The sequence below is a fragment of the Micromonospora nigra genome (assembly GCF_900091585.1).
Classification (GTDB): domain Bacteria; phylum Actinomycetota; class Actinomycetes; order Mycobacteriales; family Micromonosporaceae; genus Micromonospora; species Micromonospora nigra.
In genome coordinates, this window is the sequence record NZ_FMHT01000003.1 from 5215380 (window position 1) to 5330722 (window position 115343).

107 protein-coding genes and 1 pseudogene (2 of these 108 cut by a window edge) are annotated in these 115343 nt (G+C 73.9%); 77 read left to right on the forward strand and 31 right to left on the reverse strand.

Annotated elements, in window-relative coordinates; translation table 11 throughout:
* Positions 1-710: the beginning of an aldehyde dehydrogenase family protein gene (locus tag GA0070616_RS22935; RefSeq protein ID WP_091087057.1), read on the reverse strand. It extends 724 nt beyond the left edge of the window; 710 of the gene's 1434 nt are visible here — the first part of the coding sequence; it begins with the start codon at positions 708-710; the stop codon falls past the left edge of the window.
* A gap of 69 nt (positions 711-779) precedes the next feature.
* Here GA0070616_RS22935 and GA0070616_RS22940 point away from each other — a divergent pair, with 69 nt between their 5' ends.
* Positions 780-2393 carry a phytoene desaturase family protein gene (locus tag GA0070616_RS22940; protein ID WP_091087060.1) on the forward strand — a complete coding sequence of 538 codons (1614 nt, stop codon included), beginning with the start codon at positions 780-782 and terminating at the stop codon, positions 2391-2393.
* Positions 2394-2418: 25 nt separating this feature from the next.
* Here GA0070616_RS22940 and GA0070616_RS22945 read toward each other — a convergent pair whose 3' ends face one another.
* From GA0070616_RS22945 to GA0070616_RS22955, 3 genes are all read right to left on the reverse strand, one after another.
* On the reverse strand, positions 2419-3186 hold the full coding sequence (locus GA0070616_RS22945) for a polyprenol monophosphomannose synthase (protein ID WP_091087063.1): 768 nt from the start codon (positions 3184-3186) through the stop codon (positions 2419-2421).
* Between the two features lie 130 nt (positions 3187-3316).
* Entirely contained in the window at positions 3317-4318 is a 1002-nt protein-coding gene (locus tag GA0070616_RS22950) for an SDR family oxidoreductase (RefSeq protein WP_091087066.1), read from the reverse strand.
* The gene (locus GA0070616_RS22955; RefSeq protein ID WP_342672288.1) at positions 4315-4749 is read right to left on the reverse strand and encodes an SRPBCC family protein; all 435 of its coding nucleotides are present in this window, start codon (positions 4747-4749) and stop codon (positions 4315-4317) included. Before GA0070616_RS22955 ends, GA0070616_RS22950 begins: the two co-directional genes overlap by 4 nt.
* Positions 4750-4982: 233 nt before the next feature.
* Between GA0070616_RS22955 and GA0070616_RS22960 the strand changes: the two genes are divergently transcribed.
* From GA0070616_RS22960 to GA0070616_RS22995, 8 genes are read left to right on the forward strand one after another with little or no spacing between them, the layout of a single operon-like run.
* Positions 4983-6704, forward strand: coding sequence for an HAD-IIIA family hydrolase (locus tag GA0070616_RS22960; protein WP_245713019.1), 1722 nt, complete (start codon positions 4983-4985; stop codon positions 6702-6704).
* Positions 6701-7678 (forward strand): glycosyltransferase, encoded by a 978-nt coding sequence (locus tag GA0070616_RS22965; protein WP_091087078.1) that lies wholly within the window; start codon positions 6701-6703, stop codon positions 7676-7678. Before GA0070616_RS22960 ends, GA0070616_RS22965 begins: the two co-directional genes overlap by 4 nt.
* Positions 7663-8880 carry a glycosyltransferase gene (locus GA0070616_RS22970; RefSeq protein ID WP_091087081.1) on the forward strand — a complete coding sequence of 406 codons (1218 nt, stop codon included), beginning with the start codon at positions 7663-7665 and terminating at the stop codon, positions 8878-8880. Before GA0070616_RS22965 ends, GA0070616_RS22970 begins: the two co-directional genes overlap by 16 nt.
* Complete coding sequence (locus GA0070616_RS22975; RefSeq protein WP_091091418.1) at positions 8877-9560, forward strand: D-sedoheptulose-7-phosphate isomerase; 684 nt, start codon at positions 8877-8879, stop codon at positions 9558-9560. Before GA0070616_RS22970 ends, GA0070616_RS22975 begins: the two co-directional genes overlap by 4 nt.
* Positions 9561-9570: 10 nt before the next feature.
* A complete protein-coding gene (locus GA0070616_RS22980; protein WP_091087084.1) occupies positions 9571-11100 on the forward strand; it encodes a PfkB family carbohydrate kinase in 1530 nt (509 codons plus the stop codon).
* Positions 11097-11792 carry an SDR family oxidoreductase gene (locus GA0070616_RS22985; protein ID WP_091087088.1) on the forward strand — a complete coding sequence of 232 codons (696 nt, stop codon included), beginning with the start codon at positions 11097-11099 and terminating at the stop codon, positions 11790-11792. The genes GA0070616_RS22980 and GA0070616_RS22985 overlap by 4 nt, the downstream gene beginning before the upstream one ends.
* The gene (locus GA0070616_RS22990; protein WP_091087092.1) at positions 11789-12724 is read left to right on the forward strand and encodes a glycosyltransferase family 9 protein; all 936 of its coding nucleotides are present in this window, start codon (positions 11789-11791) and stop codon (positions 12722-12724) included. Before GA0070616_RS22985 ends, GA0070616_RS22990 begins: the two co-directional genes overlap by 4 nt.
* A 2-nt stretch (positions 12725-12726) precedes the next feature.
* Positions 12727-13710, forward strand: a complete 984-nt coding sequence (locus GA0070616_RS22995; RefSeq protein WP_091087096.1) for a DNA topoisomerase IB — start codon at positions 12727-12729, stop codon at positions 13708-13710.
* Between the two features lie 117 nt (positions 13711-13827).
* Here GA0070616_RS22995 and GA0070616_RS23000 read toward each other — a convergent pair whose 3' ends face one another.
* The 4 genes from GA0070616_RS23000 to GA0070616_RS29240 form a co-directional block, all read right to left on the reverse strand.
* Positions 13828-14871, reverse strand: a complete 1044-nt coding sequence (locus GA0070616_RS23000; protein ID WP_091087099.1) for an AraC-like ligand-binding domain-containing protein — start codon at positions 14869-14871, stop codon at positions 13828-13830.
* Between the two features lie 111 nt (positions 14872-14982).
* Positions 14983-15486 carry a hypothetical protein gene (locus GA0070616_RS23005; RefSeq protein WP_091087101.1) on the reverse strand — a complete coding sequence of 168 codons (504 nt, stop codon included), beginning with the start codon at positions 15484-15486 and terminating at the stop codon, positions 14983-14985.
* A gap of 63 nt (positions 15487-15549) precedes the next feature.
* Positions 15550-17181, reverse strand: coding sequence for a RecQ family ATP-dependent DNA helicase (locus GA0070616_RS23010; RefSeq protein ID WP_091087104.1), 1632 nt, complete (start codon positions 17179-17181; stop codon positions 15550-15552).
* Positions 17182-17297: 116 nt separating this feature from the next.
* Positions 17298-17420 (reverse strand): hypothetical protein, encoded by a 123-nt coding sequence (locus tag GA0070616_RS29240; protein WP_281188355.1) that lies wholly within the window; start codon positions 17418-17420, stop codon positions 17298-17300.
* A 139-nt stretch (positions 17421-17559) separates the two neighbouring features.
* Here GA0070616_RS29240 and GA0070616_RS23015 point away from each other — a divergent pair, with 139 nt between their 5' ends.
* On the forward strand, positions 17560-19071 hold the full coding sequence (locus GA0070616_RS23015) for a glycoside hydrolase family 3 protein (RefSeq protein ID WP_091087107.1): 1512 nt from the start codon (positions 17560-17562) through the stop codon (positions 19069-19071).
* On the opposite strand, the gene GA0070616_RS23020 is transcribed toward GA0070616_RS23015, so the two are convergent.
* Together GA0070616_RS23020 and GA0070616_RS23025 are read right to left on the reverse strand one after the other, a co-directional pair.
* Positions 19055-19342: a GNAT family N-acetyltransferase gene (locus GA0070616_RS23020; protein ID WP_091087110.1), complete on the reverse strand. Its 288-nt coding sequence runs from the start codon at positions 19340-19342 to the stop codon at positions 19055-19057. The two genes, GA0070616_RS23015 and GA0070616_RS23020, sit on opposite strands and share 17 nt — an antisense overlap.
* On the reverse strand, positions 19339-20565 hold the full coding sequence (locus GA0070616_RS23025; RefSeq protein WP_091087114.1) for a cysteine desulfurase-like protein: 1227 nt from the start codon (positions 20563-20565) through the stop codon (positions 19339-19341). Before GA0070616_RS23025 ends, GA0070616_RS23020 begins: the two co-directional genes overlap by 4 nt.
* Positions 20566-20640: 75 nt before the next feature.
* Here GA0070616_RS23025 and GA0070616_RS23030 point away from each other — a divergent pair, with 75 nt between their 5' ends.
* The 7 genes from GA0070616_RS23030 to GA0070616_RS23060 all read left to right on the forward strand — a co-directional run bounded on the left by GA0070616_RS23030 (position 20641) and on the right by GA0070616_RS23060 (position 25021).
* Positions 20641-21006 carry a hypothetical protein gene (locus GA0070616_RS23030; protein ID WP_091087117.1) on the forward strand — a complete coding sequence of 122 codons (366 nt, stop codon included), beginning with the start codon at positions 20641-20643 and terminating at the stop codon, positions 21004-21006.
* A gap of 51 nt (positions 21007-21057) precedes the next feature.
* Positions 21058-21879, forward strand: coding sequence for a DUF1206 domain-containing protein (locus GA0070616_RS23035; protein ID WP_091087121.1), 822 nt, complete (start codon positions 21058-21060; stop codon positions 21877-21879).
* A gap of 78 nt (positions 21880-21957) precedes the next feature.
* Positions 21958-23154: a mechanosensitive ion channel family protein gene (locus tag GA0070616_RS23040; RefSeq protein WP_091087125.1), complete on the forward strand. Its 1197-nt coding sequence runs from the start codon at positions 21958-21960 to the stop codon at positions 23152-23154.
* Between the two features lie 335 nt (positions 23155-23489).
* On the forward strand, positions 23490-23927 hold the full coding sequence (locus GA0070616_RS23045) for a phage holin family protein (RefSeq protein ID WP_091087129.1): 438 nt from the start codon (positions 23490-23492) through the stop codon (positions 23925-23927).
* Complete coding sequence (locus tag GA0070616_RS23050) at positions 23924-24256, forward strand: DUF3618 domain-containing protein (RefSeq protein WP_091087132.1); 333 nt, start codon at positions 23924-23926, stop codon at positions 24254-24256. Before GA0070616_RS23045 ends, GA0070616_RS23050 begins: the two co-directional genes overlap by 4 nt.
* The gene (locus GA0070616_RS23055) at positions 24253-24525 is read left to right on the forward strand and encodes a DUF4235 domain-containing protein (protein ID WP_091087133.1); all 273 of its coding nucleotides are present in this window, start codon (positions 24253-24255) and stop codon (positions 24523-24525) included. The genes GA0070616_RS23050 and GA0070616_RS23055 overlap by 4 nt, the downstream gene beginning before the upstream one ends.
* 292 nt (positions 24526-24817) lie before the next feature.
* Positions 24818-25021, forward strand: coding sequence for a cold-shock protein (locus GA0070616_RS23060; RefSeq protein ID WP_007075740.1), 204 nt, complete (start codon positions 24818-24820; stop codon positions 25019-25021).
* A 95-nt stretch (positions 25022-25116) separates the two neighbouring features.
* Here the strand turns inward: GA0070616_RS23060 and GA0070616_RS23065 are convergent, their stop codons facing one another.
* Positions 25117-25311 (reverse strand): hypothetical protein, encoded by a 195-nt coding sequence (locus GA0070616_RS23065; RefSeq protein WP_091087136.1) that lies wholly within the window; start codon positions 25309-25311, stop codon positions 25117-25119.
* Between the two features lie 31 nt (positions 25312-25342).
* A complete protein-coding gene (locus GA0070616_RS23070) occupies positions 25343-26326 on the reverse strand; it encodes an aldo/keto reductase (protein ID WP_091087138.1) in 984 nt (327 codons plus the stop codon).
* A gap of 127 nt (positions 26327-26453) precedes the next feature.
* Here GA0070616_RS23070 and GA0070616_RS23075 point away from each other — a divergent pair, with 127 nt between their 5' ends.
* Positions 26454-27476, forward strand: coding sequence for an adenosine deaminase (locus tag GA0070616_RS23075; RefSeq protein ID WP_091087141.1), 1023 nt, complete (start codon positions 26454-26456; stop codon positions 27474-27476).
* 216 nt (positions 27477-27692) lie between these two features.
* Here the strand turns inward: GA0070616_RS23075 and GA0070616_RS23080 are convergent, their stop codons facing one another.
* Positions 27693-29096, reverse strand: coding sequence for a HAMP domain-containing sensor histidine kinase (locus GA0070616_RS23080; RefSeq protein ID WP_091091422.1), 1404 nt, complete (start codon positions 29094-29096; stop codon positions 27693-27695).
* A gap of 29 nt (positions 29097-29125) precedes the next feature.
* Positions 29126-29815, reverse strand: a complete 690-nt coding sequence (locus GA0070616_RS23085; protein ID WP_091087144.1) for a response regulator transcription factor — start codon at positions 29813-29815, stop codon at positions 29126-29128.
* 75 nt (positions 29816-29890) lie between these two features.
* Between GA0070616_RS23085 and GA0070616_RS23090 the strand changes: the two genes are divergently transcribed.
* Positions 29891-30811 (forward strand): ADP-ribosylglycohydrolase family protein, encoded by a 921-nt coding sequence (locus GA0070616_RS23090; RefSeq protein WP_091087148.1) that lies wholly within the window; start codon positions 29891-29893, stop codon positions 30809-30811.
* 309 nt (positions 30812-31120) lie between these two features.
* On the opposite strand, the gene GA0070616_RS23100 is transcribed toward GA0070616_RS23090, so the two are convergent.
* Positions 31121-31867, reverse strand: a complete 747-nt coding sequence (locus GA0070616_RS23100) for a DUF1775 domain-containing protein (RefSeq protein ID WP_091087155.1) — start codon at positions 31865-31867, stop codon at positions 31121-31123.
* Positions 31868-32090: 223 nt separating this feature from the next.
* Between GA0070616_RS23100 and thrS the strand changes: the two genes are divergently transcribed.
* Complete coding sequence (thrS, locus tag GA0070616_RS23105; RefSeq protein ID WP_091087158.1) at positions 32091-34094, forward strand: threonine--tRNA ligase; 2004 nt, start codon at positions 32091-32093, stop codon at positions 34092-34094.
* Positions 34095-34214: 120 nt separating this feature from the next.
* Here the strand turns inward: thrS and GA0070616_RS29245 are convergent, their stop codons facing one another.
* Positions 34215-34967, reverse strand: a complete 753-nt coding sequence (locus GA0070616_RS29245) for a D-Ala-D-Ala carboxypeptidase family metallohydrolase (protein WP_281188358.1) — start codon at positions 34965-34967, stop codon at positions 34215-34217.
* A gap of 206 nt (positions 34968-35173) precedes the next feature.
* Here GA0070616_RS29245 and GA0070616_RS23115 point away from each other — a divergent pair, with 206 nt between their 5' ends.
* Positions 35174-35686, forward strand: a complete 513-nt coding sequence (locus tag GA0070616_RS23115; protein ID WP_091091428.1) for an HIT family protein — start codon at positions 35174-35176, stop codon at positions 35684-35686.
* 81 nt (positions 35687-35767) lie between these two features.
* A complete protein-coding gene (locus GA0070616_RS23120) occupies positions 35768-36826 on the forward strand; it encodes an aldo/keto reductase (protein WP_091091431.1) in 1059 nt (352 codons plus the stop codon).
* Positions 36827-36931: 105 nt separating this feature from the next.
* On the opposite strand, the gene GA0070616_RS23125 is transcribed toward GA0070616_RS23120, so the two are convergent.
* Positions 36932-39085 carry an elongation factor G-like protein EF-G2 gene (locus GA0070616_RS23125; protein WP_091087162.1) on the reverse strand — a complete coding sequence of 718 codons (2154 nt, stop codon included), beginning with the start codon at positions 39083-39085 and terminating at the stop codon, positions 36932-36934.
* A gap of 247 nt (positions 39086-39332) precedes the next feature.
* Between GA0070616_RS23125 and pgsA the strand changes: the two genes are divergently transcribed.
* The 10 genes from pgsA (at position 39333) to GA0070616_RS23175 (ending at position 46715) form a co-directional block, all read left to right on the forward strand.
* Positions 39333-39968: a phosphatidylinositol phosphate synthase gene (gene pgsA, locus GA0070616_RS23130; RefSeq protein ID WP_091087165.1), complete on the forward strand. Its 636-nt coding sequence runs from the start codon at positions 39333-39335 to the stop codon at positions 39966-39968.
* A 22-nt stretch (positions 39969-39990) separates the two neighbouring features.
* Complete coding sequence (locus GA0070616_RS23135; RefSeq protein WP_091087167.1) at positions 39991-40923, forward strand: phosphatidylinositol mannoside acyltransferase; 933 nt, start codon at positions 39991-39993, stop codon at positions 40921-40923.
* Between the two features lie 14 nt (positions 40924-40937).
* Positions 40938-42098 (forward strand): glycosyltransferase family 4 protein, encoded by a 1161-nt coding sequence (locus tag GA0070616_RS23140; RefSeq protein ID WP_091087171.1) that lies wholly within the window; start codon positions 40938-40940, stop codon positions 42096-42098.
* A 26-nt stretch (positions 42099-42124) separates the two neighbouring features.
* Positions 42125-42631: a hypothetical protein gene (locus GA0070616_RS23145; RefSeq protein WP_091091434.1), complete on the forward strand. Its 507-nt coding sequence runs from the start codon at positions 42125-42127 to the stop codon at positions 42629-42631.
* Positions 42632-42853: 222 nt separating this feature from the next.
* Positions 42854-43771: a pyridoxal 5'-phosphate synthase lyase subunit PdxS gene (pdxS, locus tag GA0070616_RS23150; RefSeq protein WP_091087174.1), complete on the forward strand. Its 918-nt coding sequence runs from the start codon at positions 42854-42856 to the stop codon at positions 43769-43771.
* A 60-nt stretch (positions 43772-43831) separates the two neighbouring features.
* Positions 43832-44440, forward strand: a complete 609-nt coding sequence (pdxT, locus tag GA0070616_RS23155) for a pyridoxal 5'-phosphate synthase glutaminase subunit PdxT (RefSeq protein ID WP_091087178.1) — start codon at positions 43832-43834, stop codon at positions 44438-44440.
* Between the two features lie 190 nt (positions 44441-44630).
* Positions 44631-45380, forward strand: a complete 750-nt coding sequence (locus tag GA0070616_RS23160) for a YebC/PmpR family DNA-binding transcriptional regulator (RefSeq protein WP_091087183.1) — start codon at positions 44631-44633, stop codon at positions 45378-45380.
* A gap of 66 nt (positions 45381-45446) precedes the next feature.
* A complete protein-coding gene (locus tag GA0070616_RS23165) occupies positions 45447-45659 on the forward strand; it encodes a type II toxin-antitoxin system VapB family antitoxin (RefSeq protein WP_091091438.1) in 213 nt (70 codons plus the stop codon).
* Entirely contained in the window at positions 45656-46051 is a 396-nt protein-coding gene (locus GA0070616_RS23170; RefSeq protein WP_091087186.1) for a PIN domain-containing protein, read from the forward strand. Before GA0070616_RS23165 ends, GA0070616_RS23170 begins: the two co-directional genes overlap by 4 nt.
* 52 nt (positions 46052-46103) lie before the next feature.
* On the forward strand, positions 46104-46715 hold the full coding sequence (locus GA0070616_RS23175) for a ribonuclease FAU-1 family protein (RefSeq protein WP_091091441.1): 612 nt from the start codon (positions 46104-46106) through the stop codon (positions 46713-46715).
* Positions 46716-46819: 104 nt separating this feature from the next.
* Here GA0070616_RS23175 and GA0070616_RS23180 read toward each other — a convergent pair whose 3' ends face one another.
* The gene (locus GA0070616_RS23180) at positions 46820-47194 is read right to left on the reverse strand and encodes a hypothetical protein (RefSeq protein WP_425412967.1); all 375 of its coding nucleotides are present in this window, start codon (positions 47192-47194) and stop codon (positions 46820-46822) included.
* Positions 47191-47388 (reverse strand): hypothetical protein, encoded by a 198-nt coding sequence (locus tag GA0070616_RS27775; protein ID WP_139128981.1) that lies wholly within the window; start codon positions 47386-47388, stop codon positions 47191-47193. Before GA0070616_RS27775 ends, GA0070616_RS23180 begins: the two co-directional genes overlap by 4 nt.
* A 117-nt stretch (positions 47389-47505) precedes the next feature.
* On the opposite strand from GA0070616_RS27775, the gene GA0070616_RS23185 reads away from it, so the two are divergent.
* Positions 47506-48306 carry a DUF5753 domain-containing protein gene (locus GA0070616_RS23185; RefSeq protein ID WP_091087189.1) on the forward strand — a complete coding sequence of 267 codons (801 nt, stop codon included), beginning with the start codon at positions 47506-47508 and terminating at the stop codon, positions 48304-48306.
* Positions 48297-48503, forward strand: coding sequence for a DUF397 domain-containing protein (locus GA0070616_RS23190; RefSeq protein ID WP_091087192.1), 207 nt, complete (start codon positions 48297-48299; stop codon positions 48501-48503). Before GA0070616_RS23185 ends, GA0070616_RS23190 begins: the two co-directional genes overlap by 10 nt.
* Positions 48504-48506: 3 nt before the next feature.
* Here the strand turns inward: GA0070616_RS23190 and GA0070616_RS23195 are convergent, their stop codons facing one another.
* From GA0070616_RS23195 to GA0070616_RS23215, 5 genes are all read right to left on the reverse strand, one after another.
* Positions 48507-50528, reverse strand: coding sequence for a M48 family metallopeptidase (locus GA0070616_RS23195; RefSeq protein ID WP_091087195.1), 2022 nt, complete (start codon positions 50526-50528; stop codon positions 48507-48509).
* Between the two features lie 28 nt (positions 50529-50556).
* A complete protein-coding gene (locus GA0070616_RS23200; protein ID WP_175440185.1) occupies positions 50557-51153 on the reverse strand; it encodes a LemA family protein in 597 nt (198 codons plus the stop codon).
* Positions 51154-51366: 213 nt separating this feature from the next.
* Positions 51367-52314 (reverse strand): permease prefix domain 1-containing protein, encoded by a 948-nt coding sequence (locus GA0070616_RS23205; protein WP_091087197.1) that lies wholly within the window; start codon positions 52312-52314, stop codon positions 51367-51369.
* Positions 52311-52652: a PadR family transcriptional regulator gene (locus GA0070616_RS23210; protein ID WP_091087200.1), complete on the reverse strand. Its 342-nt coding sequence runs from the start codon at positions 52650-52652 to the stop codon at positions 52311-52313. The genes GA0070616_RS23205 and GA0070616_RS23210 overlap by 4 nt, the downstream gene beginning before the upstream one ends.
* A 94-nt stretch (positions 52653-52746) precedes the next feature.
* Positions 52747-53376, reverse strand: a complete 630-nt coding sequence (locus tag GA0070616_RS23215; RefSeq protein ID WP_091087204.1) for a hypothetical protein — start codon at positions 53374-53376, stop codon at positions 52747-52749.
* Between the two features lie 368 nt (positions 53377-53744).
* Between GA0070616_RS23215 and dnaE the strand changes: the two genes are divergently transcribed.
* The 3 genes from dnaE to GA0070616_RS23230 all read left to right on the forward strand — a co-directional run bounded on the left by dnaE (position 53745) and on the right by GA0070616_RS23230 (position 59346).
* Complete coding sequence (dnaE, locus tag GA0070616_RS23220; RefSeq protein ID WP_091087207.1) at positions 53745-57278, forward strand: DNA polymerase III subunit alpha; 3534 nt, start codon at positions 53745-53747, stop codon at positions 57276-57278.
* Between the two features lie 142 nt (positions 57279-57420).
* Positions 57421-58458: an aminotransferase class V-fold PLP-dependent enzyme gene (locus tag GA0070616_RS23225; protein WP_091087210.1), complete on the forward strand. Its 1038-nt coding sequence runs from the start codon at positions 57421-57423 to the stop codon at positions 58456-58458.
* A 264-nt stretch (positions 58459-58722) separates the two neighbouring features.
* Positions 58723-59346: a transcriptional regulator gene (locus GA0070616_RS23230; protein WP_245712863.1), complete on the forward strand. Its 624-nt coding sequence runs from the start codon at positions 58723-58725 to the stop codon at positions 59344-59346.
* A gap of 70 nt (positions 59347-59416) precedes the next feature.
* Here GA0070616_RS23230 and GA0070616_RS23235 read toward each other — a convergent pair whose 3' ends face one another.
* Both GA0070616_RS23235 and GA0070616_RS23240 read right to left on the reverse strand, forming a co-directional pair.
* Positions 59417-61336, reverse strand: a complete 1920-nt coding sequence (locus GA0070616_RS23235; protein ID WP_091087213.1) for a helix-turn-helix domain-containing protein — start codon at positions 61334-61336, stop codon at positions 59417-59419.
* A gap of 14 nt (positions 61337-61350) precedes the next feature.
* Positions 61351-62133 (reverse strand): 3-hydroxybutyrate dehydrogenase, encoded by a 783-nt coding sequence (locus GA0070616_RS23240; RefSeq protein WP_091087216.1) that lies wholly within the window; start codon positions 62131-62133, stop codon positions 61351-61353.
* 192 nt (positions 62134-62325) lie between these two features.
* Here GA0070616_RS23240 and ruvC point away from each other — a divergent pair, with 192 nt between their 5' ends.
* The 8 genes from ruvC (at position 62326) to GA0070616_RS23280 (ending at position 71648) form a co-directional block, all read left to right on the forward strand.
* Entirely contained in the window at positions 62326-62853 is a 528-nt protein-coding gene (ruvC, locus tag GA0070616_RS23245) for a crossover junction endodeoxyribonuclease RuvC (RefSeq protein ID WP_091087219.1), read from the forward strand.
* Complete coding sequence (gene ruvA, locus GA0070616_RS23250; RefSeq protein WP_091087222.1) at positions 62850-63452, forward strand: Holliday junction branch migration protein RuvA; 603 nt, start codon at positions 62850-62852, stop codon at positions 63450-63452. Before ruvC ends, ruvA begins: the two co-directional genes overlap by 4 nt.
* Positions 63449-64513 (forward strand): Holliday junction branch migration DNA helicase RuvB, encoded by a 1065-nt coding sequence (ruvB, locus tag GA0070616_RS23255; RefSeq protein WP_091087226.1) that lies wholly within the window; start codon positions 63449-63451, stop codon positions 64511-64513. Before ruvA ends, ruvB begins: the two co-directional genes overlap by 4 nt.
* A gap of 136 nt (positions 64514-64649) precedes the next feature.
* Positions 64650-64991: a preprotein translocase subunit YajC gene (yajC, locus tag GA0070616_RS23260; protein WP_175440186.1), complete on the forward strand. Its 342-nt coding sequence runs from the start codon at positions 64650-64652 to the stop codon at positions 64989-64991.
* Between the two features lie 236 nt (positions 64992-65227).
* A complete protein-coding gene (secD, locus tag GA0070616_RS23265; RefSeq protein ID WP_091087233.1) occupies positions 65228-67108 on the forward strand; it encodes a protein translocase subunit SecD in 1881 nt (626 codons plus the stop codon).
* A gap of 1 nt (position 67109) precedes the next feature.
* Positions 67110-68312 (forward strand): protein translocase subunit SecF, encoded by a 1203-nt coding sequence (gene secF, locus GA0070616_RS23270; RefSeq protein WP_091087237.1) that lies wholly within the window; start codon positions 67110-67112, stop codon positions 68310-68312.
* Positions 68313-68412: 100 nt separating this feature from the next.
* A complete protein-coding gene (locus GA0070616_RS23275; RefSeq protein WP_091087241.1) occupies positions 68413-68979 on the forward strand; it encodes an adenine phosphoribosyltransferase in 567 nt (188 codons plus the stop codon).
* Between the two features lie 194 nt (positions 68980-69173).
* The gene (locus GA0070616_RS23280; protein ID WP_175440295.1) at positions 69174-71648 is read left to right on the forward strand and encodes a RelA/SpoT family protein; all 2475 of its coding nucleotides are present in this window, start codon (positions 69174-69176) and stop codon (positions 71646-71648) included.
* A 238-nt stretch (positions 71649-71886) separates the two neighbouring features.
* Here GA0070616_RS23280 and GA0070616_RS23285 read toward each other — a convergent pair whose 3' ends face one another.
* Both GA0070616_RS23285 and GA0070616_RS23290 read right to left on the reverse strand, forming a co-directional pair.
* The gene (locus tag GA0070616_RS23285; protein WP_091087248.1) at positions 71887-72726 is read right to left on the reverse strand and encodes a peptidylprolyl isomerase; all 840 of its coding nucleotides are present in this window, start codon (positions 72724-72726) and stop codon (positions 71887-71889) included.
* A gap of 55 nt (positions 72727-72781) precedes the next feature.
* Positions 72782-73681, reverse strand: a complete 900-nt coding sequence (locus GA0070616_RS23290; RefSeq protein ID WP_091087251.1) for a peptidylprolyl isomerase — start codon at positions 73679-73681, stop codon at positions 72782-72784.
* 330 nt (positions 73682-74011) lie between these two features.
* Between GA0070616_RS23290 and GA0070616_RS23295 the strand changes: the two genes are divergently transcribed.
* The 15 genes and pseudogenes from GA0070616_RS23295 (at position 74012) to GA0070616_RS23360 (ending at position 89477) form a co-directional block, all read left to right on the forward strand.
* On the forward strand, positions 74012-74731 hold the full coding sequence (locus GA0070616_RS23295) for an MBL fold metallo-hydrolase (protein WP_091087254.1): 720 nt from the start codon (positions 74012-74014) through the stop codon (positions 74729-74731).
* A gap of 53 nt (positions 74732-74784) precedes the next feature.
* Positions 74785-76107 carry a histidine--tRNA ligase gene (gene hisS, locus GA0070616_RS23300; RefSeq protein ID WP_091087259.1) on the forward strand — a complete coding sequence of 441 codons (1323 nt, stop codon included), beginning with the start codon at positions 74785-74787 and terminating at the stop codon, positions 76105-76107.
* 148 nt (positions 76108-76255) lie between these two features.
* The gene (locus tag GA0070616_RS23305) at positions 76256-77431 is read left to right on the forward strand and encodes a sensor histidine kinase (RefSeq protein WP_139128982.1); all 1176 of its coding nucleotides are present in this window, start codon (positions 76256-76258) and stop codon (positions 77429-77431) included.
* A complete protein-coding gene (locus tag GA0070616_RS23310) occupies positions 77419-78057 on the forward strand; it encodes a response regulator (RefSeq protein WP_091087267.1) in 639 nt (212 codons plus the stop codon). Before GA0070616_RS23305 ends, GA0070616_RS23310 begins: the two co-directional genes overlap by 13 nt.
* Before the next feature lie 505 nt (positions 78058-78562).
* Complete coding sequence (locus tag GA0070616_RS23315) at positions 78563-79885, forward strand: aspartate aminotransferase family protein (RefSeq protein ID WP_217628274.1); 1323 nt, start codon at positions 78563-78565, stop codon at positions 79883-79885.
* Positions 79882-80955 carry an NAD-dependent epimerase/dehydratase family protein gene (locus tag GA0070616_RS23320; RefSeq protein ID WP_281188366.1) on the forward strand — a complete coding sequence of 358 codons (1074 nt, stop codon included), beginning with the start codon at positions 79882-79884 and terminating at the stop codon, positions 80953-80955. The genes GA0070616_RS23315 and GA0070616_RS23320 overlap by 4 nt, the downstream gene beginning before the upstream one ends.
* A gap of 20 nt (positions 80956-80975) precedes the next feature.
* Entirely contained in the window at positions 80976-81959 is a 984-nt protein-coding gene (locus GA0070616_RS23325; protein WP_091087274.1) for a UbiA prenyltransferase family protein, read from the forward strand.
* Between the two features lie 45 nt (positions 81960-82004).
* A pseudogene (locus GA0070616_RS29000) lies at positions 82005-82349 on the forward strand (glycosyltransferase family 2 protein); the annotation flags it as partial.
* 23 nt (positions 82350-82372) lie between these two features.
* On the forward strand, positions 82373-83011 hold the full coding sequence (locus GA0070616_RS29005) for a hypothetical protein (RefSeq protein WP_245712864.1): 639 nt from the start codon (positions 82373-82375) through the stop codon (positions 83009-83011).
* Positions 83008-84306, forward strand: a complete 1299-nt coding sequence (locus GA0070616_RS23335; RefSeq protein ID WP_091087277.1) for an endonuclease/exonuclease/phosphatase family protein — start codon at positions 83008-83010, stop codon at positions 84304-84306. The genes GA0070616_RS29005 and GA0070616_RS23335 overlap by 4 nt, the downstream gene beginning before the upstream one ends.
* Positions 84303-85331, forward strand: a complete 1029-nt coding sequence (locus GA0070616_RS23340; RefSeq protein WP_217628227.1) for a glycosyltransferase family 2 protein — start codon at positions 84303-84305, stop codon at positions 85329-85331. The genes GA0070616_RS23335 and GA0070616_RS23340 overlap by 4 nt, the downstream gene beginning before the upstream one ends.
* A gap of 4 nt (positions 85332-85335) precedes the next feature.
* On the forward strand, positions 85336-86349 hold the full coding sequence (locus tag GA0070616_RS23345; RefSeq protein WP_091087280.1) for a glycosyltransferase family 2 protein: 1014 nt from the start codon (positions 85336-85338) through the stop codon (positions 86347-86349).
* Positions 86346-87464 carry an endonuclease/exonuclease/phosphatase family protein gene (locus tag GA0070616_RS23350; RefSeq protein ID WP_091087283.1) on the forward strand — a complete coding sequence of 373 codons (1119 nt, stop codon included), beginning with the start codon at positions 86346-86348 and terminating at the stop codon, positions 87462-87464. The genes GA0070616_RS23345 and GA0070616_RS23350 overlap by 4 nt, the downstream gene beginning before the upstream one ends.
* Positions 87461-88456: a lysylphosphatidylglycerol synthase domain-containing protein gene (locus GA0070616_RS23355; protein ID WP_175440187.1), complete on the forward strand. Its 996-nt coding sequence runs from the start codon at positions 87461-87463 to the stop codon at positions 88454-88456. The genes GA0070616_RS23350 and GA0070616_RS23355 overlap by 4 nt, the downstream gene beginning before the upstream one ends.
* A gap of 88 nt (positions 88457-88544) precedes the next feature.
* Complete coding sequence (locus GA0070616_RS23360) at positions 88545-89477, forward strand: acyl-ACP desaturase (RefSeq protein WP_091087291.1); 933 nt, start codon at positions 88545-88547, stop codon at positions 89475-89477.
* A gap of 196 nt (positions 89478-89673) precedes the next feature.
* On the opposite strand, the gene GA0070616_RS23365 is transcribed toward GA0070616_RS23360, so the two are convergent.
* On the reverse strand, positions 89674-90504 hold the full coding sequence (locus tag GA0070616_RS23365) for an SGNH/GDSL hydrolase family protein (protein ID WP_091087294.1): 831 nt from the start codon (positions 90502-90504) through the stop codon (positions 89674-89676).
* Between the two features lie 246 nt (positions 90505-90750).
* Here GA0070616_RS23365 and GA0070616_RS23370 point away from each other — a divergent pair, with 246 nt between their 5' ends.
* Entirely contained in the window at positions 90751-91800 is a 1050-nt protein-coding gene (locus GA0070616_RS23370) for a S1 family peptidase (protein WP_091087297.1), read from the forward strand.
* Positions 91801-91956: 156 nt separating this feature from the next.
* Here the strand turns inward: GA0070616_RS23370 and GA0070616_RS23375 are convergent, their stop codons facing one another.
* Entirely contained in the window at positions 91957-92547 is a 591-nt protein-coding gene (locus GA0070616_RS23375) for a DUF998 domain-containing protein (protein WP_175440188.1), read from the reverse strand.
* Positions 92548-92708: 161 nt separating this feature from the next.
* Between GA0070616_RS23375 and aspS the strand changes: the two genes are divergently transcribed.
* The 3 genes from aspS to GA0070616_RS23395 all read left to right on the forward strand — a co-directional run bounded on the left by aspS (position 92709) and on the right by GA0070616_RS23395 (position 96920).
* Complete coding sequence (gene aspS, locus GA0070616_RS23380) at positions 92709-94529, forward strand: aspartate--tRNA ligase (RefSeq protein WP_091087304.1); 1821 nt, start codon at positions 92709-92711, stop codon at positions 94527-94529.
* 373 nt (positions 94530-94902) lie between these two features.
* On the forward strand, positions 94903-95505 hold the full coding sequence (locus GA0070616_RS23390; RefSeq protein ID WP_091087308.1) for a winged helix-turn-helix domain-containing protein: 603 nt from the start codon (positions 94903-94905) through the stop codon (positions 95503-95505).
* Positions 95502-96920 carry an MFS transporter gene (locus GA0070616_RS23395; RefSeq protein ID WP_091087312.1) on the forward strand — a complete coding sequence of 473 codons (1419 nt, stop codon included), beginning with the start codon at positions 95502-95504 and terminating at the stop codon, positions 96918-96920. The genes GA0070616_RS23390 and GA0070616_RS23395 overlap by 4 nt, the downstream gene beginning before the upstream one ends.
* On the opposite strand, the gene GA0070616_RS23400 is transcribed toward GA0070616_RS23395, so the two are convergent.
* Complete coding sequence (locus GA0070616_RS23400) at positions 96895-97638, reverse strand: GNAT family N-acetyltransferase (RefSeq protein WP_091087316.1); 744 nt, start codon at positions 97636-97638, stop codon at positions 96895-96897. The genes GA0070616_RS23395 and GA0070616_RS23400 overlap by 26 nt on opposite strands.
* Before the next feature lie 140 nt (positions 97639-97778).
* Between GA0070616_RS23400 and GA0070616_RS23405 the strand changes: the two genes are divergently transcribed.
* The 13 genes from GA0070616_RS23405 to GA0070616_RS23465 form a co-directional block, all read left to right on the forward strand.
* Positions 97779-97991 carry a hypothetical protein gene (locus GA0070616_RS23405; protein WP_091087319.1) on the forward strand — a complete coding sequence of 71 codons (213 nt, stop codon included), beginning with the start codon at positions 97779-97781 and terminating at the stop codon, positions 97989-97991.
* A gap of 75 nt (positions 97992-98066) precedes the next feature.
* Positions 98067-99593, forward strand: a complete 1527-nt coding sequence (locus GA0070616_RS23410; protein ID WP_091087322.1) for a replication-associated recombination protein A — start codon at positions 98067-98069, stop codon at positions 99591-99593.
* A gap of 2747 nt (positions 99594-102340) precedes the next feature.
* A complete protein-coding gene (locus GA0070616_RS23415; RefSeq protein ID WP_091091461.1) occupies positions 102341-103048 on the forward strand; it encodes a hypothetical protein in 708 nt (235 codons plus the stop codon).
* A 148-nt stretch (positions 103049-103196) separates the two neighbouring features.
* Positions 103197-103658, forward strand: a complete 462-nt coding sequence (locus GA0070616_RS23420) for a DUF948 domain-containing protein (protein WP_091087326.1) — start codon at positions 103197-103199, stop codon at positions 103656-103658.
* A gap of 27 nt (positions 103659-103685) precedes the next feature.
* Positions 103686-103991, forward strand: a complete 306-nt coding sequence (locus GA0070616_RS23425) for a hypothetical protein (RefSeq protein ID WP_091087330.1) — start codon at positions 103686-103688, stop codon at positions 103989-103991.
* Positions 103988-106666 (forward strand): alanine--tRNA ligase, encoded by a 2679-nt coding sequence (gene alaS / locus GA0070616_RS23430; protein WP_091087333.1) that lies wholly within the window; start codon positions 103988-103990, stop codon positions 106664-106666. Before GA0070616_RS23425 ends, alaS begins: the two co-directional genes overlap by 4 nt.
* 72 nt (positions 106667-106738) lie before the next feature.
* Positions 106739-107200 (forward strand): Holliday junction resolvase RuvX, encoded by a 462-nt coding sequence (gene ruvX, locus GA0070616_RS23435; RefSeq protein ID WP_091087337.1) that lies wholly within the window; start codon positions 106739-106741, stop codon positions 107198-107200.
* Complete coding sequence (mltG, locus tag GA0070616_RS23440) at positions 107197-108393, forward strand: endolytic transglycosylase MltG (protein WP_091087340.1); 1197 nt, start codon at positions 107197-107199, stop codon at positions 108391-108393. Before ruvX ends, mltG begins: the two co-directional genes overlap by 4 nt.
* Complete coding sequence (locus GA0070616_RS23445; RefSeq protein WP_091087344.1) at positions 108393-109226, forward strand: shikimate dehydrogenase; 834 nt, start codon at positions 108393-108395, stop codon at positions 109224-109226. The genes mltG and GA0070616_RS23445 overlap by 1 nt, the downstream gene beginning before the upstream one ends.
* A 338-nt stretch (positions 109227-109564) precedes the next feature.
* Positions 109565-111268, forward strand: coding sequence for a glycosyl hydrolase (locus tag GA0070616_RS23450; protein WP_091087347.1), 1704 nt, complete (start codon positions 109565-109567; stop codon positions 111266-111268).
* A gap of 116 nt (positions 111269-111384) precedes the next feature.
* Complete coding sequence (locus tag GA0070616_RS23455; protein WP_139128984.1) at positions 111385-113427, forward strand: hypothetical protein; 2043 nt, start codon at positions 111385-111387, stop codon at positions 113425-113427.
* Between the two features lie 93 nt (positions 113428-113520).
* A complete protein-coding gene (locus tag GA0070616_RS23460; RefSeq protein ID WP_091087353.1) occupies positions 113521-114063 on the forward strand; it encodes an acyltransferase in 543 nt (180 codons plus the stop codon).
* Positions 114056-115343 carry the 5' portion of a lipopolysaccharide biosynthesis protein gene (locus GA0070616_RS23465; RefSeq protein WP_091087357.1) on the forward strand. It continues 353 nt past the right edge of the window, so the window shows 1288 of its 1641 coding nt (coding positions 1-1288); it begins with the start codon at positions 114056-114058; the stop codon falls past the right edge of the window. Before GA0070616_RS23460 ends, GA0070616_RS23465 begins: the two co-directional genes overlap by 8 nt.

The following is a 115343-nucleotide window of genomic DNA, read 5'->3' on the forward strand; positions in this document are numbered from 1 at the left end:
GTGCGGGCAGCCGCCGCGGCGATGGCCCGGCCGGTGGCGGTCGAGCCCACGTGCGCGACCACGTCGACCTCCTGCGCGGCCAGCGCCGCTCCCACCTCCGGCCCACCCGTCAGCAGCGACAACACCCCCGGTGGCAGCGCCTGGTCCAGGGCCCTGGCCAGCAGCCAGCCGGTGGCGGGAGTGCGTTCGCTCGGCTTGTAGAGCACCACGTTGCCGGTGACCAGGGCTGCGCCGAGCAACCCGCAGGAGACCGCGACCGGGTCGTTCCACGGGGTGATCGCGGCGACCACGCCCCGCGGCTGCGGCATCAGGTAGTCGATGGCGGCCGGCTCGCCCAGCAGGGTCCGGCCGCCGCGCAGCGGGGCCAGCTCGGCGTACTGCCGCAGGGTGCCGACGCCCGCCTCGACGCCGCCCCGGGCGTCACCGAGCGGCTTGCCCATCTCGGCGGTGGTGACCCGGGCCAGTTCGTCGGCGGCTGCCTCGACCGCGTCGGCCGCCGCGTGCAGCGCCGCCGCCCGCTGCGCCGCAGGGGTCGCCGCCCACTGCGCGGCGACCCCGCGCGCCGCGTCCACCGCCTTGCCGACCTCGTCGGCTGTGGCCACCGGAGCCGAGGTGACCGGCGAGGAGTCGGAAGGGTCGTGCACGACGAACTCGCCGCCGTCGCCGCCGGCCCCCCACACCCCGCCGATGAGCTGCGCAACCGTGTGCATGGGCGGTGGATGCCCCGGCCCCGCCGGGACAAACGTTTCGCCCGGCCACCCGCCGGGTAGCGTCATCGGATGATCTCGCCCGGTTCCACCGGCCCGGAGCGGGCCGACGCCATCGTCATCGGGGCGGGCCACAACGGGCTCGTCGCCGCCAACCTGCTCGCCGACGCCGGCTGGGACGTGCTGGTGCTGGAGGCCACCGAGGTGCCCGGCGGGGCCGTCCGCTCCGGTGAGGTCACCGCCCCCGGCTACCTGAGCGACCTGTACAGCTCCTTCTACCCCCTCGGCTACGCCTCGCCGGTGCTGCGCGGCCTCGACCTGGACCGGCACGGGCTGCGCTGGCGGCACGCGCCGGACGTCCTGGCCCACCTGATGCCCGACGGCCGGGCGGCGGTGCTCAACCGGGACCCGGACGCCACCGCCGCCTCACTGGAGGCGTTCGCGCCCGGCGACGGCGGGCGCTGGCTGACCGCGTACGACGAGTGGCGGCAGGTCTCCCGGCCGATGCTGGACGTCGTCACCCGGCCGTTCCCGCCGGTGCGCGGCGGACTGGACCTGGTGCGTCGGCTGCGCGTCGGCGGGGCGCTGCGGCTGGCCCGCCGCCTCGTGGTGCCGGTGCGGAAGCTGGGCGACGAGATGTTCACCGGCGAGGGCGGGCCGGCACTGCTGGCCGGCTGTGCCCTGCACACCGACCTGTCGCCCGAGGAGGCCGGCTCCGGGGTGTACGGCTGGCTGCTGGCGATGCTTGGCCAGCAGGTCGGCTGGCCGGTGCCCGACGGCGGGGCACAGCGGATCACCGACGCCCTGGTGGCCCGGCTGACCGCGCGGGGTGGGCGGATCCTCTACGGCGCGAAGGTCGACCGGGTGCTCACCGCGCGCGGTCGGGCCGTCGGGGTGCGTACGGTCGGCGGGAGCGGGTGGCAGGCCCGGCGGGCCATCCTGGCCGACGTGCCCGCCCCCGCGCTGTACCTGGACCTGGTGGGTGCGGCGGCGCTGCCGCCCCGGCTGGTGGAGGACCTGGCGCACTTCCGCTGGGACGGCTCCACGCTGAAGGTCGACTGGGCGCTGTCGGCCCCCGTGCCGTGGACGAACCGGGCCGTGGCCACCGCCGGCACCGTCCATCTGGGCGCGGACCTCGACGGGTTGACCGGCTACGCCGCCGACCTGGCGCGCGGGCTGGTGCCCCGCGACCCGTTCCTGCTGGTCGGGCAGATGACCCTGGCCGATCCGAGCCACTCCCCGCCGGGCACCGAGTCGCTGTGGTCGTACACGCACCTGCCGTTCCGCCGTACCTGGCGAACCGAGGACGTGGCGGCACACGTCGACCGGATGGAGGACGTGCTGGAGGCCGCCGCGCCGGGGTTCCGCAGCCTGGTGGTGGGCCGGCACGTGGCCGGACCCGCCGACCTGGAGGACGCCAATCCGAGCCTGGTCGGCGGCGCGCTGGGCGGCGGGACCGCCGCCGCGTACCAGCAGCTGTTCCTGCGGCCCATTCCCGGCCTGGGCCGCGCGGACACGCCGGTGGACCGGTTGTTCCTGGCCAGCGCCTCGGCGCACCCCGGCGGCGGGGTGCACGGAGCACCGGGCGCGAACGCCGCCCGCGCCGCCCTCGCCCGGGACCGCGCCGTCACCGGCGCGGTCTACCACCGGTTGATCGACGCGGGCCACCGCGCGGTCTACCGCTGACCCGGCACCGGGGCCCGGCCGCGGTTCAGCTTTCGATGTTGCGGTGCCGGGTGCGCAGCTTGAACGGCATCAACGCACTCTCGATCTTGGTGGCGGTGGTCATCTTCGACGCGCCGTCGCGCCGCTCCTCGAACCGGATCGGCACCTCCAGGATGGTGTGCCCCAGCTTCGTGGCCAGGTAGTGCATCTCCACCTGGAAGCTGTAGCCGTTGGACTGCACCCGGCCCAGCCCGATGTCGCGCAGCGCGTCCGCCCGCCAGATCTTGAACCCGGCCGTCAGGTCCCGGATCCGCACCCGCAGCAGGGTGTGCACGTAGAGGTTCGCCCAGCCGCTGAGCGCCCGCCGGTACAGCGGCCAGTTCTCGTCCAGCTCGCCGCCCGGCACGTACCGGGAGCCGATCACGACACCGGCCTGCGTGGACAGCAGCGCGCCCAGCATCCCCGGCAACGCCTCCGGCGGGTGGGACAGGTCGGCGTCCATCTGCGCGACGTACTCCGCGCCGCCGTCGAGGGCCCGGCCGATCCCGTCCACGTACGCCCGGCCCAGGCCCTCCTTGCCGGCCCGGTGCACGACCTCGAACCGCTCGGGGTGCTCGACGGCCAGCTTGTCCGCCACCTCGCCGGTGCCGTCGGGCGAGTTGTCGTCGGCGACGAGCACCCGCAGACCGGGCAGCGGCAGGGCCAACAGCCGCTCGACCAGCACCGGCAGGTTGCCCGCCTCGTTGTAGGTCGGGACCACGACGGTCAGGCGTGCGTCCCGCCACGGCGAGGGCAACTGGACGGGTTCGATCATGGCGGACATCCTCGGTCTGCGGACAGGGCTCCCTCAGAGCGTAGCCAGTCGTCCCATCCGGGGCGAAACGGCTCCCCGGCGGACGGACCAGCATCCGCCTCCGCCCGGTCGGCGTCGCCCGACCGGCACCTCAGCGCAACCGGCGGGCCAGCGCCCCGACCGCCAGGGTGACGCCGGCCAGCGCGACGGCCGACACGGCCGGCTTGTGCGTGCCGACCCACAGCGCCGCCGAGCGGTCACGCGCCCGGTCGGTGAACACCCCCGCCGCGCCCCGGTCCCGCTCGTCGTCGCCCGGCCGGTCCAGGTTGTCCCGCCAGGCGACCGGGTCGATCCGCTCCCCGGTCTGCTGGCTGTCCCAGCCGTCGCGGGCCAGCTTCCGGTCCAGCAGGCCGGGGAACAGCACGTCGCCCAGCCGCGCCCGCCAGGTCGGGCCGCCCACGTTCAGCTCGCGGGTCCCGTGGTCCGCCGCCCAGACGATGGCCCGTGCGGCCACCTCGGGCGCGAAGATCGGCGGGACGGGCTGCGGGTGCCGGGGCAACCGGGTACGCACCCACGAGAACTGCGGCGTGTTGACGGCCGGCAGCTGCACCATGGACAACCGCACCCCCGGGCAGTCCCGCAGCAGCTCGGCCCGCAGCGAGTCGTTGAAGCCCTGCACGGCGTGCTTGCTCGCGCAGTACGCCGCCTGCAACGGGATGCCCCGGTACGCCAGCGCCGACCCGACCTGCACGATGGCACCCCGACCGTGGGCCCGCATGTGCCGCAGCGCCGCCAGCGTGCCGTGCACGGTGCCGAGGTAGTTGACCTCCGTCACCCGGCGGAACTCGGCGGCGGACACCTCCCAGGTGGGCGCGAAGACCGACACCATCGCGTTGTTCACCCACACGTCGATGCCGCCGAACCGGTTCGCCACCTCGTCGGCGGCCTGCTGCACCGCCCCGGCGTCGGCCACGTCCACCTGGTGGGTGCGCACGTCCGTCGCGCCCCGGTCCCGGCAGTCCCGGGCCGCCGCCGCGAGACCGGCCTGCCCGCGCGCCAGCAGCGCCACCCGGGCGCCCCGTTCGGCGTAGCGGCGGGCCACGGCCCGACCCACGCCGGCACTGCCACCGGTCACCACCACGGTCTGCGTCACTGCGGGTCCTTCTGTCGTCGGGCGATGTCGGCGAGGCGGTCGAGGGTCTCCCGGTTGCGCAGGTGCAGCACCAGATCGTTGACCTTGGTGCGGATCCAGCGCAGCGGCCCGGCGGCGAAGTCCTCGCCGAGCGACACCCGGGTGCCGCCCTCGACCGGCTCCAGGACGAACACCACGACGGCCTCGCCCGCCGGCCACAGGCGGGCGCGCAGCACCAACCGGCGCTGCGGCTCACACTCCAGCACGGTCGAGGCGTCCTCCAGTGAGAACGGCCACGGCCCGGCCCGGTGGAGCAGCCGGGCGCCCACCCCGGGCCACGCGTCGTCCACGTCGCGCACGTGCGCGGTGCCGACCACCCAGTCGCTGTACGTCCACCCGTCGGCCAGCACCGCCCAGACCCGATCGGGGGGAGCCGCGATCACTGTCTCCACAACCGCCACGTGTACCCCATACCCCCGTCCCACCGACGGCTAACAGCGGCGCCGGGTTAGCTTCTCCGCAGCGCCGGGTAACGCACCCGGGGCTACGGTGACGCCGCCGAACGCGGGCAGCGCCGGGGCGCGTCGCGGCGACGTTTACTCCCCGGGGCGCAGGGAACCCGCCGCCCGTGCGACAGGACCAGGGGAAACCGGATCAGCGCAGGTCAGCCGGGGGTTGCGCCGGCCTGGTCGGCCCTGTCCTGTTCGACGCGGTGCTGTTCGACCGGGACGGCACGCTGGTCGAGGACGTGCCGTACAACGGCGACCCGGGCCGGGTGCGTCCGGTCCCGGGGGCGCGGGCGGCACTGGACCGGCTGCGCGCGGCGGGCCTGCGGCTGGCGGTGGTGACCAACCAGTCCGGCCTGGCCAGGGGCCTGTTCACCGAGTCGGACATGCGGGCGGTGCACGACCGGATCGAGCAGTTGCTCGGCCGGTTCGACGCGTGGCTGGTGTGCCCGCACGACGACGGGGACGGCTGTGCCTGCCGCAAGCCGCTGCCGGGACTGGTGCACGCCGCCGCCCGCACGCTGGGCACGGTGCCCACCCGGTGCCTGGTGGTCGGGGACATCGGGCGGGACATGACCGCCGCCCTGGCCGCCGGGGCGTCGGGCGTCCTGGTGCCCACCCCGGTCACCCGCGCCACGGAGATCGCCGCCGCCCCGCACGTCGCCGCCGACCTGCCGGCGGCGGTGACCCAGATCCTGCGCCGGCAGGCGGCGGTGGATCCCGCCACCCACCTGCCCGCCGCCCGTCCCCCGGGGGACGGGCGTGGCGGCGCGTCCCGTGGCGTACCCGGCCGGACGGTGCTCGTCGTGCGGTCCGACTCCGCCGGGGACGTCCTGGTCACCGGGCCGGGTATCCGCGCCGTCGCCGCCGGTGCCGGCCGGGTGGTGCTGCTGTGCGGGCCGCGCGGCCGGGCCGCCGCCGAACTGCTGCCCGACGTCGACGAGATCATCACCCACCGGCTGCCCTGGATCGACCCGGCCCCCGACCCCGTCGACCCCGCCGAGATGGGGGCCCTCACCGAGCGGCTCGCCGCCGTCGGCGCCGACGAGGCGGTGGTCTTCACCTCCTACCACCAGTCGGCACTGCCCCTGGCCCTGCTCCTGCGCCTGGCCGGCGTCACCCGCGTCGCCGCGATCAGCGACGACTACCCGGGTGCCCTCCTCGACGTGCGCCACCGCGTCCCGGTCGGTGTGCCCGAGCCCGAACGGGCCCTCTCGCTGGCCGCCGCCGCCGGCTACCCACCGCCTGCCGACGACGGCACCGCCCTGCGGCTGCGGCCGGCGGCGCCGCCGCCACCCGAGACGGGCGGACCCGGCTACGTGGTGCTGCACCCCGGCTCCGCCGCCGAGGCCCGGGGCTGCCCGCCCGAGCTGGCCGAGCGGATCGCCCGGACGCTGGTCGCCGCCGGGCACCGGGTGGTCGTCACCGGCGGCCCGGACGAACGGGAGTTGACCGGCCGGGTCGCCGGCTCCCACGCCGTGGACCTGGGCGGCCGGACCGGGCTGGCGGAGCTGGCCGCCGTCGTGGCCGGCGCGGGAGCGGTGGTCGTCGGCAACACCGGACCGGCGCACCTGGCCGCCGCGTACGGGACGCCGGTGGTCAGCCTGTTCGCACCGACCGTTCCGTTCGGGCAGTGGGGCCCGTGGCGGGTGCCGACGGTCCGCCTGGGCGACGCCACCGCCGCCTGCCGGGGAACCCGGGCCGCCCGGTGCCCCGTGCCCGGCCACCCGTGCGTGAGCGGGATCGACCCGGAGGAGGTCCTCGACGCGCTGCGACTGTTGGGCGTACCGCCGGCCGGGACGCCGACCCCGGCCGTCGTGGTGCGGTCCGTGGCCCCGGCGGTGGCCCGCGTGGGCAGCGTCGGCGGGGCGACCGTGACCAGCGGCGGTGGCGGTCGATGAACATCCTGCTCTGGCACGTGCACGGCTCCTGGACCACCGCGTTCGTGCACGGCAAGCACCGGTACCTGGTGCCGGTCACCCCGGACCGTGGCCCCTGGGGCCTGGGCCGAGCCCGCACGTACCCCTGGCCGGACAGCGCCACCGAGGTCACCCCGCAGCACCTGCGCACCGCCGACGTCGACCTGGTCGTCCTGCAACGACCGGAGGAGATCGACCTGGCCGCCGAGTGGCTCGGCCGCCGGCCCGGCCGCGACCTGCCCGCGATCTACGTCGAGCACAACACCCCCAAGGACGGCGACGTCCCGAACAGCCGCCACCCGCTGGCCGACCGCGACGACCTGCTCGTCGTCCACGTCACCGCCTTCAACCAACTGTTCTGGGACACCGGGACGACCCGCACCACCGTCGTCGACCACGGCATCGTCGCGCCGGCGGCGTCGTACACCGGGGAACTGGACCGGCTCGCCGTGGTCGTCAACGAGCCGGTACGCCGGTGGCGGGTCACCGGCACCGACCTGCTGCCCCGGTTCGCCGAGATCGCTCCGCTGGACGTCTTCGGTCTCGGGGTCGCCGGGCTGGCCGAGCACCTGGGCCTGCCACCGGACCGGCTGACCAGCCACGACGACGTGCCCCAGCACCGGATGCACGCCGAGTTGGCCAGGCGGCGGGCGTACCTGCACCTGTGCCGGTGGACCTCGCTGGGCCTCAGCCTCGTCGAGGCCATGGCCATCGGCATGCCGGTCGTCGCGCTGGCCGCCACCGAGGCGGTGATGGCCGTGCCGTCGGACGCCGGCGCGCTGGACACCCGCACCGACGCCCTGCTGAGCGCCGCCGCCCGTTTCGTCGCCGACCCGCAGGCCGCCCGCGCCGCCGGCGAGCGGGCCCGGGTCGCCGCCCGCGACCGGTACGGCCTCGACCGTTTCCTCACCGACTGGGACCGGCTGCTGGAGGAGGAAGTATGCGCATCGCGATGATCTCGGAGCACGCCAGCCCTCTCGCGATCCTGGGCGGCGAGGACGCCGGCGGGCAGAACACGCACGTCGCCGAGCTCTCCGCCGCGCTCGCGGCCGCCGGACACGAGGTGCGGGTCTACACCCGCCGCGACGCCGTCGACCTGCCGGTGACCGTCCGGGCCCCCGGCGGGTACGAGGTGGTGCACGTCCCGGCCGGGCCGGCCGAACCGATGGTCAAGGACGCGCTGCTGCCGCACATGCGGGAGTTCAGCCGGTGGTTGGTGGACCGGTGGCGGGGCGGGGACTGGTCGCCCGAGGTGATCCACGCGCACTTCTGGATGAGCGGGCTGGCCGCCCTCGCCGCCAGCCGGCAGACCGGCGTGCCGGTCGTGCAGACCTACCACGCCCTGGGGGTGGTCAAGCGCCGGCACCAGGGCGTGCAGGACACCAGCCCGGCCCGCCGGATCGGCTACGAGCGGGAGTTGGGTCGCGCGGTGGACCGGGTGATCGCCCAGTGCTCCGACGAGGTGGGCGAACTGGTGCGTCTCGGGGTGCCCCGGTCGCGGATGACGGTCGTGCCGTCGGGGGTCAACCTGGGCACCTTCGCGCCGCTGGGCCCCGCCGCCGAGCGGGAACCCGGGTCGGCCCGGATCCTCACCGTGGGCCGCCTGGTGGAACGCAAGGGCTTCCAGACCGTGATCCGGGCGATGGCGTACGTGCCCGGCGCCGAGTGCGTGGTGGTGGGCGGCCCGCCCGCCGGGCTGCTGGAGACCGACCCGTACGCCCGCCGGCTGCGGGCCCTGGCCGGCACCTGCGGCGTCGCCGACCGGGTCCGTCTGGTCGGGGCGGTGCCCCGCGAGGAGATGGGCCGCTGGTACCGCTCGGCCGACGTGCTGGTGGCCGCGCCCTGGTACGAGCCGTTCGGGCTGACCCCGCTGGAGGCGATGGCGTGCGGTGTGCCGGTGGTCGGCACGGCGGTGGGCGGGCTGCGCGACACCGTCGTGCCCGGGGTGACCGGGGACCTGGTGCCGGCCCGGGATCCGCGGGCCCTGGGCACCGCCGTCCAGCGGCTGCTCGACGACCGGATCCGACGTTTCGCCTACGCGGACGCGGCCCGCCGCCGGGCCCGTGAGCGCTACTCGTGGGCGGTGACGGCGGAGCGGCTGGCCGAGGTGTACGACGAGGTGGCGTCGGTGCGTCGGCCGACGCGGGTGGTGGCCTGATGGCGGCGGACACCCTGCTGGAGACCCACCTGGCGAACCTGGCCGCCGCCCTGCTGCCGTACCGGCGGCACGCCGACCTGCTGGTGCGGTGGGGCACGACGCTCGCCGAGCGGCTGACCGCCGGTGGGCGGCTGCTGGTGGCGGGCAACGGCGGCAGTGCCGCCGAGGCACAGCACCTGACCGCCGAACTGGTGGGCAAGCTGCGCGAGGACCGCCGGCCACTGTCGGCCATCGCCCTGCACGCCGAGACCTCCGCGGTGACCGCCATCGGCAACGACTACGGCTACGACGAGGTCTACGCCAGACAGGTGCGGGCCCACGGCCGCCCCGGCGACGTGCTGCTGCTGCTGTCGACCAGCGGCGCCAGCGGCAACCTGCTCGCCGCCGCCCGCGCGGGTCGGGAGGCCGGGCTGCGTTGCTGGGCCCTCACCGGCCCCACCCCCAACCCCCTCGCCGACGCCTGCCACGAGGCCCTCGCGGTGGACTCCCCGGACAGTCAGGTCGTCCAGGAGCTGCACCTGGTCTCCAGCCACCTCCTCTGCGAGTACGTGGAGGCGGCCCTGCCGGCCGGACCCGACCCGCAGGCCGTGCCGGCGGTGCCCGCCGCGCCGGCCGGGCCGGTGCGCACCGGGGTCGAGGTGGTGCTGGACGGCGGGGCCGGTCGCCCGGTCGAGGCGTGAGGAGGACAGCGTGAGGGGACCCGTGGTGGTGGTCGGCGACACCCTGCTCGACCGTGACGTCGAGGGGGTGGTGAACCGGCTCTGTCCGGACTCCCCGGTGCCCGTGCTCGACGAGACGGCGCACGTCGACCGGCCCGGCGGGGCGGGCCTGGCGGCGGTGTTCGCGGCGGCGCAGGGCGCCGAGGTGGTGCTGGTGACCGGGCTGGCCGACGACGCCGGTGGGGCCCGGCTCAGCGCCCTGCTCACCGCCGCCGGGGTGCAGGTGTACGCGCTCGGGCTGGCGGGGGCGACGCCGGAGAAGGTCCGGCTGCGGGCCCGGGGGCGGGTGCTGCTGCGCCACGACCGGGGCGGCCCGGCGGGTACGCCCGGTGCGCCGGCCGAGGCGGTGCTGCGGGCGGTCGCCGGTGCGTCCGCCGTGCTGGTCAGCGACTACGGGCGGGGGGTGGCCCGGCAGCCCGTGCTGCGGGCCGCGCTGGCGGCGACCCGCGCCCCGGTGGTCTGGGATCCCCATCCGCGGGGCCCCGCCGCGACACCCGGGGTGCGCCTGGTCACGCCGAACGAGTCGGAGGTGCGGGAACTCGTGGAGGCACCGACGGGGGCGACCCGCGTGGCCACCGCCGCCCGGGGGGCGCAGCGGCTGCGGGAGCGCTGGCGGGCCGGCGCGGTGGCGGTGACCCTGGGCGGCGACGGTGCGCTGCTGTGCCACTCGGGATCGACACCGCTGGTGGTGCCGGCCCCGGTGACCGCCGAGGGGGACACCTGCGGGGCGGGTGACCGGTTCGCCGCCACCGCCAGCCTGGCCCTGGCACGGGGGGCGCTGGTGTCGGAGGCCGTCCAGGAGGCGGTCGCGGAGGCGTCCGCGTACGTGGCCGACGGGGGAGTGGCCACCGCGTTGCCGCCGCCGGTGCGACCGGCACCGGTGACCGTGCACGCGGGGGCGGCCGGGGACCGGGTCGGGGTGGCGGCGGCTGCGGCGGTGGTGGCCCGGATCCGGGCCGGAGGTGGCACGGTCGTCGCCACCGGAGGCTGCTTCGACCTGCTGCACGCCGGGCACGTGGCGACCCTGCAGGCCGCCCGGCAGCTCGGCGACTGCCTGGTCGTCTGCCTCAACTCCGATGCCAGCGTGGCCGGACTGAAGGGTCCCGAACGGCCGGTCATGAACCAGGGTGACCGCAGTCGCCTGCTCGCGGCCCTGAGCTGCGTCGACGCCGTCATGATCTTCGACGAGCCCACCCCGGTGGCGGCCCTGTCCTGGCTGCGCCCCGACATCTGGGTCAAGGGCGGAGACTACGCCACGGGCGGTGCCGGCTCGGCCCTGCCGGAGGTCGAGGTGCTGCGTCGCTGGGGCGGGCACACCGTCGTGGTGCCGTACCTCGACGGGCGGTCCACCACCGACATGATCGCGGCGGCCCGCTCGGCCGGTGGACGCTCCGGCGACGCCTGCGCGGTCGCATCGACCGTCGGCGCGGACCCGCCGCCGCCCGGGCCGTCGCCGCTGCTGGCCGGCACCGCCGTCGCGGACGACAGGCCGGTGCGGTGAACGCGCCGGGAGTCGGCCGCACCGTCCTGGTGACCGGCGGGTCGAGCGGGTTGGGCGCGGCGGTGGTCGCTGCGGTCGCCGCCGCCGGGGGCCGGCCGCTGGTGCTGGACCGGCAGGCCCCCGCCGACGGGGTGGCGTGGGTCGAGTGCGACCTGTCGGACACCCGTGCCGCCGAGGCGGCCACCCGCCAGCTCGCCGAGCGGGCCGGTGGTCTGCACGCGGTGGTCACGGCCGCCGGTACGGACGTGCCCGCGCCGCTGGCGGACCTGCCCGGCGAGACCTGGGACCGGATCGTCGCGGTGAACCTGCTCGGCACCGCGGCTGTCGTCCGCGCGGCGCTGCCGTTCCTGGCCGCCAGCCACGGTACGGTGGTGACGGTGGCGTCCACGCTGGGGATGAAGGCGGTCGGCGACGCCACCGCCTACTGTGCCGCCAAGTTCGGGGTGGTCGGGTTCACCCGCGCCCTCGCCGCCGAACTCGCCGGCACCGTCGGCGTCACCCTGCTCGTCCCCGGCGGCATGCGCACCCACTTCTTCGACGAGCGGGACCCGCAGTACCGGCCGGGCCCGGACGCCGCCCTCAACGACCCCGCCGACACCGCCGCCGCCGTCATGTTCGCCCTGTCCCAGCCACCCGGTTGCGCTGTCCGCGAGATGGTGGTCTGCGCCGAGCAGGAGACCTCCTACCCGTGATTCTCGTGCTGCGCGCCCTCGGCGTGGGTGACCTCGCCACCGCCGTACCCGCCCTGCGTGCCCTGCGCGCCGCCCACCCGCACCGGGAACTGGTGCTGGCGGCGCCGCGCTGGCTCGCCCCGCTGGTGGACCTGGTCGGTGGCGTGGACCGGCTGCTGCCCACCGACGGGCTGGGCCGGGTGCCCCGGCCCGGTCGGCCCCCCGAGGTCGCCGTCAACCTGCACGGGCGCGGTCCACGGTCCCACCGTCTGCTGGCCGCCACCCGGCCGGCACGGCTGCTCGCCTTCGCCCATCCCGGTGCCGGCCACGCGGACGGTCCGATGTGGCGCGACGACGAACACGAGGTGGACCGGTGGTGCCGGCTGCTCGGCGCGTACGGGATCGTCGCCGACCCGACCGACCTGGGTCTGCGCCGGCCCCCGCCGGTGGCACTGCCGACCGGGGTGAGCGTGCTGCATCCCGGCTCGAAGGAGCCGGCGAAGCGCTGGCCGGCCGACCGGTTCGCCGCGCTGGCCCGGGCACTGACCGACCGGGGGCACCGGGTGGTGCTCACCGGCACCGCCGACGAGCGGGCCGTCGCCGCGCGGGTGGCCCGGGACGCGGGGCTGCCGCCCGGGGCGGTGCTGGCGGGTCGCACGGACCTGGGCGGCCTGGCCGCCCTGGTCGCGGACGCCCGCCTGGTGGTCAGCGCCGACACCGGCGTGGCGCACCTGGCCACCGCCTACGGCACCCCCTCGGTGGTGCTGTTCGGGCCGGTCCCGCCGGAGCTGTGGGGCCCGCCGCCGGACCGGCCGTGGCACCGGGTGCTCTGGGCCGGGCCGGCGAGCGAACCCGGCTGGGACGGGGTGGGCAGCCATCCCACGGTGGCGGCGGTCGGGGTGGACCGGGTGGTGGCCGCCGTGGACGAGGTGGAACGAACGGTGCGGGTCTGACCGTGCGGCTACGGCGCAGCGATCCGGGCGGGCCGGGGTACGGCCGACGCCGGCGGGGCAGGGGCTGGACGTTCCTGGACCCGCACGGCGAGCCGGTCCGCGACCCGGACCAGCTCACCCGGCTGAGGGAGCTGGTGATCCCGCCGGCCTGGCGGGACGTGTGGATCTCGCCGTACCCGAACGGTCACATCCAGGCCACGGGCGTCGACGCGGCGGGACGCAAGCAGTACCTGTACCACCCGCAGTGGCGTCGCAAGCGGGACGAGGCGAAGTTCGACCACGTGCTGGAGGTGGCCCGCAGGTTGCCGGTGCTGCGCGACCGGGTCAGCCGCGACCTGACCGGCCGGGGGTTGCGCCGGGAACGGGTGCTGGCCACGGTGACCCGGCTGCTCGACATGGGCACGTTCCGCGTCGGCAGCGACCAGTACGCCGTCGGCGACGACCCCACCTACGGCGTCGCGACGCTGCGACCCGAGCACGCCCGCTCCCGCGCCGGCTGCGTGGTCTTCGAGTTCCCGGCCAAGGGGGGCGTGGAGCAGGTCCGGCGGATCGAGGATCCGGAGCTGTGCCAGGTGCTGACCAACCTGCGCCGGCGGCGCGGCACGGCGCAGCGACTGTTCGGCTACTGGGACGGGCGGGACTGGCGCGACGTGCGCAGCGACGAGATCAACGACTACCTGCGGGAGGCCAGCGGCGGGGAGATGACCGCCAAGGACTTCCGGACCTGGCACGCCACGGTGCTGGCGGCCACGGAGCTGGCCGGGGCGGGGACGGCCCGGTCGGCCACGGCCCGCCGGCGGGCCGTGGCGGGGGTGATGCGTCAGGTGGCGGAGCTGCTCGGCAACACCCCCACCGTGGCCCGGACGTCCTACGTGGACCCGAGGGTGGTCGACCTGTTCCACGACGGGGTGGTCGCGCCGGTCACCGCCGGCACGCCCCGCGAGACGGCGGAGCGGGTGGTGCTGGAACTGCTGGAGGAATCCTGACCGGCGCGTCACGCACCGGGCGGTCGCCCGCCGCACCCTTGCGGCGGACGCTCGCCACGGCCCCCGTTCGCGGGCGACCTGACGCACCATGGCGCAGGTGGTCGACCGCGTCGGCTGTCAGTCTGCCGCCGGAAGGTTGACCGGGGGCGCCGTCGGGTTGTCGATGCGTGCCACGCCCGACCCGGTGTGCAGGTCCCGGTATGCCTGGGGCCCCATCCCGTGGGCGGCGCGGAACACCCGGCTGAAGTGCGCGGGATCGGGGAAACCCCACCGCCGCGCGATCCGGTGCACGGGTTGGTGCCGCCATGCGGGGTCGGCCAGGTCGATGCGGCAGCGGCGCAGCCGGCGCTGCCGGATCAGTCCGGCCACCGACTCGCCTTCGGCGGCGAACAGGCGGTGCAGGGTACGCACGGAGATGTGGTGGGCGTCGGCCACGGCCCGCGGGGCGAGGTCGGGATCGGAGAGGTTCCGGTCGACGAAGTTGCGGATCCGGGTCCGCAGCGCCTGCTGCCGGATCTCGGCCGGGAGCAGGTCCTCCGCGTCGAGCTGCGTGGCGATCATCGTGGAGACCAGGCTGAGCAGGATGTCGGCGAGCTGTGGGCCGGTGGCCTCGGGGAACTGTTCCGGGTGTCGGGTGAGGTGGTGCAGGTGCTGGGCCAGCAGCGCACCGGGGCCCGTCGTGCCGGGCAGCCGGGCGGCGGTGAGCTGGTCGACCCGGTCGGGATCGAGGGGCAGCAGGGCGCGGGGAACGGTCACGGTCAGCGCGGCGGGCGGGCGTCCGTGCCGCTCGGTGGCGTGCTGGATCTCGTGGGGCCGCCCCCAGTCGATGAGGGTGAAGTCGCCGACGGGTACGGCCGTGTCCCGTCGGCGGGCGCTGATCGCGCTGTCGCCGGCCAGGGTCAGCGCCACCTGGTAGACCTCGGGGTCGGCCCGACGGATCAGGGTGGGGGTGCGCCGGCAGACCAACGACTGGTAGTGGAACCGGCTCAACTGGATGCCGCCGACCGTGACCAGCCGGGCGCGGCCCCGGAAGTCGTGGGCGTTCTCGCTGGTGATCGCTGTGGGAGCCGAGGCTTGGCTGGCCGTGGCGACCCACAGTGCGAAGCGGTCGGCCGGCGGCACCGTCCTGGTGTCCAGTGTCTCGTACCGCAGCGTGTTCATCGTCGCCCCCCGTCGCCGGTAACGCCACCGTCGACTGCACGGGGCGCTCTCGGACGGTAGGCGAGCAGAAGCGGTGCGTCACCAGAATTACGACGCCGTCCCGGGGCTGGGTCAGTCGTTGAGCACCTGGGAGAGCCGGTCGCGGAAACGCCGCTCGGAGTCGCTCACCACGTCGCCGCCGAGGCCGAGGATGCCGCCGCTGGACGCCGCGCCCACCACCTGCTCGGCGATGTCGACCAGCCAGTGCTTGTACGCCCCGGCCTCGCCCTCGTCCACCTTCGTGGCCAGCAGGGTCGCCGCCTGCGCGGCCCGGCCCAGCACGTCCTCGGCGTACCCGCGCGGGTCCGGCGGCTCGATGGCCGGCAGTTCCTCGCCGGCCTCCGGGTCGCCGACCCGGGACACGATCTCCCCGGCGACGGCGGCGACGATCGGACTGGCCGACTCGCGGCCGGCGGAGATGGTCTCCAGCCCGGCGGCGTTCTCGGCCATGGTGCGGCGGGTGCCGTCGGACTCGGCGGCGCTCGCCGCGGTCAGCACCGACTGCGGTAGCCCGACCAGCAGCCCCCACTCCTCGTCGGTGAAACCGAAATCGGTGTACGCCGGCTGTTCGATCACGGCAACGCCTCCTGCTCGTCGTCCACGTTCACTGCCCCGCGCCCCGTGCCGGGCCGCCCCAGGCTAGTCCAGCGTCAGCAGGCCCTGTTCGGACACCACGCTGACCGACAACGTCTTGTACCCGACCTCGTCGAACAGAACCGTCATCCGGTCGTCCTCGTAGCTGAGCACCAGGCCGTGCCCCCATTCCGGGTGGCGGACCTGGCTGTGCACCGGGAACGGGCCGACCGCGCCGTCGGCGGCGACGCTGGTGCCGGCGTGGCAGTTGTCGCAGTGCCCGCAGATCTGGGTCATCTGCTCGCCGAAGTAGGCCAGCAGAGTCTGCCCGCGACAGGCGGTGGTCTCGGCGAAGGCGCGCATCATGTCGGTACGTGAACGGGTGACGGTCTGCTGCCGCTCCGCCTCGGCCAGCGCCGCGGCGGCCGCGTCGACGGGGGTGGGGGAGTAGCGGGGTGCGCCGACACGCTGCCTCGCCCGGGGTTCCGCCGCGCCGACCTGCTCCAGCAGCGCCAGGTACTGTCCGAGCTTGCGCGGGCCGAGGCCGGTCACCTCGCGCAGCTCCTTCTTCGTGGTCGGCTTGCGTCGCAGCAGGGCGGCCAGGTCCCGCAGCTCGGTGTCGACCGGCAGGCCACCGCTGAAGTAGCGCTGCAACCCGACGTCCTCCGCCTGCCACAGCAGCAACACCCGGGCGGGTTGCCCGTCGCGGCCGGCCCGCCCGATCTCCTGGAAGTAGCTGTCCGGCGAGTCGGGCAGCGCCATGTGCACCACCCAGGCGATGTTCGGCTTGTCGATGCCCATGCCGAAGGCCGACGTGGCCACCATGATCGGTACCTCGTCGGCGAGGAACGCCTCGTGCAGCGCGTGACGTGCGCCGGTGGGCATCCCACCGTGGTAGTGCTGCGCCGGGTGGCCGGCGGCGGTCAGCCGCTCGGCCAGCTCCTCGGCCGCCCGTCGGGTGGGTACGTAGATGATGCCGGGCCGCTCGTCGTCGCGCAGCAGCGCCACCAGCCGTCGCCAGCGGTAGTCCTCCGTGGGGCAGTGGGCCACCTCGAGGAAGAGGTTCGGCCGGTCCAGGCCCGAGACCACGATCTCCGGTTCGCGCAGCCGCAGCCGGGCGACGATGTCGTCGCGTACCGGCGGGGAGGCGGTGGCGGTCAGCGCCACCACCGGTGGCCGGCCGATGCCCTCGATGAGGTGGCCGAGCGCCAGGTAGTCGGGCCGGAAGTCGTGCCCCCAGGCCGAGATGCAGTGCGCCTCGTCGATCGCCACCAGGGCCGGTTTCAGCGACTTGACCTCGGCCATCCGGTCCGGGTTGGCCAGTTGCTCCGGGGTGATGAAGAGGAACTCGGCCCGGCCCTCGGCCACCTCGGCGATCGCCTCCGCCTGCTGGGCGGGCGACTCGTCGGAACTGACCCGCACGGCCCGCAGCTCGGGGCGCTGTCGTTCGTTGAGCGCCGCGATCTGGTCCTGTTGCAGGGCGAGCAGCGGCGAGATCACCACGGTCGGGCCCGGGATGAGGCTCGCCGGGATCTGGTAGATCGCCGACTTGCCCGCACCGGTGGGCAACACCACCAGGGCGTCGCGGCGCTTCATGACGGCGCGCATGGCGGCGAGCTGGTGGGGCCGCAGCGCGGTCCAGCCGAAGAGGCTGCGCGCCGCGCGGCGCAGGTTGCGGGAGTCCGTCGTCAGCTTCATCGAGGGCCGCAGGTACCCCCTGTCCCGACCGGCGAAACCACGCGGCCGGCCCGGCCACCCCCGCCGCCGGGTCGACGTTGCGGGGCGGCGCCGGTGGTGGGCCACGCGGTGGGCGGTCAGCGCCGGAACATCGCGCGGATGGCGGCGAACAGGAGCAGGCCGCCGACCACCAGCCCGAGCAGCCGGACGCCGGGCACGTCGGCGGGGGAGGTGGCGTCGGCCAGCAGCGAGGTGTCCATGCCCGCACTCTGTCCGCCCACCCCCGCGAGGGCAACTGTAAGGTTTATTGACTAATTGGGTGGCGCGGTGTGACCATGTCAGCACCGCCGCCGGTGGCGGGCCGCCCGCGGCGGGACGAGACGGGGGTACGACAACCGCATGAGCGCACCGATCGGCAACCTCGCGGCGCTGGCCGCCGCCGTCCTGCAGCCCGGGTTCGTCGGCACGGTCCCGCCGCCCTGGATCTGCCGCTGGCTCGGCGAAGGGCTCGGCTCGGTGGTGCTGTTCGCCCGCAACGTCGTCGACCACGAACAGGTCGCCGCGCTCACCGCCGCCCTGCGCGCCGAACGGCCCGACGTCGTCGTCGCCATCGACGAGGAGGCCGGCGACGTCACCCGGATCGAGTCCGTCCGGGGCAGCTCCCGGCCCGGCAACTTCGCCCTCGGCGTCATCGACGATCCGACGCTGACCGAGGAGGTCGCCCGTGACCTCGGCGCCGAACTCGCCGCCTGCGGGATCACCCTCGACTACGCGCCCGACGCCGACGTCAACTCCAATCCGGACAACCCGGTGATCGGCGTACGCGCCTTCGGCGCCGACCCCGCGCTGGTCGCCCGGCACACCGCCGCCTGGGTACGCGGCCTCCAGGCCGGCGGCGTGGCGGCCTGCGCCAAGCACTTCCCCGGCCACGGCGACACCCGCGTCGACTCCCACCACGACCTGCCCCGCATCACCGCCGACCGGGCCCGCCTCGACGCCGTGGAACTGGCCCCCTTCCGGGCCGCCGTGGCCGCCGGGGTGCAGGCCGTCATGACCGGCCACCTGCTGGTCCCGGCGCTGGACCCGGCGCTGCCCGCCACCCTCAGCGAACCCGTCCTCGGCGGCCTGCTGCGTGAGGAACTGGGCTTCGGTGGCGTCGTCGTCACCGACGCCGTGGAGATGCGCGCCGTGGCCGGCCGCTACGGCCTCGCCGGGGCCACCGTCCGGGCGCTCGCGGCGGGGGCCGACGCGATCTGTGTCGGCGGCGAGCACGCCGACGAGGAGACCGCCCGGCACCTGCGCGACGCCGTCGTCGCCGCCGTGGTCTCCGGCGACCTGCCCGAGGAACGGCTCGCCGAGGCGGCCAAGCGCGTCGGCGAACTCGCCGCCTGGAGCGCCGCCGCCCGCGCCGACCTGCGACCCACGCGCGGCGGCCCGCCGGCCGGGGCGTCCGCCGTCGGGCTGGCCGCCGCCCGGCGGGCCATCCGGGTGACCACCGCCCCCGGCGCACCGCCCCTGCCGCTGCCCGGCCCCGCGCACGTCGTCGAGTTCGAGCCGCCCCGCAACATCGCCATCGGCGCGGAGACGCCCTGGGGGATCGGGGAGCCGCTGGCCGCGCTGCTGCCCGCGACCACCTGCGTGCGGTACGCCCGCTCCGGCGTGCCGGCCGACCCGACCGCCGGTGCCGCCGGCCGCCCCGTCGTGCTGGTCGTGCGGGACCTGCACCGGCACGACTGGATGCGTGCCGCCGTGGTCCGGGCGCTGGCCGCCCGTCCCGATGCCGTCGTCGTCGAACTGGGCGTGCCGGAACTGGTCGTCGGGGCACGCCACGTGGCCACCCACGGAGCCACCCGGGCCGGTGCCCGGGCCGCCGCCGAACTGCTCAGCGGCACCGTCAGGGCTGGGTGGTGACCAGCTCGGCGTACTCCGGATGCCGGTCGATGAACGAGGCCATGAACGGGCACCGCGGCACCACCCGGCCGCCGCGCTCGCGAACCTGGTCCAGCGTGGCGCGGATCAGCGCCGCGCCCACACCCAGGTTGCGGAACTCCGACCCGACCTCGGTGTGCGTGAAGACCAGCACCTCGCCGCGCGGCAGGTAGGCGGTGAACCCGCCCAGCGCCCCGTCGACCAGGATCTCGAACCGGTTCTTGGCGGGATTGTCCTCGACCAGGGTGCTCACCCGGCCATTGTCCCCCCGTCGGCGGCGAGCCGGTCCAGTTCGGTGAGCAACCGGTCGACCTCCTCGACCGTGTTGTAGTGGTAGATGCTGGCCCGCACCGCCCCGCCGGTGGCCCGCAGACCCGTCGCCTCGAAGAACTCGTAGGCGTAGTAGTCGCCGGAGGTGAGGCACACCCCCGCCGCGCCGAGCCCCGCCTGGGTCGCCGCCGGGGAGTGCCCGGCCAGCCGGAACGACACCGTCGGGCAGCGCCGGGCCGGGGCGCCCAGCACCGTGACGGCAGGCCGTGCGGCCAGCCCGGCCAGCAGGCGCGCCAGCAGCGTCTGCTCGTACGCCCCGGCGGCGGCCAGCCCGGCGCGCACCCGCGTCCGCCGGTCGCCGGTCGCGTCCGGGTCCAGCCCGGCCAGGTGGTCGACGGCGGCGGCCACGCCGGCCAGCAGCGGGAAGCTCGGGGTGCCGTACTCGAAGCGGTCCGGCACGGTGTCGGCCGCCGGCAGCAGCTTCGCCGGGCGCAGGTCCGCCCACAGCGCGGGGTCGGCCACCATCGCCGCCAGGTGCGGACCCGACCACTTGTAGGCGCTGGTGACCAGGACGTCGGCGCCCAGCGCGGCCAGGTCGGTCGGTCCGTGCGGCACCGAGTGCACCCCGTCGACACAGACCAGCGCGCCGGCCGCGTGCGCGACCTTGGCGATCGCGGCCACGTCCGGCACGGTGCCGACCGCGTTGCTGCCGGCGGTCACCGCGACCAGCCGGGTGCGCTCACCGACCAGGTCGGCGTACTGGTCGGCGGGCAGCTCGCCGGTGTCGAGGTCGACCTCAGCCCAGCGCACCGTCGCGCCGGACGCCTGCGCCGCCTGCACCCACGGCCGCACGTTCGCGTCGTGGTCCAGCCGGGAGACCACCACCTCGTCGCCCGGCCGCCAGGCCGTGGCGAGGGTCCGGGCCAGGGTGTACGTGAGCGCGGTCGCGCTGGGCCCCAGCACCACGCCCTCCGGTCGCCCGCCGACCAGGTCGGCGATCGCCGAACGGGCGGCGTCCACCAGCTCCAACGACCGCCGACCGGGCAGGTTCGCGGCACTGCGGTTGCCCAGCGCGGTACGCATCGCCCCGGCGACGGCGTCGATCACCGGCGCGGCGGTCTGGGTGCCCCCGGCACCGTCGAGGTGGACGAAGCCCTCGGTCAGGGCGGGATAGGCGGCCCGGGTACGGGCGACGTCGAACGGCATGACGGCGACCCTAACCCCGGCCCCCGCCGATGTCGCCCGGTGGCGGTGTCGCGCGCGTCTCGTACCCTTGGCCCCGTGACGATGCGACGCGTTGACCCCCGCCGGACCCCCACCCGCCGCGCCGCCGGCCTGCTCGCCGGGCTGGCCCTCGGTGCCGCCCTGCTCGCCGGTTGCAGCTCGGAGGGCGCCTCCACCGACTGCGGGCTGGACGCCTGCACGGTGACCTTCGACCGGGGCGTGGACGCCCGGGCCAACATCCTCGGCGTCGAGGCCCGGTTGATCGGTGCCGACGGTGACCAGGTGACGGTCGAGGTGGCCGGCGAGCAGCTGTCACTCACCGTCGGCCAGCAGGCCGCCGACGTCGGCGGCCTCGCGGTCACCCTCGACAGCGTCACCGAGACCGAGGTCAGGATCCGGGTGGCGCGCACCGCCAACGGCTGAGGCGGCTGCGGGGTGGGTTTGGAAATCTCCCCATCCGGAGATTGAGGCGCCATGTCTGTCACCCGGAACGCCGAAGCCACCGCCGCCCGCACGGCCAACAGCCGGTGGCTCGAACTCCTCGCCCGTGCCGGCTTCATCGGCTACGGCATCGTCCATCTGCTGTTCGGCTGGCTCGCGTTGCAGATCGCCTTCGGTAACCCGTCCAGCGACGGGGACCAGACCGGCGCGCTGCGTACCCTCGCGGCGCAGCCGATGGGCAGGTTCGTCGTCATCGCCATCGCCGTCGGAATGCTCGCCATGGCCGTCTGGCAGGCGCTGGAGGCGGCGGTGGGCCACCGCGTCGAGCGGGGCAAGGACCGTGTCAAGGAGCGGGTCTTCTCCGCCGCCCGGACGGTCATCTACCTGTGGCTGGCCTGGACGGCCTGGAAGGTCTTCTCCGACGCCAACTCCGACAGCGCCAGCCAGTCCAAGCAACTGACCGCCCGGCTGATGGAATCCACGGGTGGCCGGTGGCTGGTCGGGCTGGCCGGTCTCGCGCTCGCCGGGCTCGGCGTCGGCATGATCTTCTACGGCCTCAAGAAGAAGTTCATGAGGCGTCTCAAGACCGGCGAGATGAACGCGCACACCAGCAAGCTCGCGCGCCGGCTCGGCATGGCCGGCTACGCCGCCCGTGGCGTGGCGTTCGGCATCACCGGGCTGCTGGTCGTCCTGGCCGCCTACACCTACGACCCGGAGAAGGCGCGTGGTCTGGACGCCGCCCTGCACACCCTGAGGGACCAGGCCTACGGGACGATCCTGCTCACCATCGTGGCCCTGGGCATCATCGCCTTCGGTGTCTACTGCTTCCTCCAGTCCCGCTACCGCAAGGTGTGAGGTGGTCGGCGGAGGCTGATCCGCGCATGATTACACTTTTGCCCGGATTACGCTGCCGTCGGAGGGAGACACTGCACCGTGCCTGGCTACCTGGTGACGATCATCGCCGCGCTCGCCGCGGCGGCGGTCGCTCTCGTGGCGGTCGAGGCGACGCACCGCCTGATGCGTCGCCTCGGCCACCGTTCCCTGGTGATGACCGAGCTGACCGAACACGCGCACCGGCCCTTCCAGGTCGCCACCACCGTGCTCGCCGTGCAGTTCGCCGTGCGGTTCAGCACCGGGTACGCGGTGGGCACCACCGCCCGGCAGGTGCTGCTGCACCTGCTGGTGCTGGCCGTCATCGCCACCAGCGCCTGGTTCGTCGCGTCGCTGCTGGTGGTGGTGGAGGACACCACGTTGGCCCGGTTCCGGGTGGACGTGCCGGACAACCGGCACGCCCGACAGGTGCGTACCCAGGTGGTGATGCTGCGGCGGGTGACCATCGCGGTCATCGTCGTGCTCGCCGTCGGCGTGATGCTGATGACCTTCCCCGCCGTACGCGGGATCGGCGCCGGCGTGCTGACCAGCGCCGGTCTGGTCGGTGTGGTCGCCGCGTTGGCCGCGCAGAGCCTGCTCGGCAACGTCTTCGCCGGCCTCCAACTGGCGTTCAGCGATGCCGTGCGCCTCGACGACGTGGTGGTCGTCGAGGGGGAGTGGGGCCGCATCGAGGAGCTGACGCTCACCTACGTGGTGGTGCAGGTCTGGGACGACCGGCGGCTGATCCTGCCCACGTCGTACTTCACCAGCACGCCCTTCCAGAACTGGACCCGCACCGAGTCGGCGGTGCTCGGCACCGCCGAGTTCGACGTGGACTGGTCCATCCCCGTGCAGGCGATGCGGGAGGAGCTGCGCCGGCTGGCGGAGGGCAGCGACCTGTGGGACGGCCGGGTCTGCGTCCTCCAGGTCACCGACGCGACCGGCGGCGCGATCAAGGTGCGCGCGCTGGTCAGCGCCGCCAACGCCGGCAGCCTGTGGGATCTGCGGTGCCTGGTGCGCGAACAACTGGTGGCGTGGGTACGGGACAACCGGCCCACCGCGATGCCCCGGATGCGGGCCGAGGTCGGCGACGCCGGCAGCAACCTGGCCTGGCAGTGGGTACAGCCCCGCCGGGCCGCCCGCCCCCGCGCCGACGGTGGGATGCCCGACGACGCCCGGCTGTTCGGCGGTGGCGACGACGGCAACGCCCGCAGTGAGGCGTTCGTCGGCCCCGACGAGCCTGCCGACGCCCGGCGCTGACGGCCCGCAGCCGCCCCCACCCGCCCCGGCGAGCGTCCCGGCTCGCTGGGGCCTCGCCCCCACCCGCCCTGACGAGGCCCCGGCGACCGGGACGGTCGCCGGGGCCTCGTCGACGACCGGTCAGCGGTGCCCGTGACCGCCCGGATCCCGCAGCCGGTGGGACGGGTGGAGGTTTGGTGGGCCGATTCGCGGGACGTGCTGCGCGACGCCTCTGCTCCTCCGCCGCAGTGCCCGGTCCGGGCGCGGCGCACGCGACGGTCGGCCGACCGCCGCGCGCAGGATTGGCGGGCGGCGACTCCGGGCATACAGCGCGGTGATGAGGAAAGGAGGACAGCATGGCTGACGTGGCGAACGCCCGTACCACCACCCGTGCCGGTGACGAACCGTCCACCGCCGAGTTGGTCCAGCGGGCCACGGAACAGGTCTCCCGCCTGGTCCGCGACGAGCTGGCACTCGCGCGCGCGGAACTGACCGAGAAGGGTAAGCACGCCGGTATCGGCATCGGGCTGTTCGGCGGCGGAGGCGCGCTGGCCCTCTACGGCCTGGGCGCCCTGGTGGCCGCCGCGATCCTGCTACTGGCTCTGGTGATGCCGGCCTGGGCGGCGGCCCTGATCGTGGCGGTGGCGCTGTTCCTGGTGGCCGGGATCCTGGCCCTGGTGGGCAAGAAGCAGGTCAACCAGGCAGGTCCGCCCGTGCCGACTGCCGCCGTGCAGAGCGTGCGGGCCGACGTGGACGTGGTCAGCGCCGCGGTGAAGGACAGGGGACGGGCATGACGAGCAATGGCAGCGGCGGCGACAACGAGGCGCTGCGCGAGGAGATCCGGCGGACCCGGGTCGAGTTGGGCGAGACGGTGGAGGCGCTGGCCGCCAAGGCCGACGTGAAGGCGCGGTTGCGTTCGTCGGCCGACCAGGCGCGGGAGCGGATGCGCGAGCAGGCGTCCGCGACCGTGGCCCGGGTGCGGGGCCAGGCGGAGACGGCACGGCTGCGGGCGCAGGAGGGCGGCGAGGTGGTCCGGCGTGACCCGACGCCGTTCGCCGCCCTCGCCGCCGGTGCGGTGGTGGCGGTCGTGGTGTTGATGATCATTCGTGGGAGGCGTCGGTGAGCAGAAGTATCGGCAAGGCCGCCTACAAGCCGGTCGGCGTGCTGATGGGGTTCGCCGCCGGTGCGGTCGCGGGAATCATCTTCCGGCAGGTCTGGAAGCTCGCCGACCCGGAGGGCGAGGCGCCCAGCCCCACCGACGAGGACCGCGGCTGGGTCGAGGTCCTCGCGGCGGCGGCGATACAGGGCGCGATCTTCTCGGCGGTGCGCGCCGCCGTCGACCGCGGTGGCGCGGTCGGCGTGCGTCGGATGACCGGAAAGTGGCCGGACTGACCCCTCGGACAGCAGCTCCTCGGCCCCTCGCCGCCCCCGCGGCGAGGGGTCGAACGCGTCGTTCCCCCGGCCCGCCGAGCGGATCTCAGGCGTCCGTCAGGTCACATGTCGGAAAATTTCGTCGGCTAGGCTGTGCAGAGTTTTTGCGTACGTGGTTTGCTGTTCCACGCTGTTGCGACAGCGTGGGCTGAGAGAAGTCTCCTTCCCCGGGGGCCGCCTCAGGCGCCGCTGCTCGGAAACGGCCAATCGGCCGCACGGCGTGCTCGGCCGCCAGTTTTAGAAGGAGATACACATGGCGCAGGGAACCGTGAAGTGGTTCAACGCTGACAAGGGCTTCGGCTTCATCACCGTCGACGGCGGGGGTGCTGACGTGTTCGTCCACTTCTCGGCCATCCAGACCAGCGGCTACCGCACGCTGGAGGAGAACCAGCGGGTGGAGTTCGAGATCGCCCAGGGCCAGAAGGGTCCGCAGGCCGAGCAGGTCCGCCCCATCTGACCGGTGCCGGTCGGCAGCCGCCGGCCAGTGGGCGGTCCGGTCCCCGGATCGACGTGAAGCCCCGTATCCCGTCCGGGATGCGGGGCTTTTCCGCGTCAACGGCGGCTGCGGGCCCGCATCCCGAGCCAGAGCGACACCAGGCCGCCGACCATCAGCACCGGGCCGAGGATCACCCAGGCCTGCTGGTCGGTCATCACGCTGTCCTCGACGTGGCCGAGCCCCTGCACGGTCCACAACGCCCCCAGCACGACGGCCGCCAAGCCGAGCGTGAGCCGGAACCAGCCGCTCATCGCCGTCCTCTCCGCCGTGTCCCCGTCCGCCTCACCACCGGCCGTGCACCTGCGGACGGACCAACTCGTCGTACACCTTCGCGACGGTGTCGAGTTGCGCCGCCGTCAGGGACGGCTGACCGGCGACGTCGGCGTTGCGCCGGGCCTGGCCGGCGTCCCGCGCGCCGGGGATGACCACCGTGACACCCGGCTGGTCGACCACCCAGCGCAGCGCGAACTGCGCCATGGTGCGGTCGTCACCGACCAGGGGCGCCAGTCGCCGCACGGCGTCGAGGCCGAGGTCGAACCCGACGCCGGAGAAGGTCTCCCCGACGTCGAACGCCTCGCCGGCGCGGTTGTAGGTGCGGTGGTCGTCGGGGGCGAAGGTGGTGTGCTCGTCGTAGCGGCCGGAGAGCAGCCCGGAGGCGAGCGGGACGCGCGCGATGATGCCGACGCCGGCGGCCGACGCGGCCGGCAGCACCCGTTCCAGCGGCTTGTGCCGCAGCGCGTTGAGGATGATCTGGACGCTGGCCACGCCGGGCCGGGCGATCGCCGTCAGCGCCTGGTCGCAGGTCTCCACGCTGACCCCGTAGCCGGCGATCGCCCCGTCGGACACCAGGGTGTCGAGGGCGTCGAAGACGGCGTCGTCGGCGAACACGGCGGTGGGCGGGCAGTGCAGCTGCACCAGGTCGAGCGTGTCCATGCCGAGGTTCGCCCGCGACCGGTCGGTCCAGGCGCGGAAGTTCGTCAGGGTGTACGCCTGCGGCGTCTGCGGCACCCGGCGGCCCATCTTGGTCGCCACGGTGAGGTCGGCGTCGGGGTGGGCCGCGCGGAACCGGCCGATCAGGCGCTCGCTGCGGCCGTCGCCGTAGACGTCGGCGGTGTCGAGGAAGGTGACCCCGGCCTCGACGGCGGCCGACAGCACCCCCATGGCGTCGTCCTCGGTGACCGTGCCCCAGTCGGCGCCGAGCTGCCAGGCACCGAGGCCGATCACGCCGACGGTGCGGTTCAGCCGGGAGAAGGTGCGCTGTTCCATTCCGCAGAGCCTAGTGAGCCGGCTGTGGGCTCGCGCGCCGGGCCGGGCACGCCACCACCCGGGTACGGTTCGCGACGCGACGTGAGGGCGCGCGTGCCGGCCGATCGCCGCCTGGGACACTGCGGAGGTGGATCTGCCAACCTTCATCGCCGGACTGCCCAAGGTGGAACTGCACGTGCACCACGTCGGTTCCGCCTCGCCCCGGATCGTCGCCGAGTTGGCCGCCCGGCACGAGGGGCGCAGCCCCGTGCCGGCCGACCCGGCCGCCCTCGCCGACTACTTCGCCTTCCGTGACTTCGCCCATTTCATCGAGATCTATCTCAGCGTCGTGGACCTGATCCGTGACCCGGAGGACGTCTGGATCCTCACCCACGAGGTGGCCCGCGAACTGGCCCGCCAGCAGGTCCGCTACGCGGAGCTGACGGTGACCCCCTACTCCCACGTGCACCGGGGCATCCCCGCTCCGGCGTTCTGCGAGGCCATCGAGGACGCCCGTCGGCGGGCCGCCCTGGACTTCGGCGTCGAGCTGCGCTGGTGCTTCGACATCCCGGGCGAGGCCGGCCTGCCCGCCGCCGAGGAGACCCTGCGGATCAGCCTCGACGAGCGCCCCGACGGACTGGTCGGCTTCGGCCTGGGCGGCCCCGAGATCGGGGTGCCCCGTCCGCAGTTCAAGCCGTACTTCGACCAGGCGCGGGCGGCGGGGCTGCGGTCGGTTCCGCACGCCGGGGAGACCACCGGCCCGCAGACCGTCTGGGACGCCCTGCGCGACCTGGGCGCGGAGCGGATCGGGCACGGCATCGCGGCCGCGCAGGACCCGGAGCTGCTCGCGTACCTCGCCGAGCGGCAGATCGGGATGGAGGTCTGCCCGACGTCGAACGTGCGGACCCGGGCGGTGGCCCGCATCGAAGATCATCCGCTGCCGACGCTGGTCGGGGCCGGCCTGCTGGTCACGATCAACTCCGACGACCCGCCGATGTTCGGCACCACCCTCGACGACGAGTACGCCGTGGCCGCCCGACTGCTCGGGGTGGGCCCCGAGGGGGTTGCCGACCTCGCGCGCAACGCGGTGACCGCGTCGTTCCTCGACCCGGCCGGAAAGCGGCGCATCATCACCGAGATCGACGCGTACCTGACCGCCCACGTCAGCTGAGGGGCGTCCGGCGGAAGTGGCGCGCGGCGGGAGAGGAGGTGTGGGGGACCGTTGCTCCCGCCGCGCGCACGGCTCCACCGGCCGGGGTGGGCACAGGGCGGTTGGCCGGTGGAACTGCTGGTGTCGGCACCGATCATGACAGGCCGACGACCCGACCGAGCGACCGTTAAGCCGGATCTAAGGAAGACTTGCGCCTCCGCACAGACCGCCCGCCGGTCAGCCGTCGGTGGGCCGTTGCCGGGGCCAGCGACGGCCGCCGCCCTTCTGCTCCCGGGCCTCCCGGGCCATCCGGCCGACCAGGCCGAAGCGGCTCACCTGCCGGGGCGTGGCCTCCGGGTCGGCGAGCAGCATGACGACGCTGGCCCCGCCGAGCCGGGCCCGGTCGATGCTCACCGAGCCGTTGGCCTGCAACGCCACCCGTTTGGCGATGTCCAGGCCGAGCCCTGTGGAGCCCTGGTCGCTGGTGCCCCGGCGCAACGCCCGGTCCGGGTTGGCGATGCCCGGCCCCGCGTCGTCGATCCGGATGGCCACGTAGCCGTCCCGGCGGGACACCGCCACCTCGAACGCGGTGCCCTGGGGCGTGTAGCGGAAGACGTTGCCGATCACCGCGTCGAGCGCGGCGGCCAGCTCGGCGCGGGGCACCGGCGCGGGGATGCGCAGCTGCGCCCCGGTCACCCGGTGCGGACGGTTCTGGTCGCCCGCGAGGGCGGCCCAGAACACCATCCGGTCCCGCACCACCTCGCTGACGTCGCACATCGCCGGCCCGGCCTCGGTCGCGACCGCCTTGCGGGTCGTCTTGATCAACACGTCGATCTCACCCTCCAGGGTGACGATCGCCTGGCGGATCCGGCGGATGCCCCGCCGCCGGTCCAGCTCCGCCTCACTGAACGAGCCGACGCTGGTGTCGTCGGACTCCAACGCCTCCGCGTCGAGCCGCAGCACGGTCAGGGGGGTGCGCAGCCGGTGCGACAGGTCCGCGACGAGTTCCCGCTCGTCGGTACGGGCCGCCACGAACCGTTCCGCCATCCGGTTGAACGCGTACCCGGCCTCCGCCAGCTCCCGCGGACCGGACGGCTCCACGCGTACCCCCAGGTCGCCGTCGCCCACCGCGAGCGCCGCCCGGACCAGCCCCCGGGTGGCCTCGACCGCGCGGGCGGCGATCCGGTCGACCACCACCACGGCGGCCCCGACCAGCGCCACGGCCACCCCGGCCAGCAGCAGCCACCGGCTGCCACCGCCCTCGGACAGCGCGCCAGCGGGAACGAACACCTCGACCACGGCCGTCCGGTCGCCGCGCACCACCGGGTCGAGGCGCAGCACGCCGCCGTCGACGTCGACCAGCAGGGAACGGCCCTCGGCGCGGGCCCGGTCCAACGTGGCGGCGTCGGCCCGACCGACGGTCGACGCCCCGTCGAGCCCGTGCACCACCGGCCGGGTGTCCGGGTCGTCGCCGCTGGCCTCGACGGCCCGCCGGACGACCTCCGGGTCGGTGCTGACGGCGAGGGCGCCGGTGACCAGCGCGCTGCGGCGGGCCGCGTCGGCGATGGCCTCCTCGCGGGCCCGGTCGCCCAGACTCACCCCGAGCGGCACCAGGAACGCCAGCGCCAGCAGGACGCCCATGCCGGCCGTCAGCAGGGCCAACGAGACCCTCAGTCCGGGGCCACCAGCCGGAACCCGACCCCCCGCACGGTGCGCAGGTAGCGCGGCTTCGCTGCGGACTCGCCCATTTTGCGGCGCAGCCAGTACAGGTGAACGTCGATGGTCTGATCCTCGCCGACCGATGGCTGCCGCCATACCTCCTCCAAGAGTTCCCGCCGGGACACTACCCGGCCGGGGCGTGCGGCGAGATACGCCAACAGGTCGAATTCCTTGCGGGTCAGCGCCAGCGGCTCCCCGTCCAGGTGGGCGCTGCGTTCGCCGACGTCGACCCGCAGGCCGCCGACCGCGTGCACCGCGGGCGGCACGCTGCGGCTGGCCCGCCCCGCCCGGCGCAGCACGGTGGTGATCCGGGCGTCCAGGTGCGCTCCGGTGAACGGCTTGACCATGTAGTCGTCGGCCCCGGCGCGCAGCAGCTTGACCACCGACTGCTCGTCGTCGCGGGCGGTGGCGATGATGATCGGCACGTCGGTGATGCCGCGCAGCATGCGCAGCGCGTCCGAACCGTCCAGATCGGGCAGCCCCAGGTCGAGCACCACCAGGTCGGGGGTCTCGGCGGCGACCCGGCGCAGCGCCTCCAGCGCCGTGCCGACCGCGTGCACGGCATGCCCCCGGTCGGCGAGGGATCGTAGCATCGCGCCGCGGACGACGTGGTCGTCTTCGACCAGGAGGACGGTGGCCACCCACGCACCGTACTCGGCCCGGCAAGTTGATCGTCGTTGCGGCTCACCCCGCCGAACCGGCAAGCTGGTACGACGATGTCGTTCACGCTCTATCCGGACACCCGGCTGGCGTTGGCCCGCGACAGCCTCGCCGGCCTGTCCGTCGGCGACGCCCTCGGGTCGCAGTTCTTCGTTCCGGGCCGACGCCCGGCCGACCTGGCCGCGGGCAGACTGCCGCCGCCGCCGTGGCAGTGGACGGACGACACCGAGATGGCGTGCTCGGTGGTCGCCGCGCTCGCCGAACACGGCCGGATCGAGCGGGACGCGCTGGCGCTGGCCTTCGCCGAGCGTTGCGAGCCCTACCGTGGCTACGGGCCGGGCGCGGTGGCCGTCCTGCGACTCATCCGGACCGGCACACCGTGGCCGGTGGCGGCGGCCTCCGCCTTCGACGGGCAGGGTTCCTGCGGCAACGGTGCGGCGATGCGGGTCGGCCCGTTGGGTGCCTGGCACGCGGACTCCACCGCCCGCGCCGCCGCCCAGGCCCGGGAGTCCGCCGAGGTCACCCACGCCCACCCGGAGGGCATCGCCGGAGCGGTGGCCGTGGCGGTCGCCGCCGCGCTGGCCGCCCGGGGCCGCCTCGACGGTCACCGGCCGGAACCCGACCGGCTGCTCGCGGCCGTCGCCGCCGCCCTCGACCCGGACACCGAGGTGCATCGGGGCGTACGCCGGGCCGCCGACCTGCTCGGCCGGGATCTGCCGGAGGCGGTCGACGCACTCGGCAACGGGTCCCGGGTCACCGCGCAGGACACGGCGGCATTCACCCTCTGGGTGGCCGCCCGGCACCTCGACGACTACCCGGCGGCGATCCGGGCCTGCGTCGAGGCGGGTGGCGACGTCGACACCACCGCCGCGATCGTCGGGGCGGTGGTGGCCGCCCACACCGGGGTCGGGACCCCCGGCGGGGTGCCCGGCGACTGGCTGGCCGCCCGCGAACCGCTGCCCGCCTGGTCAGGCTGACCGGCGGCGCCCGTCTCCAGCCGGGCCCCGTCCCGTGCCGGGCCCCGTCCCGTGCCGGGCCCCGTCCCGTGCCGGGCCCCGTCCCGTGCCGGGCCCCGTCCCGTGCCGGGCCCCGTCCCGTGCCGGGCCCCGTCCCGTGCCGGGCCCCGTCCCGTGCCGGGCCCCGTCCCGTGCCGGGCCCCGTCTCCCGCCGGCGATCCGGTCCGCTGCCGGCGACGCCGGCACTCGGGGTGCGGCACGGCGCGGTGTCCGCGACGCCCGTCCCGCCGGGACGCCGCGGGTCGACTGCCGGGCAAGTGGTGAACCGGGTCACGTCGCCGGGTCGGCCGGCTCCGCCGGGGCCCGGCCACGTCGCCGGCTGACCAGCCAACCGATCACCGCGCCGCCGCCCAGCCCGGTGAGGAGGCCGGCGGCGAGCAGGCTGTCGTCGTTCCCCTCGGCGGCCGGCCCGCCCGCCGCCGGGGCGGGTGCCCCGCCCGCCGCCGGGGCCCCGCCGTGCCCGGCGTGGCCGACCGGGGCGTTCGGGTCGTCCGGCAGCAGGGCCAGCGTCGGCGCGGGCCGCTGCCCGGCACCGCCCCAGCGCACGACCAGCCCGTCGGCGTACGTCTGGAGAACCTCGAAGCTCAGCCGGTCCGCCTGCGGCAGCGGCCCCATCGACAGGGTCAGCCGCGCCGGGCCCTCGCCGGTGCCGGGCATCCGCACCCAGGTGACCGAGCTGGTGACCGTGTCCAGGGCGGACGAGTGGATGCCGGGTACCGGCCGGTCGAGGGTGCGGGTGGTGATCCGGGGCGCCCAACCGTCCGTGGACATCGGGTACACCTCGGCGATCGGCGCGTCGGCCGGCAACCGGATCTCGACCTGGTCGGTCGGCACACCCGGCCGCTCCTGCGGCACCGTGAACTCCATCCGTACCGCCTCGCCCTGCCGGGCCTCGGTCGGGGTGGCCGTCACGTCCGCCGCGTACGCCGTGGCGGGCCAGGCCAGCACCGTGGCCGTGGCCAGGGCGGCCACCGCTGCGGCCCGGCGCCGACGGCCCGTGTCGCGCGTCATCGCCATCTGTGCGTTCCCCTCGTGTCCAGCGGCCGGAACCGCGTGCCCAGCGGCCGGAACCGGCTCCGACCACACGGGGTAGTTCGGATCGGGAGGCGGAAAGGTTCAATCGGTGGCCGGCACGACCACCCGGCACAGGTGTCGCCGACCGCCGTGACGGAGCGGGCCGATAGCATCGCAGGAGCCGCGTGTCGGCAGCATCCGTACCGTCTGCTGCGAGGAGACCCCCGTGTCCGCACCCCGTACCCCCGCCGTGGCCGACCCCGTCGTCGTCGCCGCCGGGACCACGGCGGCCGACGCGGTGGCCGCAGCCGGGTTGCCCGCGAACGGCCCGAAGGCGGTCGTCGTGGTCCGCGACCCGCAGGGCCAGCTGCGCGACCTGGACTGGGCGCCGGCCGAGGACACCACCGTCGAGCCGGTCGCGCTGGACAGCCCGGACGGGCTGAACGTGCTGCGCCACTCCACGGCCCACGTGCTCGCCCAGGCCGTGCAGGACGTCTTCCCCGAGGCCAAGCTCGGCATCGGCCCGCCGATCGAGAACGGCTTCTACTACGACTTCGCCGTCGACAAGCCGTTCCAGCCGGACGACCTGGCCAGGCTCGAGAAGCGGATGCAGGAGATCGTCAAGTCCGGCCAGCGGTTCCGCCGCCGCCGCTTCGACAGTCTCGACGACGCCAAGACCGAGTTGGCGGCCGAGCCGTTCAAGCTGGAGCTGATCGACGTCAAGGGGGAGGGGCTGGACTCCTCGGAGGTGATGGAGGTCGGCGGCGGTGAGCTGACGATCTACGACAACCTGGCCGCGACCGAGGACAAGGTCTGCTGGTCCGACCTGTGCCGTGGCCCGCACCTGCCGAACACCCGCCTGATCGGCGCGTTCAAGCTGATGCGGTCGGCCGCCGCGTACTGGCGGGGCAGTGAGAAGAATCCGCAGTTGCAGCGGGTCTACGGCACCGCCTGGCCGACCCGGGACGAGCTGAAGGCGTACCTGAAGCTGTTGGAGGAGGCGGCCCGGCGCGACCACCGCAAGCTCGGCGCGGACCTGGACCTGTTCAGCTTCCCCGACGAGATCGGGTCGGGCCTCGCGGTCTTCCACCCCAAGGGCGGCGTCATCCGCCGGGAGCTGGAGAACTACTCGCGCCACCGGCACTCCGAGGCGGGGTACGAGTTCGTCAACACCCCGCACATCACCAAGGGGCAGCTCTTCGAGACCTCCGGGCACCTCCAGTGGTACGCCGACGGCATGTACCCGCCGATGGAGATGGAGGGCGCGAACTACTACCTGAAGCCGATGAACTGCCCGTTCCACAACCTGATCTTCCGGGCTCGCGGGCGGTCCTATCGGGAACTGCCGCTGCGGCTGTTCGAGTTCGGCACCGTCTACCGCTTCGAGAAGTCCGGCGTGGTGCACGGCCTGACCCGGGTGCGCGGGTTGACCATGGACGACGCGCACATCTACTGCACGACCGAGCAGATGGCCGGTGAGCTGAAGTCGCTGCTGGCGTTCGTGCTGGACCTGCTGCGCGACTACGGCCTGGACGACTTCTACCTGGAGCTGTCCACCCGCAACCCGGAGAAGTCCGTCGGCACCGACGAGAACTGGGAGCGGGCCACCGAGGCGCTGCGCTCGGCCGCCGAGGAGTCCGGCCTGGACCTGGTGCCCGACCCGGGCGGCGCGGCCTTCTACGGCCCGAAGATCTCCGTGCAGGCCAGGGACGCCATCGGCCGCACCTGGCAGATGTCCACCATCCAGGTCGACTTCAACCTGCCCGAGCGGTTCGGGTTGGAGTACCAGGCCGCCGACGGCACCCGGCAGCAGCCGGTGATGATCCACCGGGCGCTGTTCGGGTCGATCGAGCGGTTCTTCGGCATCCTGACCGAGCACTACGCGGGCGCGTTCCCGGCCTGGCTGGCACCGGTGCAGGTGGTCGGCATCCCGATCCGCGAGGACCACACCGACTATCTGCACGGCTTCGTCGCGGCGCTGCGCGCCGAGGGGGTCCGGGCCCAGGTCGACGCCGGTGACGACCGGATGCAGAAGAAGATCCGCACGGCGCAGCAGCAGAAGGTCCCGTTCATGGTGATCGCCGGCGACGACGACGTGGCCGCCGGAACGGTCTCGTTCCGCTACCGGGACGGCTCACAGCGCAACGGGGTGCCGGTCGCCGAGGCGGTCGCGCACGTACTGGACGTGATCGCTTCCCGCGCCAACTCCGGCCCGTCCGCCGCAGCCTGACGCCCGCGCAGGGCCCCTCGTCAGGCGTGACGGGGGGCCCTGCCGGGGCCGCTGTCCGGGCGCGTCGGGGTGGGTCGGTCCGCGTGCGTCGGCACGCTGCGCGGGCGGGTCCCGGTCGGGTCAGATCCCGCAGCTGGGCGCGGACCAGGACCGGCCCGGCGTGTTGCCCAGGTGGGTGTGGTCGTTGTGGGCGGGGTAGCCGGGGCCGAGGATGTTGGTGAAGCCGTGGTTGCGGGCCTGCTGGGCGAGCCGGCAGAACGAGGGCGACCCGACCAGGTCCACGCCGTCGCCGTAGAGGTGCCGGCTGCCGGCCGCCCCGCCGACCGCGTTGTTGCACGAGTAGCTGCGGAATCCGCTGCTGATGTAGAGCGGCACGTTGCCGAGCGCCCGCCGCATCGCCTGGAGCTTCCACATCGAGACCAGTGCGTTGAACCGGGCCGTGCTCGCCGGGACGGCACCGCCGGACCAGTCGCTGTTGCACCGGTTCCACTCGGCGTAGCTGAAGTTGACCGGGGTGCAGTCGTTGTCCTGGAGCGCGTAGATCTGGTTGAAGGTGCGCGGGCCGGCGATGCCGTCGGCACCGAGGCCGTACGCCTGCTGGAAGCGGATCACCGCGGAACGGGTCGCCGGGCCGAACACCCCGTCGATGGTGATCCGCCCGCCGTATCCGGGATAGCCGGACACCCGGATCTGGAGTTGCCGGACGTCCTCGCCGCTCATTCCGGAGGAGAGGGTGCGGCCCCAGGTGTAGCAGCCGTCGGCGTACGCGGCTCCGCCCGTGGTGGTCACGCCCACCACGGTCGCGACGGCGGCCAGTGTGCAGGCGGTGAGCGCCCGGCCGAGGCCCCGCAGGATCCGGTTACGTCGTGTCACGATCAGCTCCCATCGGTGATCATCATTCTCGATGGGATGAAAGTTTCATCGATCAACAGGAATTCGTCAATCCTCTACGCGGCGGCGGTCGGGCCGGACCGCCGCCGCCTGGTCCGCTGCCGGCGGCAAGGAGCGGGTGACCGGGCCCGGGACGTAGGATCGCTGCTGTGGCAGGGGAGGAACGGCACACGGACAGCGTGAAGACGATGAGGGACGGCCTGGACCGGCTCTGGACACCGCACCGGATGACCTACATCTCCGGCGAGGACCGACCGGAGGGCGGGTACGACAAACCCAGCGGCTGCCCGTTCTGCCTGGCCCCCGGGCGGCCGGCCGGGGAGAGCCTGGTCGTGGCCCGGGGCGAGCGCGTCTTCGTGGTGCTCAACCTCTACCCGTACAACCCCGGCCACCTGCTGGTCTGCCCGTACCGGCACGTCGCCGACTACACCGACCTCGACGAGCCGGAGACGGCCGAGCTCGCCACCTACACCCAGGCGGCGATGCGGGTGATCCGCGCCGTCAGCAGCGCGCACGGGTTCAACCTCGGCATGAACCAGGGCGGGGTGGCCGGGGCCGGCATCGCCGCGCACCTGCACCAGCACGTGGTGCCCCGCTGGGGCGGGGACGCCAACTTCATGCCGGTGATCGGCCGGACGAAGGTGCTGCCCCAACTCCTCGCCGACACCCGCGACCTGCTCGCCGGCGCCTGGCCGTCCTGACCCGCCACGCCGACCGTCCGGCCCGGACGATCCCGGGCCCGTTCGCCCGTAGGGACCGCCGTGACGTGGCACCATGCGTCGATGGTGATGTCGACGCGCCCGCTCGGCCGCAGCGGGATCGAGGTCAGCGCCCTCGGGATGGGCTGCTGGGCGATCAGCGGGCCCTGGGCGGAGGGCCGCACCCCGCTGGGCGGGGGCGCGGTCGACGACGAGGAGTCCGTACGGGCCGTCCGCCGGGCGCTCGACCTCGGCGTGACCCTGTTCGACACCGCCGACACCTACGGCGCGGGGCACGGCGAGCGGATCCTCGGGCGGGCCCTCGCGGGCCGGCGGGACGAGGCGGTCATCGCCTCCAAGTGGGGCTACACGTTCGACGAGCAGGCCCGCCAGGCCACCGGCATGGACGCCTCACCGGAGTATCTGCGGCGGGCGGTGACGGATTCGCTGCGGCGGCTCGACACCGACCGGATCGACCTCTACCAGCTGCACCTGGCCGACCTGCCGGTGCCCAGGGCGCAGGCCCTGATCGGCACCCTGGAGGAACTGGTGGCCGACGGGCTGGTCCGCGCCTACGGGTGGAGCACCGACCGGGTCGACCGGGCGGCCGTCCTCGGACAGGACGCCCCGCACGCCGCCGCCGTGCAGCACGCCCTGTCGGTGCTGCGTGACGCCCCCGGCCTGTTGGCCGTCTGCGACAAGTACGACCTGGCCAGCGTCAACCGGGGCGCGTTGGGAATGGGGCTGCTCACCGGCAAGTACCCGCCCGGCTCGACGCTGCCGCGCGACGACGTGCGGGGGCTGACCTCCGGCTGGCTGGAGTGGTTCCGGGGCGGCCGACCCGCCCCCGAGTGGCTGCGCCGGGTGGAGTCGGTCCGGGCCGCGCTGACCGCCGACGGGCGCACCCTGGCCCAGGGGGCGCTGGGCTGGATCTGGGCCCGCAGCGACCGCACCGTTCCCATTCCGGGCTGCCGCACGGTGGCCCAGGTCGAGGAGAACGCCGCCGCGCTCGCCCTGGGACCGCTGGCAGCCGACCACTTCGTCGAGGTGGAACGGCAGCTCGCCGGGTTGCGCGCGGCGGCCCTGCGGGAGGTGGACCGCCCCTACTGGCCCAGCCCGATGCTCCCCACCGCCCGCCCCTGACCCCGTCGGCCGGTCCCGGGCCCTGTTCAACCGGCCGGTCCCGGGCAGCTGGCCCCGCCGACCCGTCCGCCGCCGGCCGGTCCTCCATGGTGCCCGGGGTGGAGGTCAGGGCGTGTGGTCGTGGCGGTGCTGGTCCGCGAGGTGGGGCGGCATCGGGTCGTACCGGACGAACCGGCGGCGGAAGGTGCCGGCGCCGGCGGTCAGGGCCCGCAGCTCGACGGCGTAGCGCAGCAGCTCCGTCGCGGGCACCTCGGCCCGCACCAGGCTGCGGCCCTCGGCGGCCGGGTCCGCCTCGGTGCCCAGCACCCGGCCCCGCCGGCCGGACAGGTCGCCCAGCACCGCGCCCACGTTGTGGTCGGGCACCCGCACCAGCACCTCGTCGACGGGCTCCAGCAGGGTCGGCTGGCCCTTCCCGGCCGCGTCCCGCAGCGCCAGCGCGCCCGCCGTCTGGAAGGCCGCGTCCGACGAGTCGACGCTGTGCGCCTTGCCGTCGACCAGGGTCACCCGCAGGTCGACCACCTCGTACCCGGCGACGAGGCCGCGCTCCAGCTGGGCGCGGACGCCCTTCTCCACGGAGGGGACGTACTGGTGCGGCACCGCCCCGCCGACGATCCGGTCGACGAACTCGAACCCGGCCCCGCGGGGCAGCGGCTCCACCTCGATGTCGCAGACGGCGTACTGCCCGTGCCCGCCGGACTGCTTGACGTGCCGGCCGTGACCCGAGGCCGGGCCGGTGAACGTCTCGCGCAACGCCACCCTCACCGGCTCGGTCCGCAACTCCACCCCGCCGGCGCGCAACCGGTCGAGCACGACGTCGGCGTGTGCCTCGCCCATGCACCACAGCACCAGCTGGTGCGTCTGCGGGTTGCGTTCCAGCCGCAGCGTCGGGTCGCCGGCCACCAGCCGGGCCAGGTTGCGGGCCAGGGCGTCCTCGTCGGCGCGGGTGTTCGCCACGATCGCCACCGGCAGCAGCGGCTCGGGCATCTCCCACGGGGCGATGAGCAGCGGATCGTCCTTGGCCGAGACGGTGTCGCCGGTCTCCGCGCTGCCGGACTTGGTGATGGCGCAGATGTCGCCAGCCACGCAGGCCGTCACCTCGCGCAGGACGGCACCCAGCGGCGAGTACAGGTGCCCGACCCGTTCGTCCGCGTCGTGGTCGGGGTGGCCGCGGTCGGCCATGCCGTGCCCGCAGACGTGCACGGTCTGCTCGGGGCGCAGCGTGCCGGAGAAGACCCGCACCAGGGACACCCGCCCGACGTGCCGGTCGATCGTGGTCTTGACCACCTCGGCGACCAGCGGGCCGCCCGGGTCGCAGCTCAGCGGCGGCCGGGGGGAGCCGTCCACCCCGGTGACCGCGGGCAGGTCGTGCTCCAGCGGCGACGGGAACCCGGCGGTCAGCACCTCCAGCAGCACGTCCAGCCCGACCCCGGTGGTGGCGCACACCGGCACCACCGGGTAGAAGTGGCCCCGCGCCACGGCCTTCTCCAGGTCCTCCACCAGGATGTCGGTGCCGATCTCCTCACCGGCGAGGTAGCGGTCCAGCAGGGTCTCGTCCTCGCTCTCGGCGATGATCCCCTCGATCAGCTCGTTGCGGGACTCGACGATCGCCGGCAGGTGCTCCGGGTCGGGGTCGCGCACGTCGGCCGGCAGGCCGGCGGTGTAGTCGAAGACCCGGCGGCTGACCAGCCCGAGCAGGCCGACCGTGGAGACGCCGTCGTCGCCGAGCATCGGCAGGTACAGCGGCAGCACGTTGTCGCCGAACACCCGTTGGCACAGGGCCACGGCCTCGTCGAAGTCGGCGCGCGGGTGGTCCAGCCGGGACACGGCGACCGCGCGGGGCATGTCGACGGCGGCGCACTCCTCCCACAGCGCGGCGGTGGCCGCGTCCATGCCGTCGACGGCGGATACGACGAACAGCGCGGCGTCGGCGGCCCGCAGGCCGGCCCGCAGCTCACCGACGAAGTCCGCGTAGCCGGGAGTGTCCAGCAGGTTGATCTTGACGCCGTCGTGCAGCAGGGGGGCGCAGGCCAGGGCGACCGAGCGCTGCTGGCGTACGGCGGCGGGGTCGTGGTCGCAGACGGTGGTGCCGTCGGCGACCGCGCCGGGACGGCTGATCGTGCCGGTCGCCGCGAGCAGCGCCTCCACCAGCGTCGTCTTGCCGACCCCGGAGTGCCCCACCAGCACCACGTTGCGCACCGCGCCGGGGTCGCTGACCACCGGCGTGCCGCCGGGTTGCCTGTCGTGACTCTTCTGCGCCATGGGGCGCACCTCCCTCAGCCGGTGGTGGGTGGCGACCGCCGCGCGTCGGGGAGCGGCCCGGATCCCTCCCGCGGCGATATCCTCCGGTGGTCTGCCGAGAGCCGGACGGTCAACGGGCGGCCGGGTGAGCTGGCTCACCCTCCCGCACCGATCTCACACCGGATGTGCGACCCGCACAAGCCTCCCGCACGGCTCGCCTGACCGGCTGTGTCGTGCCCGTGGTGCCGACCGTTATCGTGGGACCGCCATGGCGAAGATCTTCCAAGTGTCGGCCCGCGCGGGGATGACCCGTGTCGTCGAGCCGGTCGCGCGCGGTCTGCTCCGCGCCGGCGTCACCCCCAACGCGGTCACCGTGGCGGGCACCCTCGGGGTGCTCGTCGGCGCGCTCGGCTTCGGTGCCCGCGGTCACCTGGTCGCCGGGGCCCTGATCGTGACGGCCTTCGCGCTCACCGACCTGCTCGACGGGACGATGGCGCGGATGAGCGGCGGCTCCACCCGGTTCGGCGCGTTCCTCGATTCGAGTATGGACCGGGTCGCCGACAGCGCCGTGTTCGGCGCGGTGGCCTTCTACCTCGCCACCGAGGGCGACCGGGCGGGCGTGGCCGCCGCGCTGGTCTGCCTGGCGGCGGGTGGTCTGGTGTCCTACGTGAAGGCCCGCGCCGAGGGCCTCGGCATGACCTGCAACGTGGGCATCGCCGAGCGCACCGAGCGGCTGCTGATCGTCGGCGTCGGCGGCCTGCTCGCCGGTTTCGGCCTCGACGTGGCGTTGCCGATCGCGCTGTGGCTGCTCGCCGCCGTGTCGATCTTCACGGTGGGGCAGCGGATGGCCCACGTCCACCGCCAGGCACGGCAGCTTCCCACCGCCCCCGGCGGGCAGGGGTGACCGTGAGTCGGGACGGGCACCGGTGAACCTCACCGAGCTGGGCTACGCCGCCGGGTGGAAGCTCGCCCGCACGCTGCCCCGGCCCGTCGTGGCCGCCGCCTTCCGGGCGGGCGCCGACCGTGCCCACCGCGGCGACGGCGCCGGCACCCGCCGGCTGCGTGCCAACCTGCGCCGGGTGGTCGGCCCCGAGCTGCCCGAGGCCGAGCTGGACGACCTGGTCCGCCGGGGCCTGCGTTCGTACGCCCGGTACTGGATGGAGGCGTTCCGGCTGCCCGCGCTGAGCCGGGAACAGATCCTCGCCGGGTTCCGGCTGGAGCAGGTCGACGTGCTCGCCGCCGACGTGGCCGCCGGACGGGGTGCCGTGGTGGCGCTGCCGCACGCCGGCAACTGGGACGCCGCCGGCGCGTGGGTGGCCGCCACGGGATGGCCGCTGACCACGGTGGCCGAGCGGCTCAAGCCGGCGGGCGTCTACGAGCGGTTCGTCGCCTTCCGGCAGGGCCTCGGCATGGAGATCCTGCCCACCCACGGGGGCCAGCGGCCGACGTTCGACGTGCTGGTCGACCGGCTGCGTGCCGGTACGGTGGTGCCGCTGCTGGCCGACCGGGACCTGTCCGCCCGGGGCGTGGAGGTCGACTTCTTCGGCGGGCGCACCCGGATGCCCGCCGGGCCGGCACTGCTGGCACTGCGCACCGGCGCGCCGCTGTACGTGGCCTCGATGTGGTATGAACCGGACGCCGCGTGTGCCTCCATCGAGGGGCCGCTGCCGCTGCCGGACGAGTCGCAGGGCCCGCTCGACGTGCGGGTCCGGTCGCTGACCCAGCGGATCGCCGACGGTCTCGCGGCGGGCATCGCCCGCAATCCGCAAGACTGGCACATGTTGCAACGGATGTGGCTGGACCAGCGCGGCCCGGGTGACGACCGCCCGCCGTCCGGGTCCGTCGACGGACAGGTCTGAGGGGGCGGGGCGCAGTGCGGATCGGCATCGTGTGCCCGTACTCCTTCGACGTCCCCGGCGGGGTGCAGAACCACGTCATGGACCTCGCGGAGGCGCTGATCGGGCTCGGCCACGAGGTGAGCGTCCTCGCCCCCGCCGACGAGGAGTCGGACCTGCCCCCGTACGTGGTGCCGGCGGGGCGGGCGGTGCCGCTGCCGTACAACGGGTCGGTGGCCCGGATCGCCTTCGGGCCGGTCTCCACCGCGCGGGTGCGGCGCTGGATCACCCGGGGCGACTTCGACGTGCTGCACGTGCACGAGCCGCTCACGCTCAGCCTGTCGATGCTGGCGGTGCTGTCGGCACGGGGCCCGGTGGTGGCCACCTTCCACACGGCGATGACCCGGTCCCGGGTGCTGGCCGCCGCCCAGGGGGTGCTCCAGATCGTGCTGGAGCGGATCACCGCCCGGATCGCGGTCAGCGCGCTGGCCCGCAAGGTGCAGGTGGAGCACATGGACGGCGGGGCCGTGGAGATTCCCAACGGCGTCACCGTGGCCAGGTTCGCCGGGGTCGCGCCGCTGCCCGGCTGGCCGGGGGAGTGCGGGCCGGGCACAGGGGGGTCGGTCGGTTTCCTCGGCCGGTTCACCGAGGCCCGCAAGGGCTTCCCGATCCTGCGCGACGCCTTCGTCGAACTGGCCCGGCAGCGCCCCGGCCTGCGGCTGCTGGTCGCCGGCCCCGGTGACCCCGACGACCTGTTCGGGCAGTTCCCGACCGACCTGCACGACCGGGTGACCTTCCTCGGGTTGGTGCCGGAGGCGACCAAGGTGCGCATGCTGCGTAGCGTGGACCTGTACGTCGCGCCCAACACCGGCGGGGAGTCGTTCGGGATGATCCTCACCGAGGCTCTCGCCGCCGGGACGACCGTGGTGGCCAGTGACCTGGACGCCTTCCGTCGGGTCCTCGACGGCGGACGGGCCGGGCGGCTGTTCCCCACCGGGGACGCGCCGGCTCTGCGCGCGGCGGTCGCCGAGCTGCTCGACGATCCCGCCCGTCGGGCCGAGCTGACGGCCTGCGGGGATCAGGTGGTGGCGAACTTCGACTGGCCCGTGGTCGCCCGCCGTGTCGTGGAGGTCTACGCGGCGGCGATCGAGGCGACCGACGGGCGGGTGATCGACCAGGAGTGGGTGGGGCTGGCCTGACCGCGACGAACGGAAGCAGCACGACGATGCCGGGCATGTGGTGGGTGGTGGGCGCGACGGTGGTCGTCGCCCTGGTGGTGGCGTACCTGATCTGGACCGCCGGCCGGGTCGAGCGGCTCCAGTCCCGCGCGCAGTCTGCCGCCCGCGCCCTCGACGCCCACCTGCTGCGCCGCGCGGCGGCCGCCGCCGTGCTGGCCGAGCGCCGCTACGGCGTCGAGTTGTACGCGGCGGCCCGCATCGCCCTCGACGCCCGACCGGAGGAGCGGGAGGCCGCCGAGAACGACCTCACCCGGCAGTTGCGCGCGGTGCGGCTGGATCCGACCGACCCGGACTGTGAAGCCGTGATCGCGGCGAGCCGGCGCCTGGCGTTGGCCCGCCAGGTGCACACCGACCTGGTTCGCGACGCGCGGTCGGCCCGCAGTCGCCCGCTGGTGCGGCTGCTGCGGATGGGGCGTGGAAGCTCCTGGCCCCGCTACTTCGACATCGACGACCCCACGCTGAGCGTCCCCGCCGCCGACGTGCCCGCCGGCTGACCCGGCCGCCTCGCCGGCTGCCCGGCTGCCCGGCTGCCCCGGTCGCGTCGCCGGCTGCCCGGCTGCCCCGGCCGCCTCGCCGGCTGCGTCGCCGACCGGTGGCTGCGCGTGACGGCGGCCACAGTGCAGTCCACCGTGGGTCGAATTGGCTGTCGGAGCCGCGTCGACACCGTCGTAGCATGTGCGCAGCCACCCCCCGAGCACGTCGAGGAGCGATGACCCGTGCCCGAAACCACTGCTTCGAACAGCGACGCCAGCCCTGTCGTCGGCACGGCCCGCGTCAAGCGCGGCATGGCCGAGATGCTCAAGGGTGGCGTGATCATGGACGTGGTCAACGCCGAGCAGGCCAAGATCGCTGAGGACGCCGGTGCCGTGGCCGTGATGGCGCTGGAGCGGGTGCCCGCCGACATCCGCGCCCAGGGCGGCGTGTCCCGGATGAGCGACCCCGACATGATCGACGGCATCATCGCCGCCGTCTCCATCCCGGTGATGGCCAAGGTCCGGATCGGCCACTTCGTCGAGGCGCAGATCCTCCAGTCCCTCGGCGTGGACTACATCGACGAGTCCGAGGTGCTGACCCCGGCCGACTACGCCAACCACATCGACAAGTGGGCGTACACCGTGCCCTTCGTCTGCGGGGCCACCAACCTGGGTGAGGCGTTGCGCCGGATCACCGAGGGCGCGGCCATGATCCGTTCGAAGGGCGAGGCCGGCACCGGCGACGTCTCCAACGCCACCACCCACATGCGCCGGATCCGGCAGGAGATCCGTCGACTCCAGTCGCTGCCGGAGGACGAGCTGTTCGTCGCGGCCAAGGAGCTCCAGGCCCCGTACGAGCTGGTCAAGGAGGTGGCGGCGACCGGCAAGCTGCCCGTCGTGCTGTTCACCGCGGGCGGCATCGCCACCCCGGCCGACGCGGCGATGATGATGCAGCTCGGCGCCGAGGGCGTCTTCGTCGGCTCGGGCATCTTCAAGTCGGGCAACCCCGCCCAGCGGGCCGCCGCGATCGTGAAGGCCACCACCTTCCACGACGATCCCGACGTGCTGGCCAAGGTGTCCCGCGGTCTGGGCGAGGCCATGGTCGGCATCAACGTCGACGACATCCCGCAGCCGCACCGGCTGGCCGAGCGCGGCTGGTGAGCCAGGCCCCGCCGGGGCGGCGAACCGCCCCGGCGCGGCCGACCGGGAAGGAGCGGTGACATGAGCGACGTACCCGTCATCGGGGTGCTCGCCCTGCAGGGCGACGTCCGCGAGCACGTCGCGGCCCTGGCCGGCGCGGGCGCGCGGGCCACGGCGGTGCGCCGGCCCGAGGAACTGGACGCCGTCGACGGCCTGGTGATCCCGGGCGGCGAGTCGACCACCATCAGCAAGCTGGCCGACATCTTCGGCATGCGGGAGCCGGTCGACAAGCGGATCGCGGCGGGAATGCCCGTCTACGGCTCCTGCGCCGGCATGATCATGCTGGCCACCGAGGTGCTCGACGGCCGGCCCGACCAGCGTGGTTTCGACGGCATCGCGATGACCGTGCGGCGCAACGCGTTCGGCCGCCAGGTCGACTCGTTTGAGGCGCCGGTGGAGATCACCGGCGTCGGGGGTGGCCCGTTCCACGCGGTGTTCATCCGCGCGCCGTGGGTCGAGCGGGTCGGCGCCGGCGTCGAGGTGCTCGGCACGGTGGCCGACGGCCCGGCCGCCGGCCGGGTGGTGGCGGTCCGCCAGGGCAACCTGCTGGCCACGAGCTTCCACCCGGAGCTGACGGGCGATCTGCGCCTGCACGCGTACTTCGTCGACCTGGTCCGCGCCGCCGCCTGACCCGCTCTCGTGACGGGCTCAGGGCGGCGGGTGCCCGGTCACGGGGGTGCGTCGGTAGGATTGCCGAGATTCGGCAGGGCCATCTGCCCGCCACGGCTTCCACCGGGCTGACCGGCACCGTTCCGCGTGCGCCGTCGGGAGCGGGGCGTGCGCGGTCGATGCAGACGGCGGGTAGCAACGGAGGTAACAGATGTCCGGCCACTCAAAGTGGGCGACGACCAAGCACAAGAAGGCGGTCATCGACGCCAAGCGCGGCAAGATGTTCGCCAAGCTCATCAAGAACGTCGAGGTGGCGGCTCGCACGGGCGGTGGTGACCCGGCGGGCAACCCGACCCTGTTCGACGCCATTCAGAAGGCCAAGAAGAACTCGGTTCCCAACGACAACATCGACCGCGCGGTCAAGCGCGGCTCCGGCCTGGAGGCCGGCGGCGCCGACTGGCAGACCATCATGTACGAGGGCTACGGCCCGAACGGCGTGGCCATGCTGATCGAGTGCCTGACCGACAACCGCAACCGCGCCGCCACCGAGGTGCGCACCGCGCTGACCCGCAACGGTGGATCGCTCGCCGACGCCGGCTCCGTGTCGTACATGTTCTCCCGCAAGGGCGTGGTGATCGTCCCCAAGTCGGACACCAGCGAGGATGACGTGATGATGGCCGTCCTCGACGCCGGTGCCGAGGAGGTCAACGACCTGGGTGAGGCGTTCGAGGTGATCTCCGAGCCGACCGACCTGATCGCCGTGCGCACGGCGCTGCAGGACGCGGGCATCGAGTACGAGTCGGCCGAGTCCTCGCTCATCCCCAGCGTGAACGTGCCGCTGGACGAGGAGGGCGCACGCAAGATCTTCAAGCTGATCGACGTGCTGGAGGACTGCGACGACGTGCAGAACGTCTACGCGAACTTCGACGTCAGCGACGAGGTGATGGCCGCCGTCGGCTGACGGTCGACCCAGGCGGCCTGGATACACGCACCTCCCGGATATATTGTTGTTCGGGAGGTGTATCTCATGGCCAAGACCCTGCTGGACCTCGATGAGGATCTTCTGGCGGAGGCGACTGCCGCTCTGGGCACCGCCACCAAGAAGGAGACGGTGATGGAAGCCCTCCGGCAGGCGGTGGAGTCCAGCCGCGAGCGTCGGCAGCGGGCCTTGGCGGACCTCCAGGAGGTTGCCGACGAAGGTGGCTTCCAGTTCGACCAGCTTGACGATCTCGATCGATGAAGTACCTCGTCGACACGAGCGCCCTGGTCCGGATGGTCCGTCGCCAGGTCGATCCGCTGTGGTTCGACCTGGCGGCCCGTGGCCTGATCGCCATCTGTGATCCGGTGCTCGTGGAGACCCTCACCATCGCGGACGCCAAGGCGTACGACCGGGTGGAGCGCGGGCTTCGTGACGTGTATCCCTGGGTGCCGGTTCCGGACGATGCCTGGCAGGTCGTGCGGGCGGTGCGGCAGGAACTCGCCAGCCAGAGCGCCCACCAGGGCTTGTCCGTGGCGGATCACCTCGTGATTGCCGCCGCGATTCGTCTCAAGCTGGTGGTGCTCCACCAGGACGCCGACTTCGAGACCGTGGCCAGGTTCGTACCGCAACTGAGTCAGGAACGGATCACCTGAATGCCGCAGCCGACTCGCCTCGAAGGTCTGGCCGCGGTCGGCTGAGGTGTCGATGCGGGAGCGGTTCGCGCCGGGCGACGTGGTCGTCCGGCGCGAGATCCTGCGCGGCGAGGTGTGGTTCGGCTGCCCGACGATCTGCGTCGAGGATTCGCCCGACCTGCTCGCGCTCTACCTGCCGCCGGGTGCCGAGTTCGGCTTCCCCGAGCGGGGAGCATTTCCCTGCGGCCGGCACCCCTGGCAGACCGCCGGCCACACCGCCTGGACGGGGCACGGCAAGCTGATGCTCCAGCGCCCCGGCGAGGCGCACTCGGTCGACGTGTTCTGGGCCGGCCCCGACCGGGCCTTCGCCGGCTGGTACTTCAACCTCCAGGACCCGTTCCGGCGTACGCCCCTCGGGGTGGACACCCTCGACCACGAGCTGGACCTGTGGTGGGCGGCCGGCGACGAGCGGTACGTCTTCAAGGATGTGGAGATGTTCGCGCAGCGCCTGGTCGAGGGCCGTTACCCCGGGATGGCCGAGGCGATCCGGGCCGAGGGGGACCGGATCGCGGCCCGGCTCGACGCGGGGGAGCGCTGGTGGGACGAGGGATGGGCGTCCTGGCGACCCGACCCTGCATGGCCGGTGCCGCGCCTGCCCACCGGCTGGCACGCCGTGCCCTGCTGAACGCTTCCACACCGGGACAGCACTGGCGAGAGCGATGAACGGCGATGGTTGACCACGGCGGCGGAGTCACCCGAGTCGAGCGGGTGACAGCCTGTCGGTCCTGGTCACGGCTGGGATTCGATCGTCGGCGACGCTGGGTGGGGTCGGGGCCGGGTCCAGGCGACGAAGCGGGTGAACAGCTCCGCCGGGTCCGGAGGGCGGCGGTGCAGCCGCAGCTCGTCGGCGACGGCGTCGTGCAGCAGCGTGCACAGGTAGATCGACAGCCCGACGGGGTCGTGCGCGTACTCGGCACGCAGCGCCAGCTTCGCCGGCTGGCAGGGCCACGGCGCGGCGCAGACCCGGCAGCGCCACGCCGGCCGCGCCGCCTCGTGCCGCCGCAACCCGCCGCCGGCCGTCCGCAGCCCACCGGCCGTGCCTCCGGACGCCGGGTCGCGGGCCGCCGGAGTGCCGCCGGGCTGCGGCCCGACCCGCCTGGTCACCTGCGTCGTCCCGCCCGGAGGCGGCAGGTCGCGGCGGCGCGTGGGCGGCGGGCCAGCGACCGCGTGGCGTGCGGTTCCACGGGCACGGGGGTCCGCCGGTCGGGGCACGTCCGCCAGCGCAGCCCGCAGACGCACCAGATGCCCCACCGCCGCCAGTCGCGGCGGTGCCGGGGTGCCAGGGGTACGCCTCTCATGTGACCTCCTCCGTCGTGGATGGTTCACACTCTGCGCCGCACCCACTACGGTCGGGAAGGTGTGGGCGTGTCACCTCGCCGGGGTGACGCCGTCCAGGGATGTGTGGCGGAGGTGTGATGGGGCAGACGTCCACGCTGGAGTTCCTCGGCGGTGAGCTGCGCCGGGCCCGTCGCGGGCGGGGGCTCAGCCGCGACGACCTGGCCCAGCGGATCAACTACTCGGCGTCGCTGGTGGGGATGGTGGAGATCGGCCACCGCACCCCGTCGCAGGATTTCGTCGGCCGGGTCGACGCCGCGCTGGAGTCCGGCGGCTTCTTCGAACGGCTGCTCACCCTGGTGCGCGCCGACGCCGCGCCGCCGTGGCTGCGCGAGTGGATCCAGGTGGAGGCCGAGGCGACGTTGATCCGCTGGTTCGAGCCGTCGCTGGTGCCGGGTCTGGTGCAGACCGAGGCGTACGCGCGGGCGGTGCTCGCCGGGGGCGGAATGCTCGGCGAGGGTGAGGTGGAGCAGCGGATCGGGTCGCGGCTGTCCCGCCAGGCGGTGCTGTCCCGGGCGACGCCGCCGGAGGCGGTGTTCATCGTGGACGAGGGGGTGCTGCGCCGCCGCATCGCCGGAGCGGACGTGATGGCGGAGCAGTTCACCCACCTGCTCACCGTGACCGAGCTCCCCCACGTCGACGTCCTCGTGGTCCCGGCGGACGCCGGGATGCACGCGGGGCTGGCGGGCTCCTTCATCCTGGCCCGCACACCCGAGGGCGGCGAGGTGGCCCACCTCGACAACCAACTGCGCGCACACGTCACGGATCGCGTCGACGACGTTGATAACCTTCAACGGGCCTGGGAGCGGATCCGGAGCGAGGCGTTGCCGAGGAAGGCTTCCCGGGAGCTGATACGGAAGGCGGCGCAGGAATGGATCTGACAGGGGCGGTGTGGCGCACGTCGACCAGGAGCAGTAACGGCGGGTCCACCTGTGTGGAGGTGGCGACGAACCTCGCCGACGTGGTGGGCGTACGCGACAGCAAGGATCGTGGCGGGCCGGCGCTGGCCTTCGGCCCCACGGCCTGGACCGGCTTCCTCGCCGCGGCCACCACCGGCGGGCTGCGACAGCGCGGCTGATCCTCAGCCGGCTCCGGCGGCCACCACCGGCGGCAGCGGGCAGTGCAGCAGGCCGCAGATGGTGCGCAGCAGCTCGAACTCGGGCACGGTCATCGTGCCGTCGTGACTGATCACTTCGACGGTCGCCGCGACGAGGCGTTCCTTGTCGCCCGGCCGGAGCCCGTCGAGCACCGGCCAGGCGGTCTCCAGGGCGAGGACGCCGTTCTCGGGTGGCGCGTAGGGCAGGTGTGCGCCGGGTCGCAGGGTGGCGGCCCCGGCCTGGAAGGCCCGCTGCGCGGCGGCCGGATCGGTGTGCCCCGCCTGGGCGAGGACGGCCAGCAGGAACGCCGCCGCCGACCGGGCGTCGGTGAGCCTGCGCCGGTCGGTGCGCCACCGCGAGTCGGGGTGCAGCGACTCCTGGAGTTCGTTCAGCAGCAGCCGCGACAGGCAGTATTCGGAGACGTCGATCGCACCGTCGGCGTGGATCAGGCTGAAGACGGTCGCCAGCAGCGCCTCCAGCTCCGGTTCCGGGCGGTCGCGCAGCGCCGGGAAGGCCAGCTCGGCCAGCGGCAGCCGCAGCGCCGGGTGCAGGTCGGCGAGGGCGTCGGCCGCCCGCGTGGCGGCGTCGGCGGTCCCGGTGCCGTGCCGGTCGGCCAGCGCGGACCGCTGCGCCTGCCGGACCCGTGGCTGCGGGCTCAGCAGCAGGCCGAGCACCAGCGGTACGACGGCGTCGCGGTGGCGGGCCCGGTCCAGCAGGTCGGGCGGGATCCGCTCGAGCAGCGCTGTCGCGTGGGCGTACGCGGCCTCGGTCGGGTTGGCCACCCCGCGGAGCACGTCGGCCGGCGCGACGGAAACCTGGTGCCCCTCCACCGGCAGCGCCCGCCCAGCGGTGGCCGCCGCGGCGGCCGACCCGGGGGCACCGGCCGGATCGGGAGCCCCGGCCCTGTCGGGAGCCCTGGCCGGTTCGGCAGCCCCGGGCTGGTCGGCGGGGGCCAGCCCGAGGGCGACGTCCTCCTGCCGGCCCGACGGTGGCGCCGCCGACCACTGTTTCGCCAGGCGCGACAGCTCGGCCGGATCGAACGACGGTTCGAGGGCCCTGATCCGGTCGACCAGCGGCGGATGGGTGGCGAACCAGGACGCCCGGCCGGTGGCCTCGCCGAGGAGCATGTGGCCCACCTCGTCGCGTTTCGGCGCTTTCAGCTCCGATCCCTCGGCCACCCCGCCGATCTTCTTCAACGCCCCGGCGATGCCCCGCGTCTGGCGGGTGAACTGCACGGCCGAGGCGTCGGCCAGGTACTCCCGTTGCCGGGACACCGACGCCTGGATCAGCCGCCCGGCGAGGACCCCCACGTAGCCGGCGGCGATCATGGCGATCCCGACCAGCGGCAGCGGGTTGGCCCCGCCGCCTCCACCCCGGTTGCGTCCGTCGCCGAGGATGCCGGCGCGCAGCAGGCCCCGGCCGATGACGGCCAGGAAGAGGATGCCGAACAGCAAACCCATCAGGCGGATGTTGAGCCGCATGTCGCCGTTGACGACGTGGCTGAACTCGTGGGCGATGACCCCCTGCAACTCGTCCCGGTTGAGCCGCCGCAACGCGCCCCGGGTCACCGCGACGGCGGCGTCCGACGGCGTCCAACCGGCGGCGAACGCGTTGATCGCCGACTCGTTCGGCAGCACGTACACCTCGGGCACCGGCACGCCGGAGGCCAGCGCCATCTCCTCGACGACGTTGCGCAACCGGCGCAGCTCCGGGTCGGTGGTGTCGGCCGGGACGGGCACGCCGCCCAGCTCACGGGCCACCTTGCCGCCGCCGCCGCGCAGCGCCACCGTGCGGAACAGGGCTGCCGCGCCGATCGCCGCGACGGTGCCGGCGGTGACCACGCCGAGCAGCGCGGCCAGCTCGCGCGGCGGCGCGTCGGTGGCGTTGAACGCCAGCACCACGGCGAGGTCGACCACCAGCACGATGCCCACCACGGCCAGCACGAACAGCGCGACCAGCCGCACCGACAGGCGGCGCACCCGGCGCTGGCGTTCGAAGAAGTTCATCCGGTACGACCTGGCCCGGAGCGGCGGGTCAGAAGGAGACCTGCGGGGTCTGACGCTGCTGCGGGTCGTCCGGCTCGAACAGGGCCGCCGGCCCGAACGAGAACATGCCCGCCACCACGCTGGAGGGGAACACCTCGCGCTTGTTGTTGTAGGTCATCACCGCGTCGTTGTACGCCTGCCGGGCGAAGGCCACCCGGTTCTCCGTGGAGGTCAGCTCCTCCGAGAGCTGCATCATGTTCTGGTTGGCCTTCAGATCCGGGTATGCCTCGGCCAGCGCGAACAGCCGGCCGAGGGTGGCGGTGAGCATGTTCTCGGCGCCGCTGAGCTTCTGCATGGCGGCCGGATCGCCGGGATTCGCGGCGGCGTCGGCCTGCGCGCCCACGGCGGCCGTCCGGGCGGCGACGACCGCCTCCAGGGTCTCCCGTTCGTGCCTGAGGTAGCCCTTGGCCACCTCGACCAGGTTGGGGATCAGGTCGTGCCGGCGGACGAGCTGCACGTCGATCTGGGCGAACGCGTTGCGGTAGGCGTTGCGGGCGCGGACCAGCCCGTTGTAGATCGAGACGCCGAAGCCGACCACCGCCACGACGATCAGCGCCAGACACGCCAGCCCGATGATCCACTCCATGACCGCTCCCTGTCGCCGTCCGTCCTGCTGGTGATCGTACGGACAACCAGGTCCGCCCGCCGGGCGTCGCCGTCGGCGAGCAGTCCGCGACCCGGCCGGCGTTGCTCCGCGACCCGGCCGGCGTTGCTCCGCGACCCGGCTGGCGTTGCCCCGCGACCCGGCCGGCGTTGGCCCGGCACCTTGACGGGTGCCGGGCCGGACGTTACTCGGAGATCAGCGGACCGCCGCGCGGCGAGCCTTGATCACGCTGTCGATCACGTCCCAGACCACGATCACGGCGACCACGACCACGGCGACCCGGACGGCGGTGTCGGACCCGCCCTCGCGCAGCCATTCGAAGCGGTCGACGAGGTCGGGGTTGATCAACCGGTCGGTGAGCAGCAGCCAGACCAGCGGCACCGCGAACGCGAGGTTGAGCACGGCGTTGACCCCGACCAGCGGCCAGGTCCACCTGCCGGCCCGGTACTTGGCGATCTCCACCCCGATGCTGGCGACGAGGACGGCGAGCAGCACCGGCAGCCAGGACGACCACAGCGCGGGGTCGATGAACGGCAGGCCGTCGCCCTCGCCGGGCACCACCGACTGGAAGTGCTGCCAGAACAGGAACGCGATGGTGATCACGATGAAGGCGATCCCGGCGCAGGTGTCGATGAGTCGGGCGTCCCGCTCGACGGGTTCGTCGGGGAGCTGGTCGACGTTCCACGCCGGGAGGTTCAGGGGGGTGCCGAGGCGTTCCATGACCGCGAAGACGACGGTCACCCAGAAGGCGATCTGCACGGCGGTCTGGAACGCGGCGACGACGCCCTTGCCGATCGCGCCGCCCGGGTTGTCGCCGACCGTGGCGTCCAGCACGGCCACGATCACCCCGACGACGGCGGGGATGATGCTGAGCAGGGTGATCAGCAGCCGCTGCCAGACCAGGTAGTAGGCCGGCCCGATGAGCTGGAGCCGGCGGTCGGCGTAGCGGGCGGCGAGCTGGGTGGGGTTGCCCAACTCGGTGAGCACCTCCCGCTCGGCGGCGGCGGGGTCCTGCCCGGCGGCGGTCCGTCCTTCGATCATGTCCGCGATGGACGCGCGGAGTTCGGTGGCGATCTCCTCGCGACGCGCGGCCGGCACCGAGCGGAGGGTCGCGGCGAGGTAGCGATCGGTGAGGGAGGTCATCGGGGGGCTCCTTCGATCAGCCCGGTCAGGGCGGTCTGGACGGCGGCGAGGTCGGTGAGCAGGCGGTCGAGCACCGACTCGCCCTCGGCGCTGGTCCGGTAGAACTTGCGCGGCCGGCTCTCCTCGGTGTTCCACTCGCTGGTGAGCAGCCCCTGGTCCTCCAGGCGGCGCAGCAGCGGGTAGAGGGTGTTGGCGTCCACCGGGAAGCCGTGCGTGGTGAGACGTTGCAGCAGGGCGTAGCCGTAGTCGGGACGGCGCAGGGCGACCAGGCTGGCCACCACCACCGTGCCCCGGCGTAGCTCCTGGAGGTGTGTCCGCAGGATGTCGTCGCTGACCATGCGTCACACCATACTGTGTGCCACACACTAATGTCCACTGGACGATGATGTGGCGCGGGGCGGGTCGGCGGACCCGGACGCCCCGCGCCGGCGCTCAACAGGCCTGCGCCTCCCGGAAGTTGCGCTCCACGAACGAGGCCGGACCGACCTGGAAGTAGCCCACCCCGGGGCGGATCGGGTGCCCGGTGAACAGCTCCACCCGGGAGCCGACCCGCACCAGGTAGGCCGTGGCGTCCCCGGCGTCGTTGCTGATCGTCGTTCCCCTGGGGCCGTAGGTCTCCGCCAGCTCGGCGAAGGTCATCCCCACCCCCGCGCCCGCGGGGGAGTGGGGCGGGGCGGTGGCCGTACCCACCTCCACCAGCCGGCCGTGGCGGAAGGCCAGCAGCAGCACGCCCGCCCAGTCACCGGTGACCCCGGCGCGCACCACCCCGTCGCAGGTGGGGGCGGTCCAGTCGATGAGCCCGGCCGCCGACAGGCGGTCCAGGCGGGCGCCGATGCGGAACGGGCCGGCACCCCGGACGCTCAGCACGTCCGTGTCCGCCGGCCCGGCGACGGGTGCGTGGGCGGGCAGGGCGGCGGGTGCGGGGGCGGGCCGGGTGGCCGGAGGCTGCGCCGGGGTCACCGGCGACCGGGCGGGACGGTGGGGGGCCGGTCCGGCGATCGCCGGGGTGCCCCCGGCGAGGACCAGGACGGTCGCGAGTGCGACGGACGTGAGACGGTGCACGGGGATCTCCTCCTGTGGAACAGCCAGGTGTGAATGGCGAACGCCATGAAACGGGTGCTGCTCCGGTGACCGCGAGAGCGCGTCGAGGGCCGCCGCCCGGTCGTCGTGCGCGGCTGCCCCGGCGAGGTCTTCGATCCCGTCCGCGAGGCTCCTGCCGCCGTCCCCGCGCTCGCCTGTCGGTGCGGTGCACGTCCAGGCTAGGACGGGATGACCGGGGGTGTCCGGGTCGAGTCCGGCAGCCGACTCGGCCGGCTTCCCATGATCCACGCCACCGGGCGCGCGTCGCCCGCGCGGCTGATGCGTCCGCCGACGGAGCCGGCGATAGGGTAGGCCGTCCGACCAGATCCAGACCCGGGGGGCGCTTCCGCATGGGCGATTCGTTCGCGCATCTGCACGTGCACACGGAGTACTCGATGCTCGACGGAGCAGCCCGGCTCAAGGACCTGTTCGCCGAGGTCGAGCGGCAGGGGATGCCGGCGGTGGCGATGACCGACCACGGCAACATGCACGGCGCGAACGACTTCTACAAGCAGGCCATGGCCGCCGGGGTCACCCCGATCCTGGGCATCGAGGCGTACGTGGCGCCGGAGTCGCGCTTCCACAAGTCCCGGGTGCGGTGGGGCCGCCCCGAGCAGAAGAGCGACGACGTCTCCGGCAGCGGTGGCTACACCCACAAGACGATCTGGGCGCGCAACAAGACCGGCCTGCACAACCTGTTCACCCTCACCTCGAAGGCGTACACCGACGGGTTCTTCGTCAAGTGGCCCCGGATGGACGCCGAGCTGCTCGCCGAGTACTCCGAGGGCCTGATGGCGACCACCGGCTGCCCCTCGGGCGAGGTGCAGACCCGGCTGCGGCTCGGCCACGACGCGCAGGCCCTGGAGGCGGCAGCGAAGTACCAGGAGATCTTCGGCCGGGAGAACTACTTCCTGGAGCTGATGGACCACGGCCTCGACATCGAGAAGCGGGTCCGCGACGGGCTGGTGGAGATCGGCCGCAAGCTCGGCATCCCGCCGGTGGTCACCAACGACTCGCACTACACCCACGAGGCCCAGTCCGAGGCGCACGACGTGCTGCTGTGCGTGCAGACCGGCAGCAACGTCGCCGACCCGAACCGGTTCAAGTTCGGCGGCAGCGGCTACTACATCAAGTCCGCCGACGAGATGCGCGGCGTCGACGGCTCCGACGTCTGGCTGGAGGGCTGCCGCAACACCCTGCTGGTCGCCGAGAAGGTCGACCCCACCGGGATGTTCGAGTTCCACAACCTGATGCCGCGCTTCCCGGTGCCCGACGGCGAGACCGAGGAGTCCTGGTTCCGCAAGGAGACGTTCGCGGGTCTGGCCCGGCGGTTCCCCGGGGGCATCCCGGAGGGTCACGTGGTGCAGGCCGAGTACGAGCTGGGTGTCATCAACGAGATGGGCTTCCCGTCGTACTTCCTCGTGGTCGCCGACTTCATCCAGTGGGCCAAGAGCCAGGGCATCGCCGTGGGGCCGGGCCGTGGCTCGGCGGCCGGCTCGCTGGTCGCGTACGCGCTGGGGATCACCGACCTGGACCCGATCCCGCACGGGCTGATCTTCGAGCGGTTCCTCAACCCCGAGCGGGTCTCGATGCCCGACGTCGACATCGACTTCGACGAGCGTCGGCGCGGTGAGGTGATCAAGTACGTCACCGACAAGTGGGGCGAGGACAAGGTCGCCCAGATCGCCACCTTCGGCACGATCAAGGCGAAGGCCGCGATCAAGGACTCGGCGCGGGTCCTCGGTTACCCGTACGCGGTCGGCGACCGGATCACCAAGGCCATGCCCCCGGCGGTGATGGGCAAGGACATCCCGCTGACCGGCATCTTCGACCCGCAGCACCCCCGCTACGCCGAGGCCGGCGAGATCCGGGGTCTCTACGAGTCCGACCCGGACGTGCGCAAGGTGATCGACACGGCCAAGGGCATCGAGGGGCTGATCCGGCAGACCGGCGTGCACGCCGCCGGGGTCATCATGTCCGCCGAGCCGATCATCGAGCACATCCCGCTGATGCGCCGCGACTCCGACGGGGTGATCATCACCCAGTTCGACTACCCGACGTGCGAGTCGCTCGGGCTGTTGAAGATGGACTTCCTCGGCCTGCGCAACCTGACGATCATCGACGACGCGGTCAAGAACATCCAGCTCAACCACGGCAGGGAACTCGACCTGCTGGCCCTGCCGCTGGACGACAAGGCCGCCTACGAGCTGCTCGCCCGGGGCGACACCCTGGGCGTCTTCCAGCTCGACGGCGGGCCGATGCGGTCGCTGCTGCGGATGATGAAGCCCGACAATTTCGAGGACATCTCCGCCGTCCTGGCGCTCTACCGGCCCGGCCCGATGGGCGTCGACTCGCACACCAACTACGCGCTGCGCAAGAACGGCCTCCAGGAGATCACCCCGATCCACCCGGAGCTGGCGGAGCCGCTGTGGGAGATCCTGGAGCCCACCCACGGCCTGATCGTCTACCAGGAGCAGGTGCAGCGCGCCGCGCAGATTCTCGCCGGCTACACCCTCGGCCAGGCCGACCTGCTGCGCCGGGCGATGGGCAAGAAGAAGAAGGAGATCCTCGACAAGGAGTTCATCCCGTTCCGGGACGGCTGCCGCGAGCGCGGCTACTCCGACGAGGCCATCAAGGCGGTGTGGGACGTCCTGGTGCCCTTCGCCGGGTACGCCTTCAACAAGGCGCACTCCGCCGCGTACGGCCTGGTGTCGTACTGGACGGCGTACCTGAAGGCGCACTACCCGGCCGAGTACATGGCGGCGCTGCTCACCTCCGTCGGCGACGACAAGGACAAGATGGCGCTCTACCTGTCGGAGTGCCGGCGGATGGGGATCCAGGTCCTGCCGCCCGACGTGAACACCTCCGCCGGGCCGTTCACCCCCGTCGGCCGGGAGATCCGCTTCGGTCTCGGCGCGATCCGCAACGTCGGCGCGAACGTGGTCGCCGCGATCATGCGGTGCCGCGACGAGAAGGGCGAGTACGCCGACTTTTACGACTTCCTGTCCAAGGTGGACGCGGTGGTCTGCAACAAGAAGACCATCGAATCCCTGATCAAGGCCGGCGCGTTCGACTCCCTGGGGCACACCCGCAAGAGCCTGCTCATCGTGCACGCCGACGCCATCGACGCGTACGCCGACGTCAAGCGCAAGGAGGCCGTCGGCCAGTACGACCTGTTCGGTGCCGGCTTCGGCGAGGCCGACACCGGGGGCAGCACCACCGTCATGCCCACCATCGGTGACACCGAGTGGGACAAGCGCGACAAGCTCGCCTTCGAACGCGAGATGCTCGGCCTCTACGTCTCCGACCACCCGCTGTTCGGCCTGGAACACGTCCTCGGCGCGGCGGCCGACTGCACCATCGCCGCCCTGTCCGAGGAGGGCACCGTGCCCGACGGCGCGGTGGTCACCCTCGCCGGCATCCTCTCCGGCGTGCAGCGTCGGGTCACCAAGCAGGGCCGTGCCTGGGCGTCGGCCACCCTGGAGGACCTGGCCGGCGGCGTGGAGACGCTGTTCTTCCCCAACACCTACGAGGTGATCGGCCAGTACATCGCCGAGGACGCCATCGTGGTGGTGAAGGGCCGCGTCGACCGGCGCGACGACACCCCGCGCATCATGGCGATGGACATGTCCATGCCGGACGTCAGCACCAGCGCGGCGACCAAGCCCGTCGTGCTGACCATCCCCGTGACCCGGTGCACCCCGCCGCTGGTGGAACGCCTCAAGGAGACCCTGGTGCTGCATCCCGGCGACACCGAGGTGCACGTCAAGCTGCTCAACGGCGGCCGGACGACGCTGCTGCGCCTCGGCCCGGTCCGGGTGGCGCCCACCACCGCGCTGATGGGCGACCTGAAGAGCGTCCTCGGTCCCGCCAACGTGAGCTGACCCGCCGACGTGAGCTGACCCGCCACGTGAGCTGACCCGCCGGGCGCGGTGGCCCCCGCCGGGGGAGCGGCGGCCGGCGTGCGGGCCGCGACCGGCGAATTGGCTGCCGACGCGTACCGCCGGCGTGGCTAGCGTCGGGTGCGTGGAGTTGGAGATCGCACAGAAGCTGTGGCAGCCCCAGCCGGGCTGGCTGAACACCGCGACGTACGGCCTGCCCCCCGAGCCGGCCTGGACGGCGTTGCAGGACGCGCTGGCCGACTGGCGGGTGGGGCGTACCTCATGGGAGACCTGGGCGCAGGCGACCGAGCAGGCCCGCGCTGCCCTGGCCCGCCTGGTCGGGGTGCCGGTCGCCGACGTCAGCGTCGGGGCCAGTGCCTCGCAGCTGCTCGCCCCGGTCGCCGCGTCGCTGCCGGCCGGCGCCACCGTGGTGGTCCCCGAGGTCGAGTTCACCTCCAACCTGTTCCCCTGGCTGGCGCAGGAACCGCGCGGCGTGCGGGTGCGCACGGTGCCCCTGGCCGGGCTCGTCGACGCCATCGACGCCGACACCGACCTGGTGGCGTTCAGCCTGGTGCAGTCCGCCGACGGCGCGGTGGCCGCGTACGACGAGGTCGTCACGGCGGCCCGGGCCCACGGCGCGGCCGTCGTGGTCGACGCCACCCAGGCCTGGGGTTGGCTGCCGTTCGACGCCACCCGGGCCGACGTCGTCGTGTCCGCGGCCTACAAGTGGCTGCTCGCCCCGCGCGGGGTGGCCTTCGCCTACCTCGCCCCCGAGTTCCGGGACCGGATGCGCCCCGACGCGGCCTGCTGGTATGCGGGGGCCGACCCGCACGCCTCCTACTACGGCCCGCCGCTGCGGCTGGCCGAGGACGCCCGGAAGTTCGACATCTCCCCGGCCTGGTTCAGCTACGTCGGTGCGGCACCCGCCCTGGAACTGCTCGCCGACATCGGGGCGCCGGCCATCCACGCCCACGACGTGGCGCTGGCCAACCGGTTCCTGGCCGGTCTGGGGCGGCCGCCCGGCGACAGCGCGATCGTCACCGTCGAGGTGCCCGACGCGCAGCGGCGGCTGGAACGGGCCGGAGTGCGCGCCGCCGTCCGCGCGGGCCGGGTGCGGGCCTCCTTCCACCTCTACACCACGACCCACGACGTCGACCTCGCCCTGGCCGCCCTGACCGACTGACCCCGTAGCGCGGCGGCAACGCCCCCGGCCGGCCGCGCCCGGGACGGGTCGGGCGTTCCGCCGAATCGAACCCTCGGCCCGATCACCGGCGGTATCTTCGTCCTCGTCGGGCTGCCGGGCCGGCGCGGGATCCGGAGCTGCGGCCCCCGTCGTAGGACACCGACCGCCGTCCCGCCGACGATGATCCGATCCGGGCCGCATCCGTGGCGCACCCCCGCGACGAACCCCCGGTGGAGACCGTCTACCCGGGGGGTGCGTCTGGTGGTGACCGAGTCGATGCCGGCGGAGGCCGTGGAGACCGCGCGCAAGCGCCTCCTGCTGGCCGCCGAGGACCTCGACGGCAACCGCGTCGCCGCGCTGGTGGGCGAGCTGGCCGAGCAGTGGGGCGTCCCGGCGCTGTGGGAGCGGGTCTGCGTGCCGCTGCTGGCCGCGCTGCGCGGGCACACCGCCACCGAGGTCGCCGTCGAGCACGCCTTCTCCGAGGGGGTACGCAGCGGCCTCGACGTGTTCCGCCGGGGGCCCGGCCGCGCCCTGCCCCCCGGCGGTGTCCTGCTCGCCGGTGCCGAGCAGGAGGCGCACTGCCTCGGCCTGCACGCCCTGGCCGCCGCGCTGCGCGAGCGTGACCGTGGCTGCCTGCTGCTCGGCCCCGCCCTGCCCTGGACGGCGCTGGCCAGCGCCGCGCGCCGGGTCCGCCCGCACACCGCCGTGGTGTGGTCGCAGACGCCGCTGACCGGGCGCGCGTACCGCATGGTGCGCTTCGCCCGCGACTTCCCCGGCGTCCGGGTCTACGCGGCCGGACCCGGCTGGATCGAACCCCTGGCCGGCCCGGCGGAGCGGCTGGGCACGCTGCCCGGCGCGGTCGCCGCCTGCGCCACCCCGGCCGCCTGACGGCCCCGCCCGGGTCCGCGTGGCGGCCCGGCCCGCCTGCCGTCCCGACAGCCGGCGCCGGGCGCCCCGGTCAGGTCGTCGGGCTGCGCAGCCGGTGCAGCCGCAGGGCCAGCTGCACCTCCAGGGCGCGCTCCGGCTTCTGCCAGTCCGCGCCGAGCAGTTGGCCGACCCGTTCCAGCCGCTGGGTCACCGTGTTGACGTGCACGTGCAGCAGCTCCGCCGCCCGGGCGAGGCTGCCACCCACACCGAAGTACGCCTCCAGCGTCCGCACCAGCGCCGTGCCCCGCCGCGCGTCGTACTCCACCACCGGCCCGACCGTCGCGGTGAGGAACCCGGCGACGTCGGCGTCCCCCTCGTCGCCGACCGCGCCGAGCAGCAGCCCGACGAAACCCAGCTCGGCGGTGCTCGCCCCCTGCCCCGCCCGTCCCAACGCACCGAGCGCGGTCAGGCACCGGTCCGCCTCCCGGAACGTCACGGCCAGCGTCCCCGGCCCGGCCGACGGCCCGCTCGCCCCCGCCGTCACCGGCCGCTTCGTCACGCGCGCCAGGTCCCGGGCCACCGCGCGGGCGCTGCCGCCGGCGTCGCCGCCGGGCAGCATCAGCACCACCCGGCCGTCGCGGGCCGCCGCGAGTCCGCCCCGCGCCGAGGTGTACGTGATGGCCCACGACAGCACCCGCTGCCGCGCCGACCCGGTCGCGCCGATCGCGTCGTCGCCCACCGCCACCAGCACGTGCGGGGCGTCCAGGTCCACGCCGAGCCGACGGGCGCGTTCCCGCAGGGCGTCCGCGTCGCGCACCGGGCGGGCGATCAGGTCGTCGAGCAACTCGCCCCGGACCCGGCCCTCGGCCTCGGCGACCGTGCGCCGGAACAGCAGCAGCAGCGCCGTCACCAGTGCTGCCCGCTCCAGGATCCGCTGGTCGGCGTCGACCAGCTCGTCGTCGGGCCGCAGCACCAACGCACCCAGGTTCTCCGCGCCGGCCACCACCGCCGCGTACCAGAGCGGCCCCCGCCGCACGCTGCGTCCCTCGGTCCGCGACGCGGCCACCGCCTCCACGATGTCCGCCCGGTCCGGGGCGGTGATCTCACCGACCCGGGCCAGTTGTCGGCCCTGCGCGTCCAGCGCCAGCAGCGCGCCGCCCAGCACGTCGGTCACCGCCGCCGCCACGTCCTCCACCCCGCCGCCGCGCAGCACCAGGGCGGTCATCCGGTCGTGCGCGGCGGCGGCCCGCTCCACCGAGCTGCTGTGCGCCCGGATGGTGGTGTTGGCGGTGGACAGCTCCTCCAGCGCCGCGCGGGTCTCGGCGAGCAGCCGGGCGGTGTCGATCGCCACCGCCGCGTGCGCCGCGAGGGACACCAGCAGGGCGACCTCCTCCCGGACGAACGGCCGGGCCGAGCGGTTCGCCGCGTACAGCACGCCGATCGAGGTCGAGCCGAGCCGCAGCGGCACCCCGAGGATCGCCACCAGGCCCTCCTCGCCCACCCCCGCGTCGATCTCCCCGGTGTGGTGGAACCGCTCGTCCTGCGGATAGTTCGCGGTCACGTAGGGCGCGCCGGACTGGGCCACCAGACCGCCGAGGCCCGCGCCCATCGGCAGCCGCAGCCGCTGGAACCGGGCCGAGACGGAACCGTCGGTGACCCGCATGTACGTGTCGCCGCGGGCGTCGTCGTTGAGCGTCATGTAGGCGACGTCCGCCCCGAGCAGGTGCCGGGCCCGGTGCACGATCGCCCGCAGCACGTCGTCGAGGTCCCGCAGCCCGGCCAGGTCGCTGACCGTGTCGTACAGGCCGGACAGCTCGCTCTCCCGGCGGCGGCGACGCTCCAGCAGCGCGCGGACCCGCAACGCCACCGTCTTGGCCTGCTCCAGTTCGGCGATCCGGTCGGCGGGCAGCCCGGCCGCGCGGGCGGCGACCAGCGGCCCCTCGAACTCGACCGCGGCCGCCTCCCGCGCGAGCAGTTCCAGGAACTCCACCGGTGAGGACACAACCGACATTGTGCGCGCTGTCACTAGCTCGCCGTCCAGCCCCCGTCGAGGGCGATGGACGTGCCGGTGATGAAGGCCGCCGCGTCGGAGCACAGGTACGCCATCAGTTCCGCCACCTCCGCCGGCTCGATCAGCCGCTTGATCGCCGCCCGGGCCAGCATGATCGTCTCCACCACCTCGGTCTCCGGGATGCCGTGGGTGGCGGCCTGGTCGGCGATCTGGCTCTCCACCAGCGGGGTGCGCACGTACGCCGGGTTGATGCAGTTGGCCGTCACGCCGTGCGCCGCACCCTCCAGGGCCACCACCTTCGACAGCCCCTCCAGGGCGTGCTTGGCCGACACGTACGCCGCCTTGTACGGCGAGGCCCGCAGCCCGTGCACGGAGGAGATGTTGACCACCCGTCCCCACCGGTTGGCGTACATGTGCGGCAGCGCCCGCCGGACGATGCGGAACGGGGCCTCCACCATCACCCGGTGCAGGTAGGCGAACCGTTCCGTCGGGAACTCCGGTACCGGCGCCACGTGCTGGAGTCCGGCGTTGTTCACCACGATGTCCACCCGGGCGTCCAACGTGTCCACCGCCACCGGGTCGGCCAGGTCGAGGCCCTCGGCCCGACCGCCGGCCTCGGCGGCCACCGCCTTCGCCGCCTCGACGTTGCGGTCCACCACCAGCACCGACGCGCCGGCGGCGGCGAGCCGCAGGGCGCACGCCCGGCCGATGCCGCTGCCGCCCCCGGTCACCAGGGCGGTACGACCGGCGAGGTCGACGTGTACGACATGGGGGACCGCCACGGGTTCTGCCGTCATGGCGCATGAAGTTACGAGCTGTGTACGCGGGCGCACATGGGCCGGAGCCACATACTCGCCGTCCGGTGAGTGTGGTCCCGAGGTGTCCCGGGCGGCGCGGCGGCGGTGCGGCGTGTCCGCGGGGACGGGCGTCGGAGGCGGTCGGTAGGGTGTCGAACACACGTACTGCCGGCGGCTGGGGGAGGAGGCGTCGTGCGGGTTCTCGGCGTCGACCCGGGGCTGACCCGGTGCGGGGTGGGTGTGGTGGAGGGGGTGCCGGGGCGGCAGTGCAGCCTGGTCGCCTACTACGTCGTGCACACCGACCCCGACGACGAGCTGCCGCTGCGCCTGCTGCACATCGACCGCTCGCTGACCGACCTGGTGGCCGAGCACCGGCCCGACGCGGTCGCGGTGGAACGGGTGTTCAGCCAGCACAACGTGCGCACCGTGATGGGCACCGCCCAGGCGAGCGGGATCGCGGTCCTCGCCGGTGCCCGCGCCGGGCTGCCCGTGCAGACCTACACCCCGAGCGAGGTGAAGGCGGCGGTGACCGGTTCCGGTCAGGCGGACAAGGCGCAGATGACGGCGATGGTCACCCGCCTGCTGCGCCTGCCGGAGCCGCCGCGTCCGGCGGACGCCGCCGACGCCCTGGCCCTGGCCATCTGCCACGTGTGGCGCGGCGGCACCCGCTCGAAGCTGGCCGCGGCGGCCGACCGGGCGAGACGAGGAGGAGCGAGATGATCGCCAGCGTGCGCGGCACGGTGACCGCGACCGGCCCCGACCATGCCGTCATCGAGGTCGGCGGGGTGGGCCTGGCGGTGCAGTGCGCCCCCGGCACGATCGCCGACCTGCGGGTGGGGCAGTCCGCCCGGCTGGCCACCAGCCTGGTGGTCCGGGAGGATTCGCTCACCCTCTACGGCTTCGCCGACGACGACGCCAAGGCGCTGTTCGAGCTGCTCCAGACCGCCAGCGGGGTCGGCCCCCGGCTGGCCCAGGCGGTGCTGGCGGTGCACACCCCCGACGCGGTCCGCAAGGCGATCGCCAACGCCGACACCGCCGCGTTGACCCGCGTGCCCGGCATCGGCAAGAAGGGCGCCGAACGCCTGGTGCTGGAGCTGCGCGACCGGGTCGGCCCGGTGGCGGTGGGCCCGGACGGCGCGGCCGGGGTCACCGGCGGCGCGTGGCCCGAGCAGGTCCGCCAGGCCCTGGTCGGGCTCGGCTGGACGGCGGGGCAGGCCGACCAGGCGGTGGCTGCCGTGGCGGAGACCGTCGACGGGGCGACCCCGCCCGTGCCGGTCTTGCTCAAGCAGGCCATCCGGCTGTTGGGTCGCACCCGATGACGGACGACAACCTGGTCTCGGCGTACGTGGCTGACGCCGAACTCGACGCCGAGGCCAGTGTCCGACCGAAGCGGCTCGACGAGTTCATCGCCCAGCACCGGGTCCGCGACCAGCTTGACCTGCTGCTCAAGGGCGCGATGCGGCGCGGCTCCCCGCCCGACCACATCCTGTTGTCCGGCCCGCCCGGCCTCGGCAAGACCACCCTGGCCAACATCGTCGCCGCCGAACTGGGTGCCGGCATCCGGGTGACCAGCGGCCCGGCCATCGAGCGCTCCGGCGACCTGGCGGCGATCCTGACCAGCCTCACCGAGGGTGACGTGCTGTTCATCGACGAGATCCACCGGATCGCCAAGCCGGCCGAGGAACTGCTCTACAGCGCCATGGAGGACTTCCGGGTCGACGTGGTGGTCGGCAAGGGTCCGGGGGCCACGGCCATCCCGCTGGACGTCGAGCCGTTCACCCTGGTCGGCGCGACCACCCGCTCGGGTCTGCTGACCGGGCCGATGCGGGACCGGTTCGGGTTCGTCGCCCACCTGGACTTCTACTCCCCGGCCGACCTGGAGACGCTGCTGCACCGCTCGGCGCGGATCCTCGGGGTGCCGATCACCGACGACGGGGCGACCGAGATCTCCGGCCGGTCCCGGGGCACCCCCCGGATCGCCAACCGGCTGTTGCGCCGGGTGCGGGACTACGCCGAGGTCCGGGCCGACGGCGTGGTCACGGTCACGACCGCCCGCGAGGCCCTCACGGTGTACGACGTCGACGCGCTGGGCCTCGACCGGCTCGACCGGGCGGTGCTGACCGCGCTGGTGGACTCGTTCCGGGGCGGGCCGGTGGGCCTGTCCACCCTGGCCGTGGCGGTGGGCGAGCAGCCCGACACGGTGGAGGAGGTGTGCGAGCCGTTCCTGGTGCGTGCGGGGCTGCTGGCCCGTACGCCCAGGGGTCGCGTCGCCACCGGGGCCGCCTGGCACCACCTGGGGCGTACGCCCCCGAATGGTACATTTGCCGCCGACAACGCTCCCGCGCCCGATCTCTTCTCGATCGACGTCGATGAGCCGTGATCCGTTCGTGATCTCTGCCGCATTCGGCGTTCCCAGTTACAGGGATTAGAATCGCCGCGGTCTGTACAGGACGTGAGAATCCGCCTCCGCTCCGGCGCCTTCGTGCCGCGGCGGAGGCCAATGGGAAGGCGACAACGTGCTTTACGCAGCAGACGGCGGCGGCGGGGCCGGCGGCTTCACGCCGATCCTCATGATCGCTCTGCTCTTCGGCGTCATGTACTTCATGATGATCCGACCGCAGCAGAAGCGCCGCCGCGAGGCCGAGGCGATGCAGTCGGCGCTCGCCCCGGGAGACGAAGTCGTCACCATCGGCGGTCTCTACGGCAGTGTCATCGGAGTGGACGACGACACCGTCCTGCTCGAGGTCGCTCCCGGAGTGCAGAGCCGCTACGCCCGCCCGGCCATCGCCCGGGTGGTCAGCCAGGCGGAGCGTCCCGCCGAACCGGTCACCGAGGACGCGGACACCGTCAAGGAGTGATCGTCGCGCCGCCCCGGTGCGGTCCTCCGCACGGGCACGGGGCAGCGGGCGCGACGACAGAACTGGATAGTGGGGCCGGCGCGCGGGCGTCGGCACGTCAGCAGGACCGGTCGGCACCCCCACGCCCACCGGCGGCGGTGCCGCCCTCCGACGCCGGTTTCGACAGACCGTCGGCCGGGCGACCGGCCCGACCTCGCCGCCGTGACGGCGGCGACCTACAGGGAGACAGGACAGCCGTGGCACCACCTCAGGGACAGATGCGCCCCGGACGGCAGTTGGCCGTGCTCGGGGCCATCTTCGTCGTCCTCTATCTTTTGGTGTTCTTCTCGGGTGGCGCCAGCGGTGGCTGGAAGGATCGGCTGGAGCCGCGCCTCGGCCTCGACCTGGTCGGCGGGACACGGCTCACGCTGGAGGCGACCAACAGCGTCGACGGCCGGGCCCCCACCGCCGAGAACCTGGAGGAGGCCCGCCGGATCATCGAGAACCGGGTCAACGGCTACGGCGTGGCCGAGGCCGAGGTGGTCACCGAGGGCGACCGGAACATCGTGATCTCCCTGCCCGGTGAGAACCGGGACCTGACCGAGGTCGGCAGCGCGGCGGAGCTGCGCTTCCGCAAGGTGCTGAAGGTCGCCGACGGCGGCGGCACGCTGCCGTCACCGGCCCCCAGCCCGTCCGGCAGCGCCAGCCCCGCCCCGTCGGGTGACGCGAGCCCCGCCCCGACGAAGACGCCCGGCGCCGACGCGACCCCGTCGCCCGCCGCCGGCGGTCAGGGCGGCGGCGCACCGGCCCCGAGCGCCACCCCGTCGCCGAGCCCCAGCGCCGCCTCGCCGAGCCCCAGCGCCGAGCCCGTGCCGGCCGGCATCGAGGAGCAGCGCAAGGCCGTGGAACGGAAGGTCGGCGCGGAGGCGTGGGCCGCCGCGAGCGCCCTGCAGGCCCCGGCGGACCTGACCGCAGACCCGTCGCTGGCCGAGAAGCTCGCGCCGTTCGCCGAGCTCAGTGGGCGTGAGGTGGCGGTGCTGCCGACGCAGATGCAGTTCAACGTGCCGACCATCGGCTGCGACCAGCTCGACGACCGGCCGCCGGCGTCGATCTCCGACCCGAACCAGCAGGTGGTGGCCTGCGAGTCGGGCACCCTCAAGTACCTGCTCGACGAGGCCAAGGTGCTCGGCACGGACGTCGACGACGCCAGCGCGGTGCTCGACCAGACCAGCCAGTGGGTGGTCAGCCTCGACTTCACCGGCGAGGGCCAGGAGAAGTGGACGGCGCTGACCCGCGAGGCCGTCAACAACGAGGGCCAGGAGTGCGACGCCAGCGCCCTGGGCGACGAGGGCAAGTGCCGGGTGGCCGTGGTGCTCGACAACGAGGTCATCTCGTCGCCGCAGATCCTCAGCGTGCTCACCGGCAACTCGCAGATCTCCGGCAACTTCACCAACGCCACCGCCAGCGACCTGGCCAGCCAGCTGCGCTACGGCGCGCTGCCGCTGACCTTCGAGGCCGCCGAGCAGCAGAACGTCACCGCGACCCTCGGCGCCAGCCACCTGCGGGCGGGTCTGCTCGCCGCCGGCATCGGCATGCTGCTGGTCATCATCTACTCGTTCTTCTACTACCGACTGCTCGGCTCGGTGATCTTCCTGAGCCTGGTGCTGTCCGCGCTGCTGGTCTTCGGGGCGCTGGTGTTCCTCGGCCGGCAGATCGGCTTCACCCTCACCCTCGCCGGCATCGCCGGCATGATCGTCTCGCTCGGTGTGGCGGCGGACTCGTTCGTCATCTACTTCGAACGACTCAAGGACGAGATCCAGGAGGGGCGCAGCCCGCGCAGTGCGGTCTCCCGCGCCTGGATCCGGGCCCGTCGCACGATCATCTCCGCGAACGCGATCACCATCATGTCGGCGGTCGTGCTCTACGTGGTCTCGGTCGGCACGGTCAAGGGCTTCGCCTTCGCGCTCGGCCTGGCGACCGTCCTCGACCTGGTCGTGGTGTTCCTCTTCCGGCACCCGATCATGACGATGTTCGCCCGGACCCGGGCGTTCCTGTCCCCACGGGTCAGCGGTCTGGGCCGGGTGCTACCGGCTCGGGCACAGCAGGCCGCCCGCGACTCGCGCGTGAAGGAGGCCTGAGATGGCGGAAAGTGGTCTGGCCAGTCGCCTCTACCGGGGCGAGGCCGGTCTCAACGTGGTCGGCCGGCGCAAGGTGTGGTTCACCGTGGCGGCGGTGCTGGTCCTGCTGGCCCTCGCCAGCTTCCTGATCCGGGGCTTCAACCCCGGCATCGAGTTCGCGGGCGGCAACGTCCTGCGGGTCCCCGCCAGCGTGGCCACCCTCGACGAGGTCGAGACCCGGGCCAACGCGATCCTCGCCGACCAGGCCGGTGGTGCCCGGGTGGTCACCGCCCAGCAGGTCGGCGGCGGCACGGAGGGCGAGTTCTACGAACTCAAGACCACCCAGCTCGGCGCCGAGCAGGACGCCGCCGCCCGGGCGGCGCTGGCGCAGGCGTACGGCCTCGACAGCGACGAGGTGGGCGGCGACCGGGTCAGCAAGGCGTGGGGCGACCAGGTGACCGACCGGGCCCTGCTCGGCCTGGTCATCTTCCTCGTGGTCGTGTCGATCTACCTGGTGCTGCGCTTCGAGTGGCAGATGGCCGTCGCGGCCATCGCGTCGCTGGTGATGAACCTCATCCTCACCGCCGGCATCTACTCGCTGGTCGGCCTGGAGGTCACCCCGGGCACCGTCATCGGCTTCCTCACCATCCTGGGCTTCGCGCTCTACGACGTGGTGGTGGTCTTCGACAAGGTGCAGGAGAACACCCGGGGGATCACCGCCAACAACAACCAGACCTACGGCGAGGCGGCGAACCTGGCGCTGAACCAGAGCCTGATGCGGTCGATCAACACCTCGGTCGTCGCGCTGCTCCCGGTGGGCTCGATCCTGTTCATCGGCGCCTTCCTGCTCGGCGCGGGCACCCTGAAGGACCTCGGCCTGGTGCTCTTCGTCGGCATGGCGGTGGCCTTCCTGACGTCGATCATGCTGGCCACGCCGCTGCTTGTGCTGCTGAAGAACCGCGACCCGCGGATCCGCGCGCACAACAAGCGGGTCGAGGCCCGGCGGGCCGCCGTCGGCCGGGGCGAGACCCCCGGCAAGCCGGCGCAGCGGGCGGCGGAGTCCGTGGAGCCGGCGGACTCCGACGGGCACGACGAGCCCGCAGCCCTCGCGGCGGCGGCGCCGAAGGTGGGCGCCCGACCGGCCGGCAAGCGGTCCGCCGGGGCCCGGGCCGGCCGTCCCTCCGGCGGCGGCGGGAACCGCCCGGGCGGCGGAAAGCGGCGCTGATCCGGGCCGCGAGGCCCGACGGAAGTCGACCCGACGGCGTCCGGCATGCTGTGCGAGCAGCATGCCGGACGCCGTCGTCGTGGAAGGAAACGGAACAGCCGTGACGGAGACCCACAGCACCGCAGCACGCGGGGACAGCGGCCCGGAGACCGCCCGGCTGGTCGCCAGCCGGGTGCTGGACGTGCCCGACTTCCCGAAGCCCGGCGTCCTGTTCAAGGACCTGATGCCGCTGTTCGCCGACGGGGCCGCCTTCCGGGAGGTCATCGACGGGATCGTCGCCCACCACGGGCGGGACTCGTTCGACGCGGTGGTGGGCATCGAGGCCCGTGGTTTCGTTGTCGCGGCGGCCATCGCGTACGCCACGGGGGTCGGCGTGGTGCCGGTGCGCAAGGCCGGCAAGCTGCCCCGCCCCGCCTACTCGGCCTCGTACGCCCTGGAGTACGGCGAGGCGACCCTGGAGGTGCACGAGGACGCGTTCACGGCCGGGCACCGGGTGCTGGTCGTCGACGACGTGCTCGCCACGGGCGGCACGGCCGCGGCGACGCTGGACCTGGTGGAGCGGGCCGGTGGCACGGTGACGGGCTTCACCGTGCTGATGGAGCTGGCCTTCCTCGGTGGCCGGGAGCGGTTGGCCCCGCGTCCCGTGCATGCCCTGCTGACCGTTTGATCCCCCGGCCCGCCGGGCGGAGACCGGACGGTCCGTCCGGCGGAGCGGCAGGGCACCCTGGGTGCGGGTAGCATTGCCCATTGCTGACCGGCAGGTGACCCCGCCGGTGGCGCGAGACCAGACCGGCCGGCGCACGGTCGGTGCAGTTCCGGCGAGCGGTGAGGAGGCCGGTGTCCCACGATGTCGTCCCTCCGGTGGAGGGCACGGTGCACCCGACAGGCGACGCGGACGGCTCGGTTACCGACCGCAACGGCGGTGCCCCGGCGGGGAACGGCAGTGTCCCGGCGGGCGGCGATGCTGCCGGCGGTGGCCCGGCGACTGTCCCGTCCGCCGTCGAGGCGGGTGCGCCGGCCGGTGGCGCCGTCACCGACGGCTCCGACGACCCCTCGTCGAGCGGCGGGTTCGGGTTCTCCAACGCCCCGACAGGTCGCCGGGTGCGGGCCCGGCTGGCGCGGTTCAACGCCCCCTGGCAGACCTCCCAGGTCAGCGAGGTGCTTGAGCCGCTGATCTCCTCCCACCGGGAGAACCACCCCAAGGCCGACGCGCGGCTGCTCCAGCGCGCCTTCGACATGGCCGCCCGGTGGCACTCGGGCCAGTACCGCAAGTCCGGTGACCCCTACATCACGCACCCGCTCGCCGTGGCGACGATCCTGGCCAACCTCGGGATGGACACCACCACCCTGGTGGCGGCGCTGCTGCACGACACCATCGAGGACACGGAATACACGCTCGACCAGATGCGTGCCGACTTCGGCGGCGAGGTCGCGCTGCTGGTCGACGGCGTGACGAAGCTCGACAAGGTCAAGCTGGGCGACGCGGCGAAGGCGGAGACGATCCGCAAGATGGTCGTGGCCATGGCGAAGGATCCGCGCGTCCTGGTGATCAAGCTGGCCGACCGGCTGCACAACATGCGCACCCTGACCTTCCTGCCCCGCCCCAAGCAGGAGCAGAAGGCCAAGGAGACCCTGGAGATCCTGGCCCCGCTGGCCCACCGGCTCGGTATGAACACGATCAAGTGGGAGCTGGAGGACCTCGCGTTCGGGACGCTGTTCCCGAAGCGGTTCGAGGAGATCAACCGGCTGATCGGGGAGCACCAGCCGCAGCGGGAGGCCCTGCTGCGCCAGGTGACGCAGAAGGTGCAGACCGACCTGAAGACCGCCAAGATCAAGGCGGAGACGACCGGTCGGCCGAAGCACCTGTACTCGATCTACCAGAAGATGATCGTGCGGGGTCGCGAGTTCAACGACATCTACGACCTGGTGGGGGTGCGGATCCTCGTCGACACGGTGCGGGACTGCTACGCGGCGCTGGGGGTCATCCACGCCAACTGGCAGCCGGTGCCGGGCCGGTTCAAGGACTACATCGCGATGCCCAAGTTCAACATGTACCAGTCGTTGCACACGACGGTCATCGGGCCCACCGGCAAGCCGGTGGAGATGCAGATCCGCACGTTCGCGATGCACCGCACGGCGGAGTTCGGCATCGCGGCGCACTGGAAGTACAAGGACCAGAAGGGCACCCAGATCGTCGGCCCGCCGGCCCACATCGACGAGATGACCTGGCTGCGGCAGTTGCTGGACTGGCAGCGGGAGGCGGCGGATCCGAGCGAGTTCCTCGACGCGCTGCGCTTCGACCTGTCCAGCCAGGAGGTGTACGTCTTCACCCCCAAGGGGGACGTGATCCCGCTGCCGACGGGGTCGACGCCGGTGGACTTCGCGTACGCGGTGCACACCGAGGTGGGGCACAAGTGCATCGGTGCGCGGGTCAACGGCAAGCTGGTGCCGTTGGAGTCGACCCTGTCCAACGGCGACGTGATCGAGATCTTCACCTCGAAGTCCGACACGGCCGGCCCGACGCAGGACTGGCTGGGCTTCGTCAAGAGCCCGCGGGCGCGTACGAAGATCCGGCAGTACTTCAACAAGGAGCGGCGCGAGGAGGCGATCGAGGAGGGCAAGGACGCGATCGTCAAGGCGATGCGGAAGCAGGGCATGCCCCTGCAACGGATGCTGACCTCCGACAACCTGATGGCGATCGCCCGGGACCTGCACCTGGCCGACGTCGCGTCGCTGTACGCGGCCGTGGGCGACAGCCAGGTCTCCGCCCAGTCCGTGGTGCAGAAGCTGATGGCCACGTACGGCGGCGAGGAGGGCGCGGCGGAGGACATCGCCGAGACCGCCGTGGCCACCCGGCCGCCGCGCAGCCGCCAGAGCAGCGCCGACCCCGGTGTGGTGGTCCGCGGCGTCAGCGACGTGTGGATCAAGTTGGCCCGTTGCTGCACGCCGGTCCCACCGGACTCGGTGTTCGGGTTCGTCACCCGCTCCGGCGGGGTGAGCGTGCACCGCGACGACTGCGCCAACGCCGAGGATCTGCGCGCCCAGACCGAGCGGGTGGTCGAGGTGAGCTGGAAGCTGACCTCCGCCTCCACGTTCCTGGTCGCGATCCAGGTCGAGGCGTTGGACCGGCACAAGCTGCTCGCCGACGTCACCCGGGTGCTCTCCGAGGAGCGGGTCAACATCCTGTCCGCCACCGTCACCACCACCCGCGACCGGGTGGCGGTGAGCCGGTTCAGCTTCGAGATGGCCGACCCGAAGCACCTGGGCCACCTGCTGGCCGCCGTCCGCAAGGTCGACGGCGTCTTCGACGCCTACCGCGTCACCTCCGGGGCCTGACACGTCGCCGCCCGCTCCACGGACGGGCGGCGCCCCGGCCCCCGTAGCGAACTGGCCTCCGTAGCGACCCGGCCCCTGTCGCGACGCGGCCCCCTGTCGTGACCCGGCCCCTGTCGCGGCCCGGCCCCTCGCGGCACGGGTGCCTGTCGCGGTGCCGCTGGGTGCCGGCCTGACGCTCCGCCGCGTCACGGCGAAGCGCCCGCCGGAGGGTTCCGGCGGGCGCTTCGCGGGTGTCGGGTCAGCGCTCGACAGGCCCCATGGTGAGGTCGTTGATGACGACCTCCTTCTTCGGGTGGCCGCCGCCGGCCTGCTGGGCGTACGCGCCGTCGTCGCCGGCCGCACCCACCTGCTTGACGATGTCCATGCCGCTGGTGACGGTGCCGAGGACCGTGTAGTTCGGGTCCAGCGGCGAGTCGCCGTACACGATGAAGAACTGGCTGCCGGTGCTGCCGGGCTGCCCGGAGTTGGCCATCGCGATGACGCCCTCCGGGTACGGGGGGCGCTTGTCGGTCGGCAGGTTCTCCTCCGGCAGCCGGTAGCTCGGCCCGCCGGTGCCGTCGGTCTCCCGCCACCCCTTGCCGGTGGCGCTCGGGTCACCGCACTGGAGCACCTTGATGCCCTGAGTCACCAGCCGGTGACATTTGGTGTTGTCGAAGAAGTCCTTCTCCGCCAGGTGGGTGAAGCTCGCAGCCGTGCAGGGCACCAGCGACCGGTCGACCCGGGCGGTGATGGGGCCCAGGTTGGTGTCGATCGTCAGGGTCTGGACGCCGACCGCCTCCTGCTGGGTGTCCGGCACCCCGACATCCTTGATCGCCGGGCTGCGCTGCTCGGCCGGGATGTCCGTCCAGCCGCACTGCACGAGGTTGCCGTTCTGCGCCGCGGGCGTCGTGTCGTCGTCGTCCCCGGCCAGGGTGGTGGCCAGCCAGACGGTGCCGGCGACCACGAGCACCAGGGCCGCGCCGGCTCCGACGATCGCCTGGATGCGGCGGCGCCGGCGGGCCGACGCGGCCCGCTCGGCCATCTCCTTCTCGAGCCGGGCGCGGGCCGCCGCGCGCTGCCGCTCTCTGGTGGACGTCACGCCTGGATCCTCCTGGACTGTGTCACGGGCGATGCCGTTGAGCTGGGTGGCCGGGTCAGCCGGCGCTCGGGGTGGCCGACGGCGACCCCGCCGCCGACTGCGTGGGCTCCGGGGCCGATGTCGGGTCGAGGGCCGACTCACCGACGGTGAGACTCTGGATGACCACGTCGTCGTCCTTGGGCTTGACCTTGGCTCCCGTCCCATTGTCCACGGTCGGCAGGGCCCCGATCTTCTCCACCGTCTTCATCCCGTCGGTGACCCGGCCGATGATCGGGTAACGCGGCTCGGCGGTGGTGTAGTCCTCGAAGAAGATCAGGAACTGGCTGCCGTTGGCGCCGGGCGCGTTGCCGATCAGGGCGACCGTGCCCTTCGGGTACGTCGGCGGCTGGTCCGGGGCGGGGCTGGCCGACGGCGACGCCTGCGGCGCGTCGGGGACGTTCTCGTCGTAGAACGAGTAGGTCGGGCCGCCCTGGCCGGTGCCGCTCGGATCGCCGCAGCGCACCGCCCCCTCGGCGGTGATCTCGTGGCACTTGGTGTTGTCGTAGAACCCACGGCCGGCCAGGTGCGTGATGCTCGCGGCGGCGCACGGGGCGGCGGCCAGGTCGAGTTCGGCGGTGATCGGGGCGCCCTGGTTGGTCACGATCGTCATCGGCCGGGTGCCGGTGACCGGCAGCCCCGTCTCCGCGGGTTGACCCACGTCCTTCAGGTTGGGGTTCCCGTCGGCGTTCTGCGGGGTCCACAGGCACACCTCGTCGGCGGCGGTGTTCACCGCCGGGTCGCGGTCGAAGGCGCCCAGTGCCCACGCGGAGCCGGCCACGATCAGGACGAGGATCACGGCGACGCCCACGCCGGCCTGGATCTGCCTGCGGCGCGTGGCCCGAGCGGCCCGGCGGGCCATCTGCCGGTCGAGCTTGGCCCGCGCCAGTTTGCGCTGCCGGTCCCTGCTGGAAGCCACCCGTGCTCCCCTTCCTCTACCGTGGTTGTCGCGGCGGGCGGGCGTGGCGTCCGTGCCCCCGGCGTCGCGTGCGCCGCGCCACATGCCCGCCAGAGTGTACGGCCACGGCCTGGGAAAGTGGGGTACGAGGTTCGTGCCGCGGCGGATCGGGCCCCGTCACTGTCCCGCACCGGCCCCCGGCACCGTCCCGGGGTCGGCCCCGGCACCGCCCCGGGTCGGTCCCCGTGGTGGCCCGGACACGAGCGGGTCGCCCCCGCATCGGCTGCCGAACCCGCTCGCGCCGCCCGTTAGGCTGACCACGACACCCAGCTCGACGGAAGGGGAGCGGACGTGCTCTTGGCCGGCTTTCCCGCGGACGCCTTCGGCACCAACTGCTATGTTGTGGCCGCCGCGCCGGGGGAACAGTGCGTGGTGGTCGATCCCGGCATCGGGGTGCTCGACCGGCTCGACGCGCTGCTCGCCGAGCACCGGCTGCACCCGGCCGCCGTCCTGCTCACCCACGGTCATCTCGACCACACCTTCTCCGTCGCCCCCGTCTGCGGCGCTCGCGGCATCACCGCGTACGTGCACCCGGGCGACCGGGAGATGCTCGCCGACCCGACCAAGGGCCTGTCGGCCGACCTGACCGCGCTGTTCGGCGGGCGGCTGCCCTACACCGAGCCCGAGGACGTCGCCGAGTTGACCGACGGCGCGACCCTCGCCCTCGCCGGGCTGGAGATCACCGTCGACCACGCGCCGGGCCATACCGGCGGGTCGGTGCTGTTCCGGCTGCCCGGCGCCGGCTCGCGCTTCGAGGCGGACGAGATCTGCCTCTCCGGCGACGTGCTCTTCGCCGGGTCCATCGGCCGCACCGACCTGCCGGGCGGCAGTATGCCGTCGATGCTCTCCAGCCTGCGGAGCAAGATCCTTCCGCTGGCCGACGACACCGTCGTGCTGCCCGGCCACGGCCCCGCGACCACCATCGGCCGCGAGCGCGCGACCAACCCGTACCTCATCGAGGTGGCGGGTTCCGGCGACGCGCGACCGGCGGCCCCCACCCGCGGCCTGTAGCCGCCGCGACCCGTGACCACCCGCGCGGTCCGCGCGGGACGCAAGGAGTACCCATGAGCAAGCCCACGCCCATCTCCGGCTTCCCGGAGTGGACGCCCGCCCAGCGGATGATCGAGCAGTACGTCCTCGACCGGATCCGCCACACTTTCGAGCTGTACGGCTTCGCGCCGCTGGAGACCCGCGCGGTCGAGCCGCTGGACCAGTTGTTGCGCAAGGGGGAGACCTCCAAGGAGGTCTACGTGATCCGCCGGTTGCAGGCCGACGCCGACGCGCCCGGCGGCGACGACCAGCTCGGCCTGCACTTCGACCTGACCGTGCCGTTCGCCCGCTACGTGCTGGAGAACGCCGGCAGGCTCCAGTTCCCGTTCCGCCGCTACCAGATCCAGAAGGTGTGGCGCGGCGAGCGCCCGCAGGAGGGCCGCTACCGCGAGTTCGTGCAGGCCGACATCGACATCGTCGACCGGGACGCCCTGGCCCCGCACCACGAGGCGGAGATGCCGCTGGTGATCGGCGACGCGTTGCGGTCGTTGCCGATCCCGCCGGTGCGCATCCAGGTCAACAACCGCAAGATCTGCGAGGGCTTCTACCGGGGCGTCGGGTTGACCGACACCGAGGCGGCGCTGCGGGCGGTCGACAAACTCGACAAGATCGGCCCGGCGAAGGTGGCGGAGCTGCTCGCGCAGACCGCCGGGGCGAGCGAGGCGCAGGCCAAGGCGTGCCTGGCGCTGGCGGAGATCTCCGCGCCGGACGCGTCGTTCGCCGACGCGGTGCGCGCCCTCGGGGTGAGCGATCCGCTGCTCGACTCCGGGGTCGAGGAGCTGGTCGCGGTGGTGGAGACCGCCGCCGCGCACTCCCCGGGGCTGTGCGTCGCCGACCTGCGCATCGCCCGTGGCCTGGACTACTACACGGGCACCGTCTACGAGACGCAGCTGCTCGGCTACGAGCGGTTCGGCTCGATCTGCTCGGGAGGCCGGTACGACAACCTGGCCAGCTCCGGTGCCGCCCGGTTCCCCGGGGTCGGCATCTCGATCGGGGTGACCCGGCTGCTCGGGCTGCTGTTCGGGGCCGAGGCCCTGTCGGTGTCCCGGTCCGTGCCGACCTGCGTGCTGGTGGCGGTGACCGCCGAGGAGCTGCGTCCGGCCAGCAACCGGGTGGCCGAGGCGCTGCGCTCGCGGGGCATCCCCACCGAGGTGTCGCCGAGCGCGGCGAAGTTCGGCAAGCAGATCCGCTACGCCGAGCGGCGCGGCATCCCGTACGTCTGGTTCCCCGGCGAGGACGGCGACGAGGTGAAGGACATCCGCTCCGGCGAGCAGGTCGGCGCGGCGGCGGGGGAGTGGACGCCACCCCGGGCCGACCTGACGCCGCTGGTCAGCTGAACCATCGTTCGGTCGGGCCTGACCAGCCGTCAACCGGCGGACCGGTTGGTCGGGCCCGGCCGGGTGGCCACCAAGCGTGACCCGATGGTGTCGCAGGGTCGGTCGTCCAGCGATGGTCATCATTGATCTGCGTGCCAGAATGACCATCGTGTCGTTGGTTGGTCACTGTCCGCTCACCGGGGTGGCACTGACGGGGGAGAGCCGAGCCAACCGCCTCATGGTGGTGTTCGTCGCGCTCCATCGGCTCGGATGCCTCGTCCCGGCGATCGCGAGCAGTGCGCACGGCCCCTACCGCAGCCCGCTGGCCAACCTGGTGTTGTTGGGCGCGGCGGTGGCCTGGAACCTGGCGCTGTTCCGCGTCGCCTGCCGGCGTGGCTGGTTCCCGCCTCCGCTGGTCTACCTCGACGTCGCATTCGCCGCCGGACTGGTGGCGCTGGTCTCCGCCAACCTCCCCACCGGCGACGTGTCGGCGAACTGGGGCATCTGGGCGGCGCAGGCCGGTGCGTCGCTGGCCGCCGCGGCGATCGGCCGCGCGGTGGCCGCGGTGGCGGTCGTCGGCGCGCTCGTCGTGGCGGAGACCGTCGTCACCGCCGGCTGGAGCGCCGGGGGCGCCTCGGCGGTGGACCTGGTGTACGCGGCGAACGCCACGGCCTGCTTCGCCCTGGCTGCCGGGTTCGGCATCCGGTACCTGCGCCAGGAGGGCCGCCACCTCGACCGGGTCAACGCCCAGCGGCTGGTGGCGGAGGCGGAACGGGCCGCCGACCATGCCCGGTACGTGACGCGGGTGGCCCACCACCGGGCCCTGCACGACACCGTGCTCACCACCCTGACGCTGATCGCCCGGGGCGGGGTCGACCACCGGGCCGTACCGGTGCGCCAGCGGTGCGCCCGCGACGCGGACTACATCCGGGGCCTGCTGGCAGACCGTGCGGACGCTCGCTTCGGCACCCTCGGCGAGGCCCTGCGAGAGGTGGTCGGCGGGGTGTCGCTGCTGGGCCTGCGGGTCCGCTACCGCAGCGACCTCACTCCGCCCGACGTCCCGCCGTCCGTGGTGGACGCCCTGCGCGACGCTGCCCGGGAGGCGCTCAACAATGTCGTCAAGCACGCCGGCGTCGACGAGGCGTGGGTCACCGTGACCAGCGAGTCCGACGTGCTGCGGGTGACGGTCGTCGACCGGGGGCGCGGCTTCGACCTGGTCGCGGTGCCGCCCGGGTTCGGGTTCCGCAACTCGGTGGTCGACCGGGTTTCCGAGGTGGGGGGCCGGGTCCGGGTCTCCAGTGAACCCGGCGCCGGCACCTGTGTGGAGCTGGCGTGGCCACGGTGATCCGGCTGGCGGCGGTCGACGACGACCGGATGCTGCTGGACGGTTTCGCCAACTGGGCGGCCGGGGTGCCCGACCTGCGTCTCGTCGGCACCGGGGCCACCGTCGACGAGCTGCTGCGGGAACTGGCCCAGCCGGTGGACGTGATCCTGCTGGATCTGGTGCTGCGCGACCGCAGCAGCGCCGCCGACAACGTCCGTCGGCTCACCGCCGAAGGGCACCGGGTGCTGGTGCTCAGCGTGTGGGCGCAGCCCGACCAGGTGATCGCCACCTTCGCCGCCGGTGCCAGTGGGTACGTCACCAAGGACCACGACCTGTCCGCGCTGGCCGTCGCGATCCGTCAGGTGCATGCCGGGCAGCCGGTCTTCTCCACCGAGCTGGCGTTCGCCTGCCTGCGCGACGACCGCCCGGCCCGTCCCCAGCTCTCGGCGCGGGAACGGGAGGTGCTGCTGGCGTACGCCTCCGGCATGACGCTGAAGCAGGCGGCCCGGCACCTGGGGATCCGGCACGAGACGGCCCGCACCTACCTGGACCGGGTCAAGGCGAAGTACCACGACCTCGGTCGGCCCACCCGGACCAAGCTCGACCTGGCCGACCGGGTCCGGGAGGACCGTTTCGGCGTCGGCTGACGGCTCGTCGCGCCGGGCGGGGCCGTCGCCGCTCCCGGCCCCTGTTGTCGGGGCGGGGCCGTCGCCGCTCCCGGCCCGCGCCACCGGGGCGGGGCCGTCGCCGCTCCCGGCTCCCGTCGCCGACCAGCCGGGCTGAACGTGACCGCCGTCACAGCTTGTCCGTCTGGTCCGGGCCCGCACCCCGTTCGATCCCGGTTGTCCCCGCCCTGCTCATGCTCGTGGGTGCCCCCCTTGCGGGGGGCGTCCGGGCGGCCCGGGTGTCCCCCGCACGCGCGGCATGACCAGGCCGGGCCCGCTGGCTAGCGTGGGAGCGCGCCCATCAGGCGCTATCGATCCGCCGTGGACGCCGCCCTCGCGGTCGCGTCAGCGCGGTCCCACCCGGTCGCCCGAGGAGAGGCAAGCCCCCATGCCCCAGTTGATCGGCCTCGACGAGGCGGAGCAGCTCAGCACCGCGCAGGTGCACGAGCTGTACCGCGCCCACGTCAGCCGCAGTCAGGTCTCGCTGATGACCACCTTCGGGTTCGGTCGCGAACTCGTCGAATGCGCCGAGGGGGTGTGGATCCACCTGCGCGACGGGCGGCGGATCCTCGACTTCTCCGGCGGCGTCGGCGTGCTCAACCACGGGCACAACCACCCCCGGATCCTGGCTGCCCGGCAGCGGTACGCGCAACAGGGGCGGATGGAGGTGCACAAGGGGTTCTTCTCGCCGTACCTGGCCGCGCTCAGCCACAACGTCGCCGCGCTGCTGCCCGGGGACCTGTCGGTGTCGTACTTCCCGAACTCGGGGGCCGAGGCCAACGAGGGCGCCATCAAGATGGCGTACAAGTTCCACGGTGGCCGACGCAACACGATCCTGCGCGCCGACATCAGCTTCCACGGCAAGACCCTCGGCGCGGGCAGCCTCACCGGCTCGTCGGAGAACTCGTTCCGCTTCCCCGGCCTGCCGGGCATCGTGGTGTACCCCTACGGCGACCTGGCCGCCGTCTGCGCCGCGGTGGACGCCGCCCGCACCCCCGAGGGCGGCTGCGACGTCTACGCCATCATGGTCGAACCGTTCAGCGCCTCCACCATGCGCCACTGGTCGGCCGAGGACCTGCTCGCGCTGCAACGGTTCTGCCGGGAGCGGGACATCATCATGATCTTCGACGAGATCTACACCGGCTGGGGCAAGACCGGCAGCCTCTTCTACTTCATGCGTCACGAGGGGCTGCTGCCGGACATCCTCACGTACTCGAAGTCCCTCGGCGGCGGCAAGGCCTCCATCTCCGGCTACACCGCCCGCGAGCCGATCTTCCGGCGCGCGTACGACCGGATGGCCGACGTGATCCTGCACAGCACCACCTACTACGGCTTCGGCGAGGAGACCGCCACCGCCGTGGCGGCGATCGACGTCGTGGTCGGCGACGACTACCCGGCCCGCGCCCGCGCCCTGGAGGCGGTGCTGCGGCCCGGCCTGGAACGACTGGCGAAGGCCCACCCGGACGTCGTCGGCCGGGTCGCCGGGGCCGGCGCGCTGTGGGGGGTCTTCCTCGACGGTGGGCCGGGTGTGCTCGACCTCGCCGGCCGGCTGATGCCCGGGTTCCGGCACGACCCGCAGTTCCGCACCAAGCTGATCACCCTGTCGGTGATCGCCCACCTGTTCCGCGAGCACGGCATCATGACCTACTACAGCCCGAACGCCGACAACCCGCTGATGGTGGCCCCCAGCCTGGTGGCCACCGCCGACGACGTCGAGCGCTTCCTGACCGCCCTGGACGCCACCCTGTCCCGGGGGCTGCCGCGCCTGCTGGCCTCCTTCGTCCGGGAGCGGGTGACGTCGCGGTGGTGAGCCACGGTGACTCCCACGACGGGCACCCGGGCGACGGGCACGTGGTGGTGACCGGAGCGTCCGGCATGCTCGGCGCGCACCTGGTCCGCCGGCTGCTCGACGACGGCCACCGGGTGCACGGCGTCGACCTGCTGCCCGCCCGGCACGCCCACCCCGCGCTGAACCACAGCCAGGGCGACATCCGCGACACGGCGCTGCTGGCCCGGGTCTTCGCCGGTGCCGCCGCCGTCGTGCACACCGCCGCCGCCCTGCCCAGCTATCCCGCCGACATGATCCGCTCGATCATCGTCGACGGCACGGCGGCCGTCCTCGGCGCGGCCCACCGCGTCGGGGTGCCCCGGGTGGTGCACGTGTCCTCCACCGCCGTGTACGGCCTGCCGCGCACCGTGCCGACACCGGAGACGCACCCCCGCGAGCCGGTGGACCCCTACACCCGGGCGAAGGCCGAGGCGGAGGTGATCGCCGAGCGGTACCGCGCCGACGGGCTGTGCGTGCCGGTGCTGCGGCCGAAGACCTTCCTCGGCCCGGGACGGATGGGCCTGTTCGCCATGCTCTTCGAGTGGGCCGAGGAGGGCCGGCACTTCCCGGTGCTCGGTCGCGGCGACGTGCGGGTGCAGATGTTCGCCGTCGAGGACCTGGTCGACGCGCTGGTGACGGTGCTGCACGCCCCCGACGGGGTGGCCGGCGACACCTACAACCTGGGAGCGGCCGAGTTCGGCACGCTGCGCGAGGACTTCCAGGCGGTGCTGGACGCCGCCGGGCACGGCCGCCGGGTCGTCGGCCTGCCCGCCGCACCGGCGCTGGCCGCGCTGCGGGGCCTGGAGCGCAGCGGACTGTCCCCGGTGTACGGACGGCTGCTGCACAAGCTGCGCGCCGACTCGTACGTCAGCATCGACAAGGCCCGCGAGCGACTCGGCTTCACCCCCCGGCTGTCCAACCGGGACGCGATCCTCGGCACCTTCCACTGGTGGCGGGCGAACCGGGGCGCCGCCCCGGCCAGCGGTGGCGGCCGGACCAGCCGGGAACCGTGGCGGCAGGGCGCGCTCTCCCTCGCCAAGGTCTTCTTCTAGCCCGGACGGAAGGTGCCGCCATGCCCGTCGTCGACTCCGCCGCCCCACCCGCCGCGGTCGGCTCCCCGGTCACCGCCGACCGCCACGACCCGTCCCACCGTCCCCTGCGCCTGGCCGCCGACCTGGTCCGGCTGGTGCGACCCGCGCACTGGGCCAAGAGCCTGCTCGTGGTGCCGGTCGCCCTGATCGACGTCAGCGTGTGGAGCCCGGCCGTGCTGGGCCGCCTCGCCGGGGCGGTGCTCGCGTTCGTGCTGGCCGCCTCGGCCGTGTACGTCGGCAACGACGTGGCCGACCGGCACCGCGACCGCCACCACCCGGCGAAGCGACACCGACCGGTGGCCGCCGGCCGGGTGCCGGTGCCGGTGGCGTACGCCTGGGGTCTGCTGCTGCTCGCCCTGCTGGCCGTCCTGCTGCGCGCCGGGCTGGCCGGCCCCGCCTGGCCGGTGCTGACCTACCTCGTGCTCAACGTCTGGTACAGCCGGGGACTCAAGCACGTCCCCCTCGTCGAGGTGGGGGTGGTCGCCATCGGGTTCGTGCTGCGCGTCGTGCAGGGCGCCCTCGCCGCCGGTGCGGCCGTGTCCGGGATGCTGCTGGTGACCGTCTTCGCCGCGTGCCTGCTGCTCACCATCGGCAAGCGCCGGCAGGAACTGCTCGACAGCGGGACGGCGCACCGCCCCGCCCTGCGCGGCTACACCGTCGAACTGGCCGGGCACCTGGTGCAGCTCACCAGCGTCCTGGCCGTCACCGCCGGGCTGGTGTGGCTGCGCACCGAGGCGCCCTTCGCCCCGTACGGGGAGGCCGCGATGCTGCTGTCCACCCCGTTCCTGCTCTACCTGATGTCCCGGTACCTGCAACTGGCCCTGGTCCGCCGGGCCGGCGGCGATCCCGTACGGCTGCTCCTGCGCGACCGCGCGGTGCTGGTCACCGGGGTCCTCTGGGGCGCCACCCTCGTCGCCCTGCTGGCCGTCACCCAGTTCCCGGCGGTCGCCGCCGTGCTGTCCTGACCCCGTGATCCACCACAGAGGAGAACCATGACGACGCCCGGTCCGATGGTCTCGGTCATCGTGCCCAACTACAACCACGCCGACTCGCTGCGGCTCACCCTGCCCGCGCTGCTGGCCCAGACGTACGCCCCGGCGGAGGTCATCTTCGTCGACGACCGGAGCACCGACGACTCGGTCGCGGTGGCCCGGTCCGTCGGCGTGCCGGTCCTGTCCACCCCGCGCAACAGCGGGCCGTCCGCCGCCCGCAACCTCGGCGCGGCCCGGGCCCGGGGCGAGATCCTGCTCTTCGTCGACTCCGACGTGGAACTCCCGCCGGACACGGTCGCCCGCGCGGTGCGGCTGCTGCGCGACGACCCGGCCGCCGGCGCGATCTGCGGCAGCCTCGACGCCACCCCCTCGTCCGCGACAGCCTGGTGCAGGAGTGCCGCTGCCTACAGGCGCACTACTGGCGGATCAGCTCGCTCGGCGACGTCAGCTTCCTGTTCACCGCGATCTGCGCCATGCCGGCGAAGGTCTTCGCCGAACTCGGCCCGTTCCACGAGGGACTGCGGCAGACCGAGGAGGTCGAGTACGGCGAACGGCTCAGCGCCCGCTACCCGATCCGGCTCACCGACGCCATCCACGGCCGGCACCGCGACGACGACCGCCTCGGGCCGTTGCTGCGCAAGGTCTTCCACCGCTGCCGGTTGCGGATGCCGTTGTACGCGCGCCGCCGCCGGGCCGCCCGGGGATTCGAGACCGCCGCCCGGATGTGGGGCAGCGTCACCGCGTTCCTCGCCACCCTGGCCCTGCCCCTGCCGCTGCTCGTCGGCCCGCTCGGCGTGCTGCCGACGCTGGTGCTCGGCGCGGGTTTCGTCGCCAGCGACGCCGGGATGTACCGCTTCGTGCTGCGTCGCCGGCCGGGCCTGCTGCCGGCCTTCCTGGGGGTGCAGTGGCTGCTCAACCTCGCCATCGCCGCCGGTGCGGCGGCCGGTGCCGTGCAGTGGCTGACCTCCCGCTCGTTCCGTGGCCTCTACGACGGCGGCCCTCAGCCCCGGCAGGTGCCGGCGTGAGCCCGTCCCCGTCGCCCGCCGGTCCCGACCTGGCCGCCGCGCCGGGTGTGCCAACCCCCGGCGGTGTCCCGGCCGCGCCCGGTGCCACCGCCGCGCCCGGTGCCACCGCTGCGCCCGGTGCCACCGCCGCGCCCGGGTCGACCGGCGGCGCGAGCCGCGACGACACCAACGGCGGTGGCGCGGTCGGTCCGCCGGTCGTCGGCGTCCGCTGGTGCCGGGCGACCCGGCTCCTGGTGGCCGCCTCGGTCGGCTGGCTGCTGTTCACCGTGCTGCACCGGCTGCTCACCGGCCGCTGGTGGGGATGGCTGCTGCCCGACCTGCTGCCGCCGCTGGCGTACGCCGTTGTGCCGGTGCTGCTGGCGCTCGCCGTGCCGGCCGCCCGACTGCTCCGGCGGTCGGTGCCGGCGCGTCCCCGCGTCGTGGTGCTGGTCTGCGCGATAGTGGCGTTCACGCTCGGCCTGCCCGACGCCGGGCTCAACCGGTACGCGCTGACCGGCGGCCGGGTCGACCCACCGTCGGCGGACGCGGTCCGGGTCGTCGTCTGGAACACCGGCTACTGGGACCAGGACGACGACCCGGAGGCGTTCCTGCGCTTCCTCGCCGCCCAGCGGGCCGACGTCTACCTCCTCCAGGAGCACCTGTACTGGGACCGCTCCGCCGGGCTGGCCGGGGCCCGGCCCGCGCCCGCGTCGACCCGGCTGCGCGAGATGTTCCCCGGCTACACCGTCGTCGCCCGGGGGGAACTGCTGACCCTGTCCCGCCACCCGGTGCTCGCCCGGCCGCCGGTCGGCCCGGACGCCGCGCTGCCCGCGAGCGCGGAGGCCGACTTCGGGCAGGTGTTCACCGCCGCCAAGGTGCTGCGCACCGACCTGTCCGTGGGCGGGCGGGTGCTGTCGACGTACAACGTGCACCTGCCGGTGCAGGTCAACCTGGCACCCGAGGGCTTCCTCGACTTCGTCGCCGAGCGGGACGCCGCCCGGCGGGCCCACCTCGACGCCCTGGCCGGTGACATCGCCGCCAACCCGCACCCCGTGCTCGTCGGCGGCGACTTCAACACCACCCCCGCGATGGGTGACCTGCGGCCCCTGCGCGACCGGCTGCGCGACGCCGCCGACGCCTCCCGTGCCGGCCATCCCGCCTCCTGGCCCGCCGGGGCGCGGCCCGCGCTGTGGCGGCTGGACTGGACGCTGACCAGCCCGTCGGTCCGGGTCCACCGGTACGCGCTGCGCGAGCCGGCCGGGCTCTCCGACCACCGCCTCCAGCAGGTCGTGGTCTCCCTGGCGGAGACGTCGTGAGCGCCGCGCCCACCGTCGCGGTGGTGATCCCCGTCTACAACGCGGCGAAGACGCTGCGGCAGTGCCTGGCCTCGGTGTACGCCCAGACCCACCCGCCGGTCGAGGTGGTCGTCGTCGACGACGGCAGCACCGACGGCTCCCCGGCCGTCGCGGCCGAGTTCGGCTGCCGGCTGGTCGTCCAGCCGGTCAACGCCGGGGTGTCGGCGGCGCGCAACGCCGGGGTGGCCGCCAGCACCTCGGAGGTGGTCTTCTTCGTCGACTCCGACGTGGCCCTCGCTCCCGACGCGGTCGCCGCCGCGCTCGCCGAGCTGGCCGCCCACCCCGACTGCGGCTGCGTGTACGGCGTGTACGCCCCGCAGCCGCTGATCGACGACGGCCCGGTCGAGCGCTACCGGGTGCTGCACCTGCACCATGCGCTCAGCCGCGCGGCCGGACCGGTGGACAGCGCGATCTTCGCCCTCGCCGCGGTGCCCCGCCGGGTCCTCGACACCCTGGGCGGCTTCGACGAGAAGCTGCGCAGCGCCGAGGACGACGAGTACAGCGAGCGGCTGCTGACCCGCCACGACATCCGGATCAGCACCGCCGTGCGTGGCTGGCACGACGAGGCCGACCGGCTGCTGCCCCTGCTCGACGAGCAGTTCCGCCGGGCCCAACTGATGCCGTTCTCGCTGCGCAACCGGTACCGCAGCCGAGGGCTGGTGTTCAACCCCACCCTCGGGGTGCTGGCAGCCGGGCTGACCCCGCTCACCGTGCCCGCCGTGCTGCTGCACCCGGTGCTGGCCCTGCTGCCACTGCTGTGCCTCGTCGGCTTCGTCGCCGCCGACCGGCCGCTGTTCCGGCTGCTACGCCGCACCGGCGGCTGGCGGTTCCTCGGCCTCGCCACCGGCGTGCACCTGTTGGTCAACCTGGCAATGATCGCCGGCGCGCTGGTGGGAGCCGTCCGCGTCGTCCTGGACCCGTCCTTCGGCCCGTCGGGCCGCTCCGCCCGACCCGCCGCCCGGCCGGTCGACTCGAAAGGTTGGTGAACCCGTGCGAACCGCACCCCTGGTCTCGGTGATCGTGCCCAACTACAACTACGCCCAGCCGTTGCGTCACTGCCTGGCCGCGCTGGCCGCGCAGACCCACGGGCCGTTGGAGGTGATCGTGGTCGACGACGGCAGCACCGACGACTCGGTCGCGGTGGCCGACTCCTTCGGCGTCCGGGTGCTGCGTACGCCGGTCAACAGCGGCCCGTCGGTGGCCCGCAACATCGGCGCGGAGGCCGCCCGCGGCGAGATCCTGATGTTCGTCGACTCCGACGTGGCGCTCGCCCCCGACGCCGTCGCCAACGCCGTGGCGATCCTCGCGGCCGAGCCCGGCGTCGGCGCGGTCTGCGGCAACTACGACACCGTGCCGATGACCCCCGGCGGCGTCGTCCGGGACTACCGCAACCTCTACCGGCACTGGTGGTTCCGGATCGCCGAGGGCAGCATCACCGGTTTCATGTCCACCGCGATCGTCGCCGTGCCGAGCAGGGTCTGGGACGAGGTGGGTCCGTGGAACCCCCGGCTGACCCAGAGCGAGGGCGCCGACGTGGTCGAGCGGCTCACCGCCCGTTACGAGGTGCGGATGACCTCGACCGTCCTCGGCCGGCACGACGACGACGCCACCCTGCGGATCGCCCTGTCGAAGGTGTTCACCCGCACCCGGGTGCACATTCCGTTCTTCCTCCACCGCAGGCGGGTCGTCGGCGTGGTCACCTCGGCCGAGTCCGGCACCGGCCTGGCGTCCTGGCTGGCCGCCGCCACGGCGCCGCTGCCGCTGGTCGCCGGCCCGGTGTGGGCGGCGCTACCGGCGCTGCTGCTGCTGGCCTGGCTGTTGTCGGACGCCCGGATGTACCGCTTCGTGCTGCGCACCCGGGGCCTGCCCTTCACCGTCGTGTACGCCGCGCTGCACCTGCTGGTCAACCTGACCATCGGGGTCGGGGTGGCGGCCGGGCTCGTCCAGTGGCTGGTGTCCCGACGGTTCCGGCGGCTCTACGAGGAGCAGGCGGTGGCGGCATGAGCGCGGTCACCCAGCGGGCCGCCCCGGCGACGGCCCCACCCGCCACCCCGGCGGCCCCGGGTCCGGTCCGGGCACCCTGGCGCCGCCGGCTCGGTGCGACGTCGGTCGCGCTGGCCGGTGCGTGGCTCGTCTTCCTGGTGCTGCACCGGCTGCTCAGCGGCCGGTGGTGGCGCTGGCTGCTGCCGGAACTGGTCCCGCCGCTGGCCTTCGTCGCCGTGCCGCTGCTGCTGCTCGCCCTGGCCCTGGTCGCCGGACCGGCCCGGCGCCGGGTGGCCCTGCTCGGCGCCGCCGGGCTGCTGCTCGGCGCCGACCTGGGCGGCCTCAACCCGGCGGCCCTGCGCACCCCGCCGCCACCACCACCGGACGCGCTGCGGGTGGTCTCCTGGAACACCACCGTCTGGAACCACGACGACGACCCGGACACGTTCTACGCCTCGCTGACCGCCCGCCGCGCCGACGTGTACCTGCTCCAGGAGTACAAGCCGGCCGACGACCCGGCCGCGCGGGACGCCGACCTGGCCCGGCTGCGCCGGGAGTTCCCCGGTTACCAGATCGTCGCCCGGGGCGAACTGGTGACCCTGAGCCGTCACCCGATCGTCGGGGTGTTCGCGCTGCCGGCCGACCCGCCGCCGGGCGCCGACTGGCAGACCGAGTACCGCGAGGTCAAGACGCTGCGGACGGACCTGTTGGTCGGTTCGCGCACGGTGTCGGTCTACAACGCCCACATCCTGGTGCCGCTGGATCTCAGCAGTCCGCTGCGCGGGCACTTCCACGACCGCCGCCGAGAGTTCTTCCACCGGCGGGAGACGCAGTATCGGGCGCTGGTCGCCGACCTCGACCGGAATCCGCTGCCCACGTTGCTGGCCGGCGACCTGAACACCAGCCCGGCGATGGGCGACCTGGCGGCTCTCACCGCGCGGCTGACCGACGCCGGCCGGGCGTCCGAATCGCTCTACCCGACGTCGTGGAGCATCGCCGGGCAGCGCTGGTGGCGGCTGGACTGGTCGTTCGTGTCCCCGGAGTGGACGGTGCACGGCTACCGGCTGCGCGACCCGGCAGGCATGTCCGACCACCGGGTGCAGGAGCTGACCCTGTCGCTGGGCGGCGCGCGGTGACCCGGGCGCGGCTGTGGACGGTGCTGCGCGTCGTCGGGTACGCCGCCGTGCTGGTCTTCCTCGGCTGGCAGGTGTGGCGGGTCCGGCACGGGCTGGGGGAGAGCCTGCGCTCGGTGGGATGGGGCACCGCCCTCGCGGCGGGGGTCCTCGCCGCCGTCGGCGGGGTGCCCGGGTTCTTCGGCTGGCGGCTGCTGCTGGCCGGCCTCGGCAGCCGGCTGTCGCTGCGGGACTCCGCCTGGGTGTTCTTCCTCGCCGGGCTCACCCGTTACCTGCCCGGTGGGGTCTGGCCGACGGTGGCGCACGCCGCGCTGGCCCGCCCGCTGCGCCAGCCGCCGGCCCGGCTGGCCGCCGCGTTCCTGACCAGCCAGGGCCTCGGCGTGGTGGCGGGGCTGGTGGTGGGTGTGCTCGCGCTGCCCTGGCTGGTCACGGGGAACCCCTGGTGGTTGCTGTTGCTGCCGTTGACCGGGGCCGCGCTGGTTCCGGTGTTCGCTCCCCGGCTGCTGGCCGGTCTGCTGGGCGCGGCCGCCCGGCTGCTGCGACGCGGCGCGCCGACCGACGAGCCGGGCCGCGCGGGCAGCGGGCCGGTGCTGCCCACCCGGCCGGTGCTGCTCGCCGCGACCGGGCTGATGCTGCTCGGCTGGCTGATCAGCGGGCTGCACATCACCGTGCTCGCGCTCGCCTTCGGCGCCGATCCGGTGCGCGCGGTCGGCATCGGGGTGGGCGGGTTCGCCCTGTCGGTGGTGGCCGGCATCGCGGCAGTGGTCATGCCGACCGGGCTGGGCGTGCGCGAGGTGGCCCTCGCGGTCACCCTGGGCTCCCTCGTCGGCGGTCCGGACCTGGTGACCGTGGTCGCGCTGAGCCGGGTGCTGCTGACCGTCGGCGACGTCGGCTCGACCGCGGTCGTCCTGGCGCTGCTCACCGCGATCCGCCGCCCACCCGCCGACGGGCGAACCGCCGGTGAACCGGCCGTCGGACCGCCCGTGGCGGTGTGACCAGGGCGCGCGGTTCGGGCTCATTACTGGCGCGTACGGCCGAAGCGACCTACGGTGGCGTAAGTTACGCCACCGTAGGGAGACGCTCGTGACCACACTCAGCCAGACCGCGCTGCTGCTCGAACTCGAACCCGTGGTCGAGCGGAACCTCGACCGGCACCTGTCGATGGCCAAGGAGTGGTTCCCGCACGAGTACGTGCCGTGGAGCGAGGGGCGGACCTTCGACGGGCCGCTCGGCGGTGCGCCGTGGCAGGAGAACGACTCCACCATTCCCGAGGTGGCCCGCACCGCGCTGATCGTCAACCTGCTCACCGAGGACAACCTGCCGTCGTACCACCACGAGATCGCCACCCTGTTCGGCCGGGACGGGGCGTGGGGCACCTGGGTGCACCGGTGGACCGCCGAGGAGGGGCGGCACGGCACCGCCATCCGCGACTACCTCAGCGTGACCCGCGCGGTCGACCCGGTGGCGTTGGAGCGGGCCCGGATGACGCACATGTCGGCCGGCTACGTCAACGCCCACGGCGACGAGGTGCTGCACTCGCTGGCGTACGTCTCGTTCCAGGAGCTGGCCACCCGGATCTCGCACCGCAACACCGGCCGGGTGACCGGCGACCCGGTCTGCGAGTCGCTGCTGGCCCGGGTGGCCGCCGACGAGAACCTGCACATGGTCTTCTACCGCAACCTGCTCGCGGCGGCCTTCGAGCTGGCGCCGAGCCAGGCGATGCGGGCGGTGGCCGACGTGGTGGCCGACTTCCAGATGCCCGGCGTCGGCATCGAGGGCTTCGCCCGCAAGTCGGTGGCGATCGCCCTGGCCGGCATCTACGACCTGCGACTGCACCGCGACGAGGTGGTGCTGCCGGTGCTGCGCCAGTGGGACGTCTTCGACGTCACCGGCCTGGACGCCGACGGTGAGGCCGCCCGCGACCAGCTCGCCCGCCATCTCGACGACCTGGACCGCTCGGCCACCCGCTTCGAGGAGCGCCGTGCCGCCCGCCAGGCCCGCCTGGCGGTCTCCTGACCCGCCCGCGCCGCAGGGCCCGCCCGCGGCGGTCCGCCCCGCCCGTGGCGGAGTGACCGGAAGCGTCGCAGGGCCCCCGCCCGTGGCGGAGTGACCGGGAGCGTCGCAGTGCCCCTCGCGTGGCGGGGGGCCGCCCGGGCGGGCGGGGGCGCGCGGTGACCCGGAGGGCCGCCCGCGCGCCGGTCACGCGCCATCGTCACCAGCGGAAGCCGGCGGCGTACGAGACGTTCGCCAGAACCTGCTGGCCGCTCGTGTTCGGGTGGAAGTAGTCCCAGCCGGAGAGCTGGTTGAGGCTGAACGGGTAGCCGAAGACGGCGTTGCCGTCGAATCGGCAGTTCGCGCCGTACGCCGCGCAGGCCTGGGCGAGCTGGGTGTTGTAGTCGACGACCCGCTGCCGGACCCGGGTCCGCCGGTCGACGTCGGCCTGGCTGGTGGAGGTCGGGTTGGCCAGCATCGACTGGCAGATGCCGAACAGCGACCAGGCGGTACGGGCGCTGCCGCTGCCCCGACCCACCGACCACAGCCGGTGGATGTCGGGAATGCTGATCACGAACACCTTGGCGTTCGGCAGGCCGGCCCTGAGCCGGTTGAGGGCGGCGTCGATGTTCGACCGGAAGGTGGACACGGGGGTCATGGAGGCCTCGGAGCTGGTGCAGGCGTCGTTGGCGCCGATCAGGACGGTGACGTAGCCGGCGCCCTGGCTGACGGCGGTGCCGGCCTGGGCGTAGACGTCCGCCGACTTCGCGCCGGTCTTCGCGGCGTTGACGTTGCGCCCGCCGATGGCCGGGTTCACCGCCCGGATGCGCAGGTAGTGGCTGTTCACCGTGGAGTTGTCGCCGGTGCTGAACGAGCGTGACGTGCAGTCGACGTACCACCCGCAGGCGTTGAAGCCGCGGGTGATGGAGTCGCCGAGGCTGGCCATCGACGACGGTGGCGGACCGGGGTCGGCCGCGGCGGGGCTGGTGGCGAGCAGGACGAGGGCGGTGACGCCGGCGAGGGTGGCCAGCGCGCGTCGGACGAGGGTCATGGGGGCCTCCGGATCGCGGTGCCGGGAAACGGTGGTGACCAGAGCGTATAGATGACGGTCTGTGTCCACAATGTGGCGTGCCTGTTACGGGTGGCCGTCGGATGAACTCGGGCAAACGGGGGTCTTGTTTACGATCTTAAATATGTGAATACTTTCCCTCGCTCGCCGGTTTCCCCAGGTCGGCCGAGTTGCCCCGGGCGCCGTCGTCGTGACGGGACCCTCCACCCCCATCCGGGAGGCTGTTACATGCGACCCACGAGGTCATCGCTGCGCCGCGCCGCCACCATCGCCGTGGCCGGCACCCTGGTCGCCGGCTCGCTGCTCGGCACGCCGGCCCAGGCGGCCCCCTCGTCGGCGTCCCCCGACGCCGCCGCCACGCTGTCCGAGCGCCTCGGCGCCCGCTCCGCCGGCGCGTACGCCGACGCCACCGGCAAGATGGTGGTCACCGTGACCGACGCCGTGGCCGCCCGCCAGGTCGCCGCGGCCGGGGCCACCCCGAGGATCGTCAAGCGGGGTGCCGCCGAGCTGAACAGCGCCACCGCCGAGCTGGAGCGCTCCGCCAAGATCCCCGGCACCGCCTGGTGGACCGACCCGGCCACGAACCAGGTCGTCGTCTCGGTCGACCCGACCGTCACCGGCGCGAAGCTGGAGCGGGTCAAGGCCGCCGCCGCGCGCGCCAACGGCGCCGTGCGGATCGAGAAGGAGGCCGCCCCGCTGAGCCTGCGCATCTCCGGCGGCCAGGCCATCTACGCCGGCGGCGGCGGGCGCTGCTCGCTCGGCTTCAACGTGCGCAGCGGCAGCACCTACTACTTCATCACCGCCGGGCACTGCACCAACATCTCGTCGAGCTGGTACAGCAACTCCTCCCTGACCTCGTTGCTCGGCAGCCGGACCGGCAGCAGCTTCCCGGGCAACGACTACGGCATCGTGCGGCACAGCAACCCCGCGAACGCCGCCGGCAACGTCTACCTCTACAACGGCCGCTACCAGGACATCACCACCGCCGGCAACGCCTACGTCGGCCAGCGTGTGCAGCGCTCGGGCAGCACCACCGGCCTGCGTGGCGGTTCGGTCACCGCGCTGAACGCCACGGTCAACTACGCCGAGGGTTCCGTCTCCGGCCTGATCCGCACCAACGTCTGCGCCCAGCCGGGTGACAGCGGCGGCCCGCTGTTCGCCGGTTCCACCGCCCTGGGCCTCACCTCGGGCGGCAGCGGCAACTGCTCCACCGGCGGCACCACCTACTTCCAGCCGGTCCTCGAGGTGCTGAACCGCTACGGCGTCAACGTCTTCTGATCCGCACCGCACCGACGGGCCGCCGGATTCCTCCTCCGGCGGCCCGTCCGCGTACCCGGTCGCCGGCGGCCCGTCCGCGTACCGGGCGGCCACGACCTGCGGCGCGTCGCGGTATCACGGCCTCGGGAAGCCGCGACATGCCGTGATCGGGGTGCGTCAGGCGTCTGCCAGCCGCAGCCGTAGCCGCAGCACCACCACCAGGGGGCACAGCGCCTCCGCTCCGGCGGCGACCCGTTCGGACAGTCCCACGCGGGGTCCGCCGACGGTCAACTCGACGACGAACCATCCGACGGCCAGCACCAGGACGCCGGTCAGAGCCAGCCACCGTGGCCGCGCACCACGGGTCGCCAGCGCCGGCCAGAGCGCCAATGCGCCGAAGGCGATCGCGGCGGCCAGGGCGTGCGGCGTCGAACTCCCGGCCCCGGCCGTCGAACTCCCGGCCCCCGCGGGCAGCGGAGTGGCCGCCACCGCCACGGTCGCGACCCCGCCGAGCGCCAGCAGGAGCCGCCCGGCGGGAGCCAGCGGCCGCAGCCCCGCCGCCGTCACGCAGTGGCACAGACCCAGACCGACCAGACCCAGCGTCATGATCCAACGGTCGTCGGCGTCGACGGCGGCGAGTGCGCTGATGGTGTCCGTCACCGGGTCGTACCCGCCGGTCTGGCGGGCCTCGGCGAGCGTCCAGCCGCCGATCAGCAGGAGGGGCGCGGCCACGGCGGAGAGCAGGGCCCACAGGGGTACGCGTCGCACGCACCACACCGTACGCCGTACCCCTGCGCCGCCCGTCGCGCCGCCGACGGTGACCCCGGACGACCCCGACGGCGGGGGCTTGCCGCACCCGTGGAACGCCGACCGGGCAGTCCTGACAGAATGCGGGGGCAGAACGAAGCCAGACGAGGGAGACGCACGTCGTGATCCGTACCCATGACGCCGGCAGCCTGCGCGCGACGGACGCCGGCACCACGGTGACGCTCGCCGGGTGGGTGGCCCGCCGGCGCGACCACGGCGGTGTCATCTTCGTCGACCTGCGCGACGGCTCCGGCGTCGTCCAGGTGGTGTTCCGCGAGGAGGACGCGCACGCGCTGCGCAACGAGTTCTGCGTCAAGGTCACCGGGGAGGTGACCCGCCGCCCGGAGGGCAACGAGAACCCCGACCTGCCGACCGGCGAGATCGAGGTGACCGCCAGCGGGCTGGTGGTGCTCTCCGAGGCCGCCCCGCTGCCGCTGCCCGTCGACGACCAGGTCGAGGCCGGCGACGACATTCGACTGCGCTACCGCTACCTCGACCTGCGCCGCGGCGGCCCGGCGCGGGCCATGCGGCTGCGCTCGCGGGCCAACCAGCTCGCCCGCTCGGTGCTGCACGAGCGAGACTTCCTGGAGATCGAGACTCCGACGCTGACCCGGTCCACTCCGGAGGGCGCCCGCGACTTCCTGGTGCCGGTGCGTCTGCAGCCCGGCAGCTGGTACGCGCTGCCGCAGTCGCCGCAGCTGTTCAAGCAGCTGCTGATGGTCGGCGGCATGGAGCGCTACTACCAGATCGCCCGCTGCTACCGCGACGAGGACTTCCGCGCCGACCGGCAGCCGGAGTTCACCCAGCTCGACATCGAGATGTCCTTCGTCACCGAGGACGACGTGATCGACCTCGGTGAGGCGATCGTGGCGACCCTGTGGAAGGACCTGGCCGGTCACGAGATCCCGCGCCCGATCCCGCGGATCACCTGGCACGACGCGATGGCCCGGTACGGCTCCGACAAGCCCGACCTGCGCTACGGCGTCGAGCTGACCGAGCTGACCGACCACCTGCGCGGCACGACGTTCCGGGTGTTCGCCGGGGCGATCGACGCGGGGGGCTACGTCGGCGCGGTCGTGATGCCGGGCGGTGCGGCGCAGACCCGCAAGGAACTGGACGGCTGGCAGGACTGGGCCAAGGCGCGCGGCGCGAAGGGCCTGGCGTACGTGGTGCTCGACGCCGAGACCGGCGAGCCGCGCGGGCCGGTGGCGAAGAACCTGTCGGCCGAGCACCTTGCCGGCCTGGCCGATGCGGTCGGCGCGAAGCCGGGCGACGCGATCTTCTTCGCGGCCAGTGCGCAGACGCGGGAGGCGCAGGAGCTGCTCGGCGCGGCCCGCATCGAGATCGCCAAGCGCTCCGGCCTGGTCGACGAGAGCGCATGGGCGTTCTGCTGGGTGGTCGACGCCCCGATGTTCGAACGGACGTCGGACGAGATTGGCGGGGCGGGCGGCTGGACGGCCGTGCACCACCCGTTCACCTCCCCGAACGCCGAGTGGGAGGGCCGCTTCGAGGAGGCCCCCGACCGGGCGCTGGCCTACGCGTACGACATCGTCTGCAACGGCAACGAGATCGGCGGCGGCTCCATCCGTATCCACCGGCGTGACGTGCAGCAGCGGGTCTTCGACCTCCTCGGCATCACCCCCGAGGAGGCGCAGGACAAGTTCGGCTTCCTGCTGGAGGCGTTCTCGTACGGCCCGCCGCCGCACGGTGGCATCGCGTTCGGCTGGGACCGGGTGTGCATGCTGCTGGCCGGTGCCGACTCGATCCGTGAGGTCATCGCCTTCCCGAAGACCCGGGGCGGCTTCGACCCGCTGACCGGCGCGCCGACGCCGATCACCGCACAGCAGCGCACCGAGGCCGGCATCGACGCCAAGCCCAAGCCGCCTGCGGCTTCCCACACCGGCACCGCCGGCCCGGCCGCCCCGGTTTCCGACCCGACCTGACCGACCCGGCGGAGACGGCGGTGCGGGCGGTCGACCCGGCCGCCGCGCTGGTGCGCACCTCGCTGATCGTGGGGCAGGGCCGGGCGGAGCCGGGTCTGCTGGTGGCGCACCGGTCGGGCCTGGATCCGGCCGGCCTGCGGACGACCACCGGCGTCGCCGCCGGGGTGCTGCGTCCCACCGAGGTGCGCCTCGACTCCACCCGTGCCGCTGGGCGGGGTGGACACCCTCATCCTGGTGCCGCCGGTTGCTGCGGGCACGCCTGCGCGACGTGCGCGAACTTCTCGCCTGAGCCAGCCTCGCCTCGACCCTCGTCATGCACACTTCCCATGCACACTTCTTGTGCATGGGAAGTGTGCACAGCTATTGTGCATCCATGGACAAGAAGACTCCCGCCGGTGGCCGGCCCGCGCCACGCACCGTCCGTCTCGACGGCCGGCAGGTCCGCGTCCTGGCCCACCCGCTGCGGATGCGCCTGCTCGGCGCCCTGCGGCTGGAGGGCCCGGCCACCGCCACCGCCCTGGCCGGCACGCTGGACACCAACACCGGTGCCACCAGCTACCACCTTCGGCAGCTCGCCGAGGTGGGGCTGGTCGCCGAGGCACCCGAGCTGGGCACCCGCCGGCAGCGCTGGTGGCGGGCCGTGCACGAGATCAGCGACTTCGAGCCCACCGACTTCGACGACGACCCCGACGCGCGGGCCGCCGTCGAGTGGATCCAGGCCGACCAGGTGCGGCACCTGGCCGAGCAGGCGCGACGCTGGACGGCCGTCGCCCACCGGCACGACCGGGCGTGGCGGGACGCCGCAGGCATGGGTGACGCCGTGCTCACCCTCGACGCCGCCCGGCTGCGGGCGCTCAACGACGAACTGTGGCAGGTGCTGATGCGCTACCGCGACGAGACCGAGCCGGGCGTGGCAGGCGCGCAGGCCGTCCACGTCTTCCTGGCCGCCTACCCACGGGTGGAGGAGGGCCGGTGAACCCGCCCGACGCCCGCCAGGTCCGGCGGCGGTTCCTGGCCCTGCACGGTCTGCGCTGGTTGCCCGTCGGCCTGCTGATCCCGGTGACGATCCTGCTGATGCAGGAGCGCGGGCTGTCGCTGACCCAGATCGGCCTGGCCGTCGCCGTCCAGGGGTTGATCGTGCTGGCTCTGGAACTGCCCACCGGCGGTCTCGCCGACGCGCTGGGCCGCCGGCCCGTGCTGCTGGTCGCCGCCACGGTCAACCTCGCCTCGCTGGCACTGCTCGTGGTGGCGGACTCGTTCGCGCTGCTGGTGACCGTGTGGGCGTTGCAGGGCGTGTTCCGGGCCCTCGACAGCGGCCCCCTGGAATCCTGGTACGTCGACGCGACCCTCGCCGCCGACCCCGACGCCGCGTACGAGAAGGGGCTCGGTCAGGGCGGCACCGTGCTCGGCCTGGGCATCGCCGCCGGCGCGCTGCTCAGCGGTGGGCTGGTCGCCCTCGGCCCCGTCGGTCCGGTCAGTGCCCTCACCACGCCGGTGCTCGCCGCCGTGGTGCTGCAGGTGGCGTACCTGGTGGCCCTGTCGCTCCTGTTGGTCGAGGCGCGACCCGCGGCGGGCACGGGTGCGCTGCGGGCCTCGGTCGCCGAGGCGCCCCGGATGGTCGGTCGGGCGTTCGGGCTGCTGCGCCGATCCCGGGTGCTGCTCGCGCTGGTGGCGGTGGAACTGTTCTGGGGTTTCGGCATGGTCACGTTCGAGAACCTGCTGCCCGTGCGCCTCGCCGAGGTCGTCGGTGACGCCGACCGGGCCGCGGCCATCCTCGGTCCCGGCAGCACCGTGGCCTGGCTGGCGTCGGCCGGCGGGGCCGCGCTCACCCCGCTGCTGATGCGGTGGCTGGGTGCGGCGCCGGCGGCGGTGCTGCTGCGCGTCGTGCAGGGTGTCACGGTGGTGGGGATGGGCCTGTTCGCCGGCCCGGTGGGCGTGCTGGTCGCCTACTTCGCCTGTTACGCCGTGCACGGCGCGTCGAACCCGCTGCACATGGGCCTGCTGCACCGTCAGGTCGACGGTCCGTACCGGACCAGCGTCATCTCACTGAACTCGATGGTGGCGATGCCGGCCGCGTCGGCCGGCGGGGTGCTGCTCGGCCTGGTCGCGGACCGGGTCGGGGTGAGCGTCGCGATGCTGGTCGGCGCCGTCGTGCTGGCTGCCGCCGCCCCGCTGTACCTGCCGGCGTGGCGCGCGGGGCGCGGTGCGCCGTCCCCGGCCGCAACCGGGCCGGCGTCCGTCGCTGCCGAGACCGCGGGGTCGGCTCGACCGGCGGGTGGCGTGCCCACGCAGTCGGCCAGCGAAGGGTCCGCTCCGTCGCCGGGTGGCGTGCCCGCGCAGTCGGCCGACGACGTGCCCGCCCCACTCAGTCGGGGAGGCGTACCGAGCTGAGCGCGAGCCGGTGGGTGTAGCCGAGTCGCTGGTAGAGGCGGATCGCCGCGACGTTGACGGTGTAGACCCCGAGGGCCACCAGCCCGTGCGCCGGCGCGACCGCCCGGGTCATCGCGGCGGTCAGGGTCGCCCCGAGCCCTCGGCCGCGCCGGTCGGGGGCCACGGTCAGGCCGGCGAGGAAGCCCACGTCGCCGCGGCTGCGATCCGCCCCGCAGGCTACCAGCCGGTCGCCCTCGCGCACGCCGTACCAGCCGACCACCCGGGGGTCGCCCGGCCGGGACGTGGTGGTGGGGAAGGCCTGCTCGATCAGTGCGCTCAGCGCGGGAAGGTCCGCCTCGCCGAGGCGTACCACCCGTTCCTCGTCGGGCTGCCGGGGCGGCGGCGTGGTCGTCCAGAGGAAGTCCCAATCGGCGTGCGCGGCCACCGACGGTCTCTGGGCGAGCGTGGCCGCGTCGAGGCGCGGCAGGTGCAGCCGCTGGCCGGGGCGCAGCAGTCGGTCGGCGGCCAGGCCCACGACCGCACCCAGCGCCGGACCGGGCGCGCCGAGGGCGCCCGCCGGCGGATCCGGCTCGCCCAGCGGCAGCCACGTCACGGTGGCGTCCCGCCGCCAGCCGCGTACCCGGCCGCCGGGGCGCAGCGCGTGCCGGGAGAACGGATGGTGGCCCGTGGCGGCCAGGATCGTGTCCCGCCCGTCGAGGGCCTCGTCGGCGATGATCATGCGGTCAGCCTAGGACCATCGTGGGCCGCGTGTCGGCCGCGTCCACCCCGGGACGGGCCGCCGACTCCAGAGATTGACGAACGGACCGATTGGGTACATCCCGCGCCGACCTACTGGGAACCCCCCACCGGAGGAACGACATGCTCGCCATACTCGCGGCTATCGTTTTCGGCTTCGCCCTGCTGATCGACCTTCTTGACACCAACTTCGGCGCACCGGACCTGTTCAACTGGAACACCCTCGTCCTGATCGGTCTGCTGCTGCTCTCGCTCTACCTCGCCGGCGTGGGCAGCGGTCCGCGCGGGGGTGGTGGCGGTCGCTGGTACCGGGGCCGTCGCCCCGGCCGTGGCTGACCGGAAACGATCACGACCGGCCCGGCCCGCGGCGCGATTCTGGCGCTGCGGACCGGGCCCGGTACTGTTCCCGTGATGGAGTCCGACGCCCTCTTCACCCTCGGTGAACCCGCCAGCGCACCCCGTGTCGCGGCGGGTTCCGGCGGCGTCGACGACCTCACGTACGCCGGGGCGGACGCCCCCCTGCCCGTCCGGATGCGCCCGACGAGCCTGGACGAACTGGTCGGCCAGGAACACCTGCTCGCCCCCGGTGCCCCGCTGCGGCAACTCGTCACGGGCAGCGCGCCCATGTCGGTCATCCTCTGGGGACCCCCCGGCAGCGGCAAGACCACCATCGCGAACCTGGTCGCCCGGGCGACCGACCGGCGGTTCGTCGCCATGTCCGCCCTGTCGGCCGGGGTGAAGGACGTCCGGGCCGTCATCGACACGGCCCGCCGGCAGCGCCGCTCCGGCGGCCCGCAGACCGTACTGTTCATCGACGAGGTTCACCGGTTCAGCAAGACCCAGCAGGACTCGCTGCTCGCCGCCGTCGAGGACCGGACGGTCACCCTGCTGGCGGCGACCACCGAGAACCCGTACTTCTCGGTCATCTCGCCGTTGCTGTCGCGCTGCGTGCTGCTCACCCTCCACCCGCTGGACGACGCGGCCGTGCGTGGCCTGCTGCGCCGCGCGGTGGCCGACCAGCGCGGCCTGGGCGGCGCGCTGGCCCTGGACACCGAGGCCGAGGACCACCTGGTACGCCTCGCCGGTGGCGACGTACGCAAGGCACTGACCGCGCTGGAGGCGGCCGCCGCGTCGGCGTCGGCCCGGGGCGCCGACCGCATCGACCTCGCCACCGCCGAGCAGGCGGTGGACACCGCGGCGGTGCGCTACGACCGGGCCGGTGACGCCCACTACGACGTGACCAGCGCCTTCATCAAGAGCATGCGCGGTTCGGACGTGGACGCCGCCCTGCACTGGCTGGCCCGGATGCTCGTCGCCGGGGAGGACGCCCGGTTCATCGCCCGCCGACTGGTGATCTTCGCCAGCGAGGACGTGGGCATGGCCGACCCGGCCGCGCTCGGTGTGGCCACCGCCGCCGCCCACGCCGTCGAGTACGTGGGCCTTCCGGAGGCCCAGCTCAACCTGGCCCAGGCGGTCATCCACCTGGCCACCGCGCCCAAGTCGAACTCGGCCACGACCGCGATCGGTGCCGCCCTGTCCGACGTGCGCGCCGGGCGCGGCGGTCCGGTGCCGCGCGGGCTGCGCGACGCGCACTACTCCGGTGCCCGGGGCCTGGGTCACGGCACCGGCTACCGCTACCCGCACGACGACCAGCGGGGCGTGGTCACCCAGCAGTACGCCCCCGACGACCTGGTGGGCACCGACTACTACCGGCCCAGCCAGCACGGCGCGGAGCGCGCGGTGGCCAGCCGGCTGCCCCTGCTGCGTCGGATCGTCCGGGGGCTGCCCGCCCCGCCGGTCCGCCCGGAACCGGCAGCCGCCCGGCCGGATGCGCTGGCCGCCGTGGGCACCGCGGCGAAGACCGACGGCGCGACGGGCACGGGTGCCGCTGCGGCGCGAGAGGGCGGCGAAACCGCCGACGGGGAGGAACGACAGTGAGATCGCGTGGGTCGGAGCACCCGGAGGACGGCCCGGACGAGCGGCGCGAGCAGCGCCCCCGGGCCCGGCGTTGGGGCCGGGGAAAGGCCGAGGCCGCCGCGCCCGAGCCGGTGCCCGGCGAGGAGTTCGGCTGGATCGACGACCTCCGGACGGCCAAGCAGCAGGGCGGTGAGTTGGGCCCCGGCGGTGAGCTGGGCCCCGACGGCGACCCGACCGCTCCGCCTCCCGCCCGGCGTCCCCCGGCAGCGTCCCCCGGCCCGGCGTCCCGTCCCGCACCGGGCGTTGCCGCCCCGGCCGACGGTGGCCCCGCGGGAGCACCGCCCCAGCGTCCGGGTCCGCCTGCGCCGGGTACGACCCCGTCCCGCCCGTCTCGGCAGGGGGCGAGCCCGTCGACCCCCATGAAGGCCCCCGGAGCGGTGCCGCCGCCGCACAACGCCGTACCGCCGGCCCCCGGCGCGGTGCCGGCCGGAGCCGGAGGTCCGGCGCCGAGCCCGGCCGGCGGCCCCTCCGCCGCCCCTCCGGTCCGGCGTGGTGAGTCCGAGTCACCGCGTTCCCGGCCCGTCGACGGGCCGTGGCCCGGCCATCCCGAGCCGCCCCGACCTCCGCAGGGTGTCGCGCCGGGTGGTCCGCCCCCGCGCCGTCCGGCCCCACCGGCGGGCGCGCCCACCGGTGGGCGTCACCCGGACCGCCCGGGTCCGGGTGGCCCGCAGGGGGAGTGGCCGTTCCGTCAGCCGGGGACCGCTCCCCCCGTGTCCGGCCCGCCCAGGCCGGTGTCCGGCGCCGCCTCCGGGCGGCCGGTGTCCGGGGTCCCGTCCGGGCCCGTGTCCGGCCCGCCGGCCGGTCGGGTGGGGGGCCCCGGGGTCGTCCCGTCCGGCCGTGCCGCAGGCCCGCCGTCCGTCGCCATGGGGCCGCCCTCCGTTGCGCCGGCCGACCTGCCGTCGGCAGGGCGTGGCGGTCCGCCGCCCACCGGCCGGGGGCGCACGCCGGGGAGTCCGCCACCAGCCGGGCATCCCGACGACCCGGCGGCCCGTGTCTCCCGGCCCGACGGCCGGCCCGGCGCGTCGCCTCCGCAGTCCGCCGCGGGTGCAGGTCACCGTGCCCCGGATCCTGACTCCCGGCGGGTCACGGTGCCCCGCGGCGGACTCCCCGGTCAGCCACCCGCCCCGGGGATGAATCCCGCCGGGGTCCCCGCCCCCGGGCTCCGGCCCGGGGGGGAGCCGGTTCCCCGAGGGCCGCGTCCCGTGGGCGAGCCGCCCGCTGTGGACCGGCGCGTCGCCCCCGGCACCGATCGGCGGGCCACCCCGCCGGGCGAGGGCCCGCCCCGTCCACGCACCGACGGCGGGTTCGGCGACACCGGCACCGGTCCCCGGGCCACCGGGGCCGCGCGGGTCGGTCCGGCCGGTGGCGGTCCCGTCCCGGGCGGACGGGCCGGACGCCGACGTGCTGCCGAGAACGGCGACGAACAGGCGGTCGGGCCGCGCAGCGGCGGTGTGCCCGACGTGCCGCGTAGCGGCAACGCCCCGCCCGTGCCCGACGTGCCGCGCAGCGGCAACGCCCCGTCGCTGCCCGCCGTGTCCACCACCAGCGCGTCGTCCGGGCCGGGTGGGTCCCCTCGTGGCACCGATCCGTCCGTGCCCCGTAGCGGCACCAGTCCCGCCGTGCCCCGTAGCGGCACCGGCCCCTCCGTGCCCCCCGGCGTGCCGGCGGGCGAGGCCCGTCCCGGCCGTCCGGAACGGCCGGCGGACTGGCTGCGGCAGGCGGGCCGGACCCATCACACCGACCCCGCCCTACCGACGATCAACCGTGCTCCGGCCGCACCCGCCGGTGGGGCGGCACCCGCCGGTCGCCGGCGGGCCGCGGAGACCCCCGGCGAGACGCCTGGCCGTACGCCGGCGGCCGGGCCGCCGTCGGCGCCGGCCGGTGGCCCGCCGGCACCTGCGCGGCGGGGCCCCGGGGCAGACGGCCGGGGTGGACCGGTCGCGGTGCCGCCCCGCCCCGGTGACGACGTCCACGATCCGTCCACGCCCCCCGGATCCCGGCCGGCGGGGCGCTCTGCGCCCGGCGAGCGAGGGCGTGCCGCCGACGGGCCGCCGCCCACCGGGCCCGGCCTGTCGCACCCCACCGGGCCGCAGGGCCTGGTCCGTGGCGACGGGGGGCCGACCGGTCCCGTGCGAGGTGCGGCACGTAAGAACAGCGGTCCGTCGGGTCCCGTGCGGGGCGAGGGCGGTCCGTCGGGTCCCGTGCGGGGCGCGGCGCGCCCCGACGGGGGGCCCAACCCGGCCAGAGGAGCGGCACGCCCCGGCGGCGTGCCCCGCGATCCGGTGGGCGGACCCGTCGCCCCCGGGGCAGCCGCGGGCGGCGTCACCATGGGCGCAGCCCGTCCCGACGGCACGGTCCCCGGTGAGGGTGCGGCCCGCCCCGGGGCCGGTCCGCCCCCACCGGGGCGGCCACCGGCGGGCACCGACCGGCCGGCACCGACCGTCGGGCGCGCCGGCCCACCGGCCCCGCCCCCGGAGGCCGCCCGCGGCGCAGTCTCCGGCCCCCGACCCGGTCCCGACGAGCGGACGGCCGCACGGGCGACCCCGCCGCACCGGGAACCGGTGCGTCCCGGCCCCTCGGGCGCGGCAGCGGTGTCACCGCCGGCGCGTCCCGGGGAGAAGCCGGTCGTCGCGCGGGCCGCGGCGGTCGTGCCCCCGACGGACCCCTCGGCGGCGCGTACCGCGTCCGGCCAGGTGAGCGGGTCGCCGCTGCGCGCCCCCGGTGTCGAAGAGGAGGGCCGGGCGGCCGACGAGCCCGACCGGGGTGCTGCCCGCACCGCACTCGGCCGGCGCCTCCGCGAGCGGCACCGGTTGCGTACGGGCCTGCTGACACTGGTCAGCGTGGTGCTGCTCGGTATCGTCCCGACCGTGTTCGGGGTGCAGACGTGGCACCGGGATCCGGCCTTCGACACGCTGGACGAACTCGACGTGCCCGGCTGGGCGGCGGTCGAGCCGGTCGACGACGTCAGCGGCAGCCGCTGGTGCTTCCTCGACTGCCGGCTCCGGGAACGCACCGTGACCTCGCAACGGTCGCCGGAGGAGACCGCCCGCGCCTACGAGGGCGCGCTGAGCGCGGGCGGCTGGCAGTCGTGGAAGCCGAACCTGTGCCCCGAGCAGCCCGCCAAGGGCAGCTACACCTGCTGGCGGCGGGACGAGTTGACCCTCGACCTGTGGGTCCGCGAGCCGACCTGCGTCCCGCCGCCGGTGGACGGGGAGCCGGCGGTGGTGCCCACGCCCGACCCGGCGACCGCGGCGGCGGAGTGCACCGGTTCGTTGGTGTCGGTGAAGATCCGCAACGCGATCGACGACGAGCGCACCCGGCCCCAGCCCAGCACCGACCCGTCGCTGACCGGTGAGGACCCGTATCCGACGGTGAGCGAGGACCCGTTGGGTGAGGTGACACCCTCACCGTCCTGAGCCGATTTCCATCACGGACGGTAGGGTCTGGGGCTGGCGGGCCCGCCAGCTTCCGCTGACCCCGCCGGGTCGTGTGCGGTGGTGTGGGTGACGGGCGCGCGTCGTTCGTGGACGTCCGGTCCACGGACCTGGCTTGAGGAGGACAGGCGTGGGCTTTTTCGAGGTCGCGGCGTTGATCGCGGCGATCGCGTTCGCGATGCTGGTGTTGATCCTGACCCTGCCCATCCTGCGGCTGCGGCACACCGTGGACGCGACCACCCGCATGATCAACGACCTCAACGACCGCACCGCGCCGCTGCTCGGTGACGTCAACACCACGGTCCGCAACGTCAACGTCACTCTGGAACAGGTGCAGACCTCCCTGGACGGGGTGAATCTCCAACTGGCCAAGGTCGACACGATGACCAGCCACGCGCAGAACATCACCGCCAACGTCGCGAACCTGGCCACCGTCGTCTCCGCCGCTGCCGCGAACCCGCTGGTCAAGGTCGCTGCCTTCGGCTACGGCGTACGCAAAGCCGCCTCCGCCCGACGGCACGCCGAGACCGAGCGCGAGGTCCGCGACACGATCAAGTCCCAGCGTCGCGCCGCCCGACGTGGCAACCGCTGACCCGCCGACGACCAGGAGGTACGAAGCATGAGGCGACTGTTCTGGCTGGGCATCGGACTGGCGGTCGGCGTGGTGGTGGTCCGCAAGGCGACCCGCACCGCGCACGCGTACACGCCGGCCGGCATCGCCAGCAGCGTGTCGCAATCCGCTGGCGGGCTCATCGAGGAACTGCGTAGCTTCGTGGCGGACGTCCGGGTCGGGATGGCCGAACGCGAGCAGGAGATCCACGAGGCGTTCGCCCGGGGCGAGGCGTTCGACGACCAGTTCGCCGAGCTGCGGGAGGACCCGCGCATCGGCGACCGAGAGATCTTTCCGGAGGACCACCAGCGATGAAGACGGCGGAGATCAAGCGGCGGTACCTCGCCCACTTCGAGGCGAACGGCCATGCCGTGGTGCCGTCCGCTCCGCTGCCCGCCATCAGCGACCCGAACCTGCTGTTCGTCAACGCCGGCATGGTGCAGTTCGTCCCGTACTTCCTGGGCCAGCAGACCCCGCCGTACACCCGCGCGGTCAGCGTCCAGAAGTGCATCCGCACCCCCGACATCGACGAGGTCGGCAAGACCAGCCGGCACGGCACGTTCTTCCAGATGAACGGCAACTTCTCCTTCGGTGACTACTTCAAGGACGGGGCGATCCCGCTCGCCTGGGACCTGGTCACCAAGCCCCAGGAGCAGGGTGGCTTCGGGCTCGATCCGGATCGGGTCTGGCCGACGGTCTACCTCGACGACGACGAGGCGTTCGCCATCTGGCGCTCGGTGGGGGTGCCCGCCGAGCGGATCGTACGCCGGGGCAAGGCGGACAACTTCTGGTCGATGGGCATCCCCGGCCCGTGCGGCCCGTGCTCCGAGCTGTTCTACGACCGTGGCCCCTCCTACGGCCGCGAGGGCGGGCCCGCGGTCGACGAGGACCGCTACATGGAGTTCTGGAACCTCGTCTTCATGCAGTTCGAGCGAGGGCCGGGCACCGGCAAGGAGAACTACCCGATCCTCGGCGAACTGCCGGCGAAGAACATCGACACCGGCATGGGCCTGGAACGGATGGCCTCGATCCTGCAGGGCGTCGACAACCTGTACGAGATCGACGAGGTGCGGCCGATCCTGGACCGGGCGGCCGAACTGACCGGCAAGCGCTACGGCGCCCACTCGGGCCACGTGGCCAGCGAGTCGCACCCCGACGACGTCAAACTGCGGGTGGTCGCCGACCACGTGCGTACGGCGCTGATGCTGATCGGCGACGGGGTCACCCCGAGCAACGAGGGGCGCGGCTACGTGCTGCGCCGGATCATGCGGCGGGCGATCCGCGCGGTGCGGCTGCTCGGCTGGCAGGAGCGGGCGCTGCCCGAACTGCTGCCGGTGGCGCGGGACTGCATGTCCCCGTCGTACCCGGAGCTGGCAGGGGACTTCGACCGGATCGCCGACTACGCGTACGCGGAGGAGGACGCCTTCCTGTCCACCCTGCGCGCTGGGACGACGATCCTGGACACGGCCATCGCCGAGACCCGTACGGCGGGACGGTCGGCCCTGTCGGGGGAGAAGGCGTTCCAGCTGCACGACACGTACGGCTTCCCGATCGACCTGACCCTGGAGATCGCCGCGGAGCAGGGCCTGCAGGTCGACGCCGAGGGGTTCCGCCGGCTGATGGCCGACCAGCGGGCCCGCGCCAAGGCCGACGCGCAGGCGCGCAAGACGGGCCACACCGACCTGTCGGCGTACCGGGCGGTGCTCGACGAGGGCGGTCCGGTGAGCTTCACCGGTTACACGGAGGTGTCCCGCGAGTCGACGGTGCGGGCGGTGCTCGGCGGCGACGGCTCCCGGTCGGCGGCGGTCGAGGGGGACACCGTCGAGCTGGTGCTCGACACCACCCCCTTCTACGCGGAGGGCGGCGGGCAGCAGCCAGACCTGGGCATGATCACCGTCGGTGGCGGGCAGGTCGAGGTGTTCGACGTGCAGCAGCCGGTGCCCGGTCTGATCGTGCACCGGGCCCGGGTGGTCCGGGGCGAGGTGCGGGCGGGCGAGACCGCGTTCGCCGAGATCGACACGTCCCGGCGGCGGGCCATCTCCCGGTCGCACACCGCGACCCACCTGGTGCACCAGACGATGCGCAACTTCCTCGGGGAGTCGGCCACCCAGGCCGGGTCGCTGAACGCCCCGGGCCGGCTGCGGTTCGACTTCAACACCCCGACGGGGGTGGCACCGAGCGTGCTGCGCGACGTCGAGCAGCAGGTCAACGAGGTGCTCCTGGCCGACCTGGAGGTGCACGCCTTCATCACCTCGCTCGACGAGGCGCGACGCATCGGGGCGATGGCCCTGTTCGGTGAGAAGTACGGCGAGCAGGTGCGGGTCGTCGAGGTCGGCGACTACGCCCGGGAGCTGTGCGGCGGCACCCACGTGGCCCGGTCCGGCCAGCTCGGCCTGGTCAAGATCCTCTCGGAGTCGTCGATCGGTTCGGGCGTGCGACGGGTCGAGGCCCTGGTCGGCATGGACGCGTTCCACTTCCTGGCCCGGGAGCACCTGCTGGTGTCCCGGCTCGCCGAGCTGTACCGGGTGCCCAACGAGCAGGTCGCCGACCGGGTGGAGCAGACCGTGACCCAGCTGCGCGACGCCGAGAAGGAGCTGGAGAAGCTGCGCGCCCAACTGGTGCTCGGGGGCGCGGCTGCGCTCGCCGCCCAGGCCAGGGACGTGCAGGGTGTCGCGTACGTCGGCACGGAGGCCCCGGAGGGCGCGGCCGGCAACGACGTGCGGACCCTCGCCCAGGAGATCCGGGGCCGGATCGACCCCGCCCGACCGGCGGTGGTCGCGGTGGCGGCCCGCGCCAACGGGAAGGCCTCGCTGGTCGTGGCGGTGAACCCGGCGGCACGGGGTCGTGGCCTGGCGGCCTCCGACCTGGTGAAGGCGGCCTTCTCCGGGCGCGGGGGCGGCAGCCCCGACCTGGCGCAGGGCGGTGGCCTGCCGGCGGCGGAAGCCCCGACGCTGCTGCTCACCGTCGAGAAGGCGATCGCCGAGGCGTGAGGGTGTCAGCGTCACCAGCCAGGGCGGACCGGCGACGGTCCGCCCTGGCTCGTTCGCCGGGGGTGACTGTCGGTGACTGAATCGCCCCGTGGAGTCCGGCTCGGTGTCGACGTCGGTCAGGTGCGGGTGGGGGTCGCACGGTCCGATCCGCACGGGGTGCTGGCCACCCCGCTGGTGACCCTGGCCCGGGACCTCACGGCCGGCCCCGACACGGTACCGAGCGACATTGCCCAGCTCAGCGCCCTCATCGCCGAGCACGAGGCGGTCGAGGTGGTGGTCGGCCTGCCCGTGAACCTGGCCGGCAGGCACGGGCCCGCGGCGGTCGGGGTCAAGGCGTACGCCGCCCGGCTGGCCGAGGTGACAGCGCCCGTCCCGGTGACGCTCACCGACGAGAGGATGTCTACCGTCGTCGCATCTCGTAGGCTTGCCGAGCGCGGCGTCAGAGGACGACGACAACGCGCGGTGGTCGACCAGGCCGCCGCGGTGGAGATTCTGCAGAGCTGGCTGGATGCGCAGCGGAGGCGGACGAGATGATGGACGATCTTGACCTCGGATTCGACGAGCAGGGGAGGGGTGACAAGGGCAAGCACCGCCGTGGCCTGCGCAAGAGCTCCGGCCGCTCCGGCGGGCGCGGCAAGACGGCGCTCGCCCTGGTGCTCGCCTTCCTGCTGCTCGGCGGGATCGGCGGCGGGGCGTACTACGGCTTCGACCGGATCCAGAACTACCTCGTCACCCCCGACTACGACGGCACCGGCACCGAGGAGGTGACGGTCGAGATCAAGCAGGGTGCCCTGCTGGCGGACATGGCCGTCGCGCTCCACGACGCCGGTGTGGTGAAGAGCACCAAGGCGTTCATCGAGGCGGCCGAGGAGAACTCCCGCAGCCGCAACATCCAGCCGGGCACGTACACCCTGCGCCTCCAGATGAGTGGCGAGAACGCCCTCGCGGCGATGCTCGACCCGAAGAACCGGGTGGTCAACGGCGTCACGATCCCGGAGGGGCGCACCGCCAAGCAGGTCTACAAGCTGCTGTCGGACCACACCGAGATCCCGGTCGAGGAGTTCGAGGCCGCGGCGAAGGACCCGCTGGAGCTGGGCGTCCCGGACTGGTGGTTCAAGCGGGAGGACGGCAGGAAGGTCGACAAGTCGATCGAGGGCTTCCTCTACCCGGACACGTACGAGATCCCGCCGAAGGCCGACGCCGAGGCCATCCTCAAGCTCATGGTCGACAACTTCCTCACCGTCACCGGGGAGATGAAGTTCGCCGACGTGGTGCAGACCGAGCGTCAGGGCATCAGCCCCTACGAGGCGCTGATCGTCGCCTCCCTGGCCCAGGCCGAGGCGGGCAACAAGAAGGATCTGGGCAAGGTCGCCAGGGTGGCGTACAACCGGGTGTACAAGGGCAACTTCCCGTGCGGCTGCCTGGAGATGGACGTCACCGTCAACTACTACCTGGAGCGGACCGGCCAGGAGACGAAGACCTCCGGGCAGATGACCCAGTCCGACCTCGACAACCCGAAGAACCCGTACAACCGCAAGCTGCGGGGCATGGTGCCGACCCCGATCAACAACCCCGGCCGGGACGCGATGCAGGGCGCGATGGACCCGCCGCAGGGCGACTGGCTGTTCTTCGTCGCCATCGACAAGGAGGGCAACTCCGCCTTCGCCGAGACCTACGAGCAGCACCTGCGCAACGAGGCCAAGGCGCGGGAGGCCGGGATCATCTGATGGCGGCCCCTCGGCGGGCGGCGGTGCTCGGCACGCCGATCGCCCACTCGCTCTCTCCGGTGATCCACAACGCGGGCTACGCCGCCGCCGGGCTCGACGGGTGGTCGTACACCCGGATCGAGTGCGCGGCGGCGGAGCTGCCGGCCCTGGTCGCGGGCCTGGGCCCGGAGTGGGCCGGGCTGTCGGTGACCATGCCGGGCAAGGAGGCGGCGCTCGCGGTGGCGGCGGCGTCGTCGCCGGTCGCCGCCGCCGTCGGTGCGGCCAACACGTTGGTACGCCGGCCGGACGGCTCCTGGTACGCGGACAACACCGACGTCGTCGGCATGGTGGAGGTGCTGACCGGCGCGGGCGTACGCCCCGGTGTGACGGTGACCGTGCTCGGTGCCGGCGGGACCGCTCGGGCGGCGGTCGCGGCGGCGGCCCGGCTCGACGCCCGGTCGGTGACCGTGGTGGCCCGCCGCCCGGAGGCGGTCGACGAACTGCGTCCCGTGGCCGCCGCAGTCGGCATGCCCAGCGTGCCGCTGACCGGCGCCGGGTGGGCCGACGCGGTCGCGCACCTGCACGCCGACGTGGTGGTCTCCACCGTGCCGAAGGGCGCGGCCGACGAGTTGGTCGGATCCGTGCGCTGGCGGCCGACGACGGTGCTGTTCGACGCGCTGTACGACCCCTGGCCCACCCCGCTGGCCGCCGCCGCCCTCGTCGCCGGCTGCCGCGTCGTGTCCGGGCTGGACCTGCTGCTCGCCCAGGCCGTCGGCCAGTTCGAGCAGTTCACCGGTGTCCCCGCGCCCCGAGCGGCGATGGCCGAGGCACTGCACGCCGCCCGCGTCGGCTGAGCGCCACCCCCGCGCCGCCCGCGTCGGCTGAGCGCCACCCCCGCGCCGCCCGCGTCGGCTGAGCGCCACCCCCGCGCCGCCCGCGTCGGCTGAGCGCCACCCCCGCGCCGCCCGCGTCGGCTGAGGCACTACACGCCGCCCGCGCCGCCCGATCCGCCCGCTCGGATTGTCCGCTCGGGCCGCCCACTCCGGCCGGACCGGCCACAATGGTCATCGGAACCCCGAGGCGTGTCTTAGGAGAGGGTTAAGACGCGCTTAGGTCCCGCTGTCCTGCCCACGCGGCGTCGTGGCCGTCGATACGCTGCTGACCGTCACCGCATCAGACACAGGGAGTCTCCTTGACCAGGCACGGACTGCACCGACTGCGCCCGCCGGGTGGCCCCCGCCGCAAGGCGGTCGGCCTCGTCGTCCTCGGCACGACCGTGGTGGTGAGCCTGGCCGTCACGGTCGTACCGCTGCTGGCGGCCGACGACATGTCGATCCGGGCGGCGGCGGACACGACCGCCACCGCGGTGCCGCAGGACGGGGACAACAGCCTCAAGACGACGCTGGCGACCTGCCCCTCACCCTGCGACGGCAACCCGCGCGGCGCACGGGAGGCGGTCGTCCGGTTCGACGTGCGGACGCTGCCCGCGAACGCCGTCAACGTGCGTGCCACGCTGAAGGCGCATTCCTGGAAGGCGTTCGACGCGACGGTGACCGCCCACGCCTCCCCGGTCGACGCGGGGGTGGCCCGCCCGTCGCCCGTGGCCCTCGGCGCGGCGTTGGACACCGTCGGCACGGTCGCGAGGGGCGTCAACGAGTGGGACGTCTCTCCTCTGGTGACGGGCAACGGCACGTTCACGGTGGCGCTGGCCCAGTCCGGTCTGCACACCCGCATCTACTGGGCCTCGAGCGAGAACCGCAACCCGGACCTGCGGCCCCGGCTCGACCTCACCTACGAGGTGCGCACCCGCCCGACGCCCGGCCCGACCAGCGCCTCGCCGACCCGGGCCGTCGCGCCGACCAGCGCCGCGCCGACGCCGTCGCGGACGCCGAGCGTGAGCCCCACCCCGGCCGCGCCCAGCCCGACGCCGACCATGCCGGCCGGCTCCGGTCGCTGTGGCCGGGTGTCGGACAAGCTGGTGCCGTCCTGCGGCGCCTGGTGGGGTATGTACTCCCCGACCAGCGCGGCCGCCGGCTGGAACCACGGCAAGGCCGTGGCGGACGTGGAGGCGCAGGTCGGGCGGAAGTTCGACGTCGTGCACCGCTACCACGACTTCTCCAACGCCGGCAGCAACGGTGCCTTCCCCGACGCGTACGAGCAGCAGCAGATGCGCGAGGGGCGGCTGATGTTCTTCGCCTGGGAGTCCCGGATCTTCTCCTCGGGCACGGTGCTGACCTGGAAGGACGTCTACAGTGGCCGGCACGACGCGACCATCGACGCGGTGGCGGGCCGGATCAGGGCGACCGGGGTGCCGGTGTTCATGGGCTTCGACCACGAGCCGGAGGACGAGCCGGCCAAGGGCAGCGACGCGGACTTCGTCCGGGCCTGGCGGTACGTGCACGACCGGTTCCGGGCGGCGGGGGCGGACAACGCCGTGTGGGTGTGGACGATGATGGGCTGGTCGGGGCACTACGACCGGTATGCGGGCCTCTACCCGGGCGACCGCTACGTCGACTGGGTGGCCTACGACCCGTACAACTTCCACGTCTGCAACGGCAGCACGGTCTGGAAGAGCCCGGCGACCACGGTCGGCGGCTTCTACCGCTGGCTCGACGAGCACGGCATCGGGGCCGGCAAGCCGCGGATGCTGGCCGAGTTCGGCACCAACTTCGACGCCGACGACCCCGGTGCGAAGCGCCGCTGGTTCGAGGAGTTCCCGGCGGCCCTGAAGGCCCACCCGAAGATCAAGGCGGCGATCTACTTCAACTCGCCGGGTATGACCAAGACCACGAAGTCCTGCAACATGACGATGAACCACGACGCGGCGTCACTGGCCGGGTTCACCGCCGCCGGGCGCGACAGCTACCTGCGGCAACCGACCGGAGGGGCCCGCTGACCTGAGGTTTCCGTCTGGCGACAGGCGGTGACGGTCGAGGTCGGACATCCGACTCCGTCCATTGCTGTCGCCTTGCGGATTCACTGACCGCCCAATCGGCGGATGCCGCCCCCGGGATGGACGAGAGACGCTACCGGCGATCTCATCCATCTTGGAGGCGCAGCGTGCCCAAACTCTCCCTTTTGCGGCGTTCCGCCGGACGACACCGCGCCTGGGCCGGGGCGGTCGCGGTGGCGACGGTCGCGGCCGTGCTGGCCGTACCCACCGCCACGTCCGCGGCGGTGGTGCCGGTACCCGAGCCGGCCACCCTGGTCTCGACGAATCCCGCCGACACCACGCCGCACGCCCGAAACGGCGAGAGCCGGGCCTTCGCCCAGGTCGGCGACATGGTGTACGTCGGTGGCAGCTTCACCCAGCTCCGGCAGACGGCGGCCGATCCGTGGATCAGTCGGCCCTACCTGTTCGCGTACGACCGCACCACCGGGACGATCTCGACGACCTTCCTGCCGGTGCTCGACGGCGCGGTCAACGCCCTGATCGCGGGTCCGGGCGGCACGCTGATCGTCGGCGGCGTCTTCAAGAACGTCAACGGGGTGTCCCGCAAGAACCTGGTGGCCCTCGACCCGGCCACCGGCGCGATCGTCGACGGCTGGGAGGGTCGCTCCGACGGCGGAACCGTGCGTGACCTCGTGCTGCACGGCAACTGGCTCTACGTGGCGGGTGCCTTCAACTGGCTCAACGGCACCGCGCACGCCGGGCTCGGCCGGCTGAACGCCACCACCGGCGCCATCGACCCGACGTTCGACATCAACGCGACGGTCGGCCGGCACACCACCACGTCGTACGTCTGGACCATCGACGTCTCGCCCGACGGCGCCACGCTCGCCGTCGGCGGCAACTTCACGTTCGTCAACGACCTGCCCCGCAACCAGATCGCCCTGGTCGACCTCACCGGCACCCCCGAGGTGCTGGACTGGAGCAGCGAGAAGTTCGTCGCCCCGTGCGCCAGCCCCGCGACCTTCGTGCACTACGTGCAGGACATCCGCTTCGGCGCCGACAGCAGCTGGTTCGTCGTCGGCACCAACGGTGGCTCGGGCTGGCCGGCCGCCTACTGCGACGCGCTGGTGCGCTTCGAGACCGCCGCCCGGGGGCCCGGCCAGCTCGCCACCTGGATCAACTTCACCGGCAACGACACCATCACCTCGGTCGAGGTGGCCGACAACGTGATCTACCTCGGCGGGCACTTCCGGTGGCTGAACAACCCCAACGCCAGCGACAAGGCCGGCAAGGGTGCGATCGACCGGCTCGGTGTCGCCGCGGTCACCCCGGCCACCGGCATGCCGGTCAACTGGAACCCGCGCCGCAGCGGCAGCGCCTCGATGCCGGCGGGTACGGCGGCCTGGGGCTCCTCCGTGCCGGTGCTCTGGCGCGGCACCGACGGCCTGTACTTCGGGCACAACTCCGACGGCATGGGCGAGGAGTACCACGGCCGGCTCGGTATGTTCCCGCTCGCCGGCGGGCGCAGCATCACCCCGAAGAACGCCCCGACGGCGGCCAGCGGCCACCTGTACCTGAAGACCGCCGAGGGCGAGCTGACCAAGGTGCCGTTCGACGGTACGGCCCTCGGTACGCCGACGACCGACGCCCAGCCCGCGTACACCGGCGCCGGGGCGACCTGGCGGGTGGACGACCGGATCTACTGGTCGCACCTGGTGGCCGAGACCCCCACCGGAAGCCGGATCGACGTGTCGCTGTTCAACGGCACCACCGTGGGTGGGTCGTGGGAGGCGTCCGGGTACAACGACTGGTACAACCCGGCGCTGCTGACCGGCGGCTTCTACCTCGACGGCCGGCTCTACTACACCCGCTCCGGGGCGAACGGCCTCTACTACCGCTACTTCGAGATCGACGGCAACTACCTGGGTGCCACCGAGTTCTCGCTGCCGACGACCGGGGTCACCTGGTCGGCCGTGCGCGGCATGGCCTGGGTGGACGGCAAGATCGTCTACGGTGCCACCGACGGTACGCTACGCAGCGTGCCGTTCGATCCGACGGCGGCGCCGTCGGTGGTGGTCGACGGCGCGGACGCGACGGTGCTGGCCCCGGCGACGCCGGCGCTCACCTGGTCCACCCCGTCGATGTTCTTCTCCGTACAGTGACGGTCGACCGTTCGTAACGGAACACCGGTAGATTGTTCACGTTGGGCCGGCGGCGGATCCACTGTCGCCGGCCCCACGACGTGGGGAGGATCGTTGGTCGGCATCCGCCGTTCGCTCGCGGTCCGGGCCGTCTTCGCGGTGAAGCGGCGCTGGTACCAGCTTCGCTACCCGCGGCTGAGCCTCGGCCGGGGCGTGGAGATCCGGGGCCGGATCCGGCTGCGCCGCGGCGTGCGCGTCAGCATCGGTGACCGCACCCGGATCAACAAGCTGGTCCGCTTCGCCGGGCCGGGCGAGGTCCGGGTGGGTGCCGACTGCCTGCTCAACGCCACCTGGATCGGCACCTGGACCTCGGTCACGGTCGGTGATCGATGTCTGCTGTCGGACTGCGAACTGCTCGACAACGACTTCCACAACCTGCCCCCCGCGCAGCGGCACGACGCGCCGACCCCGGCGACCCGGGCACCCATCACCGTCGAGGACAATGTCTGGATCGGGGCGCACGCGCTGGTCATGAAGGGTGTGCGGATCGGCCGGGACAGCGTCGTGGGTGCCGCGACGGTGGTCCGGTCGGACGTGCCCCCCGGTGTCGTGGTCGTCGGCAATCCCCAACAGACAGTGAAGAAGTTCCATGACTGATGCTGCCCCCGGTCCCTGGGCCCCCGACGGTCCCGCCGGCCCGCCGGCCACCCGTACCGTGACGTTCACCGACCTGCTCCGGGTGCCACTGCACCGGATCCGGCTCATCGGCGCGGTCGCCGCGGTGGGCCTCCTCGGCGCCCTCGGCTACGTGCTGGTGGTGCCGGCGGCGGTGACGGCCAGCGCGGTCGTGGCGATCCGCCCGGTGGTGACCGATGCGTTCACCCCCAGCGGCGCCGCCGCCGACCGGGCGGTGAACATGAACGTGGAGACCGGCATCGCCACCGGCACCGACGTGGTGCGTCGCCTGGTGGACGCCTTCGGGAAGGATCAGCGCGAGATCCGCGACGCCCTGGAGGTCGAGGTGCCGACCGGCGGGCAGATCCTGCGTTTCCTCTACCGGTCGGACGACGCCGAACGCGCCGTCGAGGGGGCGAACCTGGCCGCGCGGAGCTACCTCGACGTCCGGCGCGCCATGTACGAGAAGCAGCGCGAGGAGATGCTGCGTTCCTACGACGAGAGCATCAGCAAGGTGGTGGCCCAGCAGACCGCCGTGCAGAAGCGGATCAACAGCGCCCGGAACTCCGGCACCGCCGCCGACGCCGCCGTCGCCGAACTGGGCGGCATCAACAACCAGCTCACCCAGCTCAACGCCGCGCGGACCGAGATCGCCGCGGTCGACGTCAGCCCCGGCTGGATCACCCAGACCGCCGACCGCAACCTCGCCGCCTCCGCCGGCAACACCCCCCTGCTGATCGCCGCGGGGCTGCTCGGGGGCGCGCTCGTCGGCCTGGTGCTGGCCTTCGTCTGGGAGTCGATGGACCGGCGGGTCCGGTCGGTCACCGACGGTCGGGACGCCACCGGTCTGCCACTGCTCGGCACGGTCCGCTACCGCCGGTTCCGGGGGCGCGGGGCCGTGGACGCCGACGTGCGGTACGTCGCCATGGCCGTGGCGGAACGGGTGCGCCAGCCCGCCCGGGTGTCGGTGCTGACCGCCCGCGAGGACGCCACCGTGGTCACCGCCGGGCTCGCGGTGGCCCTGGCGGTGGCCGGCCGCGAGGTGTTCGTGGCCGACGACAGCGGTCGGGTCGACCAGCTGCGCGCCCAGGTCGTCGCCGACCGCGACCGGCTGCCGGCCAGCGTCGACCCCACCCGGCCGACGGTGCCGAAGCCCCGCGTGGCCGAGGGGCCGGCGGCTGCCGAAGGTGGCGAGGCACCGCGCAGGCCGTCCCCGCACCCGGTGCCCCGGCCCGCCCCCGAGGTGGACACCACGGTCGCGT

Excerpts from the sequence above, each read along its gene's own strand:
- GA0070616_RS22940 (WP_091087060.1), top strand. The coding sequence starts at position 780 with ATGATCTCGCCCGGTTCCACCGGCCCGGAGCGGGCCGACGCCATCGTC.
- GA0070616_RS22945 (WP_091087063.1), bottom strand. The coding sequence starts at position 3,186 with ATGATCGAACCCGTCCAGTTGCCCTCGCCGTGGCGGGACGCACGCCTG.
- GA0070616_RS22965 (WP_091087078.1), top strand. The coding sequence starts at position 6,701 with ATGAACATCCTGCTCTGGCACGTGCACGGCTCCTGGACCACCGCGTTC.
- GA0070616_RS22970 (WP_091087081.1), top strand. The coding sequence starts at position 7,663 with ATGCGCATCGCGATGATCTCGGAGCACGCCAGCCCTCTCGCGATCCTG.
- GA0070616_RS23000 (WP_091087099.1), bottom strand. The coding sequence starts at position 14,871 with ATGAACACGCTGCGGTACGAGACACTGGACACCAGGACGGTGCCGCCG.
- GA0070616_RS23010 (WP_091087104.1), bottom strand. The coding sequence starts at position 17,181 with ATGAAGCTGACGACGGACTCCCGCAACCTGCGCCGCGCGGCGCGCAGC.
- GA0070616_RS29240 (WP_281188355.1), bottom strand. The coding sequence starts at position 17,420 with ATGGACACCTCGCTGCTGGCCGACGCCACCTCCCCCGCCGACGTGCCC.
- GA0070616_RS23015 (WP_091087107.1), top strand. The coding sequence starts at position 17,560 with ATGAGCGCACCGATCGGCAACCTCGCGGCGCTGGCCGCCGCCGTCCTG.
- GA0070616_RS23025 (WP_091087114.1), bottom strand. The coding sequence starts at position 20,565 with ATGCCGTTCGACGTCGCCCGTACCCGGGCCGCCTATCCCGCCCTGACC.
- GA0070616_RS23035 (WP_091087121.1), top strand. The coding sequence starts at position 21,058 with ATGTCTGTCACCCGGAACGCCGAAGCCACCGCCGCCCGCACGGCCAAC.
- GA0070616_RS23045 (WP_091087129.1), top strand. The coding sequence starts at position 23,490 with ATGGCTGACGTGGCGAACGCCCGTACCACCACCCGTGCCGGTGACGAA.
- GA0070616_RS23050 (WP_091087132.1), top strand. The coding sequence starts at position 23,924 with ATGACGAGCAATGGCAGCGGCGGCGACAACGAGGCGCTGCGCGAGGAG.
- GA0070616_RS23060 (WP_007075740.1), top strand. The coding sequence starts at position 24,818 with ATGGCGCAGGGAACCGTGAAGTGGTTCAACGCTGACAAGGGCTTCGGC.
- GA0070616_RS23065 (WP_091087136.1), bottom strand. The coding sequence starts at position 25,311 with ATGAGCGGCTGGTTCCGGCTCACGCTCGGCTTGGCGGCCGTCGTGCTG.
- GA0070616_RS23070 (WP_091087138.1), bottom strand. The coding sequence starts at position 26,326 with ATGGAACAGCGCACCTTCTCCCGGCTGAACCGCACCGTCGGCGTGATC.
- GA0070616_RS23080 (WP_091091422.1), bottom strand. The coding sequence starts at position 29,096 with ATGGGCGTCCTGCTGGCGCTGGCGTTCCTGGTGCCGCTCGGGGTGAGT.
- GA0070616_RS23090 (WP_091087148.1), top strand. The coding sequence starts at position 29,891 with ATGTCGTTCACGCTCTATCCGGACACCCGGCTGGCGTTGGCCCGCGAC.
- GA0070616_RS23100 (WP_091087155.1), bottom strand. The coding sequence starts at position 31,867 with ATGGCGATGACGCGCGACACGGGCCGTCGGCGCCGGGCCGCAGCGGTG.
- GA0070616_RS23115 (WP_091091428.1), top strand. The coding sequence starts at position 35,174 with ATGAGGGACGGCCTGGACCGGCTCTGGACACCGCACCGGATGACCTAC.
- GA0070616_RS23120 (WP_091091431.1), top strand. The coding sequence starts at position 35,768 with ATGGTGATGTCGACGCGCCCGCTCGGCCGCAGCGGGATCGAGGTCAGC.
- GA0070616_RS23125 (WP_091087162.1), bottom strand. The coding sequence starts at position 39,085 with ATGGCGCAGAAGAGTCACGACAGGCAACCCGGCGGCACGCCGGTGGTC.
- pgsA (WP_091087165.1), top strand. The coding sequence starts at position 39,333 with ATGGCGAAGATCTTCCAAGTGTCGGCCCGCGCGGGGATGACCCGTGTC.
- GA0070616_RS23145 (WP_091091434.1), top strand. The coding sequence starts at position 42,125 with ATGCCGGGCATGTGGTGGGTGGTGGGCGCGACGGTGGTCGTCGCCCTG.
- pdxT (WP_091087178.1), top strand. The coding sequence starts at position 43,832 with ATGAGCGACGTACCCGTCATCGGGGTGCTCGCCCTGCAGGGCGACGTC.
- GA0070616_RS23160 (WP_091087183.1), top strand. The coding sequence starts at position 44,631 with ATGTCCGGCCACTCAAAGTGGGCGACGACCAAGCACAAGAAGGCGGTC.
- GA0070616_RS23165 (WP_091091438.1), top strand. The coding sequence starts at position 45,447 with ATGGCCAAGACCCTGCTGGACCTCGATGAGGATCTTCTGGCGGAGGCG.
- GA0070616_RS23170 (WP_091087186.1), top strand. The coding sequence starts at position 45,656 with ATGAAGTACCTCGTCGACACGAGCGCCCTGGTCCGGATGGTCCGTCGC.
- GA0070616_RS23175 (WP_091091441.1), top strand. The coding sequence starts at position 46,104 with ATGCGGGAGCGGTTCGCGCCGGGCGACGTGGTCGTCCGGCGCGAGATC.
- GA0070616_RS27775 (WP_139128981.1), bottom strand. The coding sequence starts at position 47,388 with ATGAGAGGCGTACCCCTGGCACCCCGGCACCGCCGCGACTGGCGGCGG.
- GA0070616_RS23185 (WP_091087189.1), top strand. The coding sequence starts at position 47,506 with ATGGGGCAGACGTCCACGCTGGAGTTCCTCGGCGGTGAGCTGCGCCGG.
- GA0070616_RS23190 (WP_091087192.1), top strand. The coding sequence starts at position 48,297 with ATGGATCTGACAGGGGCGGTGTGGCGCACGTCGACCAGGAGCAGTAAC.
- GA0070616_RS23195 (WP_091087195.1), bottom strand. The coding sequence starts at position 50,528 with ATGAACTTCTTCGAACGCCAGCGCCGGGTGCGCCGCCTGTCGGTGCGG.
- GA0070616_RS23200 (WP_175440185.1), bottom strand. The coding sequence starts at position 51,153 with ATGGAGTGGATCATCGGGCTGGCGTGTCTGGCGCTGATCGTCGTGGCG.
- GA0070616_RS23205 (WP_091087197.1), bottom strand. The coding sequence starts at position 52,314 with ATGACCTCCCTCACCGATCGCTACCTCGCCGCGACCCTCCGCTCGGTG.
- GA0070616_RS23210 (WP_091087200.1), bottom strand. The coding sequence starts at position 52,652 with ATGGTCAGCGACGACATCCTGCGGACACACCTCCAGGAGCTACGCCGG.
- dnaE (WP_091087207.1), top strand. The coding sequence starts at position 53,745 with ATGGGCGATTCGTTCGCGCATCTGCACGTGCACACGGAGTACTCGATG.
- GA0070616_RS23235 (WP_091087213.1), bottom strand. The coding sequence starts at position 61,336 with ATGTCGGTTGTGTCCTCACCGGTGGAGTTCCTGGAACTGCTCGCGCGG.
- GA0070616_RS23240 (WP_091087216.1), bottom strand. The coding sequence starts at position 62,133 with ATGACGGCAGAACCCGTGGCGGTCCCCCATGTCGTACACGTCGACCTC.
- ruvA (WP_091087222.1), top strand. The coding sequence starts at position 62,850 with ATGATCGCCAGCGTGCGCGGCACGGTGACCGCGACCGGCCCCGACCAT.
- ruvB (WP_091087226.1), top strand. The coding sequence starts at position 63,449 with ATGACGGACGACAACCTGGTCTCGGCGTACGTGGCTGACGCCGAACTC.
- secF (WP_091087237.1), top strand. The coding sequence starts at position 67,110 with ATGGCGGAAAGTGGTCTGGCCAGTCGCCTCTACCGGGGCGAGGCCGGT.
- hisS (WP_091087259.1), top strand. The coding sequence starts at position 74,785 with ATGAGCAAGCCCACGCCCATCTCCGGCTTCCCGGAGTGGACGCCCGCC.
- GA0070616_RS23315 (WP_217628274.1), top strand. The coding sequence starts at position 78,563 with ATGACCACCTTCGGGTTCGGTCGCGAACTCGTCGAATGCGCCGAGGGG.
- GA0070616_RS23325 (WP_091087274.1), top strand. The coding sequence starts at position 80,976 with ATGCCCGTCGTCGACTCCGCCGCCCCACCCGCCGCGGTCGGCTCCCCG.
- GA0070616_RS23350 (WP_091087283.1), top strand. The coding sequence starts at position 86,346 with ATGAGCGCGGTCACCCAGCGGGCCGCCCCGGCGACGGCCCCACCCGCC.
- GA0070616_RS23365 (WP_091087294.1), bottom strand. The coding sequence starts at position 90,504 with ATGACCCTCGTCCGACGCGCGCTGGCCACCCTCGCCGGCGTCACCGCC.
- GA0070616_RS23370 (WP_091087297.1), top strand. The coding sequence starts at position 90,751 with ATGCGACCCACGAGGTCATCGCTGCGCCGCGCCGCCACCATCGCCGTG.
- GA0070616_RS23390 (WP_091087308.1), top strand. The coding sequence starts at position 94,903 with ATGGACAAGAAGACTCCCGCCGGTGGCCGGCCCGCGCCACGCACCGTC.
- GA0070616_RS23400 (WP_091087316.1), bottom strand. The coding sequence starts at position 97,638 with ATGATCATCGCCGACGAGGCCCTCGACGGGCGGGACACGATCCTGGCC.
- GA0070616_RS23405 (WP_091087319.1), top strand. The coding sequence starts at position 97,779 with ATGCTCGCCATACTCGCGGCTATCGTTTTCGGCTTCGCCCTGCTGATC.
- GA0070616_RS23410 (WP_091087322.1), top strand. The coding sequence starts at position 98,067 with ATGGAGTCCGACGCCCTCTTCACCCTCGGTGAACCCGCCAGCGCACCC.
- GA0070616_RS23425 (WP_091087330.1), top strand. The coding sequence starts at position 103,686 with ATGAGGCGACTGTTCTGGCTGGGCATCGGACTGGCGGTCGGCGTGGTG.
- alaS (WP_091087333.1), top strand. The coding sequence starts at position 103,988 with ATGAAGACGGCGGAGATCAAGCGGCGGTACCTCGCCCACTTCGAGGCG.
- mltG (WP_091087340.1), top strand. The coding sequence starts at position 107,197 with ATGATGGACGATCTTGACCTCGGATTCGACGAGCAGGGGAGGGGTGAC.
- GA0070616_RS23445 (WP_091087344.1), top strand. The coding sequence starts at position 108,393 with ATGGCGGCCCCTCGGCGGGCGGCGGTGCTCGGCACGCCGATCGCCCAC.
- GA0070616_RS23455 (WP_139128984.1), top strand. The coding sequence starts at position 111,385 with ATGGACGAGAGACGCTACCGGCGATCTCATCCATCTTGGAGGCGCAGC.